This is a genomic window from Nocardia terpenica (assembly GCF_013186535.1).
Lineage (GTDB): Bacteria > Actinomycetota > Actinomycetes > Mycobacteriales > Mycobacteriaceae > Nocardia > Nocardia terpenica.
In genome coordinates this window covers 1193314-1308656 of record NZ_JABMCZ010000002.1, presented here as the reverse complement: position 1 = coordinate 1308656, position 115343 = coordinate 1193314, and the positions used below count along the sequence as shown (strand labels likewise).

Sequence of the window (115343 nt, the reverse complement as noted above, 5' to 3'; positions counted from 1 at the left end):
CGTACCGTCTTGCTAACCATTGGTCGGTGGAATATCGTCCAGCGAGCGCAAGTGTGACCAGTTCGTAGACGCGCGGTCGCTCACATCGGAAGTCGGGGTCCGAGGTGGGTGCTGATCGTGTCGCCGTCGGCGTCCTGCCGTCGCGCGACGCGGGCTACAACAGCAGACTAGAGCAGCAGAAAGAGAGCAGTATCCATGCGTTTCGGCAGGTCCGCCGCGCCGGAGAGAGCCACGTCAGGACGGCGAAATGCTCAGCTCGGTTGGCGCGCACGACTTCTCGCGGTTGGTGCCGCGGCCCTGGCTCTTCCGATCGCAGTGGGTGCGGCGATCCCGGTTGTTGCCTCGGCGTCCCCGGTCGCGAGCCCGGTGCACCGCACTCCCGCCGGCGGCTACGAAGAGCTGATGGTCCCCTCGGAGATGGGGCCGGTGAAGGTTCAGGTCCAGTGGGCGCGCAACGGCGGTAACGCCGCGCTGCTGCTGCTCGACGGCCTACGCGCCCGCGACGACCGCAACGCGTGGTCGTTCGAGACCAACGCGCAGGGCATGTTCGGCAACGACAACGTCACCCTGGTCATGCCGGTGGGCGGCCAGTCCAGCTGGTACGCCGACTGGCAGGGCCCCAGCAACACCAACGGTCAGAAGTTCACCTACAAGTGGGAAACGTTCCTGACCAAGGAACTTCCGGACTTTCTGGCCAACTACGGCGTGTCCCGCACCAACTACGCCGTCGCGGGCCTGTCGATGAGCGGCCCGGCCGCGCTGCGGCTGGCGGCCTTCCACCGCGACCAGTTCAAGTATGTGGCCTCGTTCTCCGGCCCGCTGAACTGGAACGCGCCGGGCATGCGCGAGGCCATCCGCGTCATGATGCTCGACGCCGGTCGCTACAACGTCGACGCCATGGCGGCGCCGTGGAGCCCGCAGTGGCTGCGCTCGGACCCGATGGTGTTCGCCCCGCAGCTGCGCGGCCTGCCGATGTTCATCTCCGCGTCGAGCGGCCTGCCGGGCCCCTACGACCACCCGAACTCCGCGGTCGGCGTGTTCAACACCGCGAATGCCATGGGCATCGAGGCCATTTCGATGATCAGCTCGCGCACCTTCCAGATGCGGCTGAACTCGCTGAACATTCCGGCCACCTACGACTTCCCGGGCGCGGGCACGCACACCTGGAAGTACTGGGAGGACGAGCTGGGCAAGGCCCGCCCCGGCATCCTGGCCGCGCTGAACGCGGGCTAGTCCCCGGGTAGACCCGACGCTCCGGCGCCGCGCAGGAAACTGCCCGGCGCCGTTCCCGGCTAAAAGCATGCCGGGATGACAAGGGGCCCGAAGCATGCCGGGATGACAAGGGACCCGCCGACCATGATGAAGGTTTACCGCCGGTCGGGGGCGGGTATCGACAAACGGGATTAAACGCGCCGCACCGCGCGTCCTGCCGCGTGAATCGGCCATTACGAGGTACAAAAATCGGGTGGCAGGACAGGCAGCAGGCAGACGGTGGTTATCGGCGTTGGCGGCCGCTCTCGTATTGCCGCTCGCCGCAGGCGTTTCCACCACCCTCGCCGCCGCCCAGCCGCCCGCCGCCCCCGAGGCCGCGGCGGCCGCCCCGGCGACCGTGCAGAAGGTGGTCTGGCTGACCGACCGCCGGGTCGCGCTGTGGGTTAATTCGCCGTCCATGGCCACGCCCGTCCAGGTGCAGCTGCTGCTCGCGCGCGACTGGAACACCCGGCCCGACAGCCGTTTTCCGCTGCTGTTCATGCTCGACGGCCTGCGCGCCCAGGACGACGAGAGCGGCTGGACCAAGGACGCCGGCGCCGTCGACTTCTACGCCGACAAGAACGTCACCGTGGTGCTGCCCATCGGCGGCGAGTCCAGCTTCTACTCCGACTGGGCCAAGCCCGACAACGGCAGGACCTACAAGTGGGAGACGTTCCTGACCAAGGAGCTCCCGCCGCTGCTGGAGAGCCAGTGGCGCGCCACGAATGTGCGTGGCATCGAGGGCCTTTCGATGGGCGGCACGGCCGCGATGTTCCTGGCCGGACGCAATCCCGGCTGGGTCCGGTACGCGGCCTCGTACTCGGGCTTCCTCACCACCACCACGCTGGGCATGCCGCAGGCCATCATGTTCGCGATGCGCGACGCGGGCGGCTTCGACGCCAACCTGATGTGGGGCCCGCCGACCAGCCCCGACTGGGCCGCGCACGACCCGTTCGCGCTGGCCGACAAGCTCAAGGGCGTCAGCCTGTATGTCTCGGCGGGCAGCGGCACCACCGGCGCCTTCGACAAGCCCTCCGACATCCCCGGCATCAGCACCAACTACGCGGGCATGGGCCTCGAGATCCTGTCCCGGCTCACGACCCAGAACTTCGTCGGCAAGCTGAACAAGCTGTCCATCCCGGTGCAGGCGAACTACCGGCCCTCCGGCACGCACTCGTGGCCGTACTGGGACTTCGAGATGCGCCAGTCCTGGCCGCAGGCCGCGGCCGCGCTCGGCGTGGAAGCGACTGCGCCGCAGTGCAAGTCCGGCGGCGCGATCGCGGCCGCCGCGCGGGCCGCCACCTGGCTCGGCGACTGCGTGACCGGCGAGTACCAGGTCACCGGCGGCACCGCGCAGGACTTCCACGGCGGGCGGGTGCTGTGGTCGTCGGCCACTGGCGCGCATCCGGTCGCGGGCATGATCGGCGGTACCTATCAGGGCGTCGTCGGTCCGGGCGGTCCGCTGGGCCTGCCCAACGGCGACGAGCGCCCGCTGCCCGACGGCCGCGGCCGCTTCCAGAGCTTCCAGAACGGCTCGATCTACTGGACCCCGCAGACCGGTGCCCAGGTGGTGCGCGGCGCCATCTTCGCCGCGTGGGCCGGGCAGGGCTACGAGCGCGGCCCGGCCGGGTATCCGGTGGGGCCCGAGGCCAAGACCCCGAACAAGGACGGCGTGGTGCAGGGCTTCGAGAACGGCCCGATCTACTACACCGAGAAGTCCGGCGCACACCGGGTGAACGGCCTGATCCTGGGCAAGTACGCGCAACTCGGCTACGAGAACGGCCCGCTGGGCTTCCCGACCACCGACGAGCAGCCCACCCGCGATGCGGGCCGCTACAGCAGGTTCGAGGGCGGCAATGTCTATTGGAGCCCGCTGTCGGGCGCGTGGGCGGTACGCAACGGCCCGATCATGGACGCCTGGGGCCAGCAGGGCTACGAGAACGGCAAGCTCGGCTACCCCATCAGCGACGAGTTCGCGGTGCCCGGCGGCGTCCAGCAGAACTTCCAGACCGGATTCGTGGTGATCCGCGACGGTAAGCCGGAGATTCACGGTCTCTGAAAAGTCGATGAGGTTCCGGCGGGCGATGCCCCTGACGGTGGGGTTGCGGTTAGCCTGGACGGCGACCGCTACCCCGTGAACAAGATCGAGGATACGAATTCATGCTTCGGACCCGTGGAGTCGGCGCGACACTGGCGATCGCCTCCGTCCTCCTCCTCGCCGCCTGCGGTGGCAACGATTCGACGGCCTCGAGCAAGCCGACGCTGAAGACCTCGACCTCGGCGACGGCCACGGTGCCGCCCGCGCAGAGCCCGTCCGCCGCGCCCGGCGGTGACCAGCAGACCGTGCCCGAGCCGCCGTCCGCCGCGCCGACCACGTCCGCCGCGGCCGAGCGCCCGGAGCCGGTGCAGCCCACCGCGACCGCGCCCGACAACCCGCCGCTGTCGGCCAAGGATCAGGCGTTCCTGGACGAGCTGAAGAAGCGCGGCGTCGTCCCGTCCAGCCCCGACATCGCGCTGACCGCCGCCAACTACGTCTGCCAGGGCAAGGCCAGCGGCGCCTCCGATCAGGAGATCTCCACCTACGTCAACGCCATGGCCGGGTCCGATCCCGCCTTCGATCCGAACAAGATGTCGGTCGAGCAGGCCGGGAAGATCTACATCGACACCGCGACCCAGACCTACTGCAACAAGTGACGATTCGGCGATCGGGTTACCCCGGCCGGGGCCGCCGCCCCGGTCGGCGCCGGGGCGTGGGTTGTCTGGCCGTGCTCGCGATCCTCGCGGTTCTCGTCGCCGTGATCGTGCTGCTGTGGTACCTGCTGGCCGGGCTGCTGCACGTGCCCAAGCCCGGCCCGCCCGGGCCGACGAGGCCCACCACCCAGCCCGCCTCCTGCCCGGACGTGCAGCTGCTGGCGATTCCCGGCACCTGGGAGTCCAGCAGCGGCGACGACCCGCACAACCCGACGGCCAACCCGAACTCGCTGATGCTGGGCATCACCAACCCGGTGCGCCAGCAGTTCCCGGACAGCCGCCTGGACGTCTACACGGTCCCGTACGTGGCGCAGTTCTCCAATCCGATCGCGCTGCCGCCGGACGGCCAGCAGTCCTACAACAACAGCCGTTCCGAGGGCACCCGGCGCGCCGTCGACGAGCTCACCACGATGCACCGGAACTGCCCGCTGACGACCTATGTGATCGCCGGTTTCTCGCAGGGCGCGGTGATCGGCGGCGACGTGGCCGCCGACATCGGAGCGGGCAAGGGCCCGATCCCGGCCGACCAGGTGCTGGGCGTCACGCTCATCGCCGACGGCCGCCGCGACAGCGGTCCCGGGCAGGCCACCGAGATCGGTCAGAGCCCGCCGGGCGTGGGGGCCGAGGTGGCGCTGCGCGGGCTGAACGTGCCCGGGATCACCATGACCGGCCCGCGGCCGGGCTTCGGGGCGCTCGCCGATCGCACCTTCACCATCTGCGCGCCCGGCGACCTCATCTGCGACGCACCCAAACAGGCGCTGAATCCGTTCAACATCGTCCCCAGCCTGATGACGCTGGTGCACGCGGTCGGCAATCCGGTGCACAGCCTCTACGCCTCGTTCCGGGTGAACGCCGACGGCACCACCGCCACCAACTGGACCGCGGCCTGGGCCGAGCAGCTGATCGACAAGGCGCCGCATCCGGCGCACTCGTAAATCCCCCTGTCGGCCTCGGGAACCATGGTCTGTCCCAAGGACCACTCGGTTTCTTCCACAGGCTGTAAAGTGCACCTCTGATCGCGACGTCGGACGGCCCGGACCCCGGACCTCCGGCGTCGCAGCAGTTTCCTCACAGCCAGGAGCAAGGGTCCATGACAGAAGCCGTCGCCGAGACCGGCACGACCGCGCTGGGTACCGCCCCGCGGCCGTTCCGGTTCGCGGCGGCGGGCGAGGGAAATCCGCAGGAGGGTGGCGCCCGCCGGTTCATCAGGCTGGCGCAGCAGGCCGAGGAGTACGGCTACGACTCCTTCGCCATACCCGATCACCTCGGACCGCAGGTCGGCCCGATCGCCGCGCTCGGCGCGCTGGCGGTGGCCACCGACCGCATCCGAATCGGAACATCGGTGCTGGCCAACGGTTTTCGGCACCCGGTGGTGCTGGCCAAGGACGCCGCCACCATCGATGTGCTGTCGCGGGGGCGGCTGGAGCTCGGCGTCGGCGCGGGCTGGCTCTCCGACGAGTTCGACGCCGCGGGCATCGCTTACGAGACGCCGGGTGTGCGGCTGGAGAAACTGGACGAGGCGCTGACCATCCTGGACGTGCTGCTGCGCGGTCAGGAATGCCACTTCGAGGGCAGGCACTACCGGGTGCGCGGTATCAAGGGCACCCCGCGGCCGCGGCAGGGCCCGCGCCCGCCGCTGGCCACCGGGGGTGGCGGACCGAAGATGTTGCGGCTGGCCGCGAAACACGCCGACATCATCTCTGTGGTTCCGGTCACCACCCGGCACGGTAAGGGTCTGCTCTCCGGCATCACCCTCGACAAGACCATCGAGAAAGTGAATCTGATCAAGGAGGCGGCCGGGGATCGATTTGCCGATATCGAGCTGAACTGGACCATCACCGCCGTGATGATCACCGACGACCGGGAGCGCACCGCCGAGATGGCGTTGTCCGCGATCGAGAAGGGGTTACACCCGGATCTCGAAGTGGATGTGCGGCTTTCGGTAGAGGACATCCTGACGTCGCCGTATGTGGCGATCGGCACATTCGACGAGATCGCCGCCCAGATCCGTAACGTGCGGCAACTGACATCGATGTCCTATGTCGGAGTGTTTCCGACCCAGATGGACGCCTTCGCACCGGTGATACCGCTGTTGCGGGAGGAGTAACCCGGAGGAATGTCACGGTTGCCGCTCCGGACACCGTGCCCGGGCCTGCTCTGTAACATGTCTCTGGTTTGAGTACATCTAGCCGATAGGTGGTCACCGCGCAGACCGCCACCAAGCTGCAGGCATGCTCTCGCACCACAGAGCGTCGGCGGGCGAAAGAGAAGTCGGGGCCTCACAGGTAACAGCGGCCATGTCGCCGTGCTGCGTGTGCCTCGGAGGAGAAGGAATGACGGACGAGACTTTCGACGACTACCTGGACGACACCGGGAACATCAGAATTCCCGAGGGCCGCACCCTCGTCGATTATGTCGAGAAGCACACGCGCAACGATGCCAACGATCTTGCGTACCGCTACATCGACTACTCGCGAGAGCGCGATGGCGAGTACCAGGACCTGACCTGGAAGGAGTTCGGTGTTCGGCTGCGCGCGGTGGCCGCTCGCCTGCAGCAGGTGACCAAGCCGGGCGACCGGGTGGCCATTCTGGCGCCGCAGGGTCTGGACTACGTCATCTCCTTCTTCGCCGCCATCTACGCCGGGTGCATCTCGGTGCCGCTGTTCGACCCGGACGAGCCCGGCCACACCGACCGCCTGCACGCGGTGCTGGCCGACAGTGCGCCCTCGGCCATCCTGACGGCGAGCTCCTCCGCCGCCGGGGTGCGCCAGCTGTTCCGCGCGCTTCCGGCCCCGCAGCGCCCGCGCATCATCGCCGTGGACGCGGTGCCCGACACGCTCGGCGAGGCGTGGGTGCGCCCCGACATCACCGTCGACGACATCGCGTACCTGCAGTACACCTCCGGCTCGACCCGCACCCCCGCGGGCGTGGAGATCACCCACCGCGCGGTCGGCACCAACCTGCTGCAGATGGTGAACGCGATCAACCTGGACTGGAGCTCGCGCGGCGTCACCTGGCTGCCGCTGTTCCACGATATGGGCCTGCTGTGCGTGATCCTGCCCGCGATCGGCGGCAAGTACATCACCATCATGTCGCCCAGCGCGTTCGTGCGGCGTCCGTACCGGTGGATCAAGGAACTGGCCGCGGTCTCCGACGGCGCCGGAACCTTCGCCGCCGCACCGAATTTCGCGTTCGAGCACGCGGCCGCGCGCGGTCTGCCGAAAAACGGTGAGTCGCTGGATCTGTCGAACGTGATCGGCCTGATCAACGGCAGCGAACCGGTGACCACCTCCTCGATGAAGAAGTTCAACGAGGCGTTCGCCCCCTACGGGCTGCCCAAGACCGCCATCAAGCCGTGCTACGGCATGGCCGAGGCCACCCTGTTCGTGTCGGCGACCCGGCACGAGGACGAGGCCAAGGTCATCTACGTCGATCGCACCGAACTGAACGCGGGGCGCATCGTCAAGGTCGCCCAGGGCACCCCGAATTCCATCCCGCAGGTCAGCTGCGGCTACATCGCGCTGTCGCAGTGGGCGGCCATCGTCGACCCCGACACCATCGACGCCCCCGAGGGCGCGCACGAGCTGCCGGAGGGCCGGGTCGGCGAGATCTGGCTGCACGGCAACAACATCGGCATCGGCTACTGGGGACGCGACGCCGAGACCCGCACCACGTTCAAGAACCTGCTGCCCAACCGCCTGCCCGAGGGCAGCCACGCCGAGGGCACCGACCCCGACGCCATCTGGCTGCGCACCGGCGACTACGGCGTGTACGTCGACGGCGAGCTCTACATCACCGGCCGCGTCAAGGACCTGGTCATCGTCGACGGCCGCAACCACTACCCCCAGGACCTCGAGTACTCCGCGCAGGAGGCCAGCAAGCTGCTGCGGCCCGGCTTCATCGCCGCGTTCTCGGTCCCGGCCAACCAGCTGCCCCCGGAGGTCTTCGCCGCCGACAGCCACTCGGCCCTGACCTACGACCCGGACGACTCCTCCGAGCAGCTGGTGATCGTGGCCGAACGCGGACCCGGCGCGCACAAGGCCGACCCGGGCCCGATCGCCGACGCGGTGCGCGGCGCGATCTCCGCCCGCCACGGCGTCACCGCCCGCGACGTACTGTTGGTCCCGGCGGGCTCGATTCCGCGCACCTCCAGCGGCAAGATCGCCCGCCGCGCCTGCAAGGCCGAATACCTGGAAGGCACGCTGCGCGGTGGACACCAGCAGCAGGCATTCCCCGATGCACCCGACGAGTGACTCAGCGGGGACACTGGCTGTCAGTCCCCGTCGCGTAAACCCCACACCCAGGTAGCTTGAGGAATTGATGGCTGACAACGACGGTACCCAGACCACCGACCCCACCGAAGCCGCCGCGGGGTCCGAAACACCAGGCACCGATATGACGGTGGCCGAGCTGCGTGAGTGGCTGCGGCGCTGGGTCGCCGAGGCGACCGGTCAGCCGATCGAGAACATCACGGTGGACCGCCCGATGGAGGAATTCGGGCTGGCCTCCCGGGATGCCATCGCCCTGGGCGGTGACATCGAGGAAGTCACCGGCGTCCTGCTGAACGCGACGATCGTGTATCAGCACCCGACGATCGCGTCGCTGGCCGAGCGAATCATCAACGGAGAACCGGACATTCCGGAGGACTCCACGGATGACGAGTACTACACCTCGGGACGGCAGCCGGGCGAGGCGCACGATGTGGCGATCGTGGGTCTGTCCACGCGGTTGCCGGGGGCGGGGGATACGCCCGAATCCACCTGGGAATTCCTGATCAATCGCGGAGACGGGATTCGCGAGCGGCCCGAGGGACGCTGGTCGGAGTTCACCGCCGAGCCGCAGGTCGCCGAGGTGGTCGAGAAGGCGAACACCAAGGGCGGCTACCTCGATCAGGACGTGATCAAGGGCTTCGACGCCGAGTTCTTCGCCATGTCTCCGCTCGAGGTGGAGCGTGTCGATCCGCAGCAGCGGCTCGCGATGGAGCTGACCTGGGAGGCGTTGGAGCACGCCCGAATTCCCGCCAGTGGTCTGAAGGGTCAGCCGGTCGGCGTCTTCATCGGCTCGACGAGCAACGACTTCATGTTCCTCACCGCCATGGCCGCGGGCACCCCACCCGACGAGAACACCCCGGCGACGGCTGCCGCCTACGGCATCATGGGCAGCGTCTCGTCGATCATTCCCAACCGCGTGTCCTATTTCTTCGACTTCCGCGGCCCCTCCATCTCCGTCGATACCGCGTGCTCGTCGACCCTGGTCGCGGTGCACGGTGCGGTGCAGGCGCTGCGGAGCGGCGACGCCGATCTCGCGCTCGCCGGTGGCGTCAACATGCTGCTGGCTCCGTTCGCGACGCTCGGATTCGACGGTGGCGGCGCGGTCGCGAAAGACGGTCACATCAAGGCGTTCTCGTCCGATGCGGACGGCATGGTCCGCTCCGAGGGCGGCGGCATGGTGGTGCTCAAGCGCCTGGCCGATGCCGAGCGTGACGGCGACACGATCTACGCGGTCATCAAGGGCTCCGCGGTCAACAATGACGGTCGCTCCAACGGCCTGCTCGCCCCGAACCCCGACGCCCAGGCCGATGTGCTGCGCCGCGCCTACCGCGATGCGGGCATTCTCCCGTCCTCGGTCGACTACATCGAGGCGCACGGCACCGGCACCCCGATCGGCGACCCCATCGAGGCCGATGCGCTCGGTCGCGTGGTCGGTCGCGGCCGCGATGCCGACAGGCCCGCGCTGCTGGGGTCGGTCAAGACCAACTTCGGTCACCTGGAGTCGGGCGCGGGCGCGGCCAGCCTCGCCAAGGTGGTCATGTCGTTGCAGCACAACGTCATTCCGCCGAACATCAACTACGCGGGCCCGAGCCCGTACATCCCCTTCGACCAGGCCCACCTGAAGGTCGTCGACGCCCCCACCGAATTCCCCCGCTACAGCGGCACCGCCACCATCGGCGTCTCCGGCTTCGGCTTCGGCGGCACCAACGCCCACGTGGTCATCCAGGAGTACGTGCCGACCCCCGTCGTCTCCGATGCGGCCGTGGCGGATACGGAAGCGGCGGAGGGGGATTCCGGCCAAGAGCACGCCGGAACCACAGAGGTGGAGCTCGCCGGAACCACGGAGGCGGAGCTCGCCGGAACCGCGGAGGTGGAGCCGTCCGTTCCGGAATGGACCGACGCTCGCACCGCGCCCCTGCCCGTGATCCTGCCCGTCTCGGCCTACCTGCCCTCCCGGCGCCGCCGGGCCGCCGCCGATCTGGCCGACTGGCTGGAATCCGAAGCGGGGCAGCAGGTTCCGTTGGCGGATGTGGCGCGGTCGCTGGCCAAGCGCAATCACGGCCGGTCGCGCGGCGTGGTGGTGGCCACCACCCGCGAGGAGGCGATCGCCGGGCTGCGCGCCATCGCGGCCGGGAAGCCGGGGCAAGGCGTGTTCACCGCCGACGCCCCCGCCGCCCGGGGTCCGATGTGGGTCATGGCCGGATTCGGTGCGCAGCACCGCAAGATGGGCAAGCAGCTGTACCTGGAGAACTCGATCTTCGCCCGGACCGTCGACCAGGTCGACGAGCTGGTGCAGTTCGAGGGCGGCTACTCGGTGCGCGGCATGTTCCTCGACGATGCCCAGGACTGGGACGTGGGCACGTTGCAGGTCGGCATCTTCACCATCCAGCTGGGCCTGGCCGCGGTGCTGCGCGCGCACGGCGCCGAGCCGGAGGGCGTGGTCGGTCACTCCATGGGTGAGGTTGCGGGAGCCTACATTTCGGGCGGCCTGAACCTGGAGGACGCGGTGCGCGTGATCTGCGCGCGGTCGCGGCTCATGGGCGAGGGCGAGCAGATGCTGTCCGACGCCGAGGTCCGCAATATGGCCCTGGTCGAGTACAGCGCCGAGGATATCGAGGCCGTGCTCGCGGACTATCCGGACCTCGAGGTCGCGGTGTACGCCGCGCCGACCAACACCGTCATCGGCGGCCCGCCGGAGCAGGTGCAGGCGGTCGTGGCCCGCGCGGAGGCCGAGGGCAAGTTCGCCCGCGTGCTGCAGACCCGCGGCGCGGGCCACACCTCGCAGACCGATCCACTGCTGGGCGAGCTGGCCGCGGAACTGGCGGGGATCGAGCCGAGTTCGCTGCGGGCGGACCTGTACTCGACCGTGCACAAGGCCGCGGTGTATCGCGCGGGCCATGCCCCGGTGCACGACGTGGACTACTGGGTCACCAATATGCGGCACGCGGTGTACTTCACCAATGCGGTGCGGCAGGCGGTGGACAGCGGCGTCACCACCTACCTGGAGCTGTCGCCGAATTCCGTTGCGCTGATGCAGGTGCTGGGCACCACGTTCGCGGCGGGCGTGCACGACGCGGCGCTGATCCCGACGCTCAAGCGCAAGGAGGACGAGTCCGCGGGCCTGATCTCGGCGCTGGCGCAGCTGTACGTGCAGGGCCATCGGGTCGACCTGCCCTCGCTGCTGCCCGCCGGCGACTACGCCGACATTCCGCGCACCGCGTTCCTGCGCAAGGAGTACTGGCCCAAGGTCAATATCACTGCCGGGACCGGCTCCGGCAACGGCGTCGTGCCGGGCGCGCACGTCGCGCTGCCGGACGGCCGCCACGCCTGGGAGGTGCTGGCCGGTGCCGTCACCGACCCGGCCGCGCTGGTGCACGCCGCCGCCGCACAGGTGCTGTCGGACGTCTCGCTCGGCGCGACCGTCGCCCACTCCCCCCTGCCCGCCTCCGGCACCCTCACCACCACCCTGACACCACACCTCGGCGGTGCCTCGGTCCAGGTGCACGCCAAGGAGGACAACGCTTTCCGACTGCTGTTCGAGGCCGTGGTGACGGGGGATTCCGGCCAAAAGCACGCCGGAATCGAGGGGAATGGGGCATCGGGAGTGGCGACTCCTGGCACTTCTACTTCGGACTCTGACGTTCCCGGCACGCCCACATCCAATGTTCCCGGCACGCCCACATCCAATGTTCCCGGCGCGCCCGCATCCAATGTTCCCGGCACGCTTTTGGCCGGGACCTCCGGCGACCGTTGGGATCCCAACAGCTCCCAAACAGTCGAAGACCGCCTCGCCGTCATCGTCGCCGAGTCCATGGGCTACGCCGTCGAGGACCTCCCCATGGAGATCCCGCTCATGGAGCTGGGCCTGGACTCGCTCATGGCGATGCGCATCAAGAATCGCGTCGAGTACGAGTTCGATATTCCGTCCCTCCAGGTGCAGGCCGTGCGCGACGCCAGCCTGCACGAGGTCGGCAAGGTGCTGCGGTATGCCATCGAGCATCGCGACGAGGTGCGCGAGCTCGCCGATCGGCAGGCCGCCGAGGGCGGCGCGCTGACGGTGGACGACAACTTCGTCGCCGCCGCCCGGGCGGCCATGGAGTCGGGGCAGGACCCGGCCGCGGTGGTCAAGGAGAAGGTCGCCGAACAGGCCGCGGCACAGGATGATTCGACGCCCGTCGAGGAGGCGGCCGCCGCGGACGAGGACAATGTCCCCCCGCGCGATGCGGCCGAGCGCCTCACCTTCGGCACCTGGGCGGTCGTCACCGGTAAGTCCGCGGGCGGCATCTTCAACACCCTGCCGATCCTGGACGATCCGACCGTGCAGAAGCTGGCCGAGCGGCTGTCGGAGCGGGTCGGCGCCGAGATCGATGTCGAGGAACTGCGCGACTGCGAGACCATCGAGCAGATGGCCGATATCGTGCGGCGCTACGAGGACAGCGGCTCCAGCATCGACGGCCTGATCCGGACGCTGCGCGCACCCGTCGAGGGCTCGGACGCGGTGCCGGTGCTGGTGTTCTACCCGGCCGGTGGCAACACGCTGGTGTACGAGCCGCTGCTGAAGCGCCTGCCCGCCGACACCCCGATGTACGGCTTCGAGCGGACCGAGGGCTCCATCGAAGAGCGTGCGCGCCAGTACCTTCCCGAGATCCGCAAGGTGCAGCCGGAGGGCCCGTACGTGCTCTACGGCTGGTCGCTGGGCGCGGTGCTGGCCCTGCAGGTCGGGCAGCTGCTCCGGGAGGAGGGCGCCGATGTTCGCTGGATCGGCCTCATCGATCTGGCGATTCCGGCCGAGCCGGAGGACAACAGCCCGGAAGAGCGGATCCGCCGGATCGAGCGATACCAGGCATTCGCCAAGAAGACCTTCAATATCGCCGGTGAACTGGATCGCGAACAGCTCGAGGAACTGGCCGCCGCCAGCGACGAGGAGCAGCTGCAGATCGTGATGGAGCTGATCAAGTTCTCCGGGACGAAGATTCCCGGCGGCGTGCTCGAACACCAGCGCACCTCGTGGGTCGAGCACCAGGAACTGGCGAAGATGCAGCCGTCCCGCTACGACGGGAATGTCGTTCTCTACCTTGCCGATCGCTATCACGACGGTGCGATCGAGCTGGAGCCCCGCTACGGCGCGCGCCGCCCCAACGGCGGCTGGGATGAGTACATCCCGAATCTGGAGATCATCCACATCCCGGGTGATCACCTCCAGATCATCGATGAACCACGCATCGCCACGATCGGCGCCGACCTCACCCAGAAGCTGGCGGCGATCGCGAAGGGAGAGAAGTGAGCAGTACCGCCGAGAAACTCGCCGACCTGCGGAAGAAACTGGAACTGGCGCAGGAGCCGGCGGGTGAAGCGGGGGTGGCCAAACGGGCCCGCAAGGGAATTCCGTCGGCCCGCGAGCGGATCGACATGCTGTTGGATCCGGGCACCTTCGTGGAAATCGGTGCGCTGGTGCGCAATCCGGGCGACAAGGACGCGCTCTACGGCGACGGCGTGGTCACCGGCCACGGCCTCGTCGAGGGCCGCCCGGTGGCCGTGTTCTCGCACGATCAGACCGTCTACGGCGGTTCGGTCGGCGAGATGTTCGGCCGCAAGGTGGCCGCGGTGCTGGAACTGGCCGCCAAGATCGGCTGCCCGGTGGTCGGCATCAACGATTCCGGCGGTGCGCGCGTGCAGGAGGCGGTGACCTCGCTGAACTGGTACGCCGAGCTGGGCAAGCGGATGGAGCCGCTGTCCGGCATGGTGCCGCAGATCTCGATGATCCTGGGTAGCTGTGCGGGCGGCGCGGTGTACGCCCCGATCAATACCGACGTCGTGGTGGCCACGGAAGCGGCGTACATGTTCGTGACCGGCCCCAAGGTGATTCGCGAGGTCACCGGCGAGGAGGTCAGCCTCGAGGAGCTGGGCGGCGCGCGCAGCCAGGCCGAGTACGGCAATATCCACCACGTCGCCGAGGACGAGCGGGCGGCGTTCGAGTGGGTGCGGAACTATCTGAGCTTCCTGCCGTCCAGCTGCCAGGAGCAGGCGCCGATCGTGAACCCGGGGCTGGAACCGGAGCTCACCGACAGCGATCGCGAGCTCGACACGATCGTGCCGGACTCCGACAATGCCGCCTACGACATGCACGAGATCCTGCTACGCATCTTCGACGACGGCAATTTCCACGAGATCGGCGCGCAGTCCGGGCAGAACATCATCACCGGCTTCGCGCGGGTCGACGGCCGCAGCGTCGGCGTGGTCGCCAACCAGCCGATGATGTACGCGGGCGCCCTGGACGCGCGGGCCTCCGACAAGGCCGCCCATTTCGTGCGGATGTGCGACGCCTTCGAGATCCCGCTGGTGCTGGTGGTCGACACCCCCGGCTTCCTGCCCGGTGTGGAGCAGGAGAAGATCGGCGTCATCAAGCGCGGTGGCCGGTTCCTGTTCTCCTACGTGGAGGCCACGGTCCCGAAGGTGACCATCGTCGTGCGCAAGGCGTACGGCGGCGGCTGGGCGGTCATGGGCTCCAAGGCGCTCGGCGCGGACGCGTATCTGGCCTGGCCGACCGCCCGCATCGCGGTCATGGGCGCGGAGAGCGCGGTCAGCGTGATCGGCCGTCGGCAGATCGAGGCGGCCCCCGAGGACCAGCGCGCGGCCGTCCGGCAGCAGATGATCGACTTCTACAACGCGACCATCGCCACCCCGTGGCCCGCCGCCGAGCGCGGCTACATCGACGCCGTCATCGCCCCCGCCTCGACCCGCCTGGAAATCCGCCGCGCCCTGAACCTCCTGCGCGACAAGAAACTCGACCGCAACCCCCGCAAACACCACCTGCTCCCGCTGTAGCCGAGATTCCGGCCAAAAGCACGCCGGAATCATGAGAAGGCCGGTCCCGCCGCGTTCGTTTCTCCGTTCCGGCATGCCGCCCCCTGGTCCCGGCGTGCTCGTTTCTCTGGTCCCGGCGCGTTCGTTTCTCTGGTCCCGGCGTGCTCGTTTCTCTGGTCCCGGCCTGTTCGTATTCCTGGTCCCGGCGTGCTTTTGGCCGGGACCGAAAGTGAACCCCAAGACAACACCAGGTGTGCGCAGCGTGACTGCCCGCGCGGAGTGTCTTTCGCGGAATCGGTCGGCCGATGGGTCCGGGTGTGAGAGCCTTCAGCTATGGGTAGCTCACCGAAGGCCGTACTCGAGGGCGGGCCAGTCGACCTGCCGCAACGGATCGTCAGGATCACGCCGCCCGGCATCGAATTGCGGGTGCAGTTCAACGGCGGCTACGAGCGCTTCAAGGTGACCCCACGCTGGCAGGAAACCGCCGAGGGCAGCCTGCCCGTCTACGAGTGGTTCGAACGGATCGAGGGCTGAAACCCGAAGCGGGCGCCGCATACTCGATGCGCCGCCCGCTTCCTCGTCTAACCGGGTCAGGACACCCGCATCCGGCCCGGCGACCAGAATCCCGAGCGGGTCGCGGTGCCGGTGTCGATCCGCGCGGGCTTGGCGTCGGGGTAATACCGGTCGTAGCGTTCCAGCGAACCCCAGTCGCGGGCCCAGTTGTCCTTCAGATAGGTCGGGACCGTGGTCGCCCCGGCCAGCATATTGGCGAAGCCGAGCGGGCCGCCGAACTCCTCGGCCTGCCAGGTGTCGGTGGAGCTGACCGCCAGCCCCCGGTCCGGCTTGATCCGGAAGTTCGGCATGGTCGCCACGCCGTAGCGATGCAGGAACGGCTGCTGGCACGGGAACTGCAGGCCCACCGCCCAGTCCTCCAGCACCGGCTGCTCGTGCCCCAGGTAGCCGTCCAGCGTCTGCATCTTCGGCACCCGCGGCGGGGTGAACGCCAGCCATTGGTCGCCGATCAGCACCCGGCGATTGGCCACGATCCGCACCGCGTCGGCGTCGGCGGCGATGCCCGACAACGGGATTCGCAGATTGCGCCACGACGGCGACGGCCCGATATCGCGCGGGATGTAGGTGCCCTCGGACTTCACGGTGCCGTCGGGCTGCCGCTTGCCGTACTCCAGCAGCAGATCCTGGCCGTACTGCAGCGAGCCGGTGTCGTCGAAGGACAGGATGCGCCCGGCGGCCGAGATCACCACCAGCGGCGAATCGGCCGACCGCGCGGGCAGCCCGTACCAGCTGGAGACCAGGTGCGCGGGCTGCTGCAGGCCCTCCTGGTAGCTGCCCATGATCGGAGTGGTCTTGGGGTCCAGCCCGAACGGCAGCGCCACGGTGCTGCCGTTGACACCGGGCTCGCCGGTGCGGCCGCCGCCGGTGCCCGCGTTCTGGCCCTCGGCGAAGTTGGCGCCCACGGACTGGTTGGAGGTGTTGCCGGTGCCCGGCTTCACCTCCACCGCATCGGCCTTCAGATCGGTGGGCACGCCGTTCGGGTCGAAGCCGGTGGATTCGCTCCCGGCCAGCGGATCACCGTTCTTCGGCGGGTTCGCCGGATCGATGATCGGTTGCAGGCGCCCGGCATTCGGATCCGCCTCCACGAGCACGTCCTTGGCGAGCCCGCAGCTGTTGCCGTCCAGCGCATCGATGTTCGAGCGCGCCAGCGAGTACGCCGGATACTGCGAGACCGCGCCCTTGACCAGCGACAGCACCTCGAACGCCACCACCAGCGCGGCGATGACCGTGAGCGGGATGGCCGCGAACCGGCGAATCCGCCTGCCGCGCGCGGTCTTCGGGCTCGCGGGCGGCTTGACATAGTCCTCCCGCAGCGCCTGCCAGGCCACCACCGCCAGCGCCAGCCCGAACAGCACCAGCACCAGGGTGTTGGCCTGATGGCCGTGCAGCGACACCGGCTTGTCGAACCACGGCACGCCGTAGCTGGACACGTACCAGTAGCCGTTGATGCCCGAGAACGACAGCGCCAGCACGAACAGCAGCGCGGCCAGGAACACCGACCGGTTCTTGCGCGAGCGCAGCGCCGTGGCCGACACCGCCACCGCCGTCACCGCGGCCAGCGAACCCGCGATACCGGCGTAGGCGCCGAAGTGGTGGGTCCACTTGGTCGGGTTGAACATCATGAAGAAGATCGTCCCGAAGACCACCCCGACCAGCCGCCACGTCGGACCGCTGGAGATGCCCGGCACCCGGCGGCGGCGCAGCAGCACCAGCGCGGTGGTGACCAGGCACAGAATCATCACCAGGAAGGCGAACCGGCGCGACAGCGAGCCGTCGACGGTCTGCACGAACAGGTAGTAGTACCGCAGGTAGTCCTCGTACCAGGCCAGGTTCGGGCCGATGACCCGGCGCACCCGGTCGGCCTCCTGGATACCGGCGAAGGTCTGGTCGGTGTAGACGACGGTCAGCACCAGGAATCCGGCCGCCGCGATCGGCGCCAGCAGCGGCAGCGTCGACCCCAACATGCCCGAGCCCCACCGGGTTTCGGACGCGGCGGCCAGGTCGCGGCGGCGGCGCACCACGATCCGCACCAGCGGCCGGATACCGGCGAGCAGCGCGGCGATACACATCAGTCCGGTCGGCGCGGCGGCCAGCGTGAAGGCGGCCACCAGCACCGCGACCGCGGCGGGCAGCAGCCGCCCGGTGGCGATGGCCCGCTCGATCGAGACCCAGGTCAGCAGCGCGCCCAGCGCGACGATCGGCTCCGAGCGCAGGCCGTTGTCGTAGGGCAGCCAGAACGCCAGGAACACCAGGCCGCCGGTCCACAGCGCCACCTTCGAGACGCGCACCCCGCGACCCAGCCGCGGCACCACCTCGCGGCTGATCACCATCCAGCACAGGATTCCGCACACCAGCGCCGGAATCCGCACCCACGGGCTGGCGGTGGAGATCTGGGCGAAGACCTGGATGACGTAGTAGTACCAGCCGAACGGCGCCTCCGGCACGCCGAACCAGCGGAAGTAGTTGGCCAGATAGCCCGCGTGCGGGGCCTCCCGGACCATGGTCAGGATGTAGCCGTCGTCGGAGGTGTTGGCGCCCACGAAGTGCCACAGCAGCAGGGTGCCGATGACGGCGCCGTCCGCCCAGGTCGGTCGCAGCCAGTGCGCGGGGAAGATGCGGCGGTGGCCGCGGCCGTCGCCGGTGTCCAGCCGGGCCAGCGCCGCCAGCGCGATCAGCGTGCAGATCACCGCGGCGATCATCGCGACCAGCTTGAACACGGTCGGGGTCGAGGAGAACCGCGAGTCGACGGTCATGTGGAACGACAGCCCGGCGGGCGCGGCGCCCTTCAGATCGGAGAACACGCCGACCACCTGCGGCCGCAGATCGCCCGACAGCGTGCCCTCCACCGGAACCGTCGCGGTCTCGGTGGCCCCGGCCGGGCCGCCCGCGACCGGGCGTTGCACCTGCGTGGTCATGCCCTCGAACTTCGCGTAGGTGCGGTCGATGTTCGAGGTGATCGTGATCGAGGTGCAGGCGCCGAGCTCGGACCGCTTCGCCGACGCCACGATCGCGTTGCGGTCCACCACGTCCACCGAGTCGGGGGTGACGCGGACGAACAACGCCTGCAGCGCGGCCCGATCCCCCTGCGGCGGTGCGGTGTTGAGCAGCATGCCGCCCTGGGGCAGCCGGTCCACCACCGAGCACGGAATGCTCGCCGACAGATCGACCGGCACCTGTGCCATCAGCGGCGCCTCGACGCTGCCGAGGGTGCCGCCCTGCGGCCAGTTCACCTCCGCGGTGGTCTGGGAGACCGGGAGGAACGGGGTCGCGATCGCGAACAGCGCACCCAGCAGCCCCGCGACGATCGCGATGAGCCGGGCGGTGCGGAAATCGCTGGGCGTCGCCGCGGCTGCGGCGGGCCTGGGTTCTGTCAAGACAGCGGTTGCGGCGTCGGGCACGGTTGGTGATGTTATCTTCCCGCGCTGGGAGTGACCGCGTTCACGGTGACACCCGGCGCGCGGATCTTCCGGATTGTCGCGATCGCCGCGTCAGCGCACCTTGATCGGTACGTCCTTGGTCCAGCCCCACGTGGTGCGCACGGTGACGCCGATGGTGGCGGGCGCGGCGGGGACATAGGGGGTGAACCGCTCCAATTCGCCCCAGTCCCGCTCCCAGTCGTGGTCCAGGTAGGCGGGCACGGTCTGGGCCTGCAGCAGCAGTCCGGTCCAGCCGAGCGGGCCGCCGCCGATATCGTCCTGCCAGGCATTGGAGGCGTCGGAGCCGACCCGGTCGGGCAGGATGCGCCAGCGCGGCACCTGGGCCACCCCGTCGCGGTGGTCGAACGGGCGCTGGCACGGGAAGGCCAGGCCGACGTGCCAGTCCTCCAGCACCGGCGCGGTCCGGCCCACCACCGAGTCGAGCGTGGCCAGCCGGGGCAGCCGCGGCGGCGTGACCGCCAGCCACTGCTTGGCGGTGAGGTCGTTGGCGGCGGCGACGATGCGGACCGCATTCGCCTGCGCCGGAATGCGATCCAGCGGCACCCGCATGTTCCGCCAGGACGGCGCGCCGCCGATATCGAGCGGCACGAACGAGCCGAGCGGGCGCACGGTCCCGTCGGCGGCGCGGTCGGCGAATTCCACCCGCAGGTCCTGGCCGTAGGTGACGACGCCGTCCTTGTTCACCGATCGGATCCGGCCCGCGGCGGTCACCACCAGCACCTGGTAGGCCGAATCCCGCCGCGCCGCGGCCAGATCCATGCGGTACCACTGCGAGGTCAGGTGGGCCTGCTGCTTGTCGCCGGTGGTGTAGCTGCCCATGACCGGCGTGCGCGCCGGGTCCAGGCCGAACGGCAGCGCGACGGTGCTGCCGTTGATTCCGGGCTGGGTGACGCTGCCGCCGCCGGTGCCCGCGGAGGTGGTGCGGCTGGTCTTGTTCTTCGAGTCGGAGTTCACCGAATTGGCGCCGCCGGTGACGGTTTCCTCGGCGTCGGCGGTGAGATCGCTCGCCACGCCGTTCGGGGTGAAGCCGACATTGTCGGCGGCCAGGCCGTCGGCCGCGCCACCCGTATAGGGTTGCAGCAGCGAATCGGCGGTATCGGTCTCCACCAGCACATCGTCGGCGAGCGAACACGAATGCCCGCCCAGCGCCCGCAGATTCGCCTGCGCGACGGAATACGCCGGATACTGCGCGACGGCCGCCTTCCCCAGCGACGCGACCTCGAACAGCACCACGGCCGCGGCCGCGATGGTCAGCGGCTCGATCGCAAACCTGTCGAATCGCCTGCGCGCCACGGCATTCGCGCCCACCGATTGCCCTGCCGCTACTTCCGTCTGCCCTGCCGAACGGTAGGGCTCCCGGTAGTAGAGCCACGCCGCCAACAGCAGGCACAGGATGGACAGCCCGAGGAACAGCGTCGAGAAGCCCTTGCCGAACAGCAGCGGCGCCTTGTCCCACCACGGCACGCCGTAACTGGACACGTACCACCAGCCGTTGGAGCCGGTGAACGTCACCGCCAGCAGGAAGAACACCGCGGCGGCGAACAGCGAGCGATTGTAGGCCGCGCGAATGCCGTCCACGCCCACCGCGATCGCGGTCAGCGCGGCCAGCGATCCGGCCAGCCCCGCGTAGACGCCGAAGTGATGGGTCCACTTGGTGGGCGTGAACATCATCAGCAGCAGCGACATGAACACGATGCCGAGAACGCGCGCCGACGGCCCCCGCGAGGTCCCCGGAATCCGCCCGTTCTTGCGCAGCATCACCAGCACACACACGCCCAGGCACAGCAGCATGCCGAGAATCCCGAACCGCCGCGCCAGCGACCCGTCCGGCGACAGCGCCAGCAGCGAATCCCACCGCGTGCGCTCATCGAACCAGGCCACATTGGGCCCGATGATCTTCCGCACCCGCGTGGCCTCCAGCACCGACGCCAGCGTCTGATCGGCGAAAACGACTACCAGGACGAGGGTTCCGGCGGCAGCGCCGGGAGCGAGCAGACCGCCGTACCGCAGGATCGCCGACCAGACGCCCGCACCGCCCCCCTTGATTCCGGCGTGCTTTTGGCCGGAATCTCCCGTGAGGTCCCGGCCAAAAGCGCGCCGGGACCAAGACGAAGAGGCGGGAACTCCCACTCGCGCCCGTTTGATGATGTGCTGCAACACAGGTCGTGACCCCGCGATGAGCGCGGCAATGCAGATCAACCCCGTCGGCCCCGCGGCCAGCGAGAACGCGGCGATGAGCACGCCCACGGCCGCGGGCAGCAGCCGTCCCGTCGCGATGGATCGCTCGATCGAGCACCAGGTCAACAGGGCGCCCAGCGCGATGAGCGGCTCGGGGCGCAGGCCGTTGTCGTAGGGCAGCCAGGCGGCGAGGAACACCAGACCCGCGGTCCAGCGCGGAATCGCGGCGCGGCGGACCCGGGAGCCCAGGCGCGGCAACACCTCCCGGCTGATCACCAGCCAGCACGCCACCCCGGCGATCAGCGCGGGCAGCCGCATCCACGGGCTCGCCGTGCTGATCCGGGTCATCCACGCCAGCACCTCGTACGGCCAGCCGAACGGCGCCTCGGCCACCCCGAACCAGCGGTAGTAGTTCGCCATGTAGCCCGAATGTTTCGACGCCCGAGCCATATTCAGGATGTAGCCGTCGTCGGAGGTATTGGCCCCGATGATGTGCCACAGCAGCAGCGTGCCCAGCACCACCGCATCGGCCACGGTGAATCGCCACCAGTGCGCCGGGAACACCCGCCGCGGCCGCCGCCCGTCGGCGGTGTCGATCAGATGCAGGCAGCCGAGCGCGATCAGCGTGCACAACACCGCACCGGCGATCCCGGCCAGCTTCACCCACGACGGCGTCGAGGAGAACCGGGAGTCGATCGCGGCGTGCAGATGCGCCGCGCCCAACTGCGCCCGGTCGAGATCGGTGAATACGCCGACGATCTGGGGCCGCACGTCGCCGCCCACGGTATCGGTGAACGGGGTGCCGTCCTGCCGGTGCACCCCGGTCAGCTCCGCGGTGGTCGCGGCGGCGGTGGAGTGCACGGTGAAGGCCGCGCAGTCGGCGATCTCGGCCATCGGCGCGCGCAGCAGCGGAATGTCGTGCAGCAGCACCGACAGCGTGCGCCCGGTCCCCGGCTCATCGGTGATCCGCGCGAGCAGTCCCTTCGCCGTCGCGCCGGGCGCCTGCGCGGGCACCGTGGACAGCACGGTGCCGGTGGGCAGGTCGCGGAACGCGGCGCACGGCACGGTGAGATCCACGCTCAGCGGCGAATACGACACCAGCGGCGCGTCGACGTTCACCGACTGCGGCTGCGGCCAATCCAGCGTCGCCCGATCCTGGCGCACCGGCAGCAGCGGCGTCACGACCGCCAACAGCACCCCGAGCACCCCGGCGACGAGGGCGATCAGGCGGACCCGGGACAACCGTGGTGAGTCTGCGCGCACGATGCACGATGCTAGACGTTGCTACCCCGCGTCGGCCGCGGCGCGCAGGCCGCGCACGTCCCAGACCCACACGTCGTCGACGAATTGCCCCGGAATGCCGAGCAATTGGTCGAGCGTGGCATGCACGGTGTCGCCGTGTCGGGTCAGATACGGCAGCACGATCACATCGGCCTGCCAGTACCGCAGATCCTCCGCGGCGTGCGCGCGGGCGGCGTCGTCGATCACCGGCACCCGATCGGTGTCCGACGCCTGCATGAGCAGGCCCGCGGTGGGCCGGTCGTCGGGCCCGTAGCGGCCCTTCTTGGTGGCGCCCATCGGTCCGACGAAATAGCCTCCGGCGAGCGGGAATTCGAATCCGGCGTCGTATTGCCAGCGCAGCGGCGCGGCCTCCAGCCGGGTGGGTGGCGGGGCGATCACCACCGAGCCGCCGCTCACGTACTTGCGCACGGTGCCGTCGGCGAAGAAGGCCGGGGTCGCCGGGCGCCCGATCACCGGCAGAATGGTGGGCGTCAGCGGCAGCAGCGCCGCGGTCAGGGCGGCGAGCCAGATCAGCGGCCGCACATCCGTCATCGAGTCCCGCCAGTAGCCGAGCATGCGCTCGGTGGCCAGCGCGAGAATCGCCGCGACGGCCGGAATCGCGGCCATGGTGAAGCGGGTCTCGAGCACCGTGTCCAGCAGCGGCAAGTGCTGCAGCCACTTCCAGGGCAGCGACACCCCGGTCGGGTGCTTGCCGATGGTCGCGGTCGCGCCCAGCGAGAGCACGGTGAACACCACGATCACGACCGCCGCCGCCCGCACCACCCGATGCGGGCTGCGCGCGTCGGGCCGGGCCCGCCACAGCAGCGCCACCGTCACCGCCAGCAGGATCAGCAGCGGCCAGCCGAAATACGCGTTCTCCTCGGTGGGATTGACCGCCACGTACTGGCTGGGCAGAAACAGGCCGCCCAGCGATTCGGACGGGAACTGCACCAGCGTCTTCAGGTCGTTGCCCATCGCACCGTGCTCCAGGGTCCGGTAGCTCTGCGGCCCGAAGAACTGGTAGTACAGCGGAATCTCGGTGAGCGCCAGCGTGATCACCGCCGCGAGCCCCACCGTGGGCGCCACGCCCCGCAGCGTCCGCAGCCCGATGCGCGGGCAGTGCAGGTAGTAGACGACCACGAATACGCCGAACGCCAGCGCGAACAGCAGCAGCGGCTCCTCGCCGAGTGCGATCTGCAGCGCTACCAGCACGCCGAGCACCGCGGCGTCGCGCAGCCGCCGCCCGAAGGACATCGGTTTCCCGGCCCGGCGCGCCATCCGGATCAGCAGCCCGGCGATCACCGGAAGCGCGGCCAGCAGCACGAAATTCGGGTGCGCGTTGGCGTGCGAGATCATGGCGGGCGCGAAGCCGCAGAACAGCCCGCCCACGGCCGCCGCGAACCGCGACCGCACCAGCGTCCTGGAAAACAGCCAGTACCAGGCGAATCCGGTTCCGGCCAGGCCGAGGGTCAGGGCCAGCACATAGGTGACGGTCGGCCCGAACAGCAGGGTGACCGGGGCGAGCGGCACGCCGATGCCGAACATGGCCGTATTGGCCATCAGGTTCACGCCGTCCGGAAAGTTCTGCAGCCGGGTGCCCAGCGGATTGTGCCCGTGCACCAGCGCGTGGGCGGTCTCGGCGAAGAACCACTCCCACATGTTCTGGTCCTGGCCACTTTTGAACAGATAGCCGTGCTCGGTGTCGCGCCACTGCCCGGACAGCACGGTGACGGCGAGGGCCAGGTAGGCGGCGGCGACCAGCAGATCGGGCCGGGCGGCCCGCAGCCGTGCGCCGAATCCGCGCGGGGGAGCGGCGACGGTCCGGTCCGGCTCGGGCCGGTCCAGCACCGCGACGGCGCCGTCCCCCGGGTGAGTTGCGTCGATCGAAACCGATTCCCGCCCCTGTACCACTGGTGAAACTCCTCTTGCCGACGATCAGCGGCCACGCTACCGGCCGATGCTGAGTGCGCGCTGCCCTACGGCGGAGTTATCCACAAGAAAAGCCTGTATTCCACAGTCTTATGCACAGGGGTCCGGCAGTGTGCATGACGCCACAATCATGATGTTCACGCAGGTCAGGGCTTCGCAACCACGAGCGTGAAGGGGCCGATATCCGTGGTCCGGAAATATTGATCGTCGAACAAAGTCTTCGGGAAGGTGACGGTGTAGCGCCGCACGTTCGGATCGTTCGGATACACGTCCTCCGACAGCCGCAGGGTGTAGCCGTCCCCGGACCGCCGGAACAGGAAGGCATCCGGCGCCCGCCACGGGCTGCGGTGCAGCGCCGCACGGAGTTCGGCGGGGGTGTGCAGGGTGCTCCAGCGCTTGATTTCGGCTGCGCGCCCGGCGAAGTCGGCGAGCGGGTTGGCGTAGTGCGGGGTCTGCGCCTGGAATCCGTAGTACGGGTAGTAGGCGAGGAAGCTGGTGTCCGCGGTGAGCACCACCGAGTGGTCGCGCGGCCGTCCGGTCTGTGCCAGCAGGGCGGCGTCGATCTCGCGATAGTAGGACACGGCCGAGGGGGCGCGCCGGTCGGCGCGGTCGCCGTTGCCGTCGGTATCGGTGTAGGCCGTGGTGATCTCGGCGTTCAGGATGCTCGGAATGCCCTGGGCGAAGGCCACCGCGCCCAGCACCGCGACCGCGGCGGCGACCGCGCGGAACCGGCCCGGCTCGCCCATGGCCTGATAGATCGCCCGCGCGCCCTCCGCGAAACCGAAGACACCGGCCGCGGCCAGCAGCACCTGCAGGATCGGCTCCAGCCGGAACGACAGCAGCGTGGAACCGCCCGCGGTCAGCGCCATCGACGCCAGCGTCCACAGGTAGATCGCCACGACCGCGATCGAGAGCGCCTGCGCCCGGCGCGAACTCGCCGCGCGCAACACCAGCCAGACGGTGCCGACCAGGCACAGCGCCGCCAGCAGCGGATGGGAGAAGTCGAACATCGGGAACGACAGCCGCGCCCCGGTCTCGGGCAGATAGTGCTGTGCGGTACCGGATTTCGCGGTCTGCGCGCCGAGCCGCTTCAGCCAGTACGGACCCCAGGTGACCAGCGTCAGCACCCCGGCGATCGCGCCGATCACGATCAGCCGCACCAGAATCGGCCACAGCAGCTCCAGCGCGCCCTGAGCGCCCGCGTGTTCGCGGTGCCCGTGCAGTCGCTCGCTCCGCCGCTGCCACAGCAGCGCGCCCCAGGCCACCACCGCCATCAGGACCACCGCGAAGACGGCGATACCGAAGAACAGCGTGTAGAACATGGCGCACACGCCGAGGAACAATCCCGTGCCCAGCACCGCGGCCCAGCCCCCCGCGGTCCCGCGCACCCCTGCCGCTGGCCGATACAGCGCCCCCCACGCCAGCACCATCACCGGCGCGAACGCAATCACCAACACCGCGCTGTACGCCTCCGGCGACGCGAACGCCACCATGACCACCGTGGTCGCCGCCCCCACCGCGACGGCCCAGTCCGCCCGAATCAGCTTGGACCACAGCACATAAGCGAGCACCGAGGCAACAGCCAGCGAAACGATCGCCCACGGCTTGAACGCCTCCCACCCCGCCAGCCCCAGCAGCTTCGCCACCCGCCCGCCGAGCCAGAACCACCCCGCCGGATAGTACGGCGGCAGGTCGATATACGTCATATCGTGCAGCGCCGCACTATCGGTGAACCGCGTCAAATACTCGGTCCGAAACTCCTGATCCACCGAAATACCCAGCAGATACAACTTGGTAGCCGCCAACGGCATCCCGAGCGTAACCGTCACGAACCCCGAAATCCCCCCCCACGCCAACACCTTCGCCCCCCAGGACCACCGCCCCACCCGCATCAGCACCACCGCCCCCACCAGCACCGCCAACGCCCCCACCTGCCCCACCGTCGTCAACGCCCGAGTCACATTGGACGAGTTGAACGCAGGCCAATGCACCGTCGAAAACGCCCCCAGCCCCACAGCAGCCACCCCCACGGCCACCACCGCCCCGAGCACCCCTTCGCCGAGCCCCCCGCCCACCTGGCGTAGAAACACCGAGCTTCGAGTCCCCGCCGTTCGCTGGGTCATTCGCACTCCGCCTCCGGATTCATGGGTCGTCCGCGGGCCGCTCCCGGCCGAGAGCACGCCGGGATGACGTCAAGTCGACGCCGGGATGACAGTAAAAGATCAGCGCCGGGATGACATTAAAGGTCATCCCGGCGCAACGCTCGACGGCCATCCCCTCACTCGGCATGCTCGGCCATCCATCTTCCCGACGCGCCTGCCGCGCCCGTCTCCCAGATGTGCCTGGCATTCCGGCATGCGCGGCTACCCGTCGTTCGGCATGGGCAGCGCCCGTTGTTCCGGCATGGGTAGCGCCCGTCGTTCCGGCATGCTTTCCGCCGGAATCAGATCGGTAGCCGCCGGAAGATCGGGCGGGGGATGTGGCGGAGGATCATCATGACCCAGCGGATGGTGCCGGGGGCCCAGACGATTTCGCGGCCCTTTTCCGAGGCGGCGACGGCCAGGGCGGCGACGTCTTCCTTGTCGACGGTGAGGGCGTTCTCCGGGACGTGCGCGGAGAGCTTGGTGCGCACCTGGCCGGGGCGGATGACCAGTACCCGGGGGCCGAAGGGGCGCAGTGCCTCGCCGAGGCCGAGGTAGAAGCCGTCCAGGCCCGCCTTGGTGGAGCCGTAGACGAAGTTGAAGCGGCGCACCCGCTCACCGGCCACCGAGGACATCGCCAGGATGCGGCCGTACCCCTGCGCCTTCATCTTCTCGGCCAGCAGCACGCCGACGGAAACCGCGGCGGTGTAATTGATCTCGGCGGCCAGCACGGCCTTGCGCTGGTTCTGCCAGAACTCCTCGCCGTCGCCGTCGATGCCGAACGCGACGATGGCCACGTCGATGTCACCATCGGCCCACGCCGCCTCGATCACCTTCGGATGGCTCTCGGTATCGAGCGCGTCGAAGTCGATGACCTCGACCTTCGACGCCCCGGCCGCCTCCAGCTGCGCCACCGCCTCCGCCCGCAGCGGATCGTTCGGCAGCGCCGCCAGCACGACGCGCGACGGCCCCTTCTTCAGGTACTCGGCGCAGATCGCGAGCCCGATCTCCGAGGTTCCACCCAGGAGCAGAATCGCCTGCGGATTCCCTACCGCGTTGATCACTAGTGCAGCTCCAGCCTTCTCGCCATATCGGACATGAAAACGCCTGTGGGATCGACACTTCGGCGGACCTTGATCCACTCGTCGATCCGCGGGTACATCCGGTGGAAGGTCTCCGCGGTGGTCCGGGAGTCCTTACCCGTGTAGAGCCGTCCGCCGAATTCCAGCACGCGCCGGTCCAATTCGGTGACGAATTCGTTGAGCCCCGCGCTGATCGGGAAGTCCACGCAGATGTTCCAGCCCGGCATCGGGAAGCTCAGCGGCGCTTGGTTTCCCGCGCCGAACAGCTTGAACACATTGAGGAACGAGTAGAACCCGGACCGCTGGATGTCGCGGATGATGCTCTTGAATTCCGACACCGCCTCGGGCGGCACCACGAACTGGTACTGCAGGAAACCCTTGGAACCGTAGGCGCGATTCCACTCACCCATCATGTCGAGCGGGTGATAGAACTGCGTCAGGTTCTGCACCTTACCGCGATAGGTGCCCGACTTGCGGTACCAGACCTCGCCGATCGGGCCGAAGGTGTACTTGTTGGCCAGCCCGTTGGGGAACACGTCCGGCAGCGTGACGAACGTCTTGCCGTTGAACCGCAGCGGATCTTTCTGCAACTTCTTCGGAAGCTGGTCCAGCTTGGCCAGATTGCCGCGCGAGATCGCCGCCCGGCCCAGCTTCGGCGGCGCGCTGATGGCGTCGAACCAGGCCGAGCTGTACTCGTAGCGGTCCTCCGACCCGTCGCTGTGGAAGGCGATGGTGTCGTCCAGGGTCGCGGTGACGTCGCCGTCCGCGATGAAGTACGCGGTCTCGGTCGGCGTCATCTCGATGGTGGCGCGCAGGATGATTCCGGTCAGGCCGCAGCCGCCGACGGTCGCCCAGAACAGCTTGGCGTTCTTCTTCGGCGTGATGTGGTGCACGGTGCCGTCGGCGGTGAGCAGCTCCATCGACCGCACGTGATTGCCGAAGCTGCCCGCGCTGTGATGGTTCTTGCCGTGGATGTCGGAGCCGATGGCGCCGCCCACGGTGACCTGCCGGGTGCCCGGTAGCACCGGAACCCATAGTCCGAACGGTAGTGCCGCCTTCATCAGCTGATCCAGGTTCACACCCGCGTCGACATCGACCAGGCGGGTATCGCGGTCGATGCGATGGATCTGGTTGAGCGCGGTCATATCGACGACGAGTCCGCCGGCGTTCTGGGCATTGTCGCCGTAGGAGCGGCCCAGCCCGCGCGCGATCACACCGCGGCGTAGGTGGGCGGGCTTGCCCTCGTTGTCCGCCGCCACCATGCCGACGGCCTTGGCGATCAGCTCCGGATCGCCGGTCGACAGCACTTCGGCGGAGGTTGGTGCGGTACGACCCCATCCGGTCAGCGTGCGGGTCTGCGTCGGGAGCGCCTGGCTCTCGTGCTCCACTGCGGTGCCTTCCTGTGACCCAGCGCCGCTGGCCGCATTGTCTGCAGGACCCACGGCGGTGGAGGTCTGAGCTTTCGTGGACATCGGCATAGAGGCTACAGGTATGACCGATCCCGGGGCGGTGCCGATTGCACCCGCTACGCTCGTGCCCGTGAGCGCGGAACCCCACCTCCCCCTTCCGGTCGAGTTGCCGCTGGTCGACGAGCCGGGTGGCACGGATGTCGATCTGAAGACGCAGATCGTGCGGTTCGTGCTGACCGGCGCCCTGTCCGCGGTGGTCGACTTCGGGCTGTACGTGCTGCTGATGACCGCGTTCGGGGTGCCGCGCGATATCGCCAAGGCGTGCAGCTTCATCGTCGGCACGACCACCGCGTACCTGATCAACCGGCGCTGGACCTTCAAGGCCGAGCCCAGCCGCACGCGCTTCGTGGCCGTGGTGATCCTCTACGCGGTCACCTTCGCCGCGCAGGTCGGAATGAACGCACTGCTCAACGACGTATTGCCCGCCATGAAGGTGCACCTGGCCGGGCACGCGGTGACCGGTGCGGTGCTGGTGGCGTTCGTCATCGCACAGGGCACCGCGACCGTGATCAATTTCATCGTGCAGCGCGCGGTGATCTTCAAGATCCACTGACGCCCGGCATCCCGCCCACGAGCGCGCGGGCCCGGGCCTTCGCGCCGAAATAGTCGCCGCCCTTGGCGTGTGCGTTGTCGGTGCCCCACGGGCGTTCCTCCCGATCGGCGGGCACCAGGTGCGGAATGTGCTTGCGGCAGTGGATGTATGCCTCCTCCACGGCCACCACCACCCAGCGCGCGGCGACCCGGCCGCGCTCGGGCTCGGGCAGGCCGGGCACCCAGCCGCGCAGCACCCGGTCGTCGACGATGCGGGCCGGGCCGTTGATGTGCAGGCCGATGAGGTCGCGCACGAAATCGATGAGCAGGATGCCGACGTGCGGGTTCTCCAGAATGTTGCCGAGGCTGGCCATGACCCCGTTGCCGCGGTATTCCGGATAGGCCAGGGTGCGGTCGTCGATGATATGGAGGAACCCGGGTTTGCCCGCGCGGAAGCTCGCATCGCAGTCGCCGTTGCGGTCGGAGGTGGCGATGAAGGCCATATCCATCCGCCCGACGAACTCGATCATCTGCGCATTGAGCCGATCCAGCACCTGTTCGGCATGGAACCGGTCGGCCCGCTCCCGCGTGCCGAACCGCTCCTGCAGTGTCCGCTCGCCGTCGCTGCCGGGCATAAAGCGCCCCCTTCGGTCGGCCGGAATCCACCCGTTGCGGTTGCCATCCAGATGCTAATCCCGCAGGCCTTTACGCACACCGTATTCGATTGCGCCCCCTGAATTTCGCAACATTGCATTGCTCCTATTGCGTAGTTTGCCCACTCCTGTCCGGAATGTCGTCTCTCCTTGCGCATTCCGACCGATCGGCGTGAAAGTATTTGCAGGCCGGTGGATTCCGGCCAAAAGCACGCCGGAATCAAGGGCGGTCGCGCCCCGGCCTCGCAACCTTCGATGATCCCGGCGTGCTCCTCCGATGGTCCCGGCGTGCTCCTCCGATGGTCCCGGCGTGCTTTTGGCCGGGATCCACCCCCACCCCGAACTCAAGCGGGCGTCAACGTAACCGGCACCCCGTTGAACACCGCCGTCCCCGACGGAACGTCGATCCGCGAATCATCGGTCAGCACATTGGCATTCACCCCGGCGTGTGCCCGCGCCACCGACTGCGGGCTGTCGGTGTGTCCCCAGCCGTGCGGCAGGCTGACCACGCCGGGCATGATCTCCTCGGTGGGTTCCAGCGGCACGGTCAGGGCCCCGGCGGCGGATTTGACGACGGCGTGGTCGCCCAGGCCCAGGCGGGCCACATCGTCGGGGTGAATGTGCAGCGTGCAGGTGTTGGAGCCGCCGACCAGCGTCGAGACATTGTGCATCCAGCTGTTGTTGGACCGCAGCTGCCGCCGACCGATCAGCACCACCTCCGGCGCGGCGGCGTTCAGTTCGGCGCGCACCCGCTCCACGTCGGCGAGCAGCGGCGCGGGCGCCAGCTCCACCGTCCTCGACGCCGTGCGCAGCACCCCGGGCAGCCGCGGCCGCAGCGGGCCCAGATCGATACCGTGCGGATTGTCCAGCAGCGCCTGCAGATTCAGGTCGCCGCCGGTCCACTCGCCGAACGGTCCCAGCCGCAGCATCAGGTCCAGCCGCTGCTCGGTGGAGTTCTCGCCCCGCAGTTCCGCGCGGCGCTCCGACATCCCGGCCTTGTGCAGCGTGGCGGTGATGATCAGCTCGTCCACCGCGGCCAGTGCGTCCGTGCCCGAGGCGGCGGGCTGCCCGGACACCGCCAGGGCCAGGCGAGCCAGGATCTCCGTCTCCGCGGGCCGATCGCCCAGCGGCACCAGCGGCCGCGAGTAGCGGGCATAGTTGTGCACCGCGAACTGCAGCAGCGCGAAATCGTAGTGCGGCGTCTGCACGATGCGCGGCGGCGGCAGAATGACATCGGCGTGCCGGGTGGTCTCGTTCAGGTAGCGGTCCACGCTCACCATGAACTCCAGCTCGGCCAGCGCCGCCTCCAGCCGCGCGCCGCTCGGCGCGGACAGCACCGGATTACCGGCGACCGTGATCAGCGCCCGGACCTGCCCCTCGCCCGGCGTGGTGATCTCGTCGGCGAGCGTCGCGATCGGGAATTCGCCCATGGCCTCGGACAATTCGCGCACCCGGCTGGTCCAGCGGCCGAGCCGGAACGGGCGCGAGCGCACGATGCCGAGCGCGGCGGCGGTGGCGAACATGGCCCCGCCGGGCCGGTCCAGATTGCCGGTGAGCACGTTGATCACCTCCACCAGCCACTGGGTGACGGTGCCGAATTCGGCCGTGCACGTGCCGATCCGGGCGTACACGGCGGCCGTCGGGGCGGCCACGAGTTCGCGGGCCAGTCGCACGATGGTTGCCGCCGGGATGCCGGTGCGCTCGGCGACGGCCGCGGGCGGGAACGCCGCCGCGGCGGCACGGATCTCGTCCAGCCCGGTCACCGCCACCCGCACCCGCGTCAGCTCCTGCGCGAACAGCGTGTGCACGATCGCGAACAGCAGGTACGCATCGCTGCCGGGGCGGATGAACAGATGCTCGTCGGCGACCTTCGCCGTGCGGGTGCGCCGCGGATCGACCACCACCAACCGGCCGCCACGCTTACGCAGCGCCTTCAACCGGCCCGGGTAATCCGGTGCGGTGCACAGCGATCCGTTGGACTCCAGCGGATTCGCGCCCAGCATGAGCAGATAGTCGGTGCGGTCCAGATCCGGCACCGGCACCACCATCGGATCGCCGAACATGAGCCCGGCGGCCACCTGTTTGGGCAGCTGATCGGCGGAACTGGCCGAGTACAGATTGCGGGTGCTCAGGGCCCGGATCAGCGGCGGCATGTACAGCGCCCCCGCGACGGTGTGCGCATTCGGATTACCCAGATACAGCGCGGTGCCCTGCCGCCCGTGCCGCTCCACCACCTCCGGCATGCGCTCCGCGACGAGGTCGAACGCCTCCGCCCAGGACGCGGTGCGCCAGGTATCGGTGCCGCGGTCCCGGATCATCGGCTCGGTCAGCCGATCGGGATCCTGATCGAGATGCCCCAGACTGGCCCCCTTCGGACAGAGAAACCCCCGGCTGAACGGATCCTCCCGATCCCCCCGAACCCCCACCACCCGATCGCCGGAGTCCACCGCGATCTCCAACCCACACACCGCCTCACACAGCGGACAGGTACGCAGCAGATTCCGAACCCCATCGTTCCCGTGATCCATATCTCAATCATGACCGGTCCCGGCCAAAACCGCGCCGGGACAACAGCGCGCTGGCGCGCCCTTTGTCCCCGGCGTACCTCCTGCGGTCCCTCCCCTTTGGTCCCCGGCATGCCTCCTGCGGTCCCGTCCCCTTTGTCCCCGGCATGCTCCCTTCGTTCCCGGCATGCCTCCCCATTGTTCCTGGCGTGCTTCGCCTTTGTCCCGGCGTGCTTCGCCTTTGTCCCTGGCGTACCTGGTCTTTGTTCCTGGCGTGCCTGTCTTTGTTCCCGGCCTGCCTGGTCTTTGTTCCTGGCGTGCCTGTCTTTGTTCCCGGCCTGCCTGCCCTTCGTTCCCGGCGTACCTGGTCTTTTGTCCCGGCGTGCCCGGCTTTTGTTCCCGGCATGCTTTTGGCCGGGAACCCCCCACAACACAAAAACGCCGAGATGGTGGTTCCATCCCGGCGCAATGCTTATCTCTTCAGTTGTTCCTCGTATTCGCTTGTCCCCGACCCGTTTTCGGGACGGAATCAGCTGGCGATGCGGGCGAGCTGCGGCTTGCGGCCGGAAGTCGCGGCGCGGACGGCCGCGGCGACGGCCACCACCGGCGGCACCCAGCGTGCCTCGGAGGGAGCGACGCCCCAGCACGCGGAGCCGGCGGACAGCTGGGTCGGCGGCAGCGGGATGCCGGCCCCGTCGGTGTAGACGGTGGCACCGGCCCGGCGCAGCGCCTCGAGCGCCATCTCGGCCTTGCGGACGCCGGTGACCAGGTGGATTTCGCGGCGCTCGGCGCCCGGAATCTCGATCACCGGACCGGACAGGTTGTTCGCCCGCAGGAATCGACGCACGTCGGCGGCAAGCTCACCGGTGACCTCGATGCCCGATACAACCTCGTCGGTGATCAGGCAGATGCCATTGGCCGTTTCGGCGACCGTCCAGCCGCGCCGGATGTAGTCCTGCGCGGTAGCGGCCAGTGCTGCCGCCGGGACGGAAGTCGGAAACGTCGTACGCACTGTCTTCTCCATTTCCCCGGGTAGATCTCGGTCCTGCGTGGGTGTTCCATGGGTCGTATCGGGCTGCCCGGTTCGCGGTGTTACACGTTCGCCGGAAGTTTCTTCGGCAGCGTCGAATTCATCACAGGCACACCGCTGCAATGTGTTATGGCTATGGCCGAAGGGACGGTTTCTGCCTGGTAGTCCCGTTCGGTCACGCTCCATACGGTCGTCTGCGGACCTGCGATGCAAATGCGTTGCTGCTGCGAGTTGCTCGAGAGCCGGATGAGAGTGCCGGGCCGCGACTTTCGTCGATTGCCGGTGGGGGAGCGCGGGGGGAGGATTTGCGCATGAGTGAGGATCCCGGCGGGTCCGGCATGGGTGAGGATCTCGGCGACTTCGAGGTCGAACCTCGTTGGCTCGCTTGGCGCGAGCCCGCGAGCCGCCGCCTGTCGCAGCACGTCGGAGAGCGCGAGGCACAGCCCCCCGAACCGTTCCGCAGCCCGAGCGCCTTCGCGGCGTGGTGCGTCGCCGCCCTGCGCGCGCTCGTCGACGTACAGTTCCGGCGCCCGGCAACCAGCACCTTGCTGCCGCTGGCCTATCTGCTCGGCCTGGCATTCGCCGGAGGTGTGCCGATCGTGCTGACCGTGCTGCTGTGGCACCTGTCGATGGCCCTCGGGCTGGTCTTCGCGCTGGTGGTGGCGGTGCCGCTCGGGCTGACCATCGCGGCCGCGGTGCGGCTGGCGCTCGAATTCCTGGTGAACGCCTCTCGACTGGCCAGCCGGGTGGAGCACATCAACGATCTGGCCGACGACCTGTTCCGGGCGCTGTCGGAGGTGGCCGAACCGGTCAACCAACTCTCGGAGGACGTTCGCGCGGTGCAATTCTGGCGATTCCGCCGCCGCCCGCCGCGCAAATAGCCTGTGTCGCAACTGCGCCCCGGTCGTGCCTGTGACGTTGGCGTGACTGCGACACGGACGGTATGGACTCCTCGTTTTGTTGTGCAACAATCCGTTTACTAGCCGGATGTCCAATCCGGCTACGGCGTAAGGACTTTTGCCGTTCGGTGGGCCGCGAAGAGCGAGTACGATCGGCGCACGGGACGGAGGGGGAAGCATGGCTTTACCGCACGGGATCACCGGTTCCACGATGCCGCGGCGGCAATTGGGGCGACAGCTGCGCGACCTGCGCAATCGTGCCCGCATGACCACGCGGGTGGCGGCGCAGCGACTGGAATGGTCGGAGGCCAAGATCTGGCGGATCGAGACCGGCCAGACCTCGCTGCGCGGGCTCGACGTCGAGGCGATGTGCAAGATCTACGGCGCCCCAGCCGATCTCATCGCACCGCTCACCGCACTGGCGCGCGAGACCAAGGCCCGTGGGTGGTGGACCGAATACAGTGACGTCATCGCGGAGGGCTTCGAGGTGTACATCGGCCTGGAGGAGGCGGCCAGCCGCCTGCTCACCTACGAGAACGAGCTGGTCCCCGGCCTGTTGCAGACCGAGGCGTACACCCGGGCGGTGCTCGCGGGCGCGCGGGCGCAGATGCCGACGACGGAGATGGACCGCCGGGTCGCGGTCCGCACCGCCCGCCAGGCCCTGCTCACCCGCCCGGAATCCCCGGTGTGCCTGGAGGCCGTGATCACCGAATCGCTGCTGTGGCACCGAATCGGCGGCCCCGACGTGACCGCGGGCCAACTCCGGCACCTCCGCCGCATGTGCGACCTCCCCAATGTCGAAATCAGCCTGATCCCCACCGGTTCCGGCTACCACGAGGGCATGGACTCGGGCCGATTCGTCCTCCTGGAATTCCCCGACAACGGCACCGAGGCCCCCGAACCCCCCGTCGTCTACGTCGAAACCTTCACCGGCTCCGCCTATTTCGACAAAGACCACGACATCGACCGCTACCGAGCCGCCTTCACCAACATCAAATCCGTCTCCACAGACGCCCGCCCCACCATCGAAGCCGCCCTCGCCTCCCTCTAACCCCCAATTCCCTGTTCCCGGCACGCTTTTGGCCGGGACCCCTTACGATTCCGGCCAAAAGCACGCCGGAATGACGAAATGCGAGCCGCTTTCCCGATAGGTCAACGTCACTCTCGTTCCCGGCCCGCCACCACTTCTATGTTCCCGGCGCGCCAACACTTCCTTGTTCCCGGCATGCTTTTCGCCGGGATCAGTGCAGCGTGCTCCCCAGTACCTCGCGGTGGGTCGGGGCGGCCGAGGCGTGGAGGGCTCGGCCCTTGTCGGTGAGGCAGACGTAGATTGCGCGGCGGTCGTCGGTGCACATGCTGCGGCTGACCAGGCCCTCGCGTTCGAGGCGGGCGACGGCTCGGGACAGGGCGCTCTGGCTCAGGTAGATGTCGCCCGCCAGCTCGCTCATTCGGTAGGTCTCGCAGGCGGCGTCCACCAGCCGGTCGAGAGTTTCGAATTCGCTGAGCCCGATGTGATGCCGGCTCTGCAGCTCCTTCTCCAGGGCGCATGAGACGGCGGCGTGCTTGGACAACAGATCGCGCCACTCACGAACCAGTCCGGTGGGAGCCGCCTGTTCGACGAGCTGAGTCCCGGGCCGGTCGACGGACGCTGTCGACGCCTTCGGCATGTCGCCATCCTAGTGGCGAGTAGTCAAACATGCAACCGCATTAAATGCTTGCTCATTTAATGCGTGTGCATGTAATGTTCCGGCTCGTGACTTCCACGGCAACCCTTCCGGCCGCCTCCGCGGCCGATACCCGGTGGTCGGCACGCCTGTGGGGCATGCTGATCACCCTGTGCATCGTCCTGTTCCTCGACGGTCTCGACGTCTCGATGATCGGTGTCGCCCTGCCTTCCATCGGCAACGAACTGGGGCTGAACACCTCCACGCTGCAGTGGCTGGTCAGCGGTTATGTGCTCGGCTACGGCGGCCTGCTGCTGCTCGGCGGCCGCACGGCCGATCTGCTCGGTCGGCGCAAGGTCTTCCTCATCGCGCTCGGCGTGTTCGCGGTCGCCTCGCTGGCGGGTGGCCTGGTCAGCTCGGGCCCGCTGCTGATCCTGACCCGCTTCGTGAAGGGTCTGGCCGCGGCGTTCACCGCGCCCACCGGCCTGTCGATCATCACCACCAACTTCGCCGAGGGCCCGGCCCGCAACAGGGCGCTGTCCATCTACACCGTGTTCGGTGCGGGCGGCTACTCCATGGGCCTGGTGTTCGGCGGCCTGATGACCAATGTCGGCTGGCGCTGGACCTTCCTGCTCCCGGTCCCGATCGCCTTGGCCGCCTTGGTTTCCGCCGCGATCCTGGTCCCGCGTGACAAGTCGACCGAGGAGGGCGGCCACGATCTGCTCGGCGCGCTGTTCTCCTCCGCCGCCATGCTGCTGCTGGTCTACACCGTGGTCTCGGCGCCGCAGGCGGGGTGGGCCTCGGCCCGCACCATCGGCTCGTTCGCCGCGGTGGTCGCGCTGTTCGTGGCGTTCGTCGGGGTGGAGAAGCGGGTGCGGCACCCGCTGATCCGGCTCGGCATCCTGCGCAAGGTCTCGCTGGTGCGGGCCAGCCTGGTCATCGTCGCGGTGGCGGGCTCCTACTTCAGCTGGCAGTTCATCGTGACCCTGTACCTGCAGGACACCCTGGGCTGGTCGCCGATCAAGCTGGCCATGGCCCTGCTGCCGGTGGGCCTGCTGGTGGCGCTGTCGTCGGTGTTCTCCGACAAGCTGGTGGACCGGTTCGGCACCGGGCCCATCATCGCGGTGACCACCATCGTCATGAGCATCGGCTACCTGCTGTTCCTGCGGATGAACACCGCGCCCTCCTACTGGGCGGTCATCCTGCCCGCGGTGCTGCTGATCGGCATCGGCTGGATCGGCTTCCCGGCCATCAACATTCAGGCCACCAACGGCATCCACGACGACGAGCAGGGCCTGGCGGCCGGCGTGCTGCAGACCTCCATGCAGGTCGGTGCGGCCATCGTGCTGGCGATCAACACCGCCATCATCTCCTCCGGCAAGCACGGCACCTCACCGAGCGCCATGCTCGACAGCTACCGTCCGGGCCTGATCTTCGCCGGCGCGGTCTCCATCGTCGGCGCCCTCATCGCCCTGACCCACTTCCTCGAGCGACGCCCCGCCTCGGCCGTCGCGGAGGAGGAATTGGAACTGGCCGCCTGATCCCGGCCAAAAACATGCCGGGATGACCGACTAACGGGGAGTCCGAGCCGCGGTGGGCGAATATTCTTCGCCCACCGCGGCTTTCGCATTCATATTCGTCATTCCGGCATGCTCTTGGCCGGAATCAAAAGTTCAGCGAGCTCAATCGCGGCGCGGCAGCGTCTTTCGGGGACCGGGAGAACACCAGCGGTCGCCCGTCGCGACCCACCGTCGGCCAGTCGATCCCCAGTTGCGGGTCGAAAGCGTCCAGGCCGCGGTCGTATTCGGGGGTGTATTCGAGCGTGCACAGATAGTTGACCGTCGAGTCGTCCTCCAGCGCCAGTAAGGCGTGGCCCAGGCCCTCGGACAGGAAGACCGAGCGTCGATCCACGTCGTCGATGACCGCGCTGTCCCAGGTGCCGAAGGTCGGTGAGCCCGGGCGCAGGTCGACCACCACGTCCAGGAACGCCCCGCGCACGCAGCTCACGTACTTGGCCTGGCCCGGCGGATCCTCGGTGTAGTGGATGCCGCGCAGCACGCCCGCCGCCGAGGTCGAGGTGTTGACCTGCAGCAGATCGAACGTCCGCCCGACCGCCTTCTCGAACTCCGACGCCTTGAACGTCTCGACGAACACCCCGCGCTCGTCGCCGTGCAGGGCGGGCGTGAACTCCCACGCGCCCGGCACCGCCATCTCTCGAATCCGCATGCTCACCAATCCCGTCCGCGCTCGAGCAGGCCGAGCAGGTATCTGCCGTACCCGGACCGCACCAGCGGTTCGGCCAGCCGGGACAGCTGTTCGTCGTCGATGAATCCCATGCGCCAGGCCACCTCCTCGGGCACCCCGATCTTCAGACCCTGCCGTTCCTCGATGGTCCGCACATAGTTGGCGGCATCCAGCAGCGAATCGAAGGTACCGGTATCCAGCCACGCCGTACCGCGTTCGAGCGCATTCACCTGCAACCGGCCCTGTTCCAGATAGGCCCGGTTGATATCGGTGATCTCGTATTCCCCGCGCGCCGAGGGCCGCAGCCCGCGCGCGATCTCGACCACGTCGTTGTCGTAGAAGTACAGCCCCGGAATGGCGTAGTTGGAGCGCGGCAGCTTGGGCTTCTCCTCGATGGAAACGGCCTTCCCGTCGGCGAATTCGATCACGCCGTACGCGGAGGGATCCGACACCCAGTACGCGAACACCGCCCCGCCGTCGATGTCGTGGAAGCGGCGCAGCCGGGTGCCCAGCCCGGGGCCGTGGAAGATATTGTCGCCCAGCACGAGCGCCGCCGAGCCGGTACCGATGTGGTCGGCACCCAGCACGAACGCCTGCGCCAGCCCGTCGGGCTCGGGCTGCACCACATACGACAGCGCCAGCCCGAACCGGGCGCCGTCGCCGAGCAGCCGCCGGAAGGAGTCGGCGTCCTCGGGCGTGGTGATCACCAGGATGTCCCGGATACCGGCCAGCATGAGTGTCGACAGTGGGTAGTACACCATCGGTTTGTCGTATACCGGGACCAGCTGCTTGCTCACGCCGCGCGTGATCGGATGCAGCCGCGATCCGGTCCCGCCCGCCAGGATGATTCCGCGCATGTCACGCAAGTGTGCCAGTCGCACCGGCCGTGGGCTCGACGAGGTTCCGACTCGACCGCGAAACGATCACAGGGGTTTGACAGGGGGCCGATCGGGCGAATACCTGTTGCGTAGGTCACTTTCACTGTGGTCTTCTGAAAAGACCCGCGTGAGATGTCAGCGCCGACGCCTCGCGACCCGCTCCGGTTGCCGTGTTCGGCGCGCCGGAGTGAGGTAGGTGCGCGATGGTGGCTCTTCCAGTCGGCGAAACCCGGTACGACCCCGGCACCGTCGTGAATCCCGATCGAATCAGCCTGCATTCGCAGGCATTGCTGCTGGCCTGCCGGGGCGTGGTCGGCCCGGTCATCCGCCGCTATCCGATCTACCCGCTGACCATGCCGTTCGCCAGGACATTCGTCGACGGCCTGGCCCGATTGCGCCCGCAGCCGCGCGGCGTGGAGCGGGAACAGGTGCGGCTGAGTGGTTTTCGGATGGAGATCCTGCGGCCCGCGGGCGCGCGCCGGGCGCTGCGGCACGGCGCGGTGATGTACATGCACGGCGGCGGCTTCTTCCTCTGCGGCCTGGATTCGCACCGGCCGATCGCGGCCAGCCTGGCCCGACGCACCGGGCTGCCGGTGGTGAACGTCGAATACCGCCAGCTCCCGTCGACCCCCATCGCGGGTTCGGTCGAGGACTGCCTGACCGCCTATCGCTGGCTGCTGCGGCACGGCGCGGACCCCGCCCGCATCGTCTTCGCCGGTGACTCCGCGGGCGGCTACCTCACCTTCGCCACCGCACTGCGCGCGGTGTGCGAGGGCCTGCCCGCGCCCGCCGGACTGGTCGGCCTGTCCCCCTTGCTGGACCTGGACTACCACGCCAAGCGCGACTACGTGAACGTCACCCGCGACGCCTACATCCCGATGTCGGCCGTCCGCCGGATGGTCCGCTTCGGCGCCGAGACGGACCACCGCCTGGACCCGACCCTCTCCCCGGTCAACGGCGCACTGGCAACCCTTCCCCCGGCCCTGCTCATAGTCGGCGAAGACGAATTACTGCGCTACGACTGCGAACTCATGTCCGACCGCCTCACCGCCGCGGGCGTCCCGAACTCCCTGGAACTGTGGCGCGGCCAGGTCCACGCCTTCATGAGCATCATGCCCGCCCTGCCGGAAAGCCGAGCCGCCCTCGCCCGGGTGGCCCGATTCGTCCGGGCGAGAGTCGAATCGGCGTCGGTGGCCCGCACGGCATGAGCGATGCGTAGATAGAGCCCGATTGAAAGCACCCCCGCGCAGATCACTGAGCGGGGGTGCTGCCGTAAACCCTTGCGGGACTTACCGATCCGCGCCTACTTCGGAGCCGCCACGAAAGGCTGACCGACCGTGGTGAAGTACTGTACGGCGGCAACGATCGCCACGGGGGCCGTCACCAGCAGCTGTCCGGCCAGGACGCCCAGCGCGCCCATGGCGGCCGCGCCGACGAGGCAGCCGACGGCCGCGCCGGGCAGGAAGGAGAACAGGCCGCCGATGACGCCGGTGGCCAGGGTCGCGCCGGTGCCGACGGCAATGGCGCCCAGGGCGCAGCCGACCGCGCCGCCGCCGAGGCCACCGACCAGGGTGCCGACGGTCGCGCCCAGGCTGATGGTGTCCTTCATGCGGTTCCAGGCGGCCTGCTCGCGGTCGTAGGGGGTCTTCCACGGCGCGGTGTTCTGGAACGGGAGGTCCACCGGCTTGTAGACCGCGTGCGCCAGGTCGAGCCGCGGGGTCAGGGTGGCGGTGCGGCCGGTGATGTCCGCGGCGACCGGGAACTCGAAATCGTCCACGCGGAACTTCAGTTCGGTCCCGGCCAGGGTGGCGCCCCGGGCAGACTTGATCTTGAAGGCCCCGTCCTCGACGGCCATCGAGCCGCCGTCGATCTGGAGGACGGCGGCGGTATCGGTGGCCGTCGCCTTGTAGTGCACGGGGGCGTCGGTGGGCTCGGCGTGCACGGCGCCCGCCGAGACTCCGAGCGCGGCGATCAGCAGCGCCGACGTCGCGGCGAATTTCCTCATCAGCATTCTTCGGTCCTCGATCGACGGTCAAATAGGGACCGACGAATCGAAACCGGAGCCGACGAACGGAAAGTGCCGTAATGATGTCCGGTTTGTGAATATTAGCCGGAAGATTGCGAGACTGAAGCGCCCGCCCGACTGTCGCCGGGCGGGCGCTGTGTCGCCGGAGCGCCGAAAGGTCCTCGGCGCGAAGCGAATTACTTGGCCGGGGTGAACGGCGCGTTGATCGTCGTGAAGTACTGCACCGCAGCGGCGATAGCCACCGGGGCGGTCACCAGCAACTGGCCCGCCAGGGTGCCCAGCGCGCCCACAGCGATGATCCCGCCGAGGCAGCCGATCACGGCCGCCGGAACAAATGCACCGAACAGACCGACGATCGCGGCGGTGGCCACCGTGGCACCGGCGATGCCGCCCAGGACGCAGCCGACGGCGCCGCCGCCGAGTCCGCCGATCAGGGTGCCGATGGTGGCGCCGGTGGCGATGGTGTCCTTCATCCGGTTCCAGGCGGCCTGTTCGCGGTCGTAGGGGGTCTTCCACGGCGCGGTGTCCTGATAGGGCAGATCCACCGGCTTGTAGACCGCGTGCGCCAGATCGAACTGCGGGGTCAGCGTCGCGGTGCGACCGGCGATATCGGCCGCGATCGGGAACTCGAAATCATCCACACGGAACTTCAGGTCGGTGCCCGCGAGGGTCGCCCCATTGGCCGCCTTGATCTTGAAGACACCGTTCTCGACATCCAACGACCCGGCATCGGTCTGGATGATCGTCGACTTGTCGGTCGTCGTGGCCTTGTAGTTCACGGCACCGGCATCGTCGGCCGGGGCCGCGTTCGCGGTACCGGCCGTCACGCCGAGCGCGGCGATCAGCATGACCGACGTCGCGGCGAATTTCCTCATCAGCATTTTTGTGGAACCTCGGTAGGAGTGGTTCAGAGGGGGACGTATGAATCGAAATCCAGATCAGCTAACGTGCGGTGAACCTGCCGTGACCGTTCATTCAATTCTTGTTCACCATTGCGTCCTTGCCGACCGTCAGGTATCGGAAACACGCAGTGTGCATGGGGTTTCCACGGTTTCGACAGCCTTGCGGCCGGTGAGATCGCCGTGATTCCCTGTGAGTAAGGTCACCGACCGGGAGGGCTGTTTTTCGGCCGCACGATGATCTGCGTCGCCTGATAGCGAATGTGAATTATCAAGGCCCGCTTCGGATATTATTTCCGAACGGTAACGCCTTGGTGTAATCGCGCATTCCGGACCGTGCCGATGCGAGGCATTCTCCTAGCTTCGGTGCGGAACGGTCCGGCCGCCCGGCGGGGGACGATAGGGTTGATGGTCGTGCGACTGCTCGTAACCGGCGGCGCCGGGTTCATCGGCGCCAACTTCGTCCATCAGACCGTCACCGAGCGGCCCGACACCCGCGTCGTGGTGCTCGATGCGCTCACCTACGCCGGTAATCGGGCCTCGCTCGACCCGGTCGCCGACCGGATCGACTTCGTGCACGGCGATGTCGCCGACGCCGAGCTGGTGAACCGGCTCGTCGCCGACGCCGACGCGGTGGTGCACTTCGCCGCCGAATCGCACAACGACAATTCGCTGGCCCAGCCGTGGCCGTTCGTGCAGACCAATATCGTCGGCACCTTCGCGCTGTTGCAGGCGGTGCGCGAACACGATGTGCGCTACCACCACATCTCCACCGACGAGGTGTACGGCGACCTCGAGCCGGACGATCCGGCGTTCACCGAGACCACCCCGTACAACCCGTCGAGTCCGTACTCCGCGTCCAAGGCGTCCAGCGACCTGCTGGTCCGGGCCTGGGTGCGCTCGTTCGGGGTGCGCGCGACGATCTCCAACTGCAGCAACAACTACGGGCCCTATCAGCACGTGGAGAAGTTCATTCCGCGCCAGATCACCAATCTGATCGACGGGGTGCGCCCGCGGCTGTACGGGGCCGGACATCAGATTCGGGACTGGATCCACGTCGACGACCACAATCGCGCGGTCTGGGCCGTCCTGGAGCGCGGCCGCATCGGGCAGACGTATCTGATCGGCGCGAACGGCGAACTCGACAACAAATCCGTCGTCCAGCAGCTACTCGCCGAATTCGGCCGCCCCACAGACGATTTCGACCACGTCACCGACCGCCCCGGCCACGACCAGCGCTACGCCATAGACCCCACCCTCCTGCGCACCGAATTGGGCTGGGAGCCAAGGTATCGCGACTTCCGCGCCGGACTGGCCGCGACAATCCAGTGGTACCGCGACAACGAATCCTGGTGGCGCCCACAGAAAGCCGCCACGGAGAGCGCTTATGTGGCCGCGGGGGAAAAGGTCCTGTAGCCGCCCACGTTCCCAGCCTTGGTCCCGGCGTGCTTCCCTTCCTTTGGTCCCGGCACGCTTCCCTCCTTTGGTCCCGGCGTGCTTCCCCTCCTCTGGTCCCGGCGTGCTTTTGGCCGGGACCCACTGAGATTCCGGCCAAAAGCACGCCGGAATCAAGGCGGTGAACTCAACCCCAGACCATGAAGTGGTACTTCGCCACCGCCGCCACCAACGCCACCACAGTCGCAACCACAACCGCGATCGCAGGCCCCCGCACCGGCGTCACCCCGCGAGTATTGGTGAGCCGCAGCGGCATCCACCGCAGCAGCACCGCGAAGGCCACGACCGCCAGCGGCACGAAGTACCGCCCCTGCACCCCGTCGACCAGGTAGTAGTCGACCGGCGAGAACGACATGTACAGCGTCACATAGATCATCGCGACGCTCGCCAGCACCGTCAGCGCCACCACGATCGTCCGCCACCGGTCGCCCGTCAGCCGTTCGGCCATGCCCACGGCGACGGCGAATGCCAGCAGGCAGGCCAGAATCGACACCGCGGGCACATCGATGTACGCGAATCCGAGCTCGCCGAAGAACTGGGTGAACCAGCGCTGATCGCGATACCAGATGCTGTCGGTGAAGACCGACAGGAAATGCCCGGGGTGGCTCAGGATGCCGTGCAGCTGGTCGCCCGGCCGCACCGAATGCCATTGCGCCGGTGGCCGCATCAGGCCCATGCCGTCCCCGGTCGGCGCGGCGACCTTCATCCACGCCGCGAACAGTCCCGCGCCGAGCACCGCGCCGATCCACGGAATCCAGCGCAGCCAGTTCCGGAATCCGTACTGCCGGGCCGGAATCAGCGCCACCAGCATGGCCAGCAGCACGTAGGTCGGCTTGCTGAGCGGTAGCGCAACGGTTGCGGCGAGTGCTGCCGCGGTCTCCACCCGGGACAGTCGGGCGCCCAGGAACAGGCCCTTCACCAGCAGGCAGGACACCAGCAGGGCGAGCGCGTTGGTCATGGTGTCGGCGGTGACCGTCCCGGCCTGGAACAGCGCGATGGGCAGCACCGCCACCGTGAACGCCAGCCACTGGATCCGGAATCCGCGCAGCGCCCGCAGCGCGAAACCGACCACGAGCAGATAGGCCACCAGCCCGGCGATCCGGGTCAGCTGCACCGTCGCGCCCACATTCAGCCCGAACGCCTCGGACAGCCGAATGCCCACGGCCGCAGGCACATACGGGATCGGCGAATAGGCGGCGGTATTGGTGAACCACATCGGCTTGGTCGCCGAGGTCACCGGCGCGGACCCGAGCAGGCGATAGGCCACCGGATCGGCCGCGAACCTCTCCGGTTCGACCGGCTTGCGGTTGTAATCCCCGAACGCGTACCCCATCAGCCCGTCGATGCTCAGCGGAATATCGCCCCCGTAGGAAACACCGCGATCATCGGCGATCCGCTCCGGCAGAAACCCACCCTGCGCCACCTGATACGCCCGCCCGAACTGCGTAATCTCGTCATGCCCCCAAAACGGCGGCGTCACAACGGAGAAAATCACCCCGAACACCCCGGCCACCACCACAAACCCCGCCGCCCCCAGCCCAACCCGCCGCTGCAACCAGCACCACACCCGAGCCAACCCCCCCGCCCCACTCTCCGGGCGACCCACCTCCGAGTTCCCGGCCGAACGGTCCACTTCCACGCTCTCGGCCGGATGACTCACTTTCATGTCCACGGCTGACTGGCCCGCTTCCATGTTCTCCGCCGAGCGGTCCACTCCCTTGTTTCCGGCCGTGCCGTCCATTTCCTTGTTCCCGGCATGCTTTTGGCCGGGACCCACCCCCGCCTCGGCTTCCGTCGTCATCTCCCGTGCCTCTGCTCGGCGCCTTCCGCCCCCACCGCCGAGTAGCGCAGGTACATCAGTCGGGCGGCCTCGTGGCGGGAGCGGCGGATGCCGTCCAGGATCAGGCCCGCGGTCCAGGCCAGGCTGCCCAGCAGGAGCAGGGTGAAGCCGAGGAATAAGGTCGGGAACCTCGGGACCTGGTGGATCTCGTAGAACTGGACCACGATCGGTGTGATGAGGATCAGCGAGATCAGCCACGACAGCGTGCCGAACAGGCCGTAGAAGGCGACCGGTCGCTCGTGCCGGGCCAGGCCGATGATCAGCGCCAGGATCTTGAATCCGTCGTGGTACGTGCGCAGCTTGCTCTCGCTGCCCGCCGGGCGATCCCGGAAACCCACGTGCACCTGCGTCTGCGGCACCCGCAGGTGCAGCGAGTGCACGGTCAGCTCGGTCTCGATCTCGAATTCCCGGGAGACGGCCGGGAAGCTCTTCACGAACCGGCGCGAGAACACCCGGTACCCCGACAGCATGTCCTCGACATTCTCGCCGAACACCTTGCCGACCACGCCGTTGAGCACCCGGTTGCCGGTCTCGTGCCCGGCCCGGTACGCCTGCGCGCCCTCGTCCTGCTTGCGCACGCCCAGGACGTGGTCGTAGGGGCCGTCCAGCAGCGTCTTGATCATCAGGGGCGCGGCGGAGGCGTCGTAGGTGTCGTCCCCGTCGATCATCACGTAGACGTCGGCCTCGATATCGGCGAAGGCCCGGCGAACCACGTTGCCCTTGCCCTTCGTGGTCTCGGTGCGCACGATCGCGCCCGCCGCGCGGGCCCGCTCGGCGGTCGCGTCGGTACTCAGGTTGTCGTACACGTAGACGACGATGCCCGGCACGGCTGCCGTGAGGTCGGTGACGACCTTGGCGACCGCGGCCTCCTCGTTGTGGCAGGGCACCACTGCGGCGATACGAAGCTCGGTGGGGTCCACCCCGTCAATCCCTCATGTGATCGGCCGGTGAAATAACGGAACACCGGGAGGGTACAGGGCAGGCGTAGGGGTACGCCCGGTAACCCTCGTTGTGTCAGATACCCGTTACGGGGGCATGCGGTACCGTCGCCGGGTGTCCAGCAGCGAGATCGTGACCCCGCCGGCCGCGTCCGCCGCGTCCCCGTTCGCGAAGGTGCTGGCCGCGCTGCGCACGGGCGGCGCGTTCCTGGTGGTCGGTGCGCTCGGCTTCCTGGTCGATGCGGGCACCTACAACCTGCTGGTCTTCTGGGGCGGGCACGGCGTGCTCTACCACGCCCCGCTACCGGCCAAGATCATCGCGATCGCGGTCGCGACGGTGGTCACCTATTTCGGCAACAAATGGTGGACCTTCGCGCACAAGAAGGGCGGCAGCCCGGCCCGCGAATACCTGCTCTACGCCGTGTTCAATGTGATCGCCATCGGCCTGCAACTGGGCTGCCTCGGGTTCTCCCGCTACGTGCTGCACCTGTCGACGCCCCTGTCGGACAACATCTCCGGCACCCTGATCGGCCAGATTGTCGCGGTCGTCTTCCGCTACTGGGCGTATGACAAATTCGTCTTCACGGGCGAGTCGGCGGCCCGGTCGGCCGGAGCCGCGTGAGATGGAGATAATGGTGCCGCCCGCGCCGAGCGGGACAGTCAGAGTGCGACTTCGGCGACAATCCGCGGCGCCGAAGGCGACGCCATCGGACACAGAGGGAATCCTATGGACAAGCCTGGTGGGCAGGCCGTGACCGACAAAGCGAGCGACCATCGGATCGCCGACCCTGCTCCCGCCACCCTGCGGAGCGACCGCCAGGCTCCGGACCGGCTGGTACTGGCGCGCGGCATCTTCACCGGACCGTCTCCGAAGATCAGCGACGAGCTGTACGCCGTGGCGGTCAAGGGCAAGACCACCCGCGAGCGGCTGTCGATGCGCCTGGACAAGGGCGCCACCGCGCACACCAACACCTACTTCGGCCGGTTCGCCGCCAGCTACTGGCAGCGCTGGACCACCGTGACCGAGGTCGAGGTGGGCATGACCCTCGAGGTGGCCGACCGGGCGCGAATCCGCTTGGCGGCCTCCGACATTGCCGGGCATCGCCGCATCGTCGACACCGCCGAGGTGCGTGCGGACGGGCGGGTGGTGCTGACGGCGAAGCTGGACCAGTACGTCGACGGCGGCGCGCTGTGGCTCGAATTCGACGCCGTCGGTGGGGAACTCACGATCTCCGAGCTCGCCTGGACCGCGGCCGCGCCGGATCACGTTCGGCCCGTTGCCATTGCGATCTGCACCTTCAACCGCGCCGAGGACTGCGCGCACACGGTGGCGGCGCTGGCGTCGGATCCGACGGTGCTGGCCGCGATCGATGCGGTCTACGTGGTCGACCAGGGCACCGATCTGGTCGAGGACCGGCCGCTGTATCAGGAGACCGCGCCGCGGTTCGGCGACAAGCTGCGCTACATCCGGCAGCCGAATCTCGGTGGCGCGGGCGGTTTCACGCGCGGGCTGTACGAGGTGTCGGCGGCCAACGAGCACGCCGACGTCATCCTGATGGACGACGACATCCTGTGCGAGCCGGAAACGGTGGTGCGGCTCAACGCCTTCGCCAATATGACGGTGGAACCCACGCTGGTCGGCGCGCAGATGCTGTTCCTGCTCAACCCCGACTACCTCAATGTCGGCGCCGAAGAGGTGCACCTGAACGAGCTGCGGCACGGGCAGAAGGTGCCGAAGGCGTTGCGCAACACCAGCATGCTCAAGCGCAATCAGGAACGCCGCGTCGACGCCGGGTACAACGCCTGGTGGACCTGCCTGATCCCGGCCGAGGTGGTCGCGCGCATCGGCCTGCCGGTGCCGATCTTCTTCCAGTGGGACGACGTGGAATACGGCATCCGCGCCCGCGAGGCCGGTTTCGTGACCGTCACGCTGCCCAATGCCGCGGTGTGGCACGCCGACTTCTACTGGAAGGACTACGACGACTGGGCGCGCTACTTCAGCATGCGCAACTCGCTCATCGTCGGCGCGCTGCACACCGATCTGGACCCGAAGGCCGTGACGCGCAAGCTGTTCCGGGAAATCGCCGAGCATCTGGTGGCCATGCAGTACGGCCTGGTGCACACCACGCTGCAGGGCATCGAGGATTTCCTGAAGGGCCCCGGGGTCCTCCAGGACGGCGGTGCCGCGGCCCTCACCGCCGCCCGCACCAGCCGCGCCGACTACGCCGAGACCGTCAAGCATCCCGCCGCCATGGCCCCGGTCCGCGACGCCGATCTGCACGTCCGCCGCGCCGGCGGCGAACCCAGCCGCCCGCTGCTGGTCCTGATCAAGCGCGCCATCCAGCACTGGACCGGCCGCACCGCCCCCGGCGTCGTCGCCGTCACCCGCGAAGACGCCCACTGGTGGCACGTCTCCCTCTACGACCACGTCGTGGTAACCGACGCCTCCCAATCCGGCGTCCGAATCCGCCACCGCGACAAGCCCCGCGCCCGCGCCCTCCTGCTCCGCACCCTGCGCACCCTCCACCGCCTGCACCGCGAACTCCCCACCCTCACCCACCAGTACCGCACCGCCATGCCCCAACTCACCAGCCGAGAAAACTGGGAACGCTTGTACGGCATCTGATTCCGGCCTGCGCCGGGAGGTCGAAACGGCGGCTAGAGGAACAGGTCGGTGGTGAGTGGGCCGTCGCCCGGGACCACCCGGTATTTGTCGAGATCGGTGATTCCGTGTGCGGCAAGCACATCCTCATCGATGAAGAAATTACCGGTGGTTTCGGTGGCGGGGGAGGTGAGGACCAGGTAGGCCGAATCCGCGTAGATGTCGGGGGTGCGGGAGGTGGAGACCATGTCCTCGCCGCCGAGCAGGTTGCGTACCGCGGCGGTGGCGATGGTGGTGCGTGGCCACAGGGAATTCACGCCGATGCCGTACTTGCGTAGCTCCTCGGCCAGGCCGAGCGTGGTCAGCGACATGCCGTACTTGGCAATGGTGTACCCGAGCGAGGATCCGGCCCACTTCGGATCCAGATTCAGCGGTGGCGACAGCGTCAGAATGTGTGGATTGCGCCCGGCCGCGGCCGATTCCCGCAGTGCGGGAATGCACATCTTCGACAGCAGGAAACTGCCCCGGCAGTTGATGTCCTGCATGAGGTCGTACCGCTTCATCTCCAGCGTCTCGGTGGGCGAGAGATCGATCGCCGAGGCATTGTTCACGACGATATCGATCCCCCCGAACCGCTCCCGCGTCCGCCGCACCGCCGTGGCAACGGCCTCGTCGTCGCGCACATCGCCGACGAACTTGTGCACCGTGCCCCCGGCCTGTTCGAGCTCCGCGGCGGCGGTGTGAATGGTGCCCGGCAATTTCGGATGCGGCTGATCGGTCTTGGCGATCAGCGTGATGTTCGCCCCGTCCGCCGCCGCCCGCTTGGCGATCTCGAGCCCGATACCGCGGCTCCCGCCCGACATGATCATGGTCCGGCCCGCGAGCGACCTGCCTGCTTCGGTCATAGCCCAGCTCCCAACGTTGTGCCATCGCCCCCCGGCTCGACAGTAGGCGATACCACCCGGGTCGCGCCGCCGACTCTCGGCGCCTACCGTCCGCGCGACCGCCGATCGCGATAGGCCCAGCGCTGCGACTTCTCCATCGTCTTCCACTGCCGCAGGCGCTCGGCGCGCAACCGGGCGTCCACGCGGGCGGCCAGCCACTCGTTCTCACGCTGGAGCTTCAGATAGCTGTCCAGCCGACGCCGGGGCAGCTCGCCCGATTCGACGGCGGCCCGCACCGCGCAGCCGGGCTCGTGCACGTGCGCGCAGTCGGCGAAACGGCAACGCTCGGACAGGGTTTCGATATCGCTGAAGGCGAGCCCCAGCCCCTCGGCCGCGTCCCACAGGCCGACCGACCGCAGTCCGGGCGTATCGATCAGGGTGCCGCCGCCCGGCAGCGGCCGCAGCTCGCGCTGCACGGTGGTGTGCCGCCCGCGCTTGTCGCTCGCGCGAACCTCGCCGGTGGCGAACACCTCCGCGCCCAGCAGCGCATTGGCCAGCGTCGACTTTCCCGCGCCGGACGGGCCGATCAGCGCCACGGTGCCGTCCAGCAGCGCGGTGAGCACGTCCATGCCCCAGCCGCCGGTGGCGCTGACCGCCAGCGTCGTCGCGCCGGGAGCGGCCGCGCGCACCTCGTCGAGCGGAATGTCCACGGCCAGATCGGCTTTGGTCAGCACCACGATCGGTTGCGCGCCGGATTCCCAGGCCAGCGCCAACAGTCGCTCGATCCGGCCCAGGTCGACATCGCCGTCGGCGGCGATACACACCAGCACCGTATCGACATTCGCGGCCAGCACCTGTTCGTCCGACCGCCGGGACGCCGCCGCGCGCACGATGGCCGTGCGCCGGGGCAGCAGGCGGCGCACCGTATGGTCGGCGTCGAGCGCCACCCAATCGCCGGTACACAGGCCGCTGACGTTGGTATCCGCCCGCGGGCAGTGTGCGCGTGCCGGGCCCGAGGGGGTCGCGACATCACATTCACTGCGGTCCATCCGGATTACGCGGGCCGGGATCCAGCCGGTGTCGAGCAGCCGTGTGTATTCGGCGGAGACGGCCGAGTTCCAGCCGTAAGGTTCGAGGAGGTCGTAATCGACCATGAGAGGGAACATCCTTCGTCGGGGCACCGAGCCCGGACAAGGGCTCAGTGAATGCGGCAGAGGGTGGAATACGCGGCGGCGCGGCTGCCGAACCGCAGCCACTGCCCTTCCGCGACAACCGGGGTCACGAACTTCACGTATTCCACCTCCTCGCGCCTCTCGACGTTGCGGTCCCGTGCGGGACGTCTACAACGATGACAGCCCGTCTCGCGGGCCGCAATACATTATTTTCCCGGGCTCGCCGTCTAGCCCGGCTTGTGGAACTGCTCGCGCCGCCCCAGGCGCCGCAGTCGCAGCCACTCTCGCAGACCGGCCGGATCGCGCTGCTGCACAAGGAAGAACCAGGAGAATCGCGCCCATTCCTGCGGCAGCAGTTTCCGCATTCCGGGCTGTGCCATGAGATAGCCGCGATTGCGATAGGTGAAGTACCGCTTGACCGGATCGTCCGGATACTGGGTGTGCATGCGCCCGCCCATGATCGGCTTGAATTCCGCGGATCCGTTGGGATGCAGATATGCCGTCTGCAGGCAGGTGCCGAACGGCAGCCCGGAACGCACCAGGCGGCGGTGCACCTCCACCTCGTCGCCGCGCACGAACAGCCGCAGATCCGGCACGCCGATCACATCGACCGCCTCGGCCGAGATCAGCGCGCCGTTGAACAGCGAGGCGATGCCGGGCAGGAAATCCTCGTCGCCGAGCTCGGAACGCAGCCGCCGCCACACCACGCCGCGGCGCAGCGGGAACGCCAGCCGGTCCGGCTCGTCGATATCGCACACCACCGGCGACACCTCCGAAAGCCCGTGCCGCCGCGCGCAATCCACCAGCGTCGCGAGCACCTCGGGGCCCTCGGGGCGGCCGTCGTCGTCGGCCAGCCACACCCAGTCCGCGCCCAGCGTCAGCGCGTGCAGCATGCCGAGCGCGAAACCGCCCGCGCCGCCGAGGTTGTGCTCCGAGCCCAGATAGGTCGCCTCGATCGGCTGCTCCCGCACCAGCTCGCCGACCTCGGGCTCGTTGGCGTTGTCGACCACGATCAGGTGATCGATCGGATGCGTCTGCGAGCAGAGCACTTTCAGCGATTCGGCCAGCAGCTCGCGCCGCTTGTGCGTGACCACCACCGCGATGATCCGGTCGTTCGTGCCGCTCATGCGGAATTGCGCTCCAGTTCCTGTTCCCGGGCCAGCTCGCGCTGGATCTGGGCGACGTGGTCGCCGGCCTCGGGTCCCTCGTAGGCCCGGACCACTTCTTCGATATCGCCCTGCATTCTCATGTGCCCGTGGTCGATCCAGATCGCGGTGTCACAGAGCTGGGCCAGAAATTCGTTGGAATGGCTGCAAAATACCAGGATTCCGGACCGGGCGACGAGGTCACGCAGCCGGTTGCGGGCCTTCTTCATGAATTCGGCGTCCACCGCGCCGATGCCCTCGTCCAGCAGCAGGATCTCCGGGTCGATGGAGGTCACCACGCCCATCGCCAGGCGCACCCGCATACCCGTCGAGTATGTGCGCAGCGGCATGTTCAGATACTCGCCGAGCTCGGTGAATTCGGCGATCTCGTCCACCTTGGCCAGCATCTGCTTGCGGGTCTGCCCGAGGAACAGGCCGCGGATGAGGATGTTCTCGTAGCCGGAGATCTCCGGGTCCATGCCGACGCCGAGGTCGAACACCGGCGCCACCCGGCCCCGAATGCGCGCGCTGCCGCGGGTGGGTTCGTAGATGCCCGACAGCAGCCGCAGCAGCGTCGACTTGCCCGCGCCGTTGTGGCCGACCAGCCCGACGCGGTCGCCCTCCTTCAGCGACAGCGTGATGTCGCGCAGCGCCTCGACCACCACCACATCGGATTGGTTGCGTCCGATCGAGCCGCCCGCCTTGCCCAGGAACGCCTTCTTCAGCGACCGCGACTTGGCGTCGAAGATCGGGAATTCGACCCACGCCCGGTGGGTTTCGATGCTCACGTGGTCGGTCATGTCGCCCTTCACACCCAGTACGGGACGCGGGATCGGTATCGCTTCAATGCCAGGATCGCGACCACCCAGCCGACGACCGTGATCGTCAGGACCACCACCCAGCTCAGCAGTCGCGGTGAGTCACCCAGCAGGGGGCCGCGCACGATCTCCAGATAGTGGAATGTCGGCACCAGTTCCACCAGCCGGGCGCGCTCGCTGACACGCCCCTGTAGCGATTTGGTGGTCCACATGACCGGCGTCAGCACGAACAGCATCAGCGTCATGCTGCCCAGGATCGGCGCGATATCGCGGTAGCGGGTGCTGAAGATGCCGAACACGATCGACACCCACATCGCGTTGAGGAAAATGAGCACGATCGCCGGAATCGCCAGCAGCGCAGTCCAATGCAGGTGGTGCCAGATCCCCAGGGCGGGCACCATCACCAGATAGATGACGAAATTGTGCGCGAAGAACAGGAATTGCCGCCACACCAGCCGATACACGTGCACGCTCAGCGCCGACGGCAGCTGTTTGATCAGGCCCTCGTTGGCGATGTAGACGTCCGAGCCCTCGAGGATGGCGGCATTGATCACGTTCCACACGATCAGGCCGACCGTGACATACGGCAGATAGGTCCACAGATCCTGACCGAGGATCGCCGAATAGAGCACGCCCATCGCCGTCGCCTGCACGCCGGTGGCGATGGTAATCCAGAACGGGCCCAGCACCGAGCGCCGGTACCGCTGCTTGATGTCCTGCCAGCCCAGCTGTAGCCACAGCTCACGCTGCGCGAACCCGTCACGCAGGTCGGAGAAGGCGCGCCCGAACGACTGTGAATCGGACATCAGTGGCTCCGAGGCGTCGGCCGGGCTCTGTTCGGCGGTGGCCGAAGGGGCAGCTGCAGGCACAGTGCGACTGTATCTAATCAGCGCGCCCGGGCGCGCACGGGACCGCGACCCGGCGGTTCGGCGATCCCCCCTGCGTCAGAGGTACTGCCCGCTGCCGCCCGTCGGGCTCGAATCCCCGGACCGCTGGGCGTGAATGCCCGGCGGGAGGGCGTGGCGCATCTGCTCGAGCTGCGCCCGCGCGGCCATCTGCTGCGCGAACAGCGCGGTCTGGATGCCGTGGAACAGGCCCTCCAGCCAGCCGACCAGCTGGGCCTGCGCGATGCGCAGCTCGGCGTCGGAGGGGATCGAGTCGTCGTTGAACGGCAGCGCCAGCCGCTCCAGTTCGTCGCGCAGTTCGGGGGACAGGCCCTGCTCGAGTTCCTGCACCGAGGTACGGTGGATCTCCTTGAGCCGGCTGCGGCTGGCGTCGTCCAGCGGGGCCGCCCGCACCTCTTCCAACAACTGTTTGATCATGGTGCCGATGCGCATCACCTTCGCCGGCTGCTCGACCATGTCGGCCAGCGATTCGTCATTGCCGTCGGCACCGGGCTCCGCGCCGGTCTCCTCGCCGACGACCTGCCCGGTGAAGGGCGTCTCGCCCTGGGCGCCCGCCGGAACGACCAACGGCCGGCCCTCGGGCCCGATCACCACAATGGGATCCGATGCTCCGTCCGAATGCGTCATGATCTCCATCATGTCCTGTCCCGGCGCGACGCGCTAAGCGGGTGTCCGGGGCACGCTCGCGCGCAAGTAGTCTGTTGCGGTCTCGTCCGCCTCGTGTGTGGTCTCGGTTTGCTGAAAGTCGGTTGCCATGCTGCGTGATATCCCACCTGGTTACCCGTGTTGTCGGCCCGTGCGATGGGCTCGGCCGGAAAACCGCTCGGTTGCCGGCGACACGGTTACGCCGACTTGCCCCCTGCCCTTAGAGTGGCCCACATGACTTACGACGTCGCGAGGGTTCGGGGGTTGATACCGTCCCTGGGCGACGGCTGGATCCATCTCGATCCGCAGGCGGGCATGCTGGTCCCGGACTCGGTATCTCGCGCGGTGTCAACGGGTTTCCGGACCTCTGCCTTTTCACATGCCAACCGGCACGGTGCCGCCCGGCGCAGCGCCGCCATCCTGGATTCGGCCCGGGAGGCGGTCGCCGATCTGGTCGGTGGCGACCCGGCAGGCGTTGTGCTGGGCCCGGATCGAGCGGTGCTGCTGGCCTGGCTGGCCGAATCACTGAGCTCCCGACTGGGGCTGGGTACCGGGATCGTGCTGTCGCGTCTGGACGACGAGGCGAATGTGGCGCCGTGGCTGCGCATCGCCAATCGCTATGGGGCCCACGTGCGTTGGGCCGAGGTGGAGATCGAGACGTGTGAGATGCCGGCCTGGCAGTTCGAGGAGCTGATCGGGCCCACCGCGCGTCTGGTCGCCTTGACGGCCGCGTCGCCGATCGTGGGTTCCGCGCCGGCGGTGCGGGTTGCCGCCGATCGCGTGCACGAGGTGGGCGGCCTGCTGGTCGCCGACTGCTTCGGCGCCGCGCCGTACGCGCTGATCGATATCGCCGAGCTGAACGCCGACGTGGTGGCGCTGTCCGCGCCCGCATGGGGCGGCCCGCAGATCGGCGCGCTGGTGTTCCGCGACCCGGCCTTCCTGGACCGCATTCCGTCGATGTCGTTGAACCCCTACGCCAAAGGCGCCGAGCGGCTCGAGGTCGGCGGCCACCAGTACGCGCTGCTGGCCGGGCTCACCACCTCCATCGACTATCTGGCGGGGCTCGACGAACAGGCCGCGGGCACCCGGCGCGAGCGTCTGGAAATCTCGGTCACCTCGCTGCAGGACTATCACGACCACCTGTTCGAGCATCTGATGGAGGTGCTGGACCGCATCCCGAATCTGACGGTGATCGGCCGCGCCTCCACCCGAATCCCCACCGTCAGTTTCACGATCGCGGGCATGCAGGCCGAAAAGGTTTCGGCCAAGCTGGCCGACCACCGCATCGGCACCGTCAGCGGCGTCCACGGCGGCAGCCGCCTGCTCGACGCCCTCGGCGTCAACGACGAGGGCGGCGCGGTCACCATCGGATTGGCCCCGTACACAACCAAATTCGAAATAGACCAGCTGGGGCGAGTTCTTACCTCACTGGAGCACTGACCCCGGTATGCCGACAGTATCTCCCTGATCCCGGCATGCTTTTGGCCGGGATCTCACCGCCGCACTACCGAATTCGCAACAAAACCTTCCCGACAGTCTCCGCCGAATCCGGAAGCTCATGTGCCCGAGCGGCTTCCGCGACCGGCACCTCGGCGTGCACGACCGGGACGACGGTGCCGTCGGCGATCAGCGGCCACAGGTGGCGGCGCAGCTCGGCGATGATCTCCGCCTTGCTGGAGCGTCCGGTGGCGGGGCGGCGGCGCAGGTTGGTGGCGTGCACGGTGCCGCGCTTGCCCAGCAGCGCGGACAGATTCACCTCGCCCCGGACCCCGCCCTGCATTCCGACGATGCACAGCTGGCCGTCCTCGGCGAGCGTGTCGACATTGCGCTCCAGATACGCCGCACCCATATTGTCCAGAATGACGTCGGCGCCACCGAATTCGCCGAGGACCGCGACGAAATCCTCCTCGCGATAATTGATCAGGATGCTGGCCCCGAGTTCCTTGCAGCGATCCAGCTTGTACTGCGACCCCGCCGTGACCGCGACCCGCGCCCCCAGCGCCGTCGCCACCTGGATCGCGTGGGTGCCGATCCCGCTGCCGCCGCCGTGAATCAGCAGCAGCTGCCCGGCCCGCAGGCCCGCCCGCATCACCACATTCGACCAGACCGTGGCCGCGACCTCCGGAAGCGCCGCCGCCGCAACCAGATCCAGCCCCTCGGGCACCGGCAGCACCTGTCCCTCGGGCGCCACCACCCGCTCGGCGTATCCGCCTCCGGACAGCAGCGCGCAGACCCGATCGCCGGGTTGCCATTCGGTCACTCCGGGCCCGACCGCGGCGATGACGCCCGAGCATTCCAGGCCCAGGATCTCGCTGGCCCCGGGCGGCGGCGGGTAGAAACCCTGCCGCTGCAACAGATCCGCGCGATTCACCCCCGCGGCGACCACATCGATCGCGACCTCACCCGGACCGGGCGCGGGCGGGTCGGGCGCCTCCGCCCAGCGCAACACCTCGGGCCCGCCGAAACCGTCGAGTATCACCGCATGCATACCGTGACCATACGACGCCGGGCGCGCCGCCACGAGACCCGGCACCGCAACCCGTTCCGCAGACCGTCGGAGCCGACTAGCGTGGCCGGAATGAGCAGCTTCGCCGACTTCCAGAACGAGATCTATCTCGCCGGGCTCGGGGGCGCCGTGCCCGAACTGCCGATGACGGCGGCGGGCCTGGACGAGCGGGCCCGCGCGGTGCTGCCCCCACAGGCGTACGCCTACGTCGCGGGCAGCGCCTCCGCCGAGCGCACCGCCGCCGCGAATCTGGCCGCGTTCGACCGGCATCGGATCGTGCCGCGGATGTGGCGCGGGTCCAGCGGTCCGGGCGCGCGCGATCTGTCGGTGGAGGTGCTCGGCACCCGGCTGGCCGCGCCGGTGCTGACCGCCCCGATAGGGGTATTGGAGCTGCTGCACGAGCGCGGCGAGATCGCGGTCGCCGAGGCGACCCGGGAGCTGGGCATCGGCATGGTGCTGTCCACGGCGGCCTCCACCCCGATCGAGGAGGTCGGCCCGGCGGCCGGGGCGTGGTGGTACCAGCTGTACTGGCCCAACGACGACGAACTGGCTCATTCGCTGGTCGACCGGGCGGGCAAGGCCGGGGCCACCGCCATCGTGGTCACCGCCGACACCCCGAGCATGGGGTGGCGGCCGCGCGATCTGGAACTGGGCCATCTGCCGTTCCTACAGGGCAAGGGCATCGTGAACTATCTGTCCGATCCGGTCTTCCGCGCCAAGCTGAGCGCCGACCCGGAGTCGGGCGAGGACGCGCGCCGCGCCGCGGTCCTCACCTGGGTGAGCCTGTTCGGCAATCACGGCCTGCGCCCCGCGGATATCGCCAAGCTGCGGGAGTGGACCGAGCTACCGATCGCGGTGAAGGGCATCGTGCACCCCGACGACGCGCGGCTGCTGGTCGAGGCCGGGGCCGACGCGGTGGTGGTGAGCAATCACGGCGGCCGCCAGGTCGACGGCGCGATCGGGGCCCTGGACGCCCTTCCCGGCATCGTCGCCGCGATCGGTGACCGCGCCCAGGTCCTGTTCGATTCGGGGATCCGGACCGGCTCCGATGTGATGGTCGCCCTGGCCCTCGGCGCCCGCGCGGTCCTGTACGGGCGGCCGTGGGCCTACGGCCTGGGCATCGCCGGTGCGGCCGGTGTCCGGCACGCCCTGCGCCTGCTGCTCGCGGATTTGGATGCCGCCATGGGTCTTTCGGGGCAGACCCGGATCGCCGAACTGGATCGGTCGCTGCTGGCGCCGGCTCCCTGACCACCATACGGGCGTACAACTCCCGTTTAATAGAATGGTCGTATGGCTTACGAACCGAGCGGTCGCACGGCGCCGGAGCCGAGATGGCTCAGCCCGGCGCAGCAGCAAGCCTGGCGTGCCTATATGGACGGCCACCAGCGCCTCATGTCCGAGCTCAACCGCCAGCTCCAGCGCGACAGCGACCTCAGCCTCGCCGAATACCGCATCCTCGTCCTGCTTTCCGAGGCCCCCGATCGCTCCCTGCGCATGAGTGACCTGGCCGACGGCGTCCTGTCCTCCCGCAGCCGCCTGACCCACCAGATCCGCCGCATGGAGGAACAGGGCATGGTCCGCCGGACCAGCTGCGAGGAGGACGGCCGCGGCGTCCGGGCCCACCTCACCGACGAGGGCATGCGCCGCCTGGCCGAGGCCGCCCCCGGCCACGTCGAGGCGGTCCGCCAGGCGTTCGTAGACCTCATCACCCCCGAGGAGCTCACCGTCATCGGCGAGACGTTCGAACGGGTGGACAAGGAATTGGGCACGCGCTGAGGATGTTTCACCGACGCGCATCTATTAGCGTCGGTTAATGATTATGAAGTAAGCCGGTCTTGTTTCTCCCGCGCCCGCGATGCCACGATTGCCTCGCAATTACCCGGCAGGAGAAATGATTTCATGAACGTAATTCGCACCGTGGTCGCCGCGGCCTCGCTCACCGCAGGTTTCGCACTGCTCCCCACCGCCGCCTACGCCGCACCGCCCACCGCCGCCCCCAACGACACGATCCAGATAGTCGACTGCGCCACCGACCCCGTCAACTCCCTCCGCATCACCTACATGGTCCCCGAAAGCGGGGGCGGAACCTTCACGGAATGCTACGAGGGCACCGGCACCATCGACAAACCGGTCCCCGGCCCCGTCACCCACCTCTGCGCCGGAAATTACAACGGCACCTACACCGATATATCCCACAACGGCATCCAGCGCACCTTCACCCGCACCAATTGCTACGACTTGCCGAACAGCATCATCGGAAACCTACAAGTCACCAACTGACCACAAATCACCGACAGCCGAATAGGGGGGAGCCCTTGCGGTGGGTGTGGGATTTGAACCTGTCGTTTCTCCCAGGTCAACCGCGCGACCAGCGTGATTCGTTGCATCTCAGGTGATTTCGGCTGGTTTGCAACCAATACACTAGTGCCAGGTGTTGACGCGATCAACGCCGATCCGGAGTCGAAACCACCGCCGGGCCCGCCCCTGGGTTCCGGCTTCTGGTCGGACCCACATCGGTGATGGCAGTGAGAATGTAGTTTGCCACCGCTGTTGCGGGACCACCACGTTGCCAGTCGTGGGACCACCGATGGCGTTATGAAAATGGAATAGGTTATCGCGCTTTTGATTGGCGGACGCCGCGTTCCCGAACGGCCGATATGCGGCATTGTGGTGTGTTCTTGTGCATGAGCCACGGCGGTTTTCAAGCTTGTTGCTCTTGAGGTTCGGCCGATTGTGGTGTCGTTGGTGGTGTGGGTCCGATGACTTACCCGGCGCCGAAAGGTTGATCGGGGACGGGTTGGTCTTACCGTTGGGGGCTTGTGAAGGATTGGCTATGCGGCGTGGTGAGTCGCCGGATGCGGCTGCGCGGGATCGGTGACGCGCTATTCTGGCGATCACTCCGGGTCGTCGCGCAGCTCCTTCCAGCGGTCGGGAGTGAACCACGGTCTGTTGAGCCGGTATTCCTCATCGAGGGCTTTCCAGATGCGTCGAGCCGGTGTTCCCTGGTAGTAGTCCTGGTACTCGATGCGCATTCCGGCGCGGTAGGCGACGGCATCGGCCAGGATACCGTTCTCGAACTCGACGCTTCGGTTCCAGTCGACCTGGATGTCGTTGGTGTCGGCACCGTCGGCCTGTGCGACTTCCAGCGTGATGAACATGCGTGGTGAGGTTGTGATGACGGTCAGCAGGAGATCACCGGCGCGGTAACTGCGGTCTAGTTTCCAGACCTCTGCGGTGCCTTCTTCGTTGAAGTAGTCCCTCAACGCTTGCCGGTACGGTGTGCCGGTGGCGATGTAGAGACGGCCGTTGCTCCGCGGTTTCGGTAGATCACGCATCTGTGCTGTCCTGTCGCTGTTCCCGCCCGCTCATGTGGTTCCAGATTGCTGCGTCGAGCGCGCCTGCGCTGCAACCCAATTCATCAGCGACCTGAACGATGAGTGCACCGACCGCCTGGTAGGTACCGTCACACACGCCGGCGTCGCGAACGAACCTGGCGATATGGGCGTCGACGGCGACATGGTTCGTCGATCCGGTCAGAATCGCGATGTAGTCAACGGTTTTGGGTCCGACGAACTTCACACTGCGCAGCGCGCGACGTGTCCGTTGCTCGCGCTCTGTCCCGTCGTAGCAGTTGCCCAGTTCGCTCACCGTCTCGATCCCAAGCCTGTGCAGCACTGTGGTGAGATCGCCGATGACGTTCAGTTTGCGTGATGCCGGTCGCCATCGCAGGGTATCCGCGAGATCGTGGGTTTCGAGTCGGCGCAGGAAACCGGACAGCACATCGGCATCCGGCCAGTCCGAGATCACTCGCCGCACCCGCGGAAGGACAATGGTCTTGTACTTCGTCCGTGGCTGAAGCGCTGCGTCGGTGATCAATCCGCCGATGTGGTTCCATCGACGTTCGGCCTTTCGTGGCTCGAGGCCGAGAGACACAAAGCGCCGCAATACCCTATCGACGTGATCCGGGTCAGGGGGCATGGCCGTATCATCGCCGCATCTCATGGCGGGGTTACGCACTTCCGCTCCATCGGCGGGCGGACTGGTCGCGGCTGAGCCGTCAGATCGGAAGTAACGAAGGTCCCGTGCAGCGGGAACTCCCGGAAGACGGCTACCGGGTGCGTGGACGATTTGTTGACGAGCTGATCACCCAGAGGTCGGCTCCGGCATTTCCGGCCGTCGACACGACCGTTCCGTCAACATTTGCTAGCTGCTGCGGAATTCGCTGCCGATCATGTCGAGGTCGAGGTGGAACTGCGTGCGGCGGCCGGGCGGGGCGTGATCGCGGCGTCGGCACGAGTCGAGAGCCTCCGTGGGCGTGGGCCGGGTGTTGCGCGCGGCGCGGCCTCGGCGGTGGCTACGGGCGGTGTAGCAGGGGCGGCGGGTGCGGCGGTGCGCGGTGCCGCGCGCCGAGGGGTTCGCCGCACCGTTACCGGGTCGCGTGCGTTTCCGTATCCGAACGGGCGCGCATGCGGGGAAACCTACGCACCTGCAAAAGATTCGGTGCCTGCGCCAGGCTGGATGGGTGCGTGGGGAAAGCGCGAAGGCCCCGGCTCTGGGCCGGGGCGCGGTGTGGGACTGCCGCCGGGTGTGACGGCGGCGGCCGGGGTTAGGCCGGTCAGTCGGTGAGGGTGACGGTGTCGGGCCAGTACACCAGGGTGTGGCCGTTGCCGTCGATGTGGCGGTGCTCGTCGGCGACCAGGGCGATCATCGCGCGGTCGACGTCGCCGACCGCCTCGATGTAGGTGGGCGCGGCCAGGGCCCAGGCCATGTAGTAGTTCGCCAGTGCCGCTTTGGCGGGATCGGCGACCACGATGCCGACGCGGTCGGGGAAGGGGAAGGTGATCTCGAAGCCGTCGACGTCGTTGATGTGGGCGACATCGTTGAAGGTGACGGTGTACACGAGGGTCCTCCTCGGTTGGTTCGTATTGCTCTTTGCATCAACACGCTAGCTCTGGACCGGGGTCGGCAGTCAAGCGCGGCAGTGCCGAAAATTGTTGTGCCGGAACGTATTACGGGAATCGGGTCGATCAGGGCGGCGGGCTGCCCGGTGGGGATGTGGTTCGATGCGCGGCCGGGGCGGGTTGGTGCCGCGCCCCGGCCGTAGGAGCCTGTGTGGCCGTGGTGCGATGCGGTGGGCTATCCCTGTGGCGGTGCGCTCTGGCGCGCTGTCGTGGTGGCGGTGGCGACGATGCGGGTGTTGAGCGGGTGGGGAGCCTTCGCACCGATGTGGTCGTGCCCGTCCGCGTTGTATCGGTGGTCGATGATCGCCTGCTGCGCCCCGGTGTGGTCTCGGCGGAGTGCGACGGTGTAGACGCGGCCATGGTGGGGGATGTAGGTGTGAATGTATCCCCACCCGTTGTCGTTCCAGTCGGTGGTGTCGGCGGCGAGGGCGAATATCTGGTCGATCTCGTCGGGGGTGAGGTCGTAGCGGTCGTAGGTCGAGAAGGGGTCCCAGCTGTAGGGGCCGTCGGTCTGCCAGGGCGTGGTCCCGGTGGCGCGGGTCCACTCGATACGGGCAACGATGGTGTCGTCGGTGATGTACCAGTCGAAGTCGTCGCACTGCTGCGGCGTGACCGCCGCGATATCGACGCGAAGCTGCCCGTACAGGCGACCGGTCGGGGCGAACTGCGCGGCCTTGGCTACCTCGCGGGCGATACTTTCTTCGGCCCATTCGCGCATGGCGCGCAGATCGGTGCAAGGCGTGTCGTCGTCGGCGGCATGGGGGTCGCAGTCGATCATGTCGAGGAGAATCCGGGGCCGGGTGCCGAGGTAGCTGAGGACAGCGACATACACCCGACCGCCGGGGGAACCGTCGTGGTTGTTCTGGTTCTCGTCGTTGTCGAATCGGTTGGGGTTCATGGGGTTTCCTCCGTGCCTGGTCGGTGTACGCACACGCTAGCTCGACACGGCCCGGTGAAGTCAACTCCGAAAATCGGTGAAAATCAGTGCTGCACAACACTTTTCGATTATGCGGACGGGCTTGATCGGGTCGGTTTTCGAGCTATGTTGTGTGCACGAGCGAGAGCCCGGGTTGGCCGGGGGAGAGGATGGGGATGGTGACGGCGATCGAGGCGGTGGTGTTGCAGCGGGTGCGGGACGCGCATGCGGGGGTGGGTTTCTTGACCGGCTGCGTGGGCCGCGACAACTCCGAGGCCGAGCGTGGCCTGGACGGGATGACCCTGACCGCCGAGCACGCGGAGCAGGTCACGCTGGTCATGTTCGACCTGGCCCGCGAGCTGGCCGCCCGTGACGGCGACGGCGCGGACCCGTCGGCGGTCCGCGACTATCTCGAGGAGCTGGCCGAGGGGGAACGTCGCCGGGTCATGCCCGGCGGTGAGGTGTGGGTGGGCTGGCCCAACCTGCGACTGGCCACGTCGTAGCACGTCCACGGCCCGCTGCCGGGGAGTACCGCCCCGGCAGCGGGGCCAAGGGTGACGGCCGGTCACTGCCGTCGGTGATCCTGGAAGCACTCGAGTGATATGTGCGTGACCAGACCGTGGGCCAGGCGCGCACGGCCACGCAGCTGCGTGCGGCGAGAGTGATCGGCGGATCACTGTCGATGCTCGAGGCCATGGCCGTCACGCTGGAATCCGATAGCGGCGCAGGGTGATTCGGTGCAGCGTTGGGTTTATCGGTGCCGAGAGCAGGTCCGCCGGGTGGTGCGGCATTCGTCGAGATGCCGCCGTCAGGGTGGGCCGTAGCGCCGCACCGCCCGGGGTGTCGTGTGTTCAGTGGGGCAACTGCCGTGTGCGGTAGATACCCCGGCTAACCGTGCGGAGGATTCAGTGGCCCATGCCGATGCCGCCGTCGACATTGATGACAGTGCCGGTGATGTAGGCGGCACCGGGGGAGAGCAGGAAGGCGGCGGTGGAAGCGATCTCCTCGGGCTTGCCGAAGCGGCCGAGTGGGATGTGTGAGAGCGCTTTTTCGACGACGGTGTCGCTGACGGCGGCGGCCATGTCGGTCTCGGTGAATCCGGGGGCGATGACGTTGGCGGTGATCGAGCGCGAGCCCAGTTCCCGGGCGATGCTGCGGGCGATGCCCACCACGCCTGCCTTGGCGGCGGTGTAGTTGACCTGCCCCGGCATCCCGGACAGTCCGCTGGCCGAACCGATGATGACGATGCGGCCGCTGCGGTGTTTGAGCATGTTGCGTGACGCGCGGCGCACAACCCGGAACACACCGGCGAGGTTGGTGTCGATGACGCGCAGGAACTGCTCGTCGCTCATGCGCATCACCAGAGTGTCATCGGTGATGCCCGCGTTGGCCACGACCCCTTCGACCGGCCCGTCCTCGGCCTCGATGAGTTTGAATGCGCGATCGATGGATTCGGTGTCGGTGACATCGCATTCCACGGGCCGAACCCCGTTGGGGACGGCGGCACCGCGATGGGTACCCCACACCGTATGCCCTTCGGTGACAAGGTGAGTGGCTACCGCGGCACCGATTCCGCGATTGGCTCCGGTGACTAGGACACGCACGGCACAAACCTCCAAAGTTTTTGAGTATAAGACGAATCGGTCTGGTGAATTGTCAGGCAGCGGAGTCCTCGGTCAGCAGGATGATCGCCACCGGGTCGCCGTGGCGTTCCTGCACGCTGTGCAATGCGAACTTCGTGGCGACGAACGGCTGTCCTTCGATGCGGATCTTCTGCTCAATACCGTCCCCGGAGTCCGGGGCGGCCAACTCGTCGAGGTCGACCTGATCGAGCACTTCGCAGACCCGGTTCTCACCGAGCGGGGCCAGCCGGCCCACTGTGGTGATCGGGATCCGGTTCTTCTTCTCCACCAGAAGCAGCGTCGCCCGGGTGAACCGGACGAGTGAGGATATGTTCGAGGTGAAGTTCTCCCGCTTATTCAGCACCAGGGTCAGCCCGTACAAGGTGCGCTGGCGACCCTTGTCCGTCACGCGCAGGCGGCAACTGGACCACATGTGCACCCACTGCTCCGTCGGGCGTAGCGACCAGTAGGAGTCGATCAGCAACCCGTCATCGCCGGTCAGCGCGTCGTAATAGCCACCGCACATGCTCCAGGCATCCTCGGGGCACAGGTAGGTGAACAGATACTGCACGTGCCGCTCTTCACCAGCGTTGCGGCCGTCACCGATAAGGCTTGGGTCGTCGCCGGAGGTGCGGGTGGTCATCGCCGTCATGTCCAGCACCCACACGTTGTAGGTGGGCCGCGGTGGCGGTGCGGTGGTGGCGGCCCAGACGACGAGCGCGACTGCCGTTCCGTCCGCGGCGTCGATGCGATGGGTTTCGACCACAAGTCCCGGAACCGCCGCCACGTCGCGGCCAGCGAGTGCGGACTCGACCAGCGCGGTAAACACCGCCTCGCCCGACCGGTCGAACCCCAGCTTGGACGCCACCCGCCGCAGCGGACGCGCCACGCGTCGTCCCGCCGCCGAGTGGATGAACACCTCGCCGTGCACCCGGGTTCCGATGATGTCTACAGCAATCCATGCCGCTGGAAGCGTCATGGCCGACAGCATAGAACACTTCCATTTAGAACTTTCTGGTCGGCCGGATTACTGCAGCAACACCGAATAACACCAGTTCGCAAGCGGTCCCGCCTGATTGAAGCTTCGAGCATTGAAGTTTGCCAGGTTCCAGGCGGAGTTGCTACCTTCGCCCCCGCTGCGGCGCCGGGCGCTGCGGCAGCGCCGGGCGGTGAGCGATTCCCCTCCGGAAGCAGGAGGCCCTCCACACGGTGGGTCCGCTTCCGGATGCGCAAAACGCGAAACAGGGGATCAACCGGTAATGACCGTCACCTTCGACCCACCGGCCGTAAGTCGGACAAGAAGTCCGAAGCCGGTATCTCTGCAGCCTGCGACGCGGCGAACTGCCCGGCCGCAAGGCCGGACGCCGCTGGTATCCGACCAGGTCGGATATCGCCGAGGCGCAACGAATCACCGCCCAGTCGTCGCGAACTGCGATACCGGACCCCGCTGGTCCGGTTTCACGCAATCGTCGCCGGCTGGCTACTCGCCACCACGGCGCGAGCGTCCCCGGTGCGGGCGTGCCGCCTGCTCGTGCCGAGGCCGTGCGCCCTGGAAGGGATGCCGCGGGTGTCCCTCACGCCTGCCGTTGCGGGGGCACGCAGTGTCATCGGCTTCGATTCGGGCCGGATGGCGCACACCGATTCTGGTGATCTTGGTCACGGAGCGTCAGTGCATTTCGCGACCGTTCAGAACATTTCAGAACATTTCAGAACATTTCAGCGCGTTTGGGTGAACGTCTTGATGCGCGGCGGGGTGGTGGTAGCGCTGAAGGTGCTGGACGGCAATGGTTTTCGAGGTTTTCATGGTGGAGTCACCGCAATTGAAGCGAAAGGGTGTCTGAATGGGTTCGGAATTGTCAGCGGCGCAGGCGATGTCGGCCTCGGCTGTCGAATTCGCCGCCGGGGCAAGCGGTGTGGTGGGCGGGGTCGAGAAGACCTACTCCGTTGCGGAGGGTGCGGCGGTGTTGCGGCAGTCGGAGGCGTGGTATCTGGGCCGGTTGCGGCGTGGTGAGCTGCCCGGCCACCGGGCGGGCCGCAAATGGTATCTGACCGAATCGGATCTGCGTGCCGCGGTGGAGCTGACCGCGCAACCGGCCACCGTGCCCGCCCCGGATCCGGTCGGTCTGACGCCGCGCAGCCGCCGCCGGTTGGCGACCCGCCACCGCGGCTGAACTGCGGTCCCGATTCTCCCTCGAGGCGGGCACGCCGACTGCTCGCAGCGAGGGCGCGCGTCCTGGACAGGGCAGCACGGGTGCACCCCTCACACCCGCCCTTCCAGGACGCGCATTCACTCACACACGTTCCAGGAGAACACATGTCGCACAGTGAGAACGGTGCCGGTGGACGGCATCGGACCGAACGCCCGAATGCCATATCGGTCACCGACATTCGATCCCGCCTGCTCCACGAGCATTCGGCGACCGCGCCTCTCATGCGCGTGCATCGGCCTGGTGGCGAGGAGCCGATGGCATGACCACGAACAACGACCTGCTGGCGGCGGCCGAGCTGCTGGAAGCGGCGGCGATCGGATCGGTACGGCTGGCACTGGCCCAGTCCCCCCACGGGCCGCAGCGCGGCCGACGCCTCGACGACAACCTGGACGCGGTGGCGGGAGTACTCGACCGCCACCGGCACCTGCAAGAGGCGTCGATGACCATCAACCTGGCCCGGGCGATCTATGCCAGCGAGGCCACCAAACACACACTCGCGCAACCTGATCCCGCTGACCACGCTGGCGGGGAGGATCGTATAGCCCAGCGTCTCGCCCGGCTCGCACGGCAGCTGCTGGCCAACCCCTCGGGCACGCCGATGCACCGGCTCGGAATGGAGCTGGCCGCGGTCGCGGAAGGACGCCCGTGACCACCGGCTGCCAGGAACGCGCCGCGTGCGAGGGCACCGATCCGCAGGCGCAGATTCCCGCGCGACAACCGGAGCGCCCGGACGTGCGGGGGGCGACCCCGGTGACGGTGGTGGTGCGCAGTGAGGTCGTGACGACGGTCGGGACGCTCGCGCCCGGTGCGCGACGGCAGGCGATGCCGTCCGGGGACGGCGGCTGGCTGCTGGGCCTGTCCGCTCACCGCGGCCGTATTCGCGCGGTCGTGGTGCGGGCGGACAAGGTCATCACGCGGCCACCGACGGCGGTGGCGGGTACCGGTCGTACGGTCGCTGATTCGGTGGCGGTGCATGAGGAGTACCGGTTCGCGCGGGAGGTTCTCGGCTACCGCCATTCCCGTGCGATCGCCTGGTTGATCGATGCCTACGGCGTCAGCGAACGGCAGATCTTGCGGTGGGGATTGACCCAGCGACGCCAGGAGACACCCGCATGAACGGCCTCCGCACCGCCGATCTCGATCACGCGGTCCGTGCGCACCCCCCGACCCCAATCGACCCGGCCGCACCCATCGAACCCGGGGTGTACGCGGGGGTCTCGAACGGCGCCTATCACGCCGACACGGACTCGTTGTCGTCGTCGGGGGCGCGGCGGCTGCTGGCGAGCTGTCCGGCGCAGTTCCGGTACGAGCGCGACCATCCGCGGACCGCCTCGGCCGATCACTTCGACATCGGGACCGCGTTCCACACCCGCACCCTCGGCGAGGGACCCGACATCGTTGTCGTCGACGCGGATTCGTGGCGCACCAAAGCAGCGCAGGCCCGCCAGGCCGAGGCGTGGGCGGCCGGTCGCACACCGTTGCTGGTCCGGCAGCACGCGATGGTGGCGGCGATGGCCGATGCCGTGCACCGTCATGAGCTGGCCGCCGCGTTGCTGGCCAGCGGGACCGCGGAGCTGTCGTTGTACTGGCGCGATGAGGCCACCGGTGTGATGCTGCGCGCGCGCCCGGACTGGCTGCCCGACCACACCGGGCGGTTGATCATCGTCGACCTCAAAAGCGCCGAGACAGCCGACCCGGCCGCGTTCGGTGCCTCGGCGGCGCGGTACGGGTACGCCGAGCAAGCCGCTTGGTACCGGGCCGGCGCGATCGCGCTGGGCCTAGACCCCGACCCGGCGTTCGTGTTCGTGGTGGTCGCCAAGACGCCGCCGCATCTGGTGTCGGTCATCGAACTCGACGCCGACGCCCTCGCCTACGGGCACACCCGCAACCGCCGCGCCATCGACACCTACGCCCACTGCCTCGACACCGACACCTGGCCCGGCTGGGACACCGACGTGCACCTGACCGGTCTACCGAGATGGGCCCACTACCAGGAGGACAACCAGCAGTGACCACCCCCGCCCGCTACCAGCCGCTGTCGGCGCCACCGGTCACTCGCGCCGCGGTGAGCCAGACGACCACGATCGAGCAATCCCGCGCGGTCGCCGAGGTGCATGCCGCCGTGCTCGTCGCCCAGCAGCGCCCCCGCAACAAAGCCGCCGCGGTGGAGGAGATGCGGGATGCGACCGCGCAGCTGTCGGTCGCTCAGCGCGCGTATTTCCGGTATCGGCGTGGCGGTGAGCAGGTCACCGGGCCGTCGGTTCATCTGGCTCGGGAGTTGGCGCGCTGCTGGGGCAACGTCGCTCACGGCATCAAAGAGCTCCGCCGTGACGACAGCGCGGGGGAGTCGGAGATGCTGGCCTACGCCTGGGATCTGGAGAACAACACCCGCAGCGAAACCACGTTCGTGGTGCCGCACACGCGCGACACCAAACACGGCGCCCGCAAGCTGACCGAGACCCGTGACATCTACGAGAACAACGCCAACCTCGGTGCCCGCCGTTTGCGGGAGATGATCTTCAACGTCCTGCCGTCCTGGTTCACCGAAGAGGCGAAGACCAACTGCGACGCCACCCTCGAGCACGGCGGCGGGCAGCCACTGGCGCAGCGGATCGCCAACGCCATCAAAACCTTCGAAACCCTCGGCGTCACCCGCCCCCAGCTCGAGGACAAGATCGGCCGGGCATGCAACGATTGGACCGGCCACGACGTCGGCCAGCTGTCCACGATCTACTCCTGCCTCAAGCGCGGCGAGACCACGGCCGCCGACGAGTTCCCGGCCACGCCCACCGCGAACACCGAACAGATCGTCAAAGCCGCGCGCCGCCGCACGGCCGACGCACCCTCCGACGCATCGCCGGACCCCACCGATGCGGCCGACCCGACCTCCACCCCCGCAGCCGATCCAGACCCACGGCAAGGCGATCGCGATGCATGAGACCCGAATAGGCTCCCTGTTCTCCGGCATCGGAACCCTGGACCTCGCTGCACTGCAACTATTTCCAGGATCCAGGATCGTGTGGCATGCGGACAACGACCCGGCCGCCGCGAAAGTTCTTGCGCGCCACTGGCCGCAGGTTCCCAACCACGGGGATGTCGCTGAGATAGACTGGGCGACTGTCGAACCCGTCGACGTGATTGTAGGCGGGTTCCCCTGTCAGGACGTGTCCCTCGCAGGCCGCCGCGCCGGTCTCGCCGAGGGCACCCGCTCCGGGCAGTGGTTATCCATGGCGGCGGCGATCGTGGCACTAGAGCCCCACTACATCCTCATCGAGAACGTAGAAGGACTACTGAGTGCCAACACCTTTCGCGCAATGGAATCCGCGTCGGATGCTTTGGGAGAGCAGCGAACTGGATCTGTTGTCCGGGCTGCCGGTGCCGTTCTCGGCGCGCTGGCCCAGATCGGGTTCGATGCAGAGTGGCTATGCCTACGAGCGTCCGACATCGGAGCGTGTCATAGACGCTCCCGAATCTTCATCGCCGCCACCGCTGCCCGTGCTGCCCACGCCGACCGCCCGCGACCACAAGGGCCCGGCCAACAAGCCCGGGCGCACCCGAGCGGGACGGACGCGCACGATCGGCGACGACTCGCTGCCGGACGCGATCGAGCGGATGTAGACCCGCTGCTGCCGACCCCGTCGGTCGCCGACGCGACCGGCGGGCACGTCACCCGCTCCGGTCACCGCCACGGCGAGCTGCTGCTCGGCGGGCTGGCCCGCGCGCACGCCACCGGCGCGCTGCTGCCGACCCCGCGCGCCAGTGACGGTGCGAAAGGGTCACCGCGCCAGCGGGGTTCGGGTGGGGACTTGATGCTGCCGTCGGCGGTGCACGCGTTGGGCGAGGGCGAGCTGCTGCCGACCCCGACCGCCTGTGACGGCACCGGCGGCGGCGTGCATCCGGACCGCCGCCGGGGCCGCACCCGCCAGCTCGTCGACTACGCCCTGGTGCACGGCTCCTCACGGTGGGGTGCCTACGCGGCGGCGATCGCCCGCCAGGAAGCGCTGACGCGTGCGGCGCCGTCGCCGACCGAGCCGAACAAGAACGGGAAACCCAGGCTGTCGGCGGCGTTCGCGGAGTGGATGATGATGATGCCGTCGGGCTGGGTCACCGATCCGGTGATCGGGTTGTCGCGGGTGGAGCAGCTGCGGCTGATCGGCAACGCCGTGGTGACACCGTGCGCGGTCGTGGCCTTTTCGCAGCTGTTCGCCCGCACCCGGATCGAGGTGCCGCGGTGACGGGGCTGCGGTATGGCGACGGCAGCTCGATACCGCCGGGTGAGCTCGAATTGGTCGCGCGGGCTTTCGGTTTCACGTCGGTGCGGGCGTGGCTGGCGTTTCATGCGGCCGCCGAGCATCGCCGCCACCACTGCTGCTCCACGCAGGCCGGAGGTGGCTGTGTCCGGGCGGGCCGACGTGTGGGAGGTGGACGCTGATGGCGCGTGATCACGGCCGGGTGTTGTGCAAGATCTGGCAGGACAAGGATTTTCGGGCGCTGCCGCGGACCGCGCAGGCCCTCTACATCCAGTTGCTGTCGCAGCCGAACGTCAACAACGCCGGGGTGCTGCCGCTGATGGCCTCCAAGTGGGCCAAGGGCTGCGACCAGGTCACCATCGCCGACATCCACGCCGACGTGCAGGTTCTGGTCGACGCCGGGTTCCTCGTGGTCGACACCGACACCGAGGAAGTGCTGATCCGGTCGTTCCTGCGCAACGACGGAGGTATGAAACACCGCTACATCCTCAAAAACGCGTTGAAGATGGCCGAGGCCACCGAAAGCGACGCGATCCGCCGTGTCCTGGCCGCCGAGTTGCGGCGCATCCGCAACCCTGATGCCGCCGCCACCGCCGCCATCCTGGACCCACCGCACCCCGAGCCCGAACCGGTACCACAGCCATCCGAGCCGCACCCGAATCGTCCGGTGATCCCACCGGAAACCCATTCCGAACCCACCGTGATCGGATCGGAATCGGAGATGGCATTCGAAACCCATTCCGGTCACTGCGGTGAGGGTGAAGGTGAGGGTGTAGGTGACCGTAGCGTTGTTGGTCACCACACCATTGGTGGCGGCCCCCACGCGTGCGACGCGCGCGAGGCGCAGACCCCGCGGGGCCGCAAGGTCGACCCCGACGGCTGGCGGCTGGTCCGGGAGATCATCCCGGCCGAGCATCCGCACCCCACTCGCACCGATCTGGCGATCCGTGCCGCCGCGCTGCTCAAATCCGGCACCCCCGAGCCCGATGTCCGTGCCGCACTCGGGTTGTGGCTGGACAAACCTCATCTCGGACCTGGCGCGTTGGCGTCGCTGGTGTCGGAGGTGGTGCGGCTACGGTCCCGCCCTGCTGCGACCACGGGTGCTGCGTCCAGCAAGGCGGGAGGCTGGCTGGACGTCGGCGCGCACTTCGACGCGCACCCCGGCCCCTGCGGCGGGGCGAATCCGGCTGCGCTGCACTCTCATTCCTTCGAGCAGAAAGCGGTTTCGGCATGACCACCCCCGCGGAAGCGGCCCGCGTTTTGGCCAAGTGCGCCTGTTTCGACCCGATGTTCTCCAAGCCCGACCCCGCGTTGGCGGTCGGGTGGGCCGAAGCGTTCACCCGCTACCAACTCGAGTTGCCGGATCTGCTGGACGCGGTCACCCGCCACTACGCCGAGTCCGCCGAGCGGGCCATGCCCACCCACCTGATCCGCCACGCCCGCGAGATCCGCCGCGACCGCGCCGAACGCGAGAAAGCCCGCCCCGCAGCGCTTCCCGCACCACCGGCCCGCAGCGAACACCGCGCCGAGCTCATGCGCTGGGTCCACGCTCTCGCCGACCGCAAGGCCCTCGATCGTGGGTGACACCGTGACCCCGCTCCACGGCCCGCGCCCGGCCAGCCCCCGTTTCACCCACACTGAGAGGTTTCCATGACCACCGATCTGACTCTCGCCGCCGCCCGGGCCGACCGCGACGAGCTGGCCCGGCGCACCGACACGGTCGAGGCGCTGATGCCGTTCACCTATCAGGGCGCGGCGGTACGCGCGATCGTGATCGACGGGGAGCCGTGGTTCGTGGCGCGCGACCTGTGCGGGATCCTCGGTCTGGGGAACGTGTCGATGGCGTTGCGGCGGCTCGCGCCGGATGAGAAGGGGGTCAATCGGATTGATACCCCCGGCGGACCGCAGGACATGGCGATCGTCAGCGAATCCGGGATGTACGCGCTGGTGCTGCGCTCGGACAAACGCGAAGCCGTTGATTTCCGCCGGTGGGTGACCGGCGAAGTCCTGCCCGCCATCCGCAAGACCGGTTCCTACTCGGCGCAACCGGCACCCACGGGCGAACATCTGCTGGCGCTGGCCGTGATCGAGGCCCAACAGCTGCTCGCGGCGAACACCACGACCATCGAGGCCCTGGGCGACAAGATCGCCACCGACGCCCCGAAGGTCGCCTACCACGACCGCTACGTCGCCGACACCGACCTGCTGAAGCTGCGAGTGGTCGCGGCGAACAACGGGATCGGGGAGCAGCGGCTGCGCCAGCTGCTGGTCGAGCGGGGCTGGATCTACGCCGAGACCGAGTCCCGCTGGTCGGAGACCAAGGGCGGCAAAGAGATTCGCCGCCGCTATTCCGCGTACGCGCACAAGCGCGCCTACTTCCGACCGGTCGAAGTCCACGAGTCCCCGCGGTTCCGGGGCGAGGTGATGCACACCCTGAAAGTCACTCCCGCCGGAGCCGAAGCCATCGCCCGCCTCGTCGCCGCCGAACACGCGGACTGACTGGGCACGGCGGAAGCACGCCGTGTGTCACCGCAATCCGGATCGAATATGGAGGAAGGTCGCTCGATGACGTTGCCCACCACCGCCCCGGCGGACCCGACGCAGCGGTGCCGCCAGCGCCACCGCTGCGTCGCGCGCGTGCGTGACGACGACGGCAGGTGGCTCGGTGGCGGCGTGGACCGCGCCGACACCTTGTGCCGAGGGTGCGAGGAGGCGGCGTTCGCGGCGATCCGGCACCTGTATGACGACTGGTGTCTGCTCGAGGTCGCCAAACTCGCTCCGCCACCGCGGGATCAGGCCCCGAGGGTGACCCGGTCGACGCTGTATTCGGTGCCGATCCGCCTCGACATCGACACCCTGCAGTCCGCGATCGAGGACGACACCCTCACCTGGGCACGCACACTCACCCACGGCGACCCACTACCCGCCGCCCGCAGGGACTGCGTCCACCGGTGTGTGGCGATCCTGTCGACCCGCCTCGGCACCCTCGTGGACCTGCCGCGCCAGCCGCGGTCGCGGATGAGCCCACGCGCCGACGGCGGGGACGATCTCGTGCGAGTCGATCTCGACGGTGTCGACGCCGTGCTCGGGCTGGCAGAGTTACACCGCTACACCCAGAATCTGCTCGGGCTCACCGAGACCAGGATCTGGCTGCCCGACTCCTGTCACGTGTGCGGGGTGAAAGCCTTGACCTCGGCGCCGGATCAGGAGACGGTCACCTGTCAGGCGTGCCGATCGGTGTGGGGCAAGGAGGACTTCGCGCGACTCAACGGCGTCGGCGTCCTCGGGGAGGTCGCGTGAGCGCGGATCGGTGGCCGTGGCCCGCCGACACCCCGTTGCAGCGGGCCCGCAAGATCGCGGGCTCCTACCGCGCCGCCCTGCACCAACTCGACCCCGGCCGCTGCGCCGACCTCGACCGGCGCGCCGTCGAACTCGGGCAGGGCTGGATCGCGCCGGTCGAACTCCCCGCGCACCTGAGCGAGCACGCCCTCGACGCCGAGCTATCCGCCGCCGACATCGAGCACTTCTGGCGCATCCCGGCCTCCACCATCCGCACCTGGGCACACCGCAACGAGATCACCGCGACCCCGGGGCCCGGCGGTACGCCGGTCTACCTTGTGCGCGAGGTCCTCGGTCGACATAGCCGACACAGCCGGGCACCGAGGACAGCAGGCGGGAACACGGCGGTGTGATCGGCGGAGTCGGTCACCGCGTGGGAGTGGTTCAGGCGAGTGTTATGGAGCGGACGGTGGGGCTGGGGTAGGAGTCGTATTCGGTGACGTAGTGTCCGCCTGCGTACAGGTCGGCTTCGAAATTCTTCCCGCCGCGCCACTGGTGGATCAGGTCGAATTTCATGTTCAACACCACATGGTGGATCGGGGAATCGGGTGCGGCGCTGACGAATGCACTGAGGTAGGCGTTGCCGTACCGGTCGTGGACGACCGCATCGGTGGTGACACCCCAGACGTGCACGTTCGATCCCCGGTCGCTATCGAGCATGTCCGCGAGCTCGGCGTCGCTCACCTGCGGATACTGCTCGGCCTGCGGCACCGGGGCAGGCGGCGGGCACGCGCTCATCGTGCACGGCTGCGCGTCGGCAACCCCAGCGAAGGTGACGACCACCGCGACACCGGCGAGGGCAGCAGCCAGAAATCTTCTCGACACGAGTGAAAAACCCTTTCCATCAACGGAATCCAGATCGATCCCACCGGACACATCCGTCTGACGGCGGCCCCGGACAGGCCCCGCGAGATGCTCCGGCATCCAGACGTCCTGCGGCGCAGGATTCGCACCGGGCTCGCCGGTTGTCAGAAGTGTGGTGGCGCGTATCCGTTGCGGTCGTTCCACGACGATCCGGTGTGCTGGCCGGTGAGGGCGTGGAAGAGCATGTCGAACAGGTTGGACAACATCGGAACCCCTCGTTCCTTTCACATGGAAATACGCCACACCTTAGCCTGATGTGATCCGGTCGCGGGCCCGATCTGCGGACCGTATCGATCGCGAAGCAGGCATGGCCCCAACCGATTTCGGTGCACTCCCACGGAACCGTGCGGTTTCGTGCGTGAGTCGGCGCGTGTGCGCCGTCGACTGCCCCGTCTCGCGCACGCGCGTTTCTCGTCCTTCTCTTGGTCATCGGGTTGGCTGCGTGTGATCGCTTGTGGCACAGCGGCGTCCAGGGTTACATGTCTGGTGCAAGGGCCTTCTGATAGTGGGCGGGGTGGTGAGGCGATGTTGTCTGGCACCGGCTAGTGGTCTCCGAGTGACTGCAGGAATGCGGCGGTGGCCGACCATAATGCGTTGCCGGCGTTGGTGGCGAGTTGGGCGCCGACTTTGTCGCGCAGCCAGGTCAGGATCTCGTGGGCGCGGCGGGGTTCGGGGCCGTCGTGTCCGGCGTCGGTGATGTCGTTGATGATCTGTTTGACCACGACGCGGTCGTAGGTGGGCACGTGCGGTTCGTCCTGGCGTAGTGCGGCGACGAGGGCGGGCCAGTCGATGGAATCGGGTGCGGTGGCGTGTGGCGTGTGCACGGTCATCGCGACCTGCTGGTCGCGGCCGGACTGCGCGATCGTCGGGTTCCCGATCACGGGTCCGCCGAAGCTGATCGATGGCCCGGAGGGCTGGTGGTGGATCATGTCGTACCCCTGTTGTGTGAGACGGACTTCGGTTTCGGGCACGCGCGCTGCCACCGAGATCGGATTGCTGCCTGGGATCTGTAGCCATCCCATCCGGTGCGCATACCGCAGGACCTGGATCGCATGAGCCCCGCTGAGATTGGCTGAGTCCAGCCAGGGATGGATTCTCGACCGGACCCAGGGCCCGGCAGCGGTCATCGCGCAGGCGTAGACCAGGTCGCGGGCCAGTTCGTCTACCACCTCATGAGGAAGGTCACCGGCCTGCAGCGTCTTCCAATAGCCCCATGCAACGACCCCGCATCCCCCGGCGAGCGCGACGAGCGACAAGATCGGCTCCACGGCCCGGTACCGCCTTCCTGTTTCGTCCTTCTTCATCAGGTATCGATCGCGACACCGCGCCAAGGACTGGTCCCGCCGGTATCGAGCTCGAGCCGGTGCCGTGCGCGCACCCCGGTGACAGCCCTGTTGCGTGTCGGGGCTCACCATAGCGGGAGGCTACGACAACATCTGTGCCCGTACGTTGTGATCGGTGGTTGCACGAGCAGGCTCGCCTTGATGATGCGTTGCGGCAGTAGGGTTTTCAGGGAGTTGGTGTGCGGAATATCCCGTCGCGGCGTCTGTTGTGAGCGTCACATGCGGCGCGGAGTGTCCCATAGCCGTGGTGACTCGACCTCACCACCCCGGACGGGGTTGTCTCTTCAACTCCCTGGGCGGGAGCGTCCTCCCGGACCAGGCGGTGCCCCGCCGCGATCACGACTCTCTAACGCCCACGCCCCCCACGTAATTCGCGCGCCGCGCGTCGGCGTCGGTGACCGGTGTCTCGGGCCGCCACGCGTCCAAGGGCACGACTCCAGGGTCGAGCAGCGTGTAGCCGTCCATCAGCGCAGTGACGTCGTCGGCGGTTTTGAACACCGCGCCAGGAGTATTGGTGCGCCGCATCACCGACAGCACTTGTTCTTGTTGTTCGGCGGTGAGGGTGAACGCGACCGCGTGGGAGATTCCCAGTGCGCTGCCCGGGCAGCAGGCGTCGCGGTAGGTGGCGATCAGGGCGGCCGGGTCGACGTCTTCGAGTAGGTCGAGTACGGCCATCGCGAGGATCGCGACCGGGCGGGTGAAGTCGAGCAGGCCGGATTCGCTGGCCGTGGCCAAGACGGTGTCGACGTCGCGCAGGTCGGCCCAGAGCATCGATACCTGTGGTTGGTCGGCGAGAACCTTGTGGGCATATTCGACGGCGACCGGCTCGCGTTCCACGTACACGACCCGGGCGGCCGGGTTGTGGCGTAACGCGATCTCGTGTGGGTTGCCGACGGTCGGTGCGCCGGAGCCGAGGTCGAGGAACTGGTCGATGCCGCGTTCGCACAGTGCGGTGACGGCGCGGCCGATGAAGGCGCGGTTGGCGCGGGCCCATTCGCGGCTGCCGGGCATGCCGGGCGGGATGGCGTCGGCGGCGTGGCGGTCGATCTCGAAGTTCGCACCGCCGCCGAGCACGTAGTCGTACATGCGGGCGATGTTCGGCGTGTGCAGATCCGCCGTGTCGGTGAGCCTGTACCGCGATCCCATGATGGCGTCCTTCCCCAACCAGTTGTCGTCTGCCGTGCGGATCGTCCGCGCGCCCTCACCGCGGCCATCGTCTGCACATCCACCTGACTGGCCACTGTACGACCCGGCCGGTGCCCGGCGCTCGGCGTGACGTCACCTGAAACCATTCACCGGGCTGCACCGAGTGTTACGGCGGTCTACGTGGGAAGTCCTGGCGCGCCGCAGAATTCGTGTCCGCCACGATGTCCGGAGGTCGCTCTGACAAGAACATTAGTTCCGGGGGAAGCAGCTCGACGGCGGCGGCCGATCACCGCCTGTGCGAGCCTGCGGGCGTCGCCGCGTCCCGTCAGCGGCGGGGTGTGCGATGCGTCCGGTCATGGGGAGGTTCGGCTCAGCTCTCCGATGCGGATCATGTCCTGGGATGAGTACGGAGACATCCACATTGGCTGATCGTCCACGAGTCGAGCCTGCATCGGCTGGTTTCCGCCACGGCTGGGCGGCCAACTGATGATCTGCCCGTCGTGTCGCAGGTTCTCGATCACCTGCGCCTGTGTTTGGTCGGCCACCGTGACGACTGCCGCGTTGAAGGTAGCCTCGAGATCGAAAGCCAGAATCCCCAACTCGCGGTGGTCGACGATCAGCGTCGTCAACCACCGCGGATCGACGTAGCCGGTCGGTGCGACCGCTGTCGAGGTGGGTGGGCCTGCAAGTTCGACGCTGTACCCGAGTGTGAGTAGGTCATCGCGGATGGGACGAAACACGTCGACCAGCCGCGCGTCCAGCATCGCAGGGGCCCACTCCACCATCGTTACTCACCCCGAATAGACACAGTTGTTGAATGCGTAGCCACCAGACCCACTATGCGTTATCGAGGTCCAGTACCACAGGAACGATACCTCGCTGCCCGCGTGCATTGTGTAGTTCCCGTCGCCGATCACTTGAAAGGTGCGGGGAAGCGGCCCGTGGAAGTTGTAGTCCCACGGTTCCACATGCGGTTGGTAGACGTTGGCTTGGCGATTATCAGCGAAGATCTGCGCTTGGAAATTGATTGTCCCCTGGTAGGCCAATTCGGGCTTGAGCCGCACGAGCCACGGTATCCCGAAGACCGGTGATTGCTGAAGCGTGACCGTGGCCGCGGTGTCGTCGAATGTGCCCTGGCACGGAGGAAATGGTGCACGCGGATCAACGCCGTTGCCGGGTGCTGTTCCACCCGGTGAGGCGCAGGGTTGCTCGATGGCGTTTGTGATCCGTTGCCCGAGTGGACTGTTCAGATCCCCACCTCCGGTGGGTGCGCCCGCATCGCGAAGTATCTGCGGCACGCTCTGGCACCCCGAAGCCGGTGGCGGGTCCGCATGGGCGAAAGGAGCCACGAAGAGGCCACCGGCCGTACTCACTGCCAGCGCCAGAAATCTCAAACGCTGGATCCTCTGTGACAGTTTCGGCCGACACGCAAGTTTCATGCTGGTCCAACCTTTCTCACGCAGAGGGCATCGACCGGCATGCGCAGGTGAAAAGCACGTCAACCCGACGCATCACACGTCCCCCATGCCCCCTTGGATGCGACTGACTGCGCAAACCAGTATGCCACTTCAATCAGTTGACGGCTAGCGCGGCGCTCGCAAAAGTTGCTCTCGGACAATATATTCCGTAATACAAGATCGCCCTTGAACGAGGGGCGCATCGAAATATGCCGTGTCACAAAATAATTGACATACCGGTCCGTCTCACGCGGATGAGACAGATTGACCTTAGCCCAGAAATTTCGTCCGGCTGAGGTGCTGGCCTGACCGGTGTCTGATTTGCCGGTTCACGGCCGTTCTGGCTGTGAAACCGTGTGACGGGATGGCCCGGTCAGCGGGTTGGCTGCCGGGTTCCACTGGCCCGGGTGGGTTTCATGGCTCATAGAGACTGTGTTTGTGCTGTTCAGGTTGCTTGTAGCCGGGTGGTTGCGGTCAATAGCAGCCCAGTCCAGGGCCAGTGCCGGGGGAAGCGGAGGTGGACACGGCGGGCATGGTGTGCGACGCGGGCGGCGACGGAAAACAGCCGTAGTCGTAGGGTTTTCGGTGCCCAGCGCCGTGCTGGGGTGTCTGCGAGGGCGAGCATCTGCATCCAGGTGATGAGTTCGGTGGCCAGGCAGGCGATTTCGATCCAGATCCGGTTCTGGTCGAAGCTGTGCAGGGGGAGCCCGCGCAGCCCGGTGTCCTTCATCGATTTGATGCGATCCTCGCAACGAGCTCGTCGGCGGTGCCGTAGTTCCAGGACCGGGAGTTGCCCGGTGGTGGTGTTGGTCGCGAACGCGGTCAGCCGCAGCCCGTCGCGGTCGGTGAACCGCAGTTGCGCGCCGGGGTGCGGCTTCTCACGCCGGACGATGACTCGCATACCCGGTGGCCAGCCGGTCAGGTCGATCAGGCCGGTGAGTTCGGCGACCCAGGCGCCGTCGCGGACGTCTTCGTCACTGTCGTAGGCCGGTGTCCACGCCGTGTCGGGGATGGAATCGACTGCGGTGGCGGTGGTTTCGGTGAGTGTGAAACCGACGGAGTACTGCAGTCGGCGGCGGGTGAGGTAGTCGAGGAACTCGTGGGTGCCGCCACCGGAATCGGTGCGGACCAGCACTTTATGTCCGACTCGGAATCCTGGGCCGAACGGGAGCTGTTTCAACGCCGCGTTCAGCACCGTCTTGTGGTCGGTGGCGGTGTTCGATCCTGCTTTGCCTTCGCGGAGTTCGATGGCCAGGGGTTCGCCGGTGCCGGACTGTCCGTGGTCGGCCCACGCGCCGAGCGGGTGATGTCCGAAGGTTTTCTTCCAGGTCGCGGTCGCTTTCTCCTTGTCGGGGTGGGCGATCACGATGGTCGCGTCGAGATCGATCTCCAACGGGTCGGTAGCGGTGATGGCGTGATCGGGTGCGTGGTCACCGGCAGCCCGCCACGCCCGGCACCGGGCCTGATATCGGGCAGAGCGCAACGCGGACACCACTCTCGGTGCGTCGGTGGCCAGCATCGTGACCATGCGTGAGACTGTCGGGTCCGAGGCGACGTGCCCGAACACTGCGGGCTCGCAACGCAGGACCGCGATGTCGCAGAGGTGTTCACCTCCGGCGGCGACCGCGACAGCCAGGTCGAGCAGAACCTTGCCGGGGTCATGCGCGGCGAGGCTTTTCCTCCATGGCACCAACGCTTCCGATAACCCCCTGGTCAGACCGAGTTTCTCCGCGGTGCGCAACAGCAGGGTGAGCCCGGCGTGCGACACGACACCGGTTCCTGTCGCGTCTGCGGACAATCGGGGGTAGGGCGAACTATGCTCGGACACCTGAATGGTGCTCCTGATTCCTGTGTGGATTCCAGCCTTCGCAAGCGGAATTATCGCAGTTCGGAGCACCATTCTTCGTCAGCGGCACACCACCGGATCGTCAGTCCGATGAAATTTCTGGGTTAGCGCCTGTTGACCCCGGCCGACGAGGGGCGAAGGGGGCGACGAGGGACAGAGCTGGAGGGAAGCGGCGCCTCGCTTCCGGAGCCCCCGGCGCAGCGTCGCCAGCAGTGGCTCCACGGACCCGATATCGGTCGGCCACGACGCATGTCCTGGCTGGTTGTGCGGGATATCTTGGTGTGCAGCCGAATCCGCTGTTCGGCGGCGATGTTCAGCGGGCTTGACAGGGCGTCGCGTTTCGGGGACGCTAGAGGAGCGAGTGGCACACGTGTGCCCGCAGCGGCCCTGGTCTTCCTCTCCCCTCCCCTTCGGATGTGGATCGGGGCTCTTCGTGTCTCCGGTTCCGGAACCAGTTGTCTCCGACCGCCTCTCGTCTACTGTGAGCGCCCGCGGGTCTCAGTGATATAGAGCGGCACCTCCGAGTGGGCGAACCGTGTTCCCCGACAGCGGTTCACCCGGAACCGCTCTCCGATCACATTCCCTCGAAAGGTGTTGCCATGCCCGCATTCCTGCAGCTCATCCTGTGGCTGATCTCGGTCGGTCAGCTGGGTAACGGTTCCGCGGACGCTCCGGCGGATCCGAGCGCCGTGGTTTCGTTCGGCTGACAATCGCGGTGAGTGACGGTGGCGAGCGACCCGCGCCAGACGTATCGGTGGCGGGTCCTCGTCGCCGACCTCCGCAAGCAACGACTGCCGTGCTGGGTATGTGGGCAGCCGATCGACTACACCGCGAAGCGGTTCGATCCGGACGGGTTCGAGGCCGATCACGTCTATCCGGTCTCCACGCATCCGCATCTGGCGTTCGAACCGGCCAATGTGCGGCCGAGTCATGTGCGCTGCAACCGATCTCGCGGGAATGGCGAGCCTGCTCCGGCGGGTGCGTGGGTGCGGTCGGAGTTCTGAAACCATGCCTGCACGAGCCGATTTGAGATGGCTTCTCCTTATTTCACCAGCGGCCCGCTGACCCTCTACCACGGTGACTGCACCGAGGTGCTCGCTGAGCTCGTGCCGGGGTCGGTGGACGTGGTGATCACCAGTCCGCCGTATGCGATGCAGCGGGGGTCGACCTACGGCGGTGTGCCCGAGGTCGACTACCGGCCTGGACGGTCGAGTGGATGGACAAGGTCGCGTCCGTGCTGAAAGAGGACGGTTCGGTGGCCATCAACATCCGGCCCCACGTGCGGCGCAGCCAGGTCGCAGACTATGTGATGCGGATGCGGTTGGCGTTGCGGGCTGAGGGCTGGTTCGAGCACGACGAGTTGGTGTGGGTGAAACCGGACGCGATGCCGACCGGGCGGCCGAATTGGCCGGTGCGCGCGTGGGAATCGATCCTGTGGTATTCGCGGACACCGACACCGTGGGTCGATGCCCGCGCCAATGGCAACCGCATCACCGACCGGGACCGGCAGCGCAGCATGACCCGAAGCGCGGCCTTCGGTGGCCGGGCCAAGCGTCTGGGGTGGAGTCATCATCGCCCTGGTTCGGGCAAGATCGCGCACGAGTTCTCCCGCGCCAAGAACTGGGTCAGTGTCGCGGTGGCCACGGTCGGCCAGGAGGTCGATCATCCGGCGCCGTTCCCGCCGAAGCTGGCCGAGTGGCTGGTGCGGTTCTTCAGCCGCCCCGGAGCGGTCGTGCTGGACCCGTTCAACGGTGCGGGAACCACTGGTGTGGCTGCGCTCGGGCTCGGCCGCCGCTATATCGGGATCGACCAACACGCACCGTATCTCGATCTGTCGGTGCGCCGCTACCGCACCCGTGGGCTGCTGTCGGTGGGGGATACGGGGTCTCAAAGTTGAGGCCGCTCGGCTCCTCGAAACCGGGTCGGCAGTGAACTCTCCCCCCGGAGCCCTACCCCCATCGCGCACGCGCGCGCGAGGAATCATGAAAACCCTTTCTGACTAGGACGTTTCATTGTGAGTACCCCTGTGACGGGGATCCGGTTCGCCGCGTTGGCGGTCGCCGAGCTGTCGACCTTCGCCGGTAATCCCCGCCGGGGCGATGTAGATGCCATCGCCGCCTCGCTGCAGGCCACGGGCCAGTACCGGCCCATCGTGGTGAACGAGGGCACGCTGACGGGGCGGGTGATGGAGGTGCTGGCGGGCAACCACACCCTCCTCGCGGCCCGTCAGCTCGGCTGGGAGCGTGTGGAGGCGGGGGTGATCGATGTCGATGAGCAGACCGCGCGCCGGATCGTGGCCGCCGACAACAGGACAGCCGACCTCGGTGACTACGACTACACCGCTCTGTTCGAACTCCTGGACGGGCTGGACGATCTAGCCGGGACCGGTTACACGCCTGCCGATTTCGAGAAGCTGGCCGCCGCGATCATCCCGCGCGAATCCCGCACCGATCCGGAGGAGGTCCCGGATGTGTCCGAGGACGTGATCAGCGTTCCCGGCGATATCTGGCAACTCGGCCCCCACCGTCTCGCGGTCGGCGATGCCACCGAGTACTCGGTGGTCGAAGCCTTGATGGCCGGTGGGCAGGCGGACTGTGTCTGGACCGACCCGCCCTATGGTGTGGACTACGTGGGTAAGACCAGGGACGCGTTGCGGATCCGCAACGACGGCAACGCGGACCTCGACGACCTGCTCGGTGGTGCGTTCGCTTCCATGGTCGCCGTGTCACGCCCGGGTGCGCCGGTGTATGTCGCGCACGCGGATTCGGAGCGAGTGCGGTTCGAGGGCGCCTTGCGTCGGGCCGGGGTGCTGGTGCGGCAGAATCTGGTGTGGGTGAAGAACTCGATCGTGATGGGCCGCAGCGACTACCACTACCGCCATGAGCCGATCCTGTACGGGTTCATCCCCGGTGGCGACGGACGCCTCGGGCGTGGCGGGGATCGGTGGTTCGGTGACAACGCGGCGGCGACGGTGTTCGAGGTGGACAAGCCGGTCGCCAACCGCGACCATCCGACGATGAAGCCGGTCGCGCTGATCGAGGCCATGCTCGCCAACTCGCTGCGGCCGGGCGGGGTCGTGCTGGATCTGTTCGGCGGCAGCGGGTCGACGCTGATGGCCGCGCACGGCCACGGGTCGGCCGCGCGGCTGATCGAGCTGGATCCCCGCTACGCGGACGTGATCTGCCGCCGCTTCCAGGAACACACCGGGCTCGTGCCGGTCCGTGACGACGGCGAGACCGTGGATTTCATGGCCTCACGCAATCGGTGACGGTCCTCACGTAACCGGAATTCGTTTCGGCCGGGGCGAATTCCTTGCTCTGTCACCGTCCGGGCGTGGCCGATGGCGACACGGAGGGAGTTGCCGTCGTGCCCGATGATGGTGTCTGCTTGGGTGTTTCAGAACTGCTGGGTACCGGTGGAGGTGTCGGCGGCGGAGTCGCCGGTGCCTGGGATGGGCGGTTGTCGCGGAGGGGGATCTGGTTGGCGATCGAGTCCCGCATTCTCTGGATGGTTTCCGGTTCGGCCGTGTTGCGGTTGCGCAGAGACGATTCCACTGCCTGCAGTTCCGCCGGGGTCAATTCGACATCTCCGATGCGGGGGGCGATGGTGTACCAGTTCTTCTCGGGTAGGTATCGGGTGGCGAACAGGTAGCTCTTGCCTGCGGAGATCAACGGATCGTGGTCCACGAGGACGAGTTCCGCTTTGCCTGCTACGTAGCCGCCTTGCTGGTTCACCGTGACGGAGTCGGGTGGTTCCCCTTTCAACGCCTGGATCATCGTCACCCGGAACTGGGTTTCGGGCAGCGTCGGCATTCGGGTGTCGGTGCCGGACTTGTCCGCGACCGTCCCGACGAAGATCGCATCCGCCCAGCCTGCCAGCTGACGTTGGTCACCGGGGTCGAAGGCCCACGAGGGCTCCATCACCGTGGTGTGCACTCCGGGGTCCAAGGTGTCCGGGTTCGGTCCGCATGCCACGACTGCCGCGGATGCTGCGGCCGATGCGATGGTTGCCGCTACCGTGTGCCAGATCGTTTTCTTGTTCATTGTTACCCCCACAACTGACGGTACGAGTCGATGTCGATCGGGCCGAGCTTGGTGGTGTCGTCGGTGTAGGCCGTCATGATCTGTCCTTGGCAACTGTGTTTCAGGCCGAGTGCGTGCCCGAGCTCATGGGTCGCGACGTGCTGGTTCTCCGCGTCGCTGTTGCTGTCCATGAAGTGGGTGTTGAACAGGATCCCGTCGTGGGTGCCCCCTGGCGTGTATTGCCCTTCCCAGGAGACGTCGGGCAGGTTGATATCGGATATCTCGAGTTTTTCCTCGGTACCGGCGGGAACGTCGGTGGTGACATTGATGCGGCCCAGGCTGTTCCAGGTACTGATCCCAGCGTCCAGTGCCGACCCGTACTTCGTTCCCGACTTGATTGTCATGCGCCGATAGGTCACGTCGACGGAGTTGTTCTTATCGGTCAGCGGGCCGGTATTCCATGTGATCCACCCCTTTTCGAAGTACTGGCACCGCCCGACGTAGCCACCCTTCCCGTCCACGTTTCCGCCGCCGACCTCGTCGGAAGAGGGGTAGCCGTAGCGGCCGTTCTCCCAACCCGCTTGCACCCACTGATCACGAATCGCTCCCCAGACCGGATGCACACCGGTGCCGGAGGACCAGTACAGTTCACCGCCCTGCATGTGCTGACCAGCGCCGTTGTCACGCGCGCGGAACTCGTCGCTGGCGGGGAAGCCGAGTGGGCCGTTCTCCCAGTCGAGTGTGGCCCACTTGTCGCGGATCAATCCCCAGATGTTGTGAGCGTCGGTCGCGCTCGAATAGTAGATGGACCCGCCCTCGAAGTGGTTGAACCGGCCCGGTTTCCGGGCCGGTAGCTCTCTGGTGGTGGGATACTCCAACGTCCCGTTCTCCCAGCCGAGTTCACCCCATTTGTCCCGGATCCTACCGCCGATCTGATGGGCGTGGCCGTCGGTCACCAACGGATGCCAGTAGATCGAGCTGTTCTTCTCGAATCCCTGCCAGCGGCCTCCGCGCGCGGCGTCGGATTCCGGGGTTATCGCGTTGCCGAAGAAGTCGAATCCACCGGCTTCGTCGTATTCGACCTTGATCGCTCCGCCGATGGGATAGGGCGGATCGGCCGGTCGCGCGGACCCGACCGCGGGATCCAGACAGAGCAGGGTAACCGCGGCGAGTGCTGCGGCGGCCCGGACCGCGCGGGTCCGTCGGCGCTGCTCACGCCGCATGTGCCGTTGGCGGGATGTCATAACGTTCTCCTCATTGCCCCTCGCCAAGAGAAGATCATCCTTGAGCGTCGAAATTCATACTGGCTCAGGGTGATTGACTACATCCATCATGCTAAACGGGCATTCGGTCAGGTCATCGATAATCTGCCGAACGGAACGAATCGCCCATATAGATCGTGTCGGCTACCCCTACCGAGTCGGTCGGTGACGGCTCGCAGGAGATGCGCGGCCTGTGTCCGCTGGATCCCCGTGCGAGGACGTGACCTCTCGACGCTGCCAGGGATGCACCCGAGGTCGAGCATCAATGCGTGGCCATGTGCGCGGGTGCTTGCCGGATACGCCGCAGTGCGCGGGTCTGCCGCCCGGCTAGTGGAGCTGGATCCCCGCTACGCGGACGTGATCTGCCGCCGCCTCCGGGAACACCGGGCTGGTGCCGGTCCGTGACGACGGCGAGACCGTGGATTTCACGGCCTCGCGGGGGTAGTGCAGGCAGGTTAGAAGGCGGCGACCGAGGCGAACTGTTCCGGTGTCGGGTCCGGTACCGGAGCGATCTCGCTGAGGCGGCAGATATCGAATTCCCCGTCGGCCCACCGGACTTCGGCGAACCCGTCATCGGGGGTTCCGTCGTCGGGATCGATCGCCGGGTAGGCGAGGATTTTCCCGACCGTGGTGTCGACCCCCGTCTCACCGATCCAGTACACCAGAGTCCCAGCCGTCATCTCGAATACCCTTCTCTGTCAAGTCGTTTCATAGTTCCCGGTGATCCGGGCAGATACCGGGCCCGCCGGGGCGGGTGCCCGGCGGCCGGGGTTATCGCCGGTATTCGGTGAAGTCGAAGGGGCCGGTGGTTTGCCAGGTGATGGTGTCGGTGGCGGGGTCGAGTTCGGCGCGGGCGCAGGTGGTGTCCTCGTCGATGCTCCAGGTGTCGCCGTCCCAGTCCGCCCAGTCGACCCGCGCCAGGTCGATCCGGTAGTTCCCGCCCGAGCCGTGCTCGGCGGTGTAGTCGCGGATCTGGGTTTCGGCCCACGCGGTGGCGGCGTCGAGGTCGGCGTCGAAGTCTTCGTGGTCGATCTCCCGGCGGCGGCCGTCGGCGCTGATCTCGGTCAGTACCGCGACATACAGTTCGTCGGAGTCGAGCGGGGCGAGCGTGATGGTGGTCATTATTGTTGTCTCCCTTGGTGTTTCGTTCTTCCGGTACTAGAACGATAGCTCTCGTGTTGCCGGAAGTGAAGTCGGAACCCGTCGAAGAACTTCGCGAAATACGCTGATGGGCAACATGATTGGACGATGAGCGCCAAGGGGGGCTGGTCCGGAGACGGTTGCGGGTGACGCCGACACCCGCCCCGTGGTGGGGCGGGTGCCGGCTGGTCAGTCCGGTTGTGGCCGGGGTGGGATGGCCGCGAGGTTCTCCGCTGCCGAGTAGGCGGCGGAGGTGACCCAGTCGGCGAAGGTGATCGCCTGTTCGGGCAGTAGCGTGATCAGTGCCTCGCGGTCGCCTGCGAAGTCGGTCACCGCGACTCGCACGGTGCCGCCACGCACCTCGACCAGGGCGCTGCCCCAGTCCGGGATCGTGACGCCCTCCCAGTCCATCCAGTCCCCGGCGTCGGGGTCGGGCTCGTCGCGTGCCTCGGCCTTCCACTCCTGCCTGCGGCGGTCGTCGTCGTTCATGTCGTCATCCCTCGTTCCGGACTCGTGGCGGTCAGTTGGTGGGCAGGCCCGCCGCCAGCAGGACCTGCTGTGCGCCCTTGTACGCGCCGAAGAACCGGCCGTCGGCGGCATACAGGCCGTCCGCGAGCAGCCGGGCCAGCTGCACCGGGTCACGGCGCAGGTGATCGTGCAGATTCAGGCTGGGATCGGCGAGCTGCGCGGTCACGGTGGCGTGATCGGTGCCGGTGAGGTGGCCGATCGCGCGAGTGATCACCGCCCGACGTGCCAGTGTCAGGGTCCGGTCGCGGACGATACCCAGCTGGTCGAGGTCCATGGTCGTGCTCCTTGTGTCGAGTGAATTCAATTGGGGCGCTGTATGTTTCGCGCTTAGTGGCCCGTGGATCGGGCATCACCATGAACGCTCTCGCCGCGACCGAAGTCAAGCCGTATCGAATCGTCCAATAATGTTGTGGTGCAACGGTTTACGTGGCTATGGTGGTGCTTCCGGGATCATGACCGGAGGATGGACCCGCCGTCGGCGGGCGGCGGGGTGGGGCCAGGGGTGGAACCGCCCGCCAGGGTGGTGCGCCGAGTTCGAGTCTCGGACCCCACGCCAATCACAGCGCCGCATACGGCGTGGGCGGCGCTGTCTGAATACACGAAACCGGCCGCCCCTGCCCGGCGCGGAGCGGGCGGTCGGCCGTGCGAGCCGTCGTCGCTCATTCCCGCTGGGGAAGGTCGAGGCCGCCGACCAGCAGACACGGGCAGATGTTCTCGGAGGCGGGGATGGCGTCGTGCAGGTTGGCCAGCGCGGTGGTGACGGCCACCGGGCCGGAGTCCGGGTCGTGGCCGTCGGCCAGGGCGGTACCGCCGCTGGTGGTGTCGTAGACGCAGGCGTACCAGTGCACGATCTCGCCCCGGTCGACGGCCAGCCCGGCGTCGACGGTGGTGACCAGCACCTCGACCGGTTGCTCGGACCCGGGCGCGTGTCCGGCGGCGACCCGGATGCCTAGGCAGCCGCCGCCGGTGTCCACGATCGCCGCCGACACCCCGAACCGCCGCCGCAGATACGTCAGCTCGGGCCGGTAGACCTCGGAGAGAAAGGTCTTCGGAGAACTCATAGTCGTTGTGCCCCTTCAATAGGTGATCGTGCAGGTCCGGGTCCGGGTCGGCCAGCTACGCGAGCACGACCGCCGGGTCGGTGCCGCAGGAGCTCAATCGGTGTGGCGGCGGCGCTCGGAGCGGGGCCGGAGTTTGGTGGCCCGCTGGTACACCGCCGAGGGTGTGATGCCGAGTTCGCGGGCGATGGCGGTCTGTGTGCGGCCCTGCGCGATCCCGTCGGCGACCACCGCTTGCCGGTGGGCCGACACCGCGTGGGCGCGGCTGACGTTCAGCCCGCCGGTCACGTCGGTGTAGAGGTGTCCGTGCAGGATCGCCGACACGGTCGTCGCGTGTGCGCGGAACGCCGCAGCGATCCGCGCGCATGTCCATTCGTCCTCGACGTGCAACCGCACCATCTCACGGACCTGGTCCTCGTCGAAGCGGCGGCGCGTCATCGGCGCACCCGCCCGGCTCCCGACGCCATCGCGGATCGGCCCGCCGGATGAGGTGAATTGTTGAAAAGCATTGTGTCCCTTAGTGATCGAATTGGCGTGTGCCAGACGTTAGCTCTGTTCGCGGCACGCATCAACCGGCTATCGGGGGCTCCGGAGAGGTGAAAACTCCTGGTGGGCAACGAGTGTGCGGTGACGAGGAATGGGGTGAGGTGATCGTGGGCGCATCGAGGGACGTGGCCGCGCAACAGGCGTTGCAGTTGCGCAAGGCCGGGGTGGGGTACGCGAAGATCGCCGAGCAACTCGGGGTCTCGCAGGCCCGCGCCTACGACCTGGTGACCGCCGCGCTGCGGGCGCGGGAGGAAACCGCCGATATCCGTGCCCGTCTGGATCTGGAGCGGCTGGACGCGATGCTGCTGGGGTTGTGGAAACGCATCGGCCAGGGCGACGCGAAAGCGGTCGCCCAGGGGCTGGAGGTGATGCGGATGCGTGCCGATGTGCTCGCCGACCGCGCCGCCGCCGGAGACAGCGGCGCCGGGGTGGGGGACTATCTGGCGGCGGTGAAGGCCGCCGCGCGGGAGAACCGGGAAGCCCAGCAGGACACCGGCCTTCGGTTGCGGGCCGTGGAATCGTAGATGGTGGGTTCGCTGCCGGAGTCGGTCGCGGCCGCGGTCACCGAGATGGACTGGCTCACCCCCGCCGATCAAGCGGCGGTCGATCTGGCGTTGCGGTATGCGATGCAGATCGAGGCCGGGATCGCCAGGGGCGGCCAGGACGCCACCAGAGCCCTGTACCTGGGTCCGCACCTGCTGCGGGCGCTGGCCGAGCTCGGCGGTACCCCGGGCGGGCGGAGCGCGTTGGGCCACAACACATCTAGCCGGATCGAGTCGACCTTGACCCGGTTGCGTCGGGAGCTTGGGAACTCCGCGTAAAGGCTGCGAACAGCCGCGGATCTTCACCCCGCCGCTGCGGGAGTTGACCCCGCAGACCTCGCACGGGTTCTCGGTGATCGCCTTCGCCGAGCACACCCTCGGAATCCGGTTGTTGCCGTGGCAGAAGTGGCTGTTCATCCACGCGCTGGAACTCCGCCCGGATGGGCTGTACCGGTTCCGCACCGTCATCACGCTGATAGCCCGTCAAAACGGCAAAGCCCTAGACGCCGATACGCCGGTGCTGACCACGGCGGGCTGGTCGACGATGGGGCGGCTGCAGGTCGGGGATCAGGTGTTTCATCCCGACGGGCACCCGACCCGCGTAGTGGGTGCCTACGAGGTGATGACCGGTCGCCGCTGTTACGAGGTCACCACCACCGACGGCCGCACCCTCGTCGCCGACGCCGAGCATCTGTGGACCGTGAGCGATCGCCGCCGGATGCGGCGGACCGGCCGCCGAGGCGAACGCCCGCGCCGGATGTACGGGTGGGAGACGCTGACCACCGAGCAGCTGCTCGCCCGCGGGCTCAAACGCAGTGCCCGCGAGTTCGCGTTCCGGTTGCCGCGTCAGCACGCGATCATCTCCAAACCCGTGGACCTCCCAGTCGATCCGTATCTGCTGGGAGTGTGGCTCGGCGACGGCACCTCCCGCAGTGCCGAGATCGCGGTGGGCGACGGCGACGTCGGCGAGATGACCGCGCTGCTGGAACAGGCTGGGGCACAGATCGTGTCGAGCGTGCGGGGGCGCACGGCGTGGAAGGTGCGGATCCGGACCGGGCCGCGCCGGGACGGGTTCCAGGCCCGCTGTCAGCGACTCGGGGTGTGGGGCGATAAACATGTTCCGGCCGAGTATCTGACCGCGGGCACCGAGCAGCGGCTGGCGCTGCTGCAGGGGTTGATGGATTCCGACGGCACCATCGGTGCCGGGACCGCCCGCCGGTCGGCGCAGGCCGAATTCTGTTCCACGAACCAGCGTCTGGCGGCCGACGTGTTGTATCTGCTGCGCTCCCTGGGCTGGCGCGCCACCATCCGTGAGCCCGCCGCGATGCTGGCCGGGCGCGAGGTCGGCCGCCGCTGGCGGGTGTGTTTCACCCCCGAGCAGGGCGAGTACGTGCCGTTCCGGTTGCGGCGCAAAGCCGCCCGCGTCCAGGCCCCGCGCGGGCGCGGCGGTGAACGGCACGCGGTGAGCATCCGGTCGATTCGTGAGGTGGCGTCGCGGCCGGTGCGCTGTATCAAGGTCGACCGCCCCGACGGGCTGTTTCTAGCCGGTCGCGATCTGGTCCCGACGCACAACACGCTGTGCATGTTGATCCTGGCGTTGTGGCACATCTACGCGCGCGGGTCGCGCACGGTGATCGGCACCGCTCAGGACCTCGCCAACGCCGAGAAAGCCTGGGGTGAGGCGGTCGAACTCGCCGAATCGGTCCCGGAGCTGCGCGCCGGGATCCGGCATGTGTCGAAGGTCAACGGTAAGAAGGCCCTGATCTTGGCGGCGGGGGAGCAGTATCGGGTCGCCGCCGCGTCCCGGCGCGGCGCCCGCGGGTTCTCCGGTGATCTGGTGCTGCTGGACGAGTTGCGCGAGCATCAGTCCTGGGACGCGTGGGGAGCCTCGACCAAGACCACCCTGGCTCGCCCGCACGCGCAGGTGTGGGGGTTCTCCAACGCCGGGGATTCCCTATCGGTGGTGTTGCGGTATCTGCGGGCGCTGGCGCATCAAGCTTTGGGCTGGCCCGACGGCGACGCTGATGCTGCCGCACTGGGTTTGGCCGGAGACGACCTCGATACCGACGAGCTCGATGACGGCGAGGACGAGTCGCTCGGGTTGTTCGAATGGTCCGCGCCGCCCGGCGCGGCCCGTCACGATCGCGATGCCTGGGCGCAGGCCAACCCGTCGATGGGGTGGGGCACCATCACCGAACGCGCCATCGCGGCCGCGCTGCGCACGGACCCGCCCGCGGTGTTCTCGGTCGAGGTGTTGTGCCGGTGGATCGAATCGGCCGATACCGGCCCGTTCGATGCCACGGCGTGGGCGGCCACCCTCGACGCCCGCTCCGAGATCGCGCCCGGCACCCGGCATGTGGTCGGAGTCGACGTGTCGTGGAACCGGTCCCGCGCCTACATCGCCCTCGCGGGGCACCGCGTGGACGGGGTGGCGCATGTGGAGATCACCGCCGACCGCGCCGGCACCGACTGGGTCCTGGGCTGGTTGACCGACCGCCGAGACCGCATCGACGCGGTGGTGCTGCAAGCCAACGGGGCACCGGTGTCGAGTCTGCTGGCCGAGCTCGTCGCGGTCGGGCTGCCGGTGATCGCCTGGGCCGGACCCGATCTCGGGCGCGCGACCGGGCAAACCTACGACCTCATCGAGCGGCGCGCGGTGCGGCACCTCCCGCATCCGGGCCTGGACTCCGCCGCCACCACCGCGGCGGTGAAACCGGCCGGGGATGCGTGGGTGATCGATCGCCGCCGGTCCCCGCACGACGCGGCCCCCCTCATCGCGGCCATCGCCGCGCTGTGGGCGCTCGGTGTGCCCGATGACCCGCTGCCGGAGATCCATTCTTGGCCCGACGAGTTGTGGGAGGACACCGAGTGAGGACCGCCGTGCGGTCGAGTATCGCGTTGCTGCTGGAGGTTTCCGGAATCGTGGTGATCGCGGCCGGGTTGTGGCTGCTCGGCGTCGCCGGGGCGCTGCTGGCGCTCGGCATGGTGTTGCTGATCGTCGACATTCGCATCCAGCGGCGGTCGGCTCGGTCGTGAGCCTGCTGTCATGGCTGCTCGGCGGTGGTGAGGCTCGAGCGTTGACCGAGTCGGCGATCCCCCCGAACTGGGCGTCAGCGTCGGAGTCGGGCATCAGTGTGTCCGAACGTAGTGCGCTGCAGCATCTCACGGTGTACGCGTGCGTGCGGCTGTTGGCCGACGCGGTCGCGTCGCTGCCGTGGGATGCCTACCGGCGGCGGGGGCCGGTCCGCGAACAGGTCCGCACGCCTCCGGCGTGGGTGACGCGTCCGGACGACCGGTGGACCCGGTTCGAGTGGCTGTTCCAGCTGGTGTGTTCACTGGCGTTGCGCGGCAACGCCTACCTGCACGTCATCGCCCGCGACCAAGCGCAGTTCCCGCTGCTGCTGGAGGTGCTGCACCCCGACGACGTCGGCGTGCGCGGCGTCGACGTTCGGGGTGTCCCGGTGGGGGAGGCGGTGTCGTATGCGGTTGCCGGGCAGCCGGTCCCGGCGAAGAACATCGTGCATGTGCGGCGGTTCGTGCTGCCCGGCAGCGTCATCGGGTTGTCCCCGATCGAGCAGGCCCGCCAGGGCATCGGCCTGGGTCTGGCCGCCGAACGCTACGGGGCCCGCTGGTTCGGCGAATCCGCCAACCCCAGCTCGGTGCTGGAAACCGATCAAGCCCTCTCCGGGGACGCGGTCACCCATTTGCAGAAGCAGTGGCTCTCCTCCCACGGCGGACGCCGCCACCCGGCCGTGCTGTCCGGGGGTGTGAAGTGGCGGCCGATCTCCATCACCCCCGAGGAATCGCAGTTCCTCCAGACGCGGAAGTTTCAGCGCGGGGAGATCGCGATGCTGTTCGGTATCCCGCCGCACATGATCGGCGACACCGAACGCTCCACCAGCTGGGGCCAGGGAATCGAGGCCCAGGGCATCGGGTTCGTCACCTACTCACTACGGCCGTGGCTGGCCTGCATCGAAGACGCCCTGTCCGATCTCACCCCGCGCGGGCAGTTCGTCCGCTTCAACGTCGGCGGGCTGCTGCGCGGTGATCAGAAAGCCCGCTACGACGCCTACAACTCCGCGCGCACCGCCGGATGGATGTCGGTCAACGAGATCCGCGCCCTCGAGGACCTGCCGCCGATCGAGGGCGGCGACACCTATATTCAGCCCCTCAACTACGGCCCCCTCGGCGCCGACCCGACCGGCGCGGCTGGGCAGCCAGAACAGGAGAATCCCGCGAGTGGATCTGCAGACCAAGCTCCATGACTCCCTCGAGATCCGCGACTACAGCGCCCACGGTGTCGAGTTGCGCAGCGTCGGCGACACGTTGACATTGCGGGGGTATGCGTCGGTGTTCGGCACCGCCTACGACGTCGCCGGTGGCCCGGCGGTGCGCGGCGGCTTCAGCGAGACCGTCTCCCCGGGCGCGTTCGACCGCACCCTGCGCGAACGCGCCGACGTGCATTTACTGATCAACCACGGCGGAATGCCCCTCGCCAGAACGAAATCCGGCACCCTGCGCCTGGCGGCCGATGGCACCGGCTTGCAGGTCGAAGCCGATCTCGACCGCCGTGATCCGGATGTGCAGCGGCTGGAGACCAAGATGGCGCGCGGCGATATGGACGAGATGTCGTTCGCGTTCCGGGTGAAAGACGATGTGTGGAGCACCGATCAAACCGAGCGCCGCATCACCGAGATCTCCCTGCACAAGGGCGATGTCAGTGTCGTGAACTTCGGCGCGAACCCCGCCACCTCGGCGACGCTGCGGGCGGTGAACCTGCGCAGCGTGCTGGAGGTGTTGAACCACACCGAATTCGAGTCGATGCTCGCCGAGGCACGAGCCCTCGGCCCGGACCGGATCGGTGACGCCCACCAGCTGCTGGCCCGCCTGCATCACGAACTGCACCCCGCCGCCGTGACCCCCGATCCGGTTCCAGCTACGGCTACCGCGAGCGCACCCGCCACACCCGAACTCGAACCGGAGCCGGTGATGATGCCGTCGCGGCGGACGCTGCGGCTGGCCGAGCTGATCGGCCTCGGCGACGGTACCGATCTGAAGTAATCCACACCTATCCACAACGTAATCCACAGCGCGCGAGCGCGTTTCCCGGCTCCTGGCACTGGAGACCGGGGCTGACACAGCCCTGGCACTGGGCGAATTGGCCTGGCACTGGCCGCCATTCCCCTGTTTCTCCAATACTTTCCAGGAGTCTTGCTGATGGATGAGCGACTGACTCAGCTCATCGCTACCCGCGAAGAACGCGCCAGCCAACGCGAGCAGCTGCTCGCCGAGCGCACCACGATCCTGTCCGCGGTCGCCGGCGAGGGCCGCGAAGCCCTCACCGAGGACGAAGACACACAGTTCCGGGAACTCACCACCCAACTCAAAACCACCGACACCGAACTGTGCGGCCTCGACGAACGCATTACCGAGCTCACCGACGAACTCGACCGCGCCCGGCTCATTGCCCGCGGCTCGGCAGCTGCTCTGCGAGCACGCAGCCTCGTGCAGGTCACCGATGAGCCCGCCACCTACACGCGCGGCAACGGCCACTCCTATATCCAGGACCTGATCCGATTCAGCTTCCGGATGGACGCCGACGGCGAGGCCGAGACCCGGTTGCGCCGCCACGGCGACGAGGTCGCCCGCAACACCGAATACCGCGACCTGGACCGCACCGACGGGCACGGCGGGTTCTTCGTCCCACCCGTCTGGTTGATGAACCAATTCCTCGACCTGGCCCGTGCGGGGCGCGCGGTGGCCAACCTGGCGATGTCGGATGTCCTGCCGCCGGGGACCGATTCGCTGAACATCCCGAAGGTCGCCTCCGGCACCAGCACCGAGGTGCAGGCCGCCGACAACACGCAGGTCTCCGACACCGATCTGGCCGACACCTACGTGTCCGCGCCGGTCCGCACGATCGCGGGCCAGCAGGACATCGCCGTGCAGCTGCTGGATCAGAGCCCGATCACCTTCGACCAGATCATCTTCTCCGACCTGATCGCCGACTACGCCACCAAACTCGACATGCAGACCATCGGTGGCTCCGGCACCGCCGGACAGGTCCTCGGTATCCGCCACACCCAGGGCATCCAGACGATCGCGGCGACGCCGACGGTGCAGGGGGTGTACGGGGCGATCGCGGACGCGATCCAGCGCATCCACACCACCCGCTTCCAGCCCCCCACCGTGATCGCGATGCACCCGCGACGGTGGGCATGGTTCCTGTCGCGCCTGGACGAGCACCTGCGGCCCTTGGTGGCGCCGCAGCAGAATTCACCGGCCAACGCGCTGGCCACGCTCGGCGCGGTGGCCGCCGAGCAGGTCGTCGGCAATCTGCACGGGCTGCCGGTGGTGACCGACCCGAACCTGCCGACCAACTTGGGTGCCAAGACCGACGAGGACGTCATCCTCGTCATGCGCGCCTCTGATTTGCGGTTGTACGAGTCCGGGATCCGGACACGGGTGTTCCCGTCCCCGCGCTCGGCGACGCTCACGACCCGGTTGCAGGTGTATGGGTACATCGCGTTCACCGCGGCCCGGTATCCGCAGTCGATCGTGGAGATCGGCGGACTCACCACACCCGACTTCACCCAATAACCCCCGCACCCCACCGGTGCGGGAGCGTGCACCGGCATCGCGTCCGGGCCCCTTGAACCCCCCTACATTCCTGTAAAGGGCGGGGCCGGTCAAGCGGTCGTGTGACTATTTCCGCTGGCTGCCCGCAGTGTGTTTTGTGGTGGGGACGCGTGTAACCGCCTTCCCGGGTGGTGCAGGGAAGTTGCGAGAGGGGTCGGTGATTCGGTTTGTTGTGTCGTCGTTCTCCAGGTCGTCGATGAGTTGACGCGTCAGGCCGGGTGGTCCCGGCTGTCGTGCATTCCTTCGCCTGCGACAGGGTGGGGCGTGGAGCTCTGCGACACGCGGCATACAGGGTCAATCAGAAATTCGACCACGCCGTCACGGGGGCCGGAAGGAGGGACGACCACGTGCATGCCGCGGCCGGGATGCTCACCCCGCGTTCCTGGCCAGCGCCCGGATCTCACCGTCGCGCAGGCCGTAGTAGACGAGGATGAGCAGCTTGCGGGCCGCCGCGATCTTGGCGATGTTGCGCCCGCGCCGGTCGGCGATCCGGTCGCGGTCGGCGCGGATCTTGGTGGTGCCGCCGACCTGAATGGCTTCCACCAGCGCCCACCGCAACAACCGGGACCCCTGCTTGGTGATCTTTCCGCGGTGCACGGTGGTGTCGGATTCGCGGTGGCGTGGGGTCAACCCCGCCCAGGAACACAGCTGCGCGGGCCCCCGGAACCTGTCCACCTCACCGATCTCGGCCACCAGCACCGCCGCCAGCACCGGGCCGATCCCGGGCAGCTGCTGGATCGTTCGGTAACCACGGTGGCCGTCGAGCCGGGCCGCGATCCGGGTGGTGAACGTGTCGACTTCGGTGTCGAGGACATCGATCAAGTCCAGCAGCGATCTCACCCGCTGCGCGTAGACCTCGTCCAGGCGGACCTTGGCCAGTCCGGCCCGTCCCTGGACCCCGAACAGATCGGAGGCCGGGATGAGCACTCCAGCCTTGGCCAGCACGCCGTGCACCTGAGCCTTGAGCCCGGACCGCAGGTTCACCAGTTTGGCCCGGTAACGCACCAACTCCCGAAGCTCTCGGGTCGGCGGTGGCGCGATCCACGCCTCGGGCAACCGGCCCATCCGCAACAGATCCGCCAGGTCCGCGGCATCGCGCACATCGTTCTTCACCCGCCGATGCTGAAATCCCTTGACTCCCAACGGATGCGCCAGATGCACCGTGGCACCGCACTCTCGGAGCGTGTCCACCGCCCAATACCAGCCGTAACAGGCTTCCACCACCACCTCCGGCGCCGGACCGGCCTGCCGGATCTGTTCCGTCAGCACCGCCGGATCGTTGGCGATCTTGACCACCCCGATCCGGTTGCCGGCTTCGTCCAGTCGGACGATCACCGACCGGCGACGATGCAAATCAATACCCACGAACTGCTTTCCGCCATCCTCGTTCACCAGGGGCCTCCACAAACTGTGCGGAATCTGACACCCCAGCATCAGCCGAGACGCCACAGGAGCGGGAGACCCCGCCCCTTACATGGCATCAGGGATGGGAGGCAATGCCCGATGCGGCATTTGATGATCACCGCCGGTGATCTGACCATCGAAATCAACAGAGAGGATCCTGTGAGTAATCAGGACACCATCGACGCCATCACCGCGCAGCTGACCAAGGTCAAGGCCGAGATCCTCGGCAAGATCGACCAGCTGGAAAACAGCGGCGGGGCAGCGGATTTCACGGCGCTCAAGTCGCTGGTCGATGATCTGGACGCCATCGTGCCGGACCAGCCCGACACCGACAAGCCGGATGCTGACACCCCGGATGCCGAGCAGCCCGGCACCGAGCCGGGCACGGATCCGGCTGCCGAGCCGGGCACCGACCCGTCGGGCACGGGCACGACTCCGGCCGGTGTGGATCCGGCGACCGGCGAGCCGCTCTGATCGACCCGAGAACCGCTGGCGGCCTCACGAACCCCTGGGTTCGTGGGGCCGCTGGGCGGCAGTGCTGTCACCGTGTCGATGAAGAGGAGGGTTAGTTGATGGCTCGTGACATCGAAGCCGACTACCGCCGCGCCTACCTCGAGCAGTACCAGCGCGCCCGCACCGCCGGACGCACCGCCGAGGCCGACCGGATCGCCGCGGTGCTGCGTGCGCGATTCGGCCACGACCCCGCCCCGGCCGCTGTAGCACCGGAATCGGGCGAGGGCCCGCCGCGTCGCGCCCGGGGCCCGAAGACGCGGGCGGCGGCCGAGCCGCTGCCGGAGACCACCGCGGCGGACTGAGCGTGAATCGTGGTGAGCCCCTGGCGGATCCGCCCGCGGTGCTGCCGCCGCTGGCCGGTACTCGGGAGTTGGCCGATTACGAGGCGGGCAGCCCGGAGCTAGCCCTGCATATCGCGAACGCGTTGGTGCGGGACTGGTGCGGCTGGCATATCGCCCCGACCGTCACCGAGACCGTGGTCGCAGACGGGTCCGGAACCGCGGTGCTGGTGCTGCCGACCTTGCACCTGCTCGATGTCCATACCGTGACCGAGAACGGGTACCCGGTCGATCTGGAGCGGGTGCGGTGGACGGGCTCAGGCTATCTGCGTCGCGACACTTCGTGGACGGATTGCGAGGGTGGTGTGCGGGTCGGGATCACGCATGGCTGGCCCGACCCTCCACCGGTTGTCGCTGCCGTCGTGCTCGGCATCGCCAAACGCGCCAAGGATACCCCCGCCACCGCGATCCGGGCCCGCACGGCCGGGCCGTTCAGCGAAACCCTCACCACCGGCCCGGACGGCTCGATCGGCGGGATCACCCTCACCGCGACAGAGCGAGACCTGCTCGCGCTCTACCGGATCGTCGCGATCGCGTGAGTTTGCCGTTGCGCAGCATCGTCGGTCATCACCGCTACCGCGACGGTGGACGAGACGCCCACGGCAACCCGATCGAGTACTTCGAGCCTGCACTCGACGCGGCGGGCGAGCCGGTGCGGGTGTACGGGTGGGCGCCGGTCTCCTCGACCGAGCCGGCACTACCCGGCCATACCCGGGTGGTGACCGAGGTCGACCTGTACACGGCACCGGGATTCGTCCCCGGTCCCCACGACCTCATCGACTTACCCGCCGCCCCGGCCGGTCGCTTCGAAATCGTCGGCTTCCCCGCCGATCACGGTCACGGACCGTTCGACTGGTCACCCGGGTCGGTGATCCGACTGAAGAAAGTAGACGGATAAACCTCATGCTCACACCGAAGATGAAGTGGGACAACAACGCTCACTACGACCTGCGCCGGATGCGCGGGCTGGTGCGCGATCTCGAAGCCCGTGGACGCCGCGTCGCCGCCGCTGCCGGGGACGGGTTCGCCACGACATCGGCTCAGGGCGCACGCCGCCCGGAGGGCCGCTGGCGGGTCACCGTGTTCCCCGCGACGGCGAAGGCCGCCCGCCGCAACGCGCGTGACAACACCCTGGTCAAGGCGCTGAATTCGGCCCGCGGACGCTGAGGCCCGTGCCGGAGCTGGTGGTGTTCCCGGCGGTCGAAACCGTGGTCGTGGCCTACCTGACCGCGCGGCTGGCGGCTCGTGGGGATCCGGCGAGGATCGCGACCGCTGTTCCCGATCAGCGCCCGCCCCGCCTGGTGCGGGTCACCGCCGCCGGTGGCGGCAACGATCGGCTGGTGCTCGCCGCGCGCACGGTGATCGTCGAATGCTGGGACACCCGCGAACCCGCCGCCGCCGAGCTCGCCGAGCTGGCTCATGCGATCCTGCTGGCCGCTGCCCGCGACCCGGCTGAGCCCCGCATTCGTGCCGTCACCACCGTCGGCGCGCCTGCCAATCATCCCGACCCCGATACCCGCTGCCCGCGCTATCAGTGCACGGTCTCGATCGACCTGCGCGGGCGACCCGCGTGACCACCGTGTCGATCACTCGTTCGCTCAACCGGTTTCGACTGGCTCGTAGGCGGCGCCAGTGGTGCGGCGCGATCCGCGGGTGGAGGGATGTCCCGGGGCAGCTACGCCCGGTTCAGGGTCCGCTCATTCCGCCGCTGAACCCGCCCATCTGCCCCCTCGGTGGGGGTGGGAGCTTGACGCGCCGGTTGTACTCGTGCAGGTATGCCTCTTCCCAGCGGGGCCAGTCGAGGTAGGTGTCGCCGGCGGCGGCTCGATAGCGCCGGTACTGTTTCTTCTTCGTCAGTGTCAGCGTCTGCTGTGCTTGTCGCGCCGCCTGCCGGGCCTTCGCCAAACCACGCTCCACCTGCCCGCGGGTCAGTTCCACGGGAGGGTCGTCGAAGATGCCGGGTCTGCGGGGCCACATGGGGTCTCCTCCGGGTCTGCTCGTTTGTCCTGGGGCACCGCCTCCGCGCACGCCGGGTTTTCGAGCGTGGAGATTGTCGGCGTGCGCGGTGTCGACGCTGCGGCAGACCGCCGTTGACGTTGGCAGTGACGGTTCCGATTCTGGGGCCGGCGATCAGTCCAGGCTGTCTCGGATCGACCGCAGCCTGTCGTATACCCTCCGTGCTCGGGTTCGCAGCTGTTCGTCGTCCAAGCCTCCCGCGTCGTTGCGGAGGTCGGGGTCTGCCACGTAATCGTCGACGTCAGCGAACAGGCCATCGAGCAGGTCGAACACGTCGACAGGGAATCGAGTCTTCTCATTTTTGAACATCCGGAGATACGAGGACTCGAATTCCTGAGCCGAAATCCTGTCGTCGACGAATCGGGATATGAGTTCTGTGTAGCCCGCGAGTGCTCGGTGTGAGTCCATCTCATCATCCGGCTGGTGCGGAGATGGCGGTGGAGGCGTCCGGGCATGTGGGTGCGGCGTGGCGGAGGTCGGTTTTGAGGGTGTTGTCGTGGGCGGTGATGCGGGTTGCCAGGTCGGGAGTGACCGATGATCGGGGGTAGACGCCGAGCCAGATGTCTGCGGGGAGTGGTGTCAGGTAGCCGCCGCAGACTGTCGCGATGATTTGGTCGGCCGGTGTGTTCGCCGCGGCGGCGGGGTCGAGGCCGACGATGTGGAATCGGTATTTTCCGTCTGTTTTGCCGGGGTAGCCGATCTCGGTGTAGACGTCCTGGACGGATTTACCGGCGAAGCTGTCCAGGGCGACGATCGTGTGGTCGTCCGGAGGGACGGCGTAGCCCGTCGACGAGGTGGGGGTGTCGGGCAGCAGGCGCTGCCCGAGGATCCAACCGGCCGCCGCGACCGCGACGACACCGATCGCGATCAGCGTTGCGCGCTTTCGTGAGATCGTCATCTGGGGTCCATTCATTTCCGGGGAACGCCTTTGAGTCCGACGGGCACGTAGTAGTAGAAGTCCTGGGACGACACGACTTTCTTGGCCTGGGTGTCGTATTTCTGCAGCGTGTATTTGTAGGTGTTGTATTCGAGGTAGCCGTCGGCGGAGTAGGTGGGTGCCAGGTCGTCGCCGGGGAGGTCGGCGGTGGCGGTGAAGCTGTTGAGATTCTGGATCGCGGTCTGTTCTGTGGTGGTCAGTTTCGATCCGATCTTCGCGTTGACGTCGCCGACGTCGAGACCGGTGTCGGTGGACAACTCCGAACTCTGGGTCAGTGTGTTGGTCACGCTCACGCTGTGGGAGTACTGGAGGTGACAGGTGCCGTGCGCGGTGGTCGTGCACGACACGACGGGTGCCTCGCCCTGGAGGGTGCTCACTCCGATGAACTGGACGTTCACCACGTTGTAATCGTAGTCGGGGTAGCACACGTCTCCCCATATCCCGTAGTTGTTCTTGTGGTAGCCCGACGCGCAGTTGTCCCAGGTCCATGGGTCGTGGTGCGGACTGGAGACCTCATGAACCGCGCTGGTCGGCCGGGGTCGTGTCGGCACGGCCGCGGGCTGGGCAGGCGGTGCCGGCGCGGCGGCGGGCCCTGGCGCCGGTGGTGCGGCGGGGGCGGGCGGTGCGGGCTGGCTCCCTGCTGGCGGCGGTGTTGTCGGCGGCTGCTGCGGCGCAATTGCTGGTCCTGGTCGGCTGGGGGCCGGGGATTGGGGTCCGGTGGGTGCCGGGACGATGGGCGCGCCGGTACCGGGTGCGATCGGTGGCGGAGTGAGTGCTCCGGCATTGGCCCCGGCCCCCGAATTGTCTCGAGGTTGTCCCGGCATGGCGGGGGTGGGTAACGGTGGTGCGGTGGTGGGCGGGCCCGGTGGAGCGCTCGGCAGGGGTGGTGTATCGATGCACGGCCAGCCCGGATGCATCTGCTGCCACTGCTCACACGGGATATAGCCCTGCGCGGTCGCCGCCCCTGTCCCGAGACCGGTCGCGACGAGAGCGCCAGCGACCAGCGTCCCGGTGGCGGCGATCACCAGGACAGTGCCGCGCCGGATGCGATGTGACGCACGTCTGCAACGACTGTCGCGTGGATTCATCGGGATGCTCGGCTTCCTGTCAAACGGATAGGAGACAACGCGGTCAGCGGACCAGCGACCTGTCCGGTTCACAGCCAGAGGGGGTCGCCGTAGGCGGTGGTGGAGTGGTCCTCGGTCGGGGTGGCGATGGAGGCGGTGGCGAACGAGCGCAGCGACACCGGGCCCGCGCAGGCCGAGACTTTGATCTCGACCTGATCGGCCGCGATCACGCCTTTCGATGCTTGCAGTGGTTTGCTGCCGAAGGTGACGGTGGTGATGCCGCCGGGTTTGACGGTGGTGGAGATGTTCGGTGAGACCGATGCGCTGCCGCCGATGCTCAGGCTGGGTGGATAGGAGATGTTCACCGACGCGTTCGGGCCGATCGAAAAGCTCAGGCCCACGGTCAATCCCGAGCTGACGTCCACCTGGCAGCCGATCTGGTACCCGTAGGACACGGTCGCGCCGGTCACCGGCACGCCCCCGGTGCCGCCGATCTGGGCGACCGCCTTCAGCGACACGAACCCCTCATGGGTGAACGGGTCGGCATCCAGGGACGGGTTGCGGTCGATACTCTCGGCCGTCTTGGTCACCGTCAGGCTCCAGCCGTCCCCGGTGGTCACCGTCCGCGCCTTGTCGGCAACCGGGTCGGCGGTAGCCGGACCGGCCGCTACCGCACCGGCCACAGCCGTGCTGGCCAGGATGCATGCGGCAGCGGTGGCGCCCTTGGTGGTTCTCATATCGACAACAAACCCCCGATAGCTAACAATTGGCAAATCGAATCGAACGATGGCACGCCTCGCCGATGAACGGAAGCGAATGTGAGCACCGTCACTTTCGGATGGAAGTAAGCGGTAGGCTCACCGGGCCGCGACGCGAGTCCTGCACAATCTGCTGAGCAGGCCCGTCGGCGGCCAGCCGGATATCCCACCGGAGGCGGGGCGGATACCCGTTCGCGCCCGGCGTGGCCGCGCCCGGCTTCTGGTGCGCCCGCATCGTCGAGATCACGCACCCGCGTCATCGGATCCGATACCCGAATTCGGCAGTATCGCAACCCTTTTCGAGCAGGCCCGGTCCTTTCCTGCATCTGAAAGGGCTCTCCATTTCATGGCAAGTTCGGTTGCCAACGTCTATGCCGCCATGCCCCGAGCCACCGGCACGCTGTTGCGTGCCCCGCTCGGCACCCCCGGCCCGGCCAACGCCGTCGCCGAATTGTCTTCCGCCTGGGTCGATCTCGGCTATATCGGCGAGGACGGCTACACCATGTCGGAGTCACGCGACACCGACAAGAAGAAAGCGTTCGGCGGCAACGTCGTCAAGATCCTGCAGACCGACTACAGCCTGACGATCCAGTTCAGCTTTCTGGAGTCGATCAACGCCGACGTGCTGCGCGCGGTGTACGGCGACGACAATGTCACCGTGCGTGGTCCGTCGATCCGGGTGCGGCACAACAAGGCTCCTCTGCCGCACGCGTCCTGGGTGATCGATACTCTCGATTCCGCGGTCGGGCTGCGCCGGATCTGGATCCCGGACGGGCAGATCACCACGGTCGACGACGTGCAGATCGTGCACACCGAGACCATCGCCTACAAGGTCACCGTCGAATGCTTCGAAGACGCCGACGGCACCCCGCTGTACGAATGGGTGCACATCGGGCGCCCACCAACCCAGTGGACCGTCACCGTCGACGGCAAGCCCACCGGCGGTGAGTTCACCCTCGCGGTCGACGGAAAGCCCGCGGCCGCTGTCGGATTCGACGCCACCAACGCCGCGGTGCGTTCGGCGCTGGCGGCGGTGGTCGGCGCCGAGGGTGTGACCGTGACCGGCGCGGCCGGTGGCCCGTACCAGGTCACCCTGTCCGGTGGCGGCACGTTGACCGGCAGCGGGTCCGGCCTGACCGGCGGCACCGCGCCCAAGCTCACCGTGACCGCCGCGACCTCCGTGAAGACCGCCGCCTGAGCGCGGCCGTCCCCTTGTTCCCCGCCCGGTGAGGTTTCACCTCCCCTTGGACCGGGCCTGCCCTCGCCGGGCGGGCACCCCTGTACGGCCCTGTCCCCCTGTCGGTTTCCAGATTCCGAGGAGGAGTCGCGCTCTGATGCTGGAGAAGTTCAGCTACACCACTTCCGCCGGTAAGAAGCTCAGCCTGCCGCGCATGGAGAACGTCCCGTTCGGGCTCATCCGCCGCTTGCGGAAGGAGGACGACACCGAGCAGTTCTTCGCCCTCATCGAGGGCGTCGCCGCCGGCAAGGATCTGGCGGTGATCGACACGATGACCCAGGCCGAGGTCAAGGACCTGATGGACGCCTGGCAGAAGGACTCGACCATCTCGCTGGGGGAATCCTCGGGCTCCTGAGCTTGCTCGACAAGTATCAGGACGCCGTCGAAGCCGACCTCATCCGCACCGGGCTACGCCTGCGCGACGTTGGCACCGACACATTCGATTGGCGCGATCTGCTGGTCCTGGTGCGCCAGGCTCCGCGCGATTCCGCGCTGATGGCCGCCGCGCACCCGGAGGCTGCCCGCTGGGGACAGTCGGAGTTCCTGCTGGCCGAGCTGGTCGATCTGACCGCGCTGCTGCTGTGGGCGAAAACCACCGACGGCGCCAAGAACAGAAACCGGCCCCGCCCGTACCCGCGCCCCGGTGTCGACGACCCGGATACCCGCCGCGTCACCGGGCATGCCGTCCCCCTGACGGAGGTTCGAGACCGGTTGCGCGCCTTACGAACCCACGCCGAACAGAGGAGGTGAGCCTGTCGTGACCGCTGGTGGTGTCGAGCTCGGTACCGGGTATGTGTCGCTGGTCCCGTCCACCGACCAGTTCGGCCCCGGCGTGGACAAGGCCCTCGGTCAAGCCCAGGGCGGCGCCGATAGCGCGGGCCGGTCGATGGGGTCGCGGTTCGCGGCCGGGTTCACCGGTGTCTTCAAATCCGCTGTGACGGCGGGTGGTTTGGGTGCGGCGGTGTTCGGTGGCGCCGCGCTGAAGTCGGGCCTGTCGCGGTTGACGACGATCCAGAACGCCACCACCAGCCTGACGACGATCATGGGTGACGCCGCCCAGGCCGGGCAGTTGATGGAGCAGGTCAAAAAGACCGTCAACGGTACCCCGTTCAATCTCGATCAGTTCGCCGATGTGGCGAAAAACCTGGTCGCGATGAATGTTCCCGCGGCGAAGGTGCCGGGGTATCTGACCGCGATCGGTGAGGCCGCCGCCGCGTCCGGTAAGGGCGCCGAGGGGGTGTCGCAGGTCGCGGACGCGTTCGGGAAGATGGCCGCCACCGGCAAAGTCTCCCTCGACGAGGTGTGGACGGTGTCGCACGCGGGTGTGGACGCGCTCGGCATCTTGGCCAACGGGTTCGGGGTCACCACCGACGAGATGCAGAAGATGATCTCGAAGGGTGCGGTACCCGCCGACCGGGCCCTGGACCTGCTCGCCGACGGCATCGTGCACGGTTCCGACGGCGCGGCCGGGGCCACGGTCGCCCTAGCCGGCACCATGGCCGGGCTCCGCAAGACCCTGACCGGCGCGAGCGGCGGGTTCAAGTCCGCGATGGCGCGGTTCGGGGCGGGCGTGCTCGCGCCCTGGGTACCGGTGGCCACCACCACCCTCACCGGTTTGGCGGGCGGGCTGGACACGCTGACCCCGAAGATTCAGGCGTTCATGCAACGCCTCGCCGACTCCGGCGCGGTCGAGCGGTTCACCACCGCCATGGCGAATCTGCCCGCGACGATCGATCAGGTCACCAACCGGCTGGGCGGACTGGACTTCTCGACGATCAAAGACCAGATCGGGTCGGTCGTCGGCTCCCTCACACAACTGAGCACCACTGCCAGCCAGCCCAGCGGCGAGGGTGGTGGCGGGTTCTGGTCGAGTGTGGTCTCCGGCATCAGCGGGCTCGGGTCGGCACTGGGGTCGGTCGGCGTGGATGCGGTCACCGTGCTCACCGCCGCCCTGAAATCGCTCAGCGACGTTCTCACAGTGTTGGCCGACCATGTCGGGCTGGTCACCCCGCTGCTGATCGCGATGGCCGCCGCGTACGCGACCAGCCAGACCGTGCAGACCGCCTACCAGGCCGCGAAAGTCATCCAGACCCCGGCCATGTTCGCGCAGCTGGCGGTGCAACGCCAGCTGACGGCCGCGCTCGCCCAGCACACCGCCGCCCTGTCCGCGAATACCGTTGCGACCGGGGTGAACACGGGCGCCCAGACCGCCCAGACCGCCACCACTGTCCGTGCCCGGGTCGCCGCACTGGCCTCGGCGGCGGCGTCGCGGGCCGCCGCTGCCGCGCAATGGTTGTGGAACGCCGCGTTGACCGCGAACCCGATCGGCCTGGTCATCGCCGCGATCGCCGCCCTCGTGGCGGGGCTGGTGTGGTTTTTCACCCAGACCGAGACCGGCCGCCGGATGTGGGAAACGGTCTGGGGCGGAATCCAAGTCGCGGTGTCTGCCGCCTGGTCCTACATCAAACCGATCTGGGATGGGTTCCTGGCCGCGCTGGGCTGGATCGGCGACAAACTGGGCTGGTTGTGGTCCAACGTGGTGTCGCCGGTGCTCGGCTGGATCGGCTCCGCGTTTTCGGCCTGGTGGGCCGGAGTGCAGGTGTACCTGGGGCTGTGGCGGACCGGGCTGTCCGAGGCCGGGGATGTCGTGTCCGGGTGGTGGTCGTTCATCCAGCCGATCTTCGGGTTCGTCGCAGATCTGGTGTCGGCGTGGTGGTCCGGGGTACAGGTGTATCTGGGCTGGTGGAAGACCGGACTCACCGAGGCCGGGACGGTGGTGTCCGGGTTCGCCGACGGTGTGCAAGCCGGGTGGCGGCTGATCGGTGCCGCGATCGAGACCGGCAAGCGCTGGTTCACCGATCTACGTGATGTCGTGGTGCAGGCGATCGGGAAGATCCTGGAGTACTGGGACAAGATCAAAGGTATCGTCGGCACGGTCGGCGACGTCGCGGGCAAGATCGGCGGGGCGATCGGTTCCGCGGTCACCCACGTGATTCCCGGTCTGGCGCAAGGTGGTTCGGTCAACGGGCTCGGCGGCGGAACCTCCGACAGTATCCCTGCGCTGTTGTCGGCGGGCGAGCATGTGGTCACCGCCCGCGAGGTCGCCGCCGTCGGCGGGCACACCGGCATGTACCGGCTCCGCGCCGCCATGCGCGCCGGTGCGTTGCGGTTCGCGGGCGGAGGCGCTGTCCCGCACGGCATCCGCGACGCCCTCGCCGCCGCGCGACGGGTGACCGGGCACCCGTACCTGTGGGGCGGGATCGGCCCGGACCGGTTCGACTGCTCGGGGTTCATCTCATTTCTGCAGCGGGTCGCGATGGGGATGGCCGACCCGGCACGGCGGCTCTACACCACGCTGGATCTGCTTGCCGGGCGCCTGGCCGGACTGGAATCCGGGCTGGGCCCGCCGGGCACCCTGTTCCAGGTCGGCGCGAACGAAGACCACATGGCCGCCACTATCGATGGCGAGCCCGCGGAAGCTGGTGGCTCCCACGGCACCTCGCGTCTCGGCCCGCCGGCGGTCGGCGCTGCCGATCCGCAGTTCACCCGCCAGTTCCATCTACCGAACGAGCTGATTGCGGGATGGGCGGACGGCGCACGCGGCGACGCAGCATCGGCGGCGCAGTCGAGCGTGCGCGCAGGGTCGGGCACGCAGGCCACCTGGACCGAGCAGGACGAGACGAAACTCGCGTCGGCGCAGACCGCGGTCGAGCAGGCCAAGGCCCGCCGCGACAAGGTCTACGCCGACAACAAGAAAACCGACGCCGACCGCCGCCAGGCCGACCTCACCGTGGAGAAAGCGGAACAGAAAGTCGTTGCGCTGCAAAAGCGCAAGGACGACGTCGCCTCCGGGGCCGCCGACGCGCCGCCCGCGCAGGCTCCCGCGCTCGAGCGCCGGTTCACCGAGGAGGAGCTGGCGCGCATCGACGCCCAAGCCGCCGTGGACTCGGCCAGCGAGCGCCGCAACGAGGTGTCCGCCGATCTCGATGCCAGTCCGAACGAGAAGCTCAAGGCCGACGCCGAACTGTCCCGCGCCCAGGACAAGCTCGACGAGCTGACCACCAAGGGCAGCAAGGTTCAAGGCCGGATCAAGGATTTCGTCACCGATGTCGCGGGGATGGCGTTCGACGCCGTCCTGGCGGAGCTGCCCGGCGGCATCGGCCAATCCCGGTGGTGGAGTATCGATTACAGCCCGCTGGTCGAGGCTGGGCAGAGTCTGTCGCAGCGCGCGGCGCAAGCGGTCGGCCCACTGCCGGTATTCACCCCCGAAGCGATCTCGGCGCAGCTGGGTTACACCCCGGTCGCCGGGCAGCCGCCCCCGCCGTGGTGGGACAAGTTGCGGCCCAAGGTCTTCGACACCGGCGGCTGGCTGCGGCCCGGTGAAGTCGCGATCAATCTCTCGCGCCGCCCCGAGCCGGTGTTGTCGAGTCCGGCGCAGATGCAGGCATTCCTGGGCGGGTTCGCCCCGGCGGGTGCGGGGGTGGATGCCAGTGTGCGCATCGACACCCTCCACACCGGGATGAGCGCGGCGGAGTTCCGGCGGGAGTGGGCGGCGATGCAGCTCGCGCAGCGCCAGCGCGCCAAGACCTGGACACCGCGGTGAACATTCCCGAGGCCACCCGGATCCTGATCGAGGGCGCGGGCGGGCAACGGCTGACCGTGGCCGGACCGGGTGCCGGCACCGACGGAGTGGTCCTCGCGGATGTCGACTCGGGTACCGAGTTCGAGAACTTCTTCGAGGCCCCGACCACCACGATCTGGAACGCCACGGCCTATCAGGTGGGCGCGGACTTCGGCGGGGCGCGGGAGGAGAAATTCGACTTCACTCTCGCTTTCCACATCCTCGCCACCGCCACGGCCTCCTGGCGCGCCGCCTACGAGCGGTTCCGGCTGGCGTTTTCGTTCAAACGCGACTCCGGGTTGCGGGCCGAGGTCGGCGACAGCAGCCGCCTGCTCACCGTCCGCCTCGGCGCCAAGCCCGCGGTCAAGGTCACTGGTGACCCGAACGCCGACGGCTACGCCTTGGCGGTGGTGCCGCTGGTGGGGGCGTATCCGCGCTGGTGTGAACCGGATGTGGTGTCGCAGTTCGTGACCACGACCGACACCACCGGCGGCGGGGTCGAGTCCGGATATGTGACGGTGTCGAATCCGCTGCCGGTCGATTACGAGATCTGGCCGCGCTGGATCATCCAGGGCGGCAAAGACATCGTGTGGACGATCCCCGACTTCTCCTGGGGCTCAGGCGAGTTCGAGCGTGCCGAGATCGATCGTGATCGCAAGATGGTGATGCCGCCGCTGCTCGACGGCGAGCATGTGGTGATCGACACCGATCCGCTGGCCCGTAACGGGCAAGCGAATTCCTCGATCGACACCGAGTTCCCCGCCCGCATGAACGGCCAACGGTTCTGCTACCCGCTGCCCGGCGCAACGCCGGAGACGAAGATCCCGGTCTCGGTGACCGGGGCACCGGTGGGGGCGGGGGTTCAGGTGCGGTGCCCGCGGCCGTGGCCGCGCCCGTGGGGTGGCCTGGATTGACCGCCACCGTGGCGACCATCGACTTCGACGCCGTCTTCGCCGACATCACCGCCCGCCTGAAAAAGGAAACAGCGCAGCGGATCTCGCGGCCGTTGGTCCGGTTGTGGGACGGCAACTGGGTGTTGCGCGGCGAGGTGCGGGGCGAGATCTCGGCGAAGTTCTCGCTGATCGCCAACGAGGTCGGTGTCGGCACCATCGAACTCCCCGCGTCCTACTATCTCGCGCGGTGGATGACCGCTCACCATGACCGGTCGACCCAGAACGTCCACGTGACCGTGGACCGTGACGGGGCCCGATGGTCGGGCACCCTGGACGATCTCGAACTCGACCGCGACGACCACGGCCATCGCATCGTGCGGGCGACGTTCAAGCACGACACCGAGCACCTGCGCCACATCCTCGCGTTCTGTAACCCGTTCCTGTTCCCGGAATTTCAGTTCCCGAAGACCTGGGCGTGCTTCGGGCCTGCCCGCTGGGCGCTGAAGCTGACCTTGTTCCTGAACTTGCTCCGCCTGGAATCGCACGCGTGGACGGTCCCGACCACCGACCCTTTGGATCCGAAAGCCTGGCTCAACCTGGACATGTCGTCCTGGTCGCAGGTGGTGGTGCCGCACTCGATCCTGGATGACCACTCCCAATTCGCCATCGTCCACTCCCGCTTCAAGACGATGCACGAGGTCAGCAAACGCATCGTCGAAGACGCGCAACTGATCTGGGAGCCACGCCGCTGGCTCGACGGCGACCCGCCGCCCTGGCCCGGCGCGAAGGTGCGCCATGGAGCCATCGTGTGGGACCTGGTCGACCGCTCCGGGTGGGACACCGAAACCTCCTTCGGCGGAACCCTTTTCGACGGCCTCAAGCGGGCGGTCACCCGCATCGGAGCGGACGGGTTCACCGAGACGATCGAGGAAATCCGCGATCCGACGTTCCCGGACGAGTACTCGCAGCCCGGCTGGAAGGGCACCGTCGCGCGGGCACCCGGGATCATCCTGCGCGACGGCGACCACACCGCCATCACCAGCCTGAACTTCCACTGGAGACCGGCCACCGATATCGGGTTCGTCACCGGCGGTCACTCCCCGGAGCTGGTCAACGGCCTGATCGGGGCCACGGTCAGCCTGCTGGGCGATCTCACCGCCGCCGCGTTAGTGGTCCCGCCCTTGGGCGGCACGGCATGGGAAATCTTGAAACCCCTAGCAACGGACGTGTTCGGGGCGTTTCAGAAGCGCCACGACCGGGTCCGGGAGAAACGCCTCGGGAACTCGGTGTTCCACGAGACCTGGTGCGACTCGGCCGACCGCGCCTACAGCCTCAACGCCCTCATCGCGCTGCGCACCGGCCGCTGGCGGACCCGGGAGCAAACCAGTCACACCGTGCGGGTGGTCGACGGCTACGACGGGCTGCGCATCGGCCAGCACGGCAAAGGCAACGCGTGGCTCGGGACACGCATCGGCACCACCGTCCGCGACTGGGGCACTCCCGGTCGTGTCTATGTCGATCGCATCACCGAGCTGGTCCTGGCCTGGGACCGCGCCACGACACCCGCCTGGGAGATCACCGTCGGCGCACGGGAGCCCGACGACCCCGTCTTGAAAGGACTGGAAATGCTCGACGAAATCACCGGCATCGCCCGCGATCTGGCGGTGCTGTAATGACGTTCTGGAGTATCGATTCCATCGACCCGGCCGATCCGGAGCAGCGGTTCCTGCCCGCGCTGCAATCCATCCCGATCATGGGTCGCACCCCGATCATCTTCCCGGAACCGATCGCCCGCGCCATCTCCAAACATCTCACCGAGGCCGGATGCCCGCCCATGGATGCCTCCTTGGCGGTGAAGAAGTTTCAACGCCCGCACCGCGGGGAGCAGACCATCTTCAACCCGGCCGGGCAATGGGTCGACATCGACGCCGACGAGCCGGAGCCGGTGGTGATCCAGGACCCCGCCACCATGACCGTGCGCGAACGCGAAGCCCAGGTCGAACGGCTGCGGTATCTGGGCTACCGCATCAACGACCCCGAACCCGCCACCCCCACCGCGCAGGTGGTCGACACCCTCGATACCCCGCCGCGGTTCGACCCTGCCGCGCATTCGGTGCGGGAGGTCAACACGTATCTGCGCGATCTCGGTGACAGCGACCGGATCGAGCGCCGTCGCGTGCTGCACGCGGAACGGCACGGCAAGGGGCGCAACGGAATTCTGAAACGACACGAGGAGCACTGAATTGGGTTTCCGCACCGTGTACGGCAACACCATCTCCGAGGCTGGGTGGCGGATGTGCGACCGCAGTGAATGCGAGATCGCGGATGTGGCATTGGAATTCATCGACACTGCCCCGATCCGTTCCGGTGACCCGATGACGATTCTCGGGGCGTGGATGGTGTGGTACGACCGCCATGTCGAGGAGATCGAGTCCCCGGTCTGGGGCTGGTCGGCCACCAACGACGTCCCTGATTCCAATCACCTCGCCGGTGTCGCCGTCGACTTGAACGCGCCCCGCTACCCGTGGGGGCAACTGACCATGCCCGCCGATCAGGTCGACCGGGTACGGGAGGGCCTGGGGTTGTTCGAGGGCACCGTGTTCTGGGGCCGCGACTGGTCGCGGCCGGACGAGATGCACTACCAGCTCGGCTATCCGGAAGGCGACTCCCGGATCGGCGAGTTCGCCGCCCGGCTCCGTGCCGGGCATCTCGGCCTGTACGGACCCGAGCCCGCACCTACGCCGCGGTACAGCCGGTTCGTGGTCGATGCCTTCGCCCAGCTGCTGCCGAACGCGGGGAGGCCGTAGTGGGTACTGAGTGGGCCGATGTCTCGCAATACCAAGGCATTTCGGTCGATGATCGGTATCCGCACCCGGTGCTGTCGTTTCGCACCAACTCCGGTGACCGTGTGGACCGGCTGGCGGTGGAGAATGCGCGTCGCGCGAAGGAGCTGCTCGACGCTGGGCGGCTGCGGGTGGTGATCGCCTACTACTTCTTCTGGCCCGGCCAAGCCAACTGCGACCTGCACCGCGAGCTGCTGGAGCAGGCCGGGCTGTGGGGACACCCACGGCTGATGTCGATGATCGACGTCGAAGGCGCACCCCTTAACGGGGACAAAAGGATTCGCGACGATCAGTCCGACGAGGTCAACGACGAAGCCGCACGTCTCGCGGGCTGGTACGGGAATCGGTGTCGGGTGATCGGGTATTGGAACCCGGTCGCCGACCCCGAACTCTGGCCTCACCGCCCGCCCTGGCTGCGGCTGGTCGTCCCCTCCTACGGCCGCCCGCCCGGCCAGCCCCTGCAAACCCCGCCGGGATTTTTCGCGCACCAGTACACCTCCACGGGCCGGTGCGCACCGTGGCCGGACGACGTCGACCTCAATCACACCGATCTCGATCTGCCGGAGTTGCTGACGCAGTTCGGCATCCACGAAGAAGAAGGAGAAATAGTCGTGTCCGATCCCGTGACCGAGGGTGCTGCCCAATTGCATCCGTTCGACGGCAAGCTGCGCCCCATCGCCCATCCCGACAATGTGAACGCCTCGACTCGTAGTCCGGCGCAGCCGTGGCCGTATGACATGTGGGCCGATGTGTGGAACGAGACGGTGTGGGACGGATTCACCCTCCCCACTACAGGTTCCGGCGATGCGGAGGCGGAGCGGCGCAGTCTGGTCGGCTGGGTCCTCGACACCGCCGCCCGCGTCCGGGGCTTGGAGGGCAAGCTCGACCGGGTTCTCGAGGGCGAGGAGGGCCGCTGATGGGTCGCCACAGCCTGCCCGACGCTCCGTCGCAGGTGCGGTACCCGTGGCGGACCGTGGCCCGCACCGTGTTCCAGCTGATCGTCGGTGTCGCGGCAGCCATGCCGGCACTGGTCGGCGCGCTTGGCCTCCCGTCGACCGCGGGTGTGGCGGGGGCGCTGGCGATCTCGGCCGCGCTCACCCGGCTGATGGCCATCCCCGCCGTCGACGACGCACTCGCACTGGTTGCACCGTGGCTAGCCGCTGAACCGGGACAACAGTCCCGGTGACAGCGTGGCCGAGCGCCGATGTCATCCAGGCCATCGGCGTCGCGATCGCGACCGTGGTCGGCGCGTTCTCCGCATGGCAGGCCCGCCAAGTCCGGCACCTGCGCGAGCGCATCGAGGCATTGGAAGCGCAGATGGCCGCCGAGCATGCCCGGTTCCGGGCCGCGATCCGGCTGATCCGCGCCCAGCTGCGCTACATCGACCGGCTACGCGCCTTGCTCACCTACCCGGTGGCGGGTCAGTCGCCGCCAGAACCCGATTACGAGGTTCCACCGCTGCTCGAGGACGAGATCTAGCCCGGTGACCACGCCCGGTGCGTCCGCCCCCGACGGGTCGTTCGTACTGGGCAGTGCCTTCGGGCAGAACGTCACCGAGGACTCCGCCCGCAAGGTTCTCACCGGCGGAGTCCTGGCGGTGTGGGAGCGCTACCAGCAGCA

At 68.0% G+C, this 115343-nt stretch carries 113 protein-coding genes (1 of these 113 running past the window's edge); 64 read left to right on the top strand and 49 right to left on the bottom strand.

What is annotated here, in order from left to right:
• Positions 1-195 precede the first annotated feature (195 nt).
• The 9 genes from HPY32_RS17750 (at position 196) to HPY32_RS17710 (ending at position 15611) form a co-directional block, all read left to right on the top strand.
• Positions 196-1233, top strand: coding sequence for an alpha/beta hydrolase (locus HPY32_RS17750; RefSeq protein WP_082870709.1), 1038 nt, complete (start codon positions 196-198; stop codon positions 1231-1233).
• Between the two features lie 232 nt (positions 1234-1465).
• Positions 1466-3310 (top strand): alpha/beta hydrolase-fold protein, encoded by a 1845-nt coding sequence (locus HPY32_RS17745; protein WP_067579740.1) that lies wholly within the window; start codon positions 1466-1468, stop codon positions 3308-3310.
• 101 nt (positions 3311-3411) lie between these two features.
• On the top strand, positions 3412-3945 hold the full coding sequence (locus HPY32_RS17740; protein ID WP_067579741.1) for a DUF732 domain-containing protein: 534 nt from the start codon (positions 3412-3414) through the stop codon (positions 3943-3945).
• Positions 3946-4001: 56 nt separating this feature from the next.
• Entirely contained in the window at positions 4002-4937 is a 936-nt protein-coding gene (locus HPY32_RS17735) for a cutinase family protein (protein ID WP_231951536.1), read from the top strand.
• 155 nt (positions 4938-5092) lie between these two features.
• On the top strand, positions 5093-6109 hold the full coding sequence (locus tag HPY32_RS17730; RefSeq protein WP_067579743.1) for an LLM class F420-dependent oxidoreductase: 1017 nt from the start codon (positions 5093-5095) through the stop codon (positions 6107-6109).
• 226 nt (positions 6110-6335) lie between these two features.
• A complete protein-coding gene (gene fadD32, locus HPY32_RS17725) occupies positions 6336-8255 on the top strand; it encodes a long-chain-fatty-acid--AMP ligase FadD32 (protein ID WP_195143331.1) in 1920 nt (639 codons plus the stop codon).
• Between the two features lie 67 nt (positions 8256-8322).
• A complete protein-coding gene (gene pks13, locus HPY32_RS17720) occupies positions 8323-13557 on the top strand; it encodes a polyketide synthase Pks13 (protein WP_067579746.1) in 5235 nt (1744 codons plus the stop codon).
• Positions 13554-15098 carry an acyl-CoA carboxylase subunit beta gene (locus HPY32_RS17715; protein ID WP_067579748.1) on the top strand — a complete coding sequence of 515 codons (1545 nt, stop codon included), beginning with the start codon at positions 13554-13556 and terminating at the stop codon, positions 15096-15098. The genes pks13 and HPY32_RS17715 overlap by 4 nt, the downstream gene beginning before the upstream one ends.
• A gap of 312 nt (positions 15099-15410) precedes the next feature.
• A complete protein-coding gene (locus HPY32_RS17710) occupies positions 15411-15611 on the top strand; it encodes a DUF5988 family protein (protein WP_067579750.1) in 201 nt (66 codons plus the stop codon).
• A gap of 56 nt (positions 15612-15667) precedes the next feature.
• Here the strand turns inward: HPY32_RS17710 and HPY32_RS17705 are convergent, their stop codons facing one another.
• From HPY32_RS17705 to dprE1, 6 genes are all read right to left on the bottom strand, one after another.
• A complete protein-coding gene (locus HPY32_RS17705; RefSeq protein ID WP_067579752.1) occupies positions 15668-19048 on the bottom strand; it encodes an arabinosyltransferase domain-containing protein in 3381 nt (1126 codons plus the stop codon).
• Positions 19049-19138: 90 nt separating this feature from the next.
• Positions 19139-22528 (bottom strand): arabinosyltransferase domain-containing protein, encoded by a 3390-nt coding sequence (locus HPY32_RS17700; RefSeq protein ID WP_067579754.1) that lies wholly within the window; start codon positions 22526-22528, stop codon positions 19139-19141.
• 21 nt (positions 22529-22549) lie between these two features.
• The gene (locus tag HPY32_RS17695) at positions 22550-24394 is read right to left on the bottom strand and encodes a glycosyltransferase family protein (protein ID WP_373686652.1); all 1845 of its coding nucleotides are present in this window, start codon (positions 24392-24394) and stop codon (positions 22550-22552) included.
• Positions 24395-24621: 227 nt separating this feature from the next.
• Entirely contained in the window at positions 24622-26598 is a 1977-nt protein-coding gene (locus HPY32_RS17690; protein ID WP_171982908.1) for a galactan 5-O-arabinofuranosyltransferase, read from the bottom strand.
• Positions 26599-26918: 320 nt separating this feature from the next.
• Positions 26919-27680, bottom strand: coding sequence for a decaprenylphospho-beta-D-erythro-pentofuranosid-2-ulose 2-reductase (dprE2, locus tag HPY32_RS17685; RefSeq protein WP_067579758.1), 762 nt, complete (start codon positions 27678-27680; stop codon positions 26919-26921).
• Positions 27680-29170 carry a decaprenylphosphoryl-beta-D-ribose oxidase gene (dprE1, locus tag HPY32_RS17680; protein ID WP_373686636.1) on the bottom strand — a complete coding sequence of 497 codons (1491 nt, stop codon included), beginning with the start codon at positions 29168-29170 and terminating at the stop codon, positions 27680-27682. The genes dprE2 and dprE1 overlap by 1 nt, the downstream gene beginning before the upstream one ends.
• 19 nt (positions 29171-29189) lie before the next feature.
• Here dprE1 and HPY32_RS17675 point away from each other — a divergent pair, with 19 nt between their 5' ends.
• On the top strand, positions 29190-29720 hold the full coding sequence (locus HPY32_RS17675; protein ID WP_082870713.1) for a GtrA family protein: 531 nt from the start codon (positions 29190-29192) through the stop codon (positions 29718-29720).
• On the opposite strand, the gene HPY32_RS17670 is transcribed toward HPY32_RS17675, so the two are convergent.
• The 3 genes from HPY32_RS17670 to HPY32_RS17660 all read right to left on the bottom strand — a co-directional run bounded on the left by HPY32_RS17670 (position 29707) and on the right by HPY32_RS17660 (position 33867).
• Entirely contained in the window at positions 29707-30333 is a 627-nt protein-coding gene (locus tag HPY32_RS17670; protein ID WP_067579762.1) for a pyridoxamine 5'-phosphate oxidase family protein, read from the bottom strand. The genes HPY32_RS17675 and HPY32_RS17670 overlap by 14 nt on opposite strands.
• Positions 30334-30695: 362 nt before the next feature.
• Positions 30696-32879 (bottom strand): molybdopterin-dependent oxidoreductase, encoded by a 2184-nt coding sequence (locus tag HPY32_RS17665; RefSeq protein WP_067579764.1) that lies wholly within the window; start codon positions 32877-32879, stop codon positions 30696-30698.
• Positions 32880-33384: 505 nt separating this feature from the next.
• Complete coding sequence (locus HPY32_RS17660) at positions 33385-33867, bottom strand: hypothetical protein (protein ID WP_067584866.1); 483 nt, start codon at positions 33865-33867, stop codon at positions 33385-33387.
• Between the two features lie 329 nt (positions 33868-34196).
• Between HPY32_RS17660 and HPY32_RS17655 the strand changes: the two genes are divergently transcribed.
• Entirely contained in the window at positions 34197-34766 is a 570-nt protein-coding gene (locus HPY32_RS17655) for a DUF4282 domain-containing protein (RefSeq protein ID WP_067584868.1), read from the top strand.
• Between the two features lie 196 nt (positions 34767-34962).
• Entirely contained in the window at positions 34963-35835 is an 873-nt protein-coding gene (locus HPY32_RS17650; RefSeq protein ID WP_067579766.1) for a helix-turn-helix domain-containing protein, read from the top strand.
• Positions 35836-36025: 190 nt separating this feature from the next.
• Here HPY32_RS17650 and HPY32_RS17645 read toward each other — a convergent pair whose 3' ends face one another.
• Positions 36026-36451, bottom strand: coding sequence for a MarR family winged helix-turn-helix transcriptional regulator (locus HPY32_RS17645; protein ID WP_067579768.1), 426 nt, complete (start codon positions 36449-36451; stop codon positions 36026-36028).
• 86 nt (positions 36452-36537) lie between these two features.
• Here HPY32_RS17645 and HPY32_RS17640 point away from each other — a divergent pair, with 86 nt between their 5' ends.
• On the top strand, positions 36538-37989 hold the full coding sequence (locus HPY32_RS17640; protein ID WP_082871100.1) for an MFS transporter: 1452 nt from the start codon (positions 36538-36540) through the stop codon (positions 37987-37989).
• 124 nt (positions 37990-38113) lie between these two features.
• Here HPY32_RS17640 and HPY32_RS17635 read toward each other — a convergent pair whose 3' ends face one another.
• Together HPY32_RS17635 and rfbA are read right to left on the bottom strand one after the other, a co-directional pair.
• Positions 38114-38674 carry a dTDP-4-dehydrorhamnose 3,5-epimerase family protein gene (locus HPY32_RS17635; RefSeq protein ID WP_067579773.1) on the bottom strand — a complete coding sequence of 187 codons (561 nt, stop codon included), beginning with the start codon at positions 38672-38674 and terminating at the stop codon, positions 38114-38116.
• A gap of 2 nt (positions 38675-38676) precedes the next feature.
• Positions 38677-39549: a glucose-1-phosphate thymidylyltransferase RfbA gene (gene rfbA / locus HPY32_RS17630; RefSeq protein ID WP_067584871.1), complete on the bottom strand. Its 873-nt coding sequence runs from the start codon at positions 39547-39549 to the stop codon at positions 38677-38679.
• Positions 39550-39773: 224 nt separating this feature from the next.
• Between rfbA and HPY32_RS17625 the strand changes: the two genes are divergently transcribed.
• On the top strand, positions 39774-40778 hold the full coding sequence (locus HPY32_RS17625) for an alpha/beta hydrolase (protein ID WP_067579775.1): 1005 nt from the start codon (positions 39774-39776) through the stop codon (positions 40776-40778).
• Between the two features lie 95 nt (positions 40779-40873).
• Here the strand turns inward: HPY32_RS17625 and HPY32_RS17620 are convergent, their stop codons facing one another.
• A complete protein-coding gene (locus tag HPY32_RS17620) occupies positions 40874-41581 on the bottom strand; it encodes a DUF8020 domain-containing protein (RefSeq protein WP_067579777.1) in 708 nt (235 codons plus the stop codon).
• Between the two features lie 191 nt (positions 41582-41772).
• A complete protein-coding gene (locus tag HPY32_RS17615) occupies positions 41773-42477 on the bottom strand; it encodes a DUF8020 domain-containing protein (RefSeq protein ID WP_171982906.1) in 705 nt (234 codons plus the stop codon).
• A 432-nt stretch (positions 42478-42909) separates the two neighbouring features.
• On the opposite strand from HPY32_RS17615, the gene rfbB reads away from it, so the two are divergent.
• Entirely contained in the window at positions 42910-43911 is a 1002-nt protein-coding gene (gene rfbB / locus HPY32_RS17610; RefSeq protein ID WP_067584874.1) for a dTDP-glucose 4,6-dehydratase, read from the top strand.
• 166 nt (positions 43912-44077) lie between these two features.
• On the opposite strand, the gene HPY32_RS17605 is transcribed toward rfbB, so the two are convergent.
• Both HPY32_RS17605 and HPY32_RS17600 read right to left on the bottom strand, forming a co-directional pair.
• Positions 44078-45751 (bottom strand): DUF2142 domain-containing protein, encoded by a 1674-nt coding sequence (locus HPY32_RS17605; RefSeq protein ID WP_253949734.1) that lies wholly within the window; start codon positions 45749-45751, stop codon positions 44078-44080.
• Positions 45748-46710 (bottom strand): glycosyltransferase, encoded by a 963-nt coding sequence (locus tag HPY32_RS17600; protein WP_067579783.1) that lies wholly within the window; start codon positions 46708-46710, stop codon positions 45748-45750. Before HPY32_RS17600 ends, HPY32_RS17605 begins: the two co-directional genes overlap by 4 nt.
• A gap of 133 nt (positions 46711-46843) precedes the next feature.
• On the opposite strand from HPY32_RS17600, the gene HPY32_RS17595 reads away from it, so the two are divergent.
• Positions 46844-47350 carry a GtrA family protein gene (locus tag HPY32_RS17595; RefSeq protein WP_231951370.1) on the top strand — a complete coding sequence of 169 codons (507 nt, stop codon included), beginning with the start codon at positions 46844-46846 and terminating at the stop codon, positions 47348-47350.
• 105 nt (positions 47351-47455) lie between these two features.
• A complete protein-coding gene (locus HPY32_RS17590) occupies positions 47456-49354 on the top strand; it encodes a glycosyltransferase (RefSeq protein WP_067579787.1) in 1899 nt (632 codons plus the stop codon).
• Between the two features lie 32 nt (positions 49355-49386).
• On the opposite strand, the gene HPY32_RS17585 is transcribed toward HPY32_RS17590, so the two are convergent.
• The 6 genes from HPY32_RS17585 to HPY32_RS17560 all read right to left on the bottom strand — a co-directional run bounded on the left by HPY32_RS17585 (position 49387) and on the right by HPY32_RS17560 (position 54881).
• The gene (locus tag HPY32_RS17585) at positions 49387-50235 is read right to left on the bottom strand and encodes an SDR family oxidoreductase (RefSeq protein WP_067579789.1); all 849 of its coding nucleotides are present in this window, start codon (positions 50233-50235) and stop codon (positions 49387-49389) included.
• 83 nt (positions 50236-50318) lie between these two features.
• The gene (gene rsgA, locus HPY32_RS17580) at positions 50319-51368 is read right to left on the bottom strand and encodes a ribosome small subunit-dependent GTPase A (protein ID WP_067579790.1); all 1050 of its coding nucleotides are present in this window, start codon (positions 51366-51368) and stop codon (positions 50319-50321) included.
• A gap of 245 nt (positions 51369-51613) precedes the next feature.
• Positions 51614-52513, bottom strand: a complete 900-nt coding sequence (gene glfT1 / locus HPY32_RS17575) for a galactofuranosyltransferase GlfT1 (protein WP_067579792.1) — start codon at positions 52511-52513, stop codon at positions 51614-51616.
• Entirely contained in the window at positions 52510-53331 is an 822-nt protein-coding gene (wzt, locus tag HPY32_RS17570; RefSeq protein ID WP_067584877.1) for a galactan export ABC transporter ATP-binding subunit Wzt/RfbE, read from the bottom strand. The genes glfT1 and wzt overlap by 4 nt, the downstream gene beginning before the upstream one ends.
• A gap of 8 nt (positions 53332-53339) precedes the next feature.
• Positions 53340-54155 carry a galactan export ABC transporter permease subunit Wzm/RfbD gene (gene wzm / locus HPY32_RS17565; protein ID WP_067579794.1) on the bottom strand — a complete coding sequence of 272 codons (816 nt, stop codon included), beginning with the start codon at positions 54153-54155 and terminating at the stop codon, positions 53340-53342.
• A gap of 138 nt (positions 54156-54293) precedes the next feature.
• Positions 54294-54881 (bottom strand): bacterial proteasome activator family protein, encoded by a 588-nt coding sequence (locus HPY32_RS17560; protein ID WP_171982905.1) that lies wholly within the window; start codon positions 54879-54881, stop codon positions 54294-54296.
• Between the two features lie 252 nt (positions 54882-55133).
• Here HPY32_RS17560 and HPY32_RS17555 point away from each other — a divergent pair, with 252 nt between their 5' ends.
• Positions 55134-56339: a cysteine desulfurase-like protein gene (locus HPY32_RS17555; protein WP_067579796.1), complete on the top strand. Its 1206-nt coding sequence runs from the start codon at positions 55134-55136 to the stop codon at positions 56337-56339.
• A gap of 64 nt (positions 56340-56403) precedes the next feature.
• Here the strand turns inward: HPY32_RS17555 and HPY32_RS17550 are convergent, their stop codons facing one another.
• Positions 56404-57387, bottom strand: a complete 984-nt coding sequence (locus tag HPY32_RS17550; protein WP_067579798.1) for an NAD(P)H-quinone oxidoreductase — start codon at positions 57385-57387, stop codon at positions 56404-56406.
• A gap of 90 nt (positions 57388-57477) precedes the next feature.
• On the opposite strand from HPY32_RS17550, the gene HPY32_RS17545 reads away from it, so the two are divergent.
• The 3 genes from HPY32_RS17545 (at position 57478) to HPY32_RS17535 (ending at position 59685) form a co-directional block, all read left to right on the top strand.
• The gene (locus tag HPY32_RS17545; protein WP_067579800.1) at positions 57478-58653 is read left to right on the top strand and encodes an alpha-hydroxy-acid oxidizing protein; all 1176 of its coding nucleotides are present in this window, start codon (positions 57478-57480) and stop codon (positions 58651-58653) included.
• A gap of 42 nt (positions 58654-58695) precedes the next feature.
• Positions 58696-59181, top strand: a complete 486-nt coding sequence (locus HPY32_RS17540; RefSeq protein WP_067579802.1) for a MarR family winged helix-turn-helix transcriptional regulator — start codon at positions 58696-58698, stop codon at positions 59179-59181.
• 123 nt (positions 59182-59304) lie between these two features.
• A complete protein-coding gene (locus HPY32_RS17535; protein WP_067579804.1) occupies positions 59305-59685 on the top strand; it encodes a hypothetical protein in 381 nt (126 codons plus the stop codon).
• 614 nt (positions 59686-60299) lie between these two features.
• Here the strand turns inward: HPY32_RS17535 and HPY32_RS17530 are convergent.
• The 4 genes from HPY32_RS17530 to HPY32_RS17515 all read right to left on the bottom strand — a co-directional run bounded on the left by HPY32_RS17530 (position 60300) and on the right by HPY32_RS17515 (position 63264).
• Positions 60300-60740, bottom strand: coding sequence for a hypothetical protein (locus tag HPY32_RS17530; RefSeq protein WP_082870714.1), 441 nt, complete (start codon positions 60738-60740; stop codon positions 60300-60302).
• Positions 60733-61383: a DUF8548 family protein gene (locus HPY32_RS17525; protein ID WP_156673996.1), complete on the bottom strand. Its 651-nt coding sequence runs from the start codon at positions 61381-61383 to the stop codon at positions 60733-60735. Before HPY32_RS17525 ends, HPY32_RS17530 begins: the two co-directional genes overlap by 8 nt.
• 637 nt (positions 61384-62020) lie before the next feature.
• The gene (locus HPY32_RS17520) at positions 62021-62305 is read right to left on the bottom strand and encodes a hypothetical protein (protein ID WP_067579808.1); all 285 of its coding nucleotides are present in this window, start codon (positions 62303-62305) and stop codon (positions 62021-62023) included.
• A 236-nt stretch (positions 62306-62541) separates the two neighbouring features.
• Positions 62542-63264, bottom strand: a complete 723-nt coding sequence (locus tag HPY32_RS17515; protein WP_067579810.1) for a hypothetical protein — start codon at positions 63262-63264, stop codon at positions 62542-62544.
• A 194-nt stretch (positions 63265-63458) separates the two neighbouring features.
• On the opposite strand from HPY32_RS17515, the gene HPY32_RS17510 reads away from it, so the two are divergent.
• A complete protein-coding gene (locus HPY32_RS17510) occupies positions 63459-63785 on the top strand; it encodes a hypothetical protein (RefSeq protein WP_067579812.1) in 327 nt (108 codons plus the stop codon).
• A gap of 101 nt (positions 63786-63886) precedes the next feature.
• Entirely contained in the window at positions 63887-64015 is a 129-nt protein-coding gene (locus HPY32_RS45695) for a hypothetical protein (RefSeq protein WP_269456473.1), read from the top strand.
• Between the two features lie 172 nt (positions 64016-64187).
• On the opposite strand, the gene fabG is transcribed toward HPY32_RS45695, so the two are convergent.
• Both fabG and HPY32_RS17500 read right to left on the bottom strand, forming a co-directional pair.
• Entirely contained in the window at positions 64188-64886 is a 699-nt protein-coding gene (gene fabG, locus HPY32_RS17505) for a 3-oxoacyl-ACP reductase FabG (RefSeq protein WP_067579814.1), read from the bottom strand.
• A gap of 52 nt (positions 64887-64938) precedes the next feature.
• A complete protein-coding gene (locus tag HPY32_RS17500; RefSeq protein WP_231951371.1) occupies positions 64939-65895 on the bottom strand; it encodes a hypothetical protein in 957 nt (318 codons plus the stop codon).
• Positions 65896-66745: 850 nt separating this feature from the next.
• Between HPY32_RS17500 and HPY32_RS17495 the strand changes: the two genes are divergently transcribed.
• The 11 genes from HPY32_RS17495 (at position 66746) to HPY32_RS17445 (ending at position 75056) form a co-directional block, all read left to right on the top strand.
• A complete protein-coding gene (locus tag HPY32_RS17495; protein WP_156673997.1) occupies positions 66746-67075 on the top strand; it encodes a helix-turn-helix domain-containing protein in 330 nt (109 codons plus the stop codon).
• 298 nt (positions 67076-67373) lie between these two features.
• Positions 67374-67763 carry a hypothetical protein gene (locus HPY32_RS17490; RefSeq protein ID WP_067579816.1) on the top strand — a complete coding sequence of 130 codons (390 nt, stop codon included), beginning with the start codon at positions 67374-67376 and terminating at the stop codon, positions 67761-67763.
• Entirely contained in the window at positions 67760-68230 is a 471-nt protein-coding gene (locus HPY32_RS17485) for a hypothetical protein (protein ID WP_067579818.1), read from the top strand. The genes HPY32_RS17490 and HPY32_RS17485 overlap by 4 nt, the downstream gene beginning before the upstream one ends.
• Positions 68227-69126: a PD-(D/E)XK nuclease-like domain-containing protein gene (locus tag HPY32_RS17480; RefSeq protein ID WP_082870716.1), complete on the top strand. Its 900-nt coding sequence runs from the start codon at positions 68227-68229 to the stop codon at positions 69124-69126. The genes HPY32_RS17485 and HPY32_RS17480 overlap by 4 nt, the downstream gene beginning before the upstream one ends.
• A complete protein-coding gene (locus HPY32_RS17475; RefSeq protein WP_067579820.1) occupies positions 69123-70052 on the top strand; it encodes a hypothetical protein in 930 nt (309 codons plus the stop codon). The genes HPY32_RS17480 and HPY32_RS17475 overlap by 4 nt, the downstream gene beginning before the upstream one ends.
• On the top strand, positions 69985-71349 hold the full coding sequence (locus tag HPY32_RS17470; RefSeq protein WP_309247531.1) for a DNA cytosine methyltransferase: 1365 nt from the start codon (positions 69985-69987) through the stop codon (positions 71347-71349). The genes HPY32_RS17475 and HPY32_RS17470 overlap by 68 nt, the downstream gene beginning before the upstream one ends.
• A gap of 196 nt (positions 71350-71545) precedes the next feature.
• Positions 71546-72598: a hypothetical protein gene (locus HPY32_RS17465; RefSeq protein WP_067579822.1), complete on the top strand. Its 1053-nt coding sequence runs from the start codon at positions 71546-71548 to the stop codon at positions 72596-72598.
• Complete coding sequence (locus HPY32_RS17460; protein ID WP_067579824.1) at positions 72595-72948, top strand: hypothetical protein; 354 nt, start codon at positions 72595-72597, stop codon at positions 72946-72948. Before HPY32_RS17465 ends, HPY32_RS17460 begins: the two co-directional genes overlap by 4 nt.
• A 66-nt stretch (positions 72949-73014) precedes the next feature.
• The gene (locus HPY32_RS17455; RefSeq protein ID WP_067579826.1) at positions 73015-73863 is read left to right on the top strand and encodes a phage antirepressor; all 849 of its coding nucleotides are present in this window, start codon (positions 73015-73017) and stop codon (positions 73861-73863) included.
• Between the two features lie 66 nt (positions 73864-73929).
• The gene (locus tag HPY32_RS17450; protein ID WP_067579828.1) at positions 73930-74664 is read left to right on the top strand and encodes a hypothetical protein; all 735 of its coding nucleotides are present in this window, start codon (positions 73930-73932) and stop codon (positions 74662-74664) included.
• Positions 74661-75056, top strand: a complete 396-nt coding sequence (locus HPY32_RS17445; RefSeq protein ID WP_067579829.1) for a hypothetical protein — start codon at positions 74661-74663, stop codon at positions 75054-75056. Before HPY32_RS17450 ends, HPY32_RS17445 begins: the two co-directional genes overlap by 4 nt.
• Before the next feature lie 31 nt (positions 75057-75087).
• Here the strand turns inward: HPY32_RS17445 and HPY32_RS17440 are convergent, their stop codons facing one another.
• From HPY32_RS17440 to HPY32_RS17415, 6 genes are all read right to left on the bottom strand, one after another.
• A complete protein-coding gene (locus tag HPY32_RS17440) occupies positions 75088-75528 on the bottom strand; it encodes a hypothetical protein (RefSeq protein WP_156673998.1) in 441 nt (146 codons plus the stop codon).
• A 581-nt stretch (positions 75529-76109) separates the two neighbouring features.
• Positions 76110-76871 (bottom strand): hypothetical protein, encoded by a 762-nt coding sequence (locus HPY32_RS17435; RefSeq protein ID WP_067579833.1) that lies wholly within the window; start codon positions 76869-76871, stop codon positions 76110-76112.
• A 375-nt stretch (positions 76872-77246) separates the two neighbouring features.
• On the bottom strand, positions 77247-78056 hold the full coding sequence (locus HPY32_RS17430) for an SAM-dependent methyltransferase (protein WP_067579835.1): 810 nt from the start codon (positions 78054-78056) through the stop codon (positions 77247-77249).
• 353 nt (positions 78057-78409) lie between these two features.
• Entirely contained in the window at positions 78410-78841 is a 432-nt protein-coding gene (locus tag HPY32_RS17425) for a hypothetical protein (protein ID WP_067579836.1), read from the bottom strand.
• 6 nt (positions 78842-78847) lie between these two features.
• Positions 78848-79354, bottom strand: coding sequence for a hypothetical protein (locus HPY32_RS17420; RefSeq protein WP_156673999.1), 507 nt, complete (start codon positions 79352-79354; stop codon positions 78848-78850).
• Between the two features lie 604 nt (positions 79355-79958).
• A complete protein-coding gene (locus HPY32_RS17415) occupies positions 79959-81341 on the bottom strand; it encodes an IS1380 family transposase (RefSeq protein WP_067579838.1) in 1383 nt (460 codons plus the stop codon).
• Between the two features lie 737 nt (positions 81342-82078).
• On the opposite strand from HPY32_RS17415, the gene HPY32_RS17410 reads away from it, so the two are divergent.
• From HPY32_RS17410 to HPY32_RS17395, 4 genes are all read left to right on the top strand, one after another.
• Positions 82079-82363, top strand: coding sequence for an HNH endonuclease (locus HPY32_RS17410; RefSeq protein ID WP_156674000.1), 285 nt, complete (start codon positions 82079-82081; stop codon positions 82361-82363).
• Between the two features lie 27 nt (positions 82364-82390).
• Positions 82391-82600 (top strand): hypothetical protein, encoded by a 210-nt coding sequence (locus tag HPY32_RS17405; protein WP_156674001.1) that lies wholly within the window; start codon positions 82391-82393, stop codon positions 82598-82600.
• Entirely contained in the window at positions 82576-83256 is a 681-nt protein-coding gene (locus HPY32_RS17400; protein WP_067579840.1) for a DNA-methyltransferase, read from the top strand. The genes HPY32_RS17405 and HPY32_RS17400 overlap by 25 nt, the downstream gene beginning before the upstream one ends.
• A gap of 117 nt (positions 83257-83373) precedes the next feature.
• Positions 83374-84627: a DNA modification methylase gene (locus tag HPY32_RS17395; RefSeq protein WP_231951372.1), complete on the top strand. Its 1254-nt coding sequence runs from the start codon at positions 83374-83376 to the stop codon at positions 84625-84627.
• Positions 84628-84679: 52 nt separating this feature from the next.
• Here the strand turns inward: HPY32_RS17395 and HPY32_RS17390 are convergent, their stop codons facing one another.
• The 8 genes from HPY32_RS17390 to HPY32_RS17355 all read right to left on the bottom strand — a co-directional run bounded on the left by HPY32_RS17390 (position 84680) and on the right by HPY32_RS17355 (position 89807).
• On the bottom strand, positions 84680-85171 hold the full coding sequence (locus HPY32_RS17390) for a hypothetical protein (RefSeq protein WP_156674002.1): 492 nt from the start codon (positions 85169-85171) through the stop codon (positions 84680-84682).
• 233 nt (positions 85172-85404) lie between these two features.
• Entirely contained in the window at positions 85405-86625 is a 1221-nt protein-coding gene (locus tag HPY32_RS17385) for a M57 family metalloprotease (protein ID WP_156674003.1), read from the bottom strand.
• A 473-nt stretch (positions 86626-87098) separates the two neighbouring features.
• A complete protein-coding gene (locus tag HPY32_RS17380; RefSeq protein WP_156674004.1) occupies positions 87099-87323 on the bottom strand; it encodes a hypothetical protein in 225 nt (74 codons plus the stop codon).
• Positions 87324-87414: 91 nt separating this feature from the next.
• Positions 87415-87765: a hypothetical protein gene (locus tag HPY32_RS17375; protein WP_067579848.1), complete on the bottom strand. Its 351-nt coding sequence runs from the start codon at positions 87763-87765 to the stop codon at positions 87415-87417.
• Between the two features lie 207 nt (positions 87766-87972).
• Positions 87973-88272 (bottom strand): hypothetical protein, encoded by a 300-nt coding sequence (locus HPY32_RS17370; RefSeq protein ID WP_067579850.1) that lies wholly within the window; start codon positions 88270-88272, stop codon positions 87973-87975.
• Positions 88273-88303: 31 nt separating this feature from the next.
• Entirely contained in the window at positions 88304-88585 is a 282-nt protein-coding gene (locus HPY32_RS17365; RefSeq protein WP_067579852.1) for a hypothetical protein, read from the bottom strand.
• Between the two features lie 385 nt (positions 88586-88970).
• A complete protein-coding gene (locus tag HPY32_RS17360; protein ID WP_067579854.1) occupies positions 88971-89372 on the bottom strand; it encodes a hypothetical protein in 402 nt (133 codons plus the stop codon).
• 93 nt (positions 89373-89465) lie between these two features.
• On the bottom strand, positions 89466-89807 hold the full coding sequence (locus HPY32_RS17355; protein WP_067579856.1) for a hypothetical protein: 342 nt from the start codon (positions 89805-89807) through the stop codon (positions 89466-89468).
• Positions 89808-90022: 215 nt separating this feature from the next.
• On the opposite strand from HPY32_RS17355, the gene HPY32_RS17350 reads away from it, so the two are divergent.
• From HPY32_RS17350 to HPY32_RS17320, 7 genes are all read left to right on the top strand, one after another.
• Positions 90023-90439, top strand: coding sequence for a hypothetical protein (locus HPY32_RS17350; protein WP_156674005.1), 417 nt, complete (start codon positions 90023-90025; stop codon positions 90437-90439).
• Entirely contained in the window at positions 90440-90736 is a 297-nt protein-coding gene (locus HPY32_RS17345) for a terminase small subunit (RefSeq protein ID WP_067579860.1), read from the top strand.
• Positions 90720-93329, top strand: coding sequence for an LAGLIDADG family homing endonuclease (locus HPY32_RS17340; RefSeq protein ID WP_067579862.1), 2610 nt, complete (start codon positions 90720-90722; stop codon positions 93327-93329). The genes HPY32_RS17345 and HPY32_RS17340 overlap by 17 nt, the downstream gene beginning before the upstream one ends.
• A complete protein-coding gene (locus HPY32_RS17335) occupies positions 93326-93493 on the top strand; it encodes a hypothetical protein (RefSeq protein WP_171982904.1) in 168 nt (55 codons plus the stop codon). The genes HPY32_RS17340 and HPY32_RS17335 overlap by 4 nt, the downstream gene beginning before the upstream one ends.
• On the top strand, positions 93490-94722 hold the full coding sequence (locus tag HPY32_RS17330; RefSeq protein WP_067579864.1) for a phage portal protein: 1233 nt from the start codon (positions 93490-93492) through the stop codon (positions 94720-94722). The genes HPY32_RS17335 and HPY32_RS17330 overlap by 4 nt, the downstream gene beginning before the upstream one ends.
• Positions 94697-95518 carry an HK97 family phage prohead protease gene (locus tag HPY32_RS17325; RefSeq protein ID WP_067579866.1) on the top strand — a complete coding sequence of 274 codons (822 nt, stop codon included), beginning with the start codon at positions 94697-94699 and terminating at the stop codon, positions 95516-95518. The genes HPY32_RS17330 and HPY32_RS17325 overlap by 26 nt, the downstream gene beginning before the upstream one ends.
• Positions 95519-95674: 156 nt before the next feature.
• On the top strand, positions 95675-97057 hold the full coding sequence (locus tag HPY32_RS17320) for a phage major capsid protein (RefSeq protein WP_067579868.1): 1383 nt from the start codon (positions 95675-95677) through the stop codon (positions 97055-97057).
• Between the two features lie 408 nt (positions 97058-97465).
• Here the strand turns inward: HPY32_RS17320 and HPY32_RS17315 are convergent, their stop codons facing one another.
• Entirely contained in the window at positions 97466-98488 is a 1023-nt protein-coding gene (locus tag HPY32_RS17315; protein ID WP_067577925.1) for an IS110 family RNA-guided transposase, read from the bottom strand.
• 120 nt (positions 98489-98608) lie between these two features.
• Between HPY32_RS17315 and HPY32_RS17310 the strand changes: the two genes are divergently transcribed.
• The 6 genes from HPY32_RS17310 (at position 98609) to HPY32_RS17285 (ending at position 100925) form a co-directional block, all read left to right on the top strand.
• Positions 98609-98974 carry a hypothetical protein gene (locus tag HPY32_RS17310; RefSeq protein WP_156674006.1) on the top strand — a complete coding sequence of 122 codons (366 nt, stop codon included), beginning with the start codon at positions 98609-98611 and terminating at the stop codon, positions 98972-98974.
• Between the two features lie 98 nt (positions 98975-99072).
• Positions 99073-99315 (top strand): hypothetical protein, encoded by a 243-nt coding sequence (locus HPY32_RS17305; RefSeq protein ID WP_067579871.1) that lies wholly within the window; start codon positions 99073-99075, stop codon positions 99313-99315.
• 2 nt (positions 99316-99317) lie between these two features.
• Positions 99318-99890, top strand: coding sequence for a hypothetical protein (locus tag HPY32_RS17300; protein ID WP_067579873.1), 573 nt, complete (start codon positions 99318-99320; stop codon positions 99888-99890).
• Entirely contained in the window at positions 99887-100249 is a 363-nt protein-coding gene (locus HPY32_RS17295; RefSeq protein ID WP_156674007.1) for a hypothetical protein, read from the top strand. Before HPY32_RS17300 ends, HPY32_RS17295 begins: the two co-directional genes overlap by 4 nt.
• 5 nt (positions 100250-100254) lie before the next feature.
• On the top strand, positions 100255-100518 hold the full coding sequence (locus HPY32_RS17290; RefSeq protein WP_067579875.1) for a hypothetical protein: 264 nt from the start codon (positions 100255-100257) through the stop codon (positions 100516-100518).
• Between the two features lie 5 nt (positions 100519-100523).
• A complete protein-coding gene (locus HPY32_RS17285) occupies positions 100524-100925 on the top strand; it encodes a hypothetical protein (RefSeq protein WP_067579876.1) in 402 nt (133 codons plus the stop codon).
• 112 nt (positions 100926-101037) lie between these two features.
• On the opposite strand, the gene HPY32_RS17280 is transcribed toward HPY32_RS17285, so the two are convergent.
• From HPY32_RS17280 to HPY32_RS17265, 4 genes are all read right to left on the bottom strand, one after another.
• Positions 101038-101328 carry a hypothetical protein gene (locus HPY32_RS17280; RefSeq protein ID WP_156674008.1) on the bottom strand — a complete coding sequence of 97 codons (291 nt, stop codon included), beginning with the start codon at positions 101326-101328 and terminating at the stop codon, positions 101038-101040.
• Between the two features lie 153 nt (positions 101329-101481).
• Entirely contained in the window at positions 101482-101775 is a 294-nt protein-coding gene (locus tag HPY32_RS17275) for a colicin immunity domain-containing protein (protein ID WP_082870720.1), read from the bottom strand.
• A gap of 4 nt (positions 101776-101779) precedes the next feature.
• Entirely contained in the window at positions 101780-102265 is a 486-nt protein-coding gene (locus HPY32_RS17270) for a hypothetical protein (protein ID WP_067579882.1), read from the bottom strand.
• Positions 102266-102276: 11 nt separating this feature from the next.
• Positions 102277-102855: a hypothetical protein gene (locus HPY32_RS17265; RefSeq protein WP_156674009.1), complete on the bottom strand. Its 579-nt coding sequence runs from the start codon at positions 102853-102855 to the stop codon at positions 102277-102279.
• Between HPY32_RS17265 and HPY32_RS17260 the strand changes: the two genes are divergently transcribed.
• On the top strand, positions 102846-103076 hold the full coding sequence (locus tag HPY32_RS17260) for a hypothetical protein (RefSeq protein ID WP_171982903.1): 231 nt from the start codon (positions 102846-102848) through the stop codon (positions 103074-103076). The genes HPY32_RS17265 and HPY32_RS17260 overlap by 10 nt on opposite strands.
• A 384-nt stretch (positions 103077-103460) precedes the next feature.
• Here the strand turns inward: HPY32_RS17260 and HPY32_RS17255 are convergent, their stop codons facing one another.
• Positions 103461-104108 carry an MspA family porin gene (locus HPY32_RS17255; RefSeq protein ID WP_067579886.1) on the bottom strand — a complete coding sequence of 216 codons (648 nt, stop codon included), beginning with the start codon at positions 104106-104108 and terminating at the stop codon, positions 103461-103463.
• Positions 104109-104475: 367 nt separating this feature from the next.
• Here HPY32_RS17255 and HPY32_RS17250 point away from each other — a divergent pair, with 367 nt between their 5' ends.
• The 12 genes from HPY32_RS17250 to HPY32_RS17195 all read left to right on the top strand — a co-directional run.
• Positions 104476-105327, top strand: coding sequence for a phage tail tube protein (locus HPY32_RS17250; protein ID WP_156674010.1), 852 nt, complete (start codon positions 104476-104478; stop codon positions 105325-105327).
• Positions 105328-105463: 136 nt separating this feature from the next.
• On the top strand, positions 105464-105721 hold the full coding sequence (locus tag HPY32_RS17245) for a hypothetical protein (protein ID WP_067579889.1): 258 nt from the start codon (positions 105464-105466) through the stop codon (positions 105719-105721).
• 2 nt (positions 105722-105723) lie between these two features.
• Positions 105724-106116 carry a DUF5361 domain-containing protein gene (locus HPY32_RS17240; protein ID WP_067579890.1) on the top strand — a complete coding sequence of 131 codons (393 nt, stop codon included), beginning with the start codon at positions 105724-105726 and terminating at the stop codon, positions 106114-106116.
• A gap of 7 nt (positions 106117-106123) precedes the next feature.
• Positions 106124-109969 carry a tape measure protein gene (locus HPY32_RS17235; protein WP_067579892.1) on the top strand — a complete coding sequence of 1282 codons (3846 nt, stop codon included), beginning with the start codon at positions 106124-106126 and terminating at the stop codon, positions 109967-109969.
• Positions 109966-110901: a phage tail protein gene (locus HPY32_RS17230; protein ID WP_156674011.1), complete on the top strand. Its 936-nt coding sequence runs from the start codon at positions 109966-109968 to the stop codon at positions 110899-110901. The genes HPY32_RS17235 and HPY32_RS17230 overlap by 4 nt, the downstream gene beginning before the upstream one ends.
• Positions 110898-112553 (top strand): Gp37-like protein, encoded by a 1656-nt coding sequence (locus HPY32_RS17225; protein ID WP_067584905.1) that lies wholly within the window; start codon positions 110898-110900, stop codon positions 112551-112553. The genes HPY32_RS17230 and HPY32_RS17225 overlap by 4 nt, the downstream gene beginning before the upstream one ends.
• Entirely contained in the window at positions 112553-113122 is a 570-nt protein-coding gene (locus tag HPY32_RS17220; RefSeq protein WP_067579896.1) for a phage gene 29 protein family protein, read from the top strand. The genes HPY32_RS17225 and HPY32_RS17220 overlap by 1 nt, the downstream gene beginning before the upstream one ends.
• A 1-nt stretch (position 113123) precedes the next feature.
• Complete coding sequence (locus tag HPY32_RS17215) at positions 113124-113687, top strand: M15 family metallopeptidase (protein ID WP_067579898.1); 564 nt, start codon at positions 113124-113126, stop codon at positions 113685-113687.
• Complete coding sequence (locus HPY32_RS17210; RefSeq protein WP_067579900.1) at positions 113687-114640, top strand: glycoside hydrolase family 25 domain-containing protein; 954 nt, start codon at positions 113687-113689, stop codon at positions 114638-114640. Before HPY32_RS17215 ends, HPY32_RS17210 begins: the two co-directional genes overlap by 1 nt.
• Positions 114640-114909 (top strand): hypothetical protein, encoded by a 270-nt coding sequence (locus HPY32_RS17205; protein WP_067579902.1) that lies wholly within the window; start codon positions 114640-114642, stop codon positions 114907-114909. The genes HPY32_RS17210 and HPY32_RS17205 overlap by 1 nt, the downstream gene beginning before the upstream one ends.
• Positions 114906-115202, top strand: a complete 297-nt coding sequence (locus HPY32_RS17200) for a hypothetical protein (protein WP_067579904.1) — start codon at positions 114906-114908, stop codon at positions 115200-115202. Before HPY32_RS17205 ends, HPY32_RS17200 begins: the two co-directional genes overlap by 4 nt.
• Positions 115203-115206: 4 nt before the next feature.
• Positions 115207-115343, top strand: partial view of a glycine-rich domain-containing protein gene (locus tag HPY32_RS17195; protein ID WP_067579906.1) — the 5' portion only. 865 nt of this gene lie beyond the right edge of the window; only the first 137 of its 1002 coding nucleotides appear in the window; the start codon lies at positions 115207-115209; its stop codon lies off the right edge, out of view.

Excerpts from the sequence above, each read along its gene's own strand:
- HPY32_RS17500 (WP_231951371.1), bottom strand. The coding sequence starts at position 65,895 with ATGCTGTCGGCCATGACGCTTCCAGCGGCATGGATTGCTGTAGACATC.
- HPY32_RS17270 (WP_067579882.1), bottom strand. The coding sequence starts at position 102,265 with ATGACGATCTCACGAAAGCGCGCAACGCTGATCGCGATCGGTGTCGTC.
- rfbA (WP_067584871.1), bottom strand. The coding sequence starts at position 39,549 with ATGCGCGGAATCATCCTGGCGGGCGGGACCGGATCGCGGCTGCATCCG.
- HPY32_RS17710 (WP_067579750.1), top strand. The coding sequence starts at position 15,411 with ATGGGTAGCTCACCGAAGGCCGTACTCGAGGGCGGGCCAGTCGACCTG.
- HPY32_RS17535 (WP_067579804.1), top strand. The coding sequence starts at position 59,305 with ATGAACGTAATTCGCACCGTGGTCGCCGCGGCCTCGCTCACCGCAGGT.
- HPY32_RS17455 (WP_067579826.1), top strand. The coding sequence starts at position 73,015 with ATGACCACCGATCTGACTCTCGCCGCCGCCCGGGCCGACCGCGACGAG.
- HPY32_RS17460 (WP_067579824.1), top strand. The coding sequence starts at position 72,595 with ATGACCACCCCCGCGGAAGCGGCCCGCGTTTTGGCCAAGTGCGCCTGT.
- HPY32_RS17650 (WP_067579766.1), top strand. The coding sequence starts at position 34,963 with ATGGCTTTACCGCACGGGATCACCGGTTCCACGATGCCGCGGCGGCAA.
- HPY32_RS17590 (WP_067579787.1), top strand. The coding sequence starts at position 47,456 with ATGGACAAGCCTGGTGGGCAGGCCGTGACCGACAAAGCGAGCGACCAT.
- HPY32_RS17510 (WP_067579812.1), top strand. The coding sequence starts at position 63,459 with ATGGTGACGGCGATCGAGGCGGTGGTGTTGCAGCGGGTGCGGGACGCG.
- HPY32_RS17690 (WP_171982908.1), bottom strand. The coding sequence starts at position 26,598 with ATGACCCAGCGAACGGCGGGGACTCGAAGCTCGGTGTTTCTACGCCAG.
- HPY32_RS17540 (WP_067579802.1), top strand. The coding sequence starts at position 58,696 with ATGGCTTACGAACCGAGCGGTCGCACGGCGCCGGAGCCGAGATGGCTC.
- HPY32_RS17380 (WP_156674004.1), bottom strand. The coding sequence starts at position 87,323 with ATGACGGCTGGGACTCTGGTGTACTGGATCGGTGAGACGGGGGTCGAC.
- HPY32_RS17555 (WP_067579796.1), top strand. The coding sequence starts at position 55,134 with ATGACTTACGACGTCGCGAGGGTTCGGGGGTTGATACCGTCCCTGGGC.
- HPY32_RS17550 (WP_067579798.1), bottom strand. The coding sequence starts at position 57,387 with ATGCATGCGGTGATACTCGACGGTTTCGGCGGGCCCGAGGTGTTGCGC.
- HPY32_RS17400 (WP_067579840.1), top strand. The coding sequence starts at position 82,576 with ATGGACAAGGTCGCGTCCGTGCTGAAAGAGGACGGTTCGGTGGCCATC.
- HPY32_RS17255 (WP_067579886.1), bottom strand. The coding sequence starts at position 104,108 with ATGAGAACCACCAAGGGCGCCACCGCTGCCGCATGCATCCTGGCCAGC.
- wzt (WP_067584877.1), bottom strand. The coding sequence starts at position 53,331 with ATGACCGACCACGTGAGCATCGAAACCCACCGGGCGTGGGTCGAATTC.
- HPY32_RS17645 (WP_067579768.1), bottom strand. The coding sequence starts at position 36,451 with ATGCCGAAGGCGTCGACAGCGTCCGTCGACCGGCCCGGGACTCAGCTC.
- fadD32 (WP_195143331.1), top strand. The coding sequence starts at position 6,336 with ATGACGGACGAGACTTTCGACGACTACCTGGACGACACCGGGAACATC.
- HPY32_RS17465 (WP_067579822.1), top strand. The coding sequence starts at position 71,546 with ATGGCGCGTGATCACGGCCGGGTGTTGTGCAAGATCTGGCAGGACAAG.
- rsgA (WP_067579790.1), bottom strand. The coding sequence starts at position 51,368 with ATGGTCGATTACGACCTCCTCGAACCTTACGGCTGGAACTCGGCCGTC.
- HPY32_RS17545 (WP_067579800.1), top strand. The coding sequence starts at position 57,478 with ATGAGCAGCTTCGCCGACTTCCAGAACGAGATCTATCTCGCCGGGCTC.
- HPY32_RS17530 (WP_082870714.1), bottom strand. The coding sequence starts at position 60,740 with ATGCGTGATCTACCGAAACCGCGGAGCAACGGCCGTCTCTACATCGCC.
- HPY32_RS17290 (WP_067579875.1), top strand. The coding sequence starts at position 100,255 with ATGCTCACACCGAAGATGAAGTGGGACAACAACGCTCACTACGACCTG.
- HPY32_RS17250 (WP_156674010.1), top strand. The coding sequence starts at position 104,476 with ATGGCAAGTTCGGTTGCCAACGTCTATGCCGCCATGCCCCGAGCCACC.
- HPY32_RS17345 (WP_067579860.1), top strand. The coding sequence starts at position 90,440 with ATGGTGGGTTCGCTGCCGGAGTCGGTCGCGGCCGCGGTCACCGAGATG.
- HPY32_RS17470 (WP_309247531.1), top strand. The coding sequence starts at position 69,985 with ATGCGGCCGACCCGACCTCCACCCCCGCAGCCGATCCAGACCCACGGC.
- HPY32_RS17355 (WP_067579856.1), bottom strand. The coding sequence starts at position 89,807 with ATGACGCGCCGCCGCTTCGACGAGGACCAGGTCCGTGAGATGGTGCGG.
- HPY32_RS17620 (WP_067579777.1), bottom strand. The coding sequence starts at position 41,581 with ATGCTGATGAGGAAATTCGCCGCGACGTCGGCGCTGCTGATCGCCGCG.
- HPY32_RS17605 (WP_253949734.1), bottom strand. The coding sequence starts at position 45,751 with ATGACGACGGAAGCCGAGGCGGGGGTGGGTCCCGGCCAAAAGCATGCC.
- HPY32_RS17450 (WP_067579828.1), top strand. The coding sequence starts at position 73,930 with ATGACGTTGCCCACCACCGCCCCGGCGGACCCGACGCAGCGGTGCCGC.
- HPY32_RS17635 (WP_067579773.1), bottom strand. The coding sequence starts at position 38,674 with ATGCGGATTCGAGAGATGGCGGTGCCGGGCGCGTGGGAGTTCACGCCC.
- HPY32_RS17495 (WP_156673997.1), top strand. The coding sequence starts at position 66,746 with ATGGGTTCGGAATTGTCAGCGGCGCAGGCGATGTCGGCCTCGGCTGTC.
- HPY32_RS17515 (WP_067579810.1), bottom strand. The coding sequence starts at position 63,264 with ATGAACCCCAACCGATTCGACAACGACGAGAACCAGAACAACCACGAC.
- HPY32_RS17365 (WP_067579852.1), bottom strand. The coding sequence starts at position 88,585 with ATGGACCTCGACCAGCTGGGTATCGTCCGCGACCGGACCCTGACACTG.
- HPY32_RS17320 (WP_067579868.1), top strand. The coding sequence starts at position 95,675 with ATGGATGAGCGACTGACTCAGCTCATCGCTACCCGCGAAGAACGCGCC.
- HPY32_RS17625 (WP_067579775.1), top strand. The coding sequence starts at position 39,774 with ATGGTGGCTCTTCCAGTCGGCGAAACCCGGTACGACCCCGGCACCGTC.
- HPY32_RS17305 (WP_067579871.1), top strand. The coding sequence starts at position 99,073 with ATGGCTCGTGACATCGAAGCCGACTACCGCCGCGCCTACCTCGAGCAG.
- HPY32_RS17560 (WP_171982905.1), bottom strand. The coding sequence starts at position 54,881 with ATGACGCATTCGGACGGAGCATCGGATCCCATTGTGGTGATCGGGCCC.
- HPY32_RS17670 (WP_067579762.1), bottom strand. The coding sequence starts at position 30,333 with ATGCCCGGCAGCGACGGCGAGCGGACACTGCAGGAGCGGTTCGGCACG.
- HPY32_RS17655 (WP_067584868.1), top strand. The coding sequence starts at position 34,197 with ATGAGTGAGGATCCCGGCGGGTCCGGCATGGGTGAGGATCTCGGCGAC.
- HPY32_RS17665 (WP_067579764.1), bottom strand. The coding sequence starts at position 32,879 with ATGGATCACGGGAACGATGGGGTTCGGAATCTGCTGCGTACCTGTCCG.
- HPY32_RS17675 (WP_082870713.1), top strand. The coding sequence starts at position 29,190 with ATGACCGATCCCGGGGCGGTGCCGATTGCACCCGCTACGCTCGTGCCC.
- HPY32_RS17740 (WP_067579741.1), top strand. The coding sequence starts at position 3,412 with ATGCTTCGGACCCGTGGAGTCGGCGCGACACTGGCGATCGCCTCCGTC.
- HPY32_RS17375 (WP_067579848.1), bottom strand. The coding sequence starts at position 87,765 with ATGACCACCATCACGCTCGCCCCGCTCGACTCCGACGAACTGTATGTC.
- dprE1 (WP_373686636.1), bottom strand. The coding sequence starts at position 29,170 with ATGTCCACGAAAGCTCAGACCTCCACCGCCGTGGGTCCTGCAGACAAT.
- HPY32_RS17435 (WP_067579833.1), bottom strand. The coding sequence starts at position 76,871 with ATGAAGAAGGACGAAACAGGAAGGCGGTACCGGGCCGTGGAGCCGATC.
- HPY32_RS17585 (WP_067579789.1), bottom strand. The coding sequence starts at position 50,235 with ATGACCGAAGCAGGCAGGTCGCTCGCGGGCCGGACCATGATCATGTCG.
- pks13 (WP_067579746.1), top strand. The coding sequence starts at position 8,323 with ATGGCTGACAACGACGGTACCCAGACCACCGACCCCACCGAAGCCGCC.
- wzm (WP_067579794.1), bottom strand. The coding sequence starts at position 54,155 with ATGTCCGATTCACAGTCGTTCGGGCGCGCCTTCTCCGACCTGCGTGAC.
- HPY32_RS17615 (WP_171982906.1), bottom strand. The coding sequence starts at position 42,477 with ATGCTGATGAGGAAATTCGCCGCGACGTCGGTCATGCTGATCGCCGCG.
- HPY32_RS17490 (WP_067579816.1), top strand. The coding sequence starts at position 67,374 with ATGACCACGAACAACGACCTGCTGGCGGCGGCCGAGCTGCTGGAAGCG.
- HPY32_RS17275 (WP_082870720.1), bottom strand. The coding sequence starts at position 101,775 with ATGGACTCACACCGAGCACTCGCGGGCTACACAGAACTCATATCCCGA.
- HPY32_RS17360 (WP_067579854.1), bottom strand. The coding sequence starts at position 89,372 with ATGAGTTCTCCGAAGACCTTTCTCTCCGAGGTCTACCGGCCCGAGCTG.
- HPY32_RS17245 (WP_067579889.1), top strand. The coding sequence starts at position 105,464 with ATGCTGGAGAAGTTCAGCTACACCACTTCCGCCGGTAAGAAGCTCAGC.
- HPY32_RS17750 (WP_082870709.1), top strand. The coding sequence starts at position 196 with ATGCGTTTCGGCAGGTCCGCCGCGCCGGAGAGAGCCACGTCAGGACGG.
- HPY32_RS17390 (WP_156674002.1), bottom strand. The coding sequence starts at position 85,171 with ATGCCGACGCTGCCCGAAACCCAGTTCCGGGTGACGATGATCCAGGCG.
- glfT1 (WP_067579792.1), bottom strand. The coding sequence starts at position 52,513 with ATGAGCGGCACGAACGACCGGATCATCGCGGTGGTGGTCACGCACAAG.
- HPY32_RS17405 (WP_156674001.1), top strand. The coding sequence starts at position 82,391 with ATGGCTTCTCCTTATTTCACCAGCGGCCCGCTGACCCTCTACCACGGT.
- HPY32_RS17280 (WP_156674008.1), bottom strand. The coding sequence starts at position 101,328 with ATGTGGCCCCGCAGACCCGGCATCTTCGACGACCCTCCCGTGGAACTG.
- HPY32_RS17220 (WP_067579896.1), top strand. The coding sequence starts at position 112,553 with ATGACGTTCTGGAGTATCGATTCCATCGACCCGGCCGATCCGGAGCAG.
- HPY32_RS17385 (WP_156674003.1), bottom strand. The coding sequence starts at position 86,625 with ATGACATCCCGCCAACGGCACATGCGGCGTGAGCAGCGCCGACGGACC.
- HPY32_RS17430 (WP_067579835.1), bottom strand. The coding sequence starts at position 78,056 with ATGGGATCGCGGTACAGGCTCACCGACACGGCGGATCTGCACACGCCG.
- HPY32_RS17370 (WP_067579850.1), bottom strand. The coding sequence starts at position 88,272 with ATGAACGACGACGACCGCCGCAGGCAGGAGTGGAAGGCCGAGGCACGC.
- HPY32_RS17730 (WP_067579743.1), top strand. The coding sequence starts at position 5,093 with ATGACAGAAGCCGTCGCCGAGACCGGCACGACCGCGCTGGGTACCGCC.
- HPY32_RS17425 (WP_067579836.1), bottom strand. The coding sequence starts at position 78,841 with ATGGTGGAGTGGGCCCCTGCGATGCTGGACGCGCGGCTGGTCGACGTG.
- HPY32_RS17525 (WP_156673996.1), bottom strand. The coding sequence starts at position 61,383 with ATGCCCCCTGACCCGGATCACGTCGATAGGGTATTGCGGCGCTTTGTG.
- HPY32_RS17480 (WP_082870716.1), top strand. The coding sequence starts at position 68,227 with ATGAACGGCCTCCGCACCGCCGATCTCGATCACGCGGTCCGTGCGCAC.
- HPY32_RS17205 (WP_067579902.1), top strand. The coding sequence starts at position 114,640 with ATGGGTCGCCACAGCCTGCCCGACGCTCCGTCGCAGGTGCGGTACCCG.